This is a genomic window from Arthrobacter sp. 35W, from assembly GCF_000482545.1.
Classification (GTDB): domain Bacteria; phylum Actinomycetota; class Actinomycetes; order Actinomycetales; family Micrococcaceae; genus Specibacter.
The window spans coordinates 1,379,196-1,493,413 of the sequence record NZ_KI519454.1 but is presented as its reverse complement, the minus strand read 5'-3'; the positions used below and the strand labels follow the sequence as shown (position 1 = coordinate 1,493,413).

Annotated in this window: 102 protein-coding genes (2 of these 102 cut by a window edge); 60 read left to right on the top strand and 42 right to left on the bottom strand. The window is 67.4% G+C overall.

What is annotated here, in order from left to right:
- Nucleotides 1-2,042, bottom strand: the 5' portion of a protein-coding gene (locus tag K254_RS0106420; RefSeq protein WP_035749065.1) for a transketolase-like TK C-terminal-containing protein. Its footprint begins 295 nt before the window's first position; only the first 2,042 of its 2,337 coding nucleotides appear in the window; it begins with the start codon at nt 2,040-2,042; the stop codon falls past the left edge of the window.
- Between the two features lie 223 nt (nt 2,043-2,265).
- On the opposite strand from K254_RS0106420, the gene K254_RS0106415 reads away from it, so the two are divergent.
- The gene (locus K254_RS0106415) at nt 2,266-2,754 is read left to right on the top strand and encodes an Lrp/AsnC family transcriptional regulator (RefSeq protein WP_026554656.1); all 489 of its coding nucleotides are present in this window, start codon (nt 2,266-2,268) and stop codon (nt 2,752-2,754) included.
- Between the two features lie 369 nt (nt 2,755-3,123).
- On the opposite strand, the gene K254_RS24770 is transcribed toward K254_RS0106415, so the two are convergent.
- Both K254_RS24770 and K254_RS0106405 read right to left on the bottom strand, forming a co-directional pair.
- The gene (locus K254_RS24770; RefSeq protein WP_051388930.1) at nt 3,124-5,130 is read right to left on the bottom strand and encodes an HNH endonuclease signature motif containing protein; all 2,007 of its coding nucleotides are present in this window, start codon (nt 5,128-5,130) and stop codon (nt 3,124-3,126) included.
- Nucleotides 5,131-5,261: 131 nt separating this feature from the next.
- Nucleotides 5,262-5,960 carry a FadR/GntR family transcriptional regulator gene (locus K254_RS0106405; RefSeq protein ID WP_026554655.1) on the bottom strand — a complete coding sequence of 233 codons (699 nt, stop codon included), beginning with the start codon at nt 5,958-5,960 and terminating at the stop codon, nt 5,262-5,264.
- Between the two features lie 251 nt (nt 5,961-6,211).
- Here K254_RS0106405 and K254_RS0106400 point away from each other — a divergent pair, with 251 nt between their 5' ends.
- The 5 genes from K254_RS0106400 (at nt 6,212) to K254_RS0106380 (ending at nt 11,187) form a co-directional block, all read left to right on the top strand.
- A complete protein-coding gene (locus K254_RS0106400) occupies nt 6,212-7,426 on the top strand; it encodes an aminotransferase class V-fold PLP-dependent enzyme (RefSeq protein ID WP_026554654.1) in 1,215 nt (404 codons plus the stop codon).
- Between the two features lie 69 nt (nt 7,427-7,495).
- Complete coding sequence (locus K254_RS0106395) at nt 7,496-8,791, top strand: ABC transporter substrate-binding protein (RefSeq protein ID WP_026554653.1); 1,296 nt, start codon at nt 7,496-7,498, stop codon at nt 8,789-8,791.
- Between the two features lie 6 nt (nt 8,792-8,797).
- Complete coding sequence (locus K254_RS0106390) at nt 8,798-9,769, top strand: carbohydrate ABC transporter permease (RefSeq protein WP_026554652.1); 972 nt, start codon at nt 8,798-8,800, stop codon at nt 9,767-9,769.
- A complete protein-coding gene (locus K254_RS0106385) occupies nt 9,766-10,602 on the top strand; it encodes a carbohydrate ABC transporter permease (protein ID WP_026554651.1) in 837 nt (278 codons plus the stop codon). Before K254_RS0106390 ends, K254_RS0106385 begins: the two co-directional genes overlap by 4 nt.
- Nucleotides 10,603-10,716: 114 nt before the next feature.
- On the top strand, nt 10,717-11,187 hold the full coding sequence (locus K254_RS0106380; RefSeq protein ID WP_026554650.1) for a pyridoxamine 5'-phosphate oxidase family protein: 471 nt from the start codon (nt 10,717-10,719) through the stop codon (nt 11,185-11,187).
- 9 nt (nt 11,188-11,196) lie between these two features.
- On the opposite strand, the gene K254_RS0106375 is transcribed toward K254_RS0106380, so the two are convergent.
- Together K254_RS0106375 and K254_RS0106370 are read right to left on the bottom strand one after the other, a co-directional pair.
- Nucleotides 11,197-12,837 carry a serine hydrolase gene (locus tag K254_RS0106375; RefSeq protein ID WP_035749064.1) on the bottom strand — a complete coding sequence of 547 codons (1,641 nt, stop codon included), beginning with the start codon at nt 12,835-12,837 and terminating at the stop codon, nt 11,197-11,199.
- Between the two features lie 63 nt (nt 12,838-12,900).
- Nucleotides 12,901-13,752 carry a phytanoyl-CoA dioxygenase family protein gene (locus K254_RS0106370; RefSeq protein ID WP_026554648.1) on the bottom strand — a complete coding sequence of 284 codons (852 nt, stop codon included), beginning with the start codon at nt 13,750-13,752 and terminating at the stop codon, nt 12,901-12,903.
- Between the two features lie 86 nt (nt 13,753-13,838).
- On the opposite strand from K254_RS0106370, the gene K254_RS0106365 reads away from it, so the two are divergent.
- Complete coding sequence (locus K254_RS0106365; protein ID WP_051388928.1) at nt 13,839-14,648, top strand: helix-turn-helix domain-containing protein; 810 nt, start codon at nt 13,839-13,841, stop codon at nt 14,646-14,648.
- Between the two features lie 39 nt (nt 14,649-14,687).
- Here K254_RS0106365 and K254_RS22155 read toward each other — a convergent pair whose 3' ends face one another.
- Genes K254_RS22155 through K254_RS0106350 form a run of 3 tightly spaced genes read right to left on the bottom strand, consistent with a single transcriptional unit; the run spans nt 14,688 to nt 18,165 of the window.
- Nucleotides 14,688-15,386, bottom strand: coding sequence for a GntR family transcriptional regulator (locus K254_RS22155; protein WP_081709939.1), 699 nt, complete (start codon nt 15,384-15,386; stop codon nt 14,688-14,690).
- Nucleotides 15,383-16,699: a M20/M25/M40 family metallo-hydrolase gene (locus tag K254_RS22150; RefSeq protein ID WP_051388926.1), complete on the bottom strand. Its 1,317-nt coding sequence runs from the start codon at nt 16,697-16,699 to the stop codon at nt 15,383-15,385. The genes K254_RS22155 and K254_RS22150 overlap by 4 nt, the downstream gene beginning before the upstream one ends.
- Nucleotides 16,696-18,165, bottom strand: a complete 1,470-nt coding sequence (locus K254_RS0106350; RefSeq protein WP_026554646.1) for a gamma-glutamyltransferase — start codon at nt 18,163-18,165, stop codon at nt 16,696-16,698. The genes K254_RS22150 and K254_RS0106350 overlap by 4 nt, the downstream gene beginning before the upstream one ends.
- A gap of 98 nt (nt 18,166-18,263) precedes the next feature.
- Here K254_RS0106350 and K254_RS0106345 point away from each other — a divergent pair, with 98 nt between their 5' ends.
- The 12 genes from K254_RS0106345 (at nt 18,264) to K254_RS0106290 (ending at nt 29,346) form a co-directional block, all read left to right on the top strand.
- A complete protein-coding gene (locus K254_RS0106345) occupies nt 18,264-19,262 on the top strand; it encodes a thiamine pyrophosphate-dependent dehydrogenase E1 component subunit alpha (protein WP_231391769.1) in 999 nt (332 codons plus the stop codon).
- Nucleotides 19,259-20,242 (top strand): alpha-ketoacid dehydrogenase subunit beta, encoded by a 984-nt coding sequence (locus tag K254_RS0106340; RefSeq protein ID WP_051388924.1) that lies wholly within the window; start codon nt 19,259-19,261, stop codon nt 20,240-20,242. The genes K254_RS0106345 and K254_RS0106340 overlap by 4 nt, the downstream gene beginning before the upstream one ends.
- Nucleotides 20,243-20,267: 25 nt before the next feature.
- Nucleotides 20,268-20,495: a lipoyl domain-containing protein gene (locus tag K254_RS0106335; RefSeq protein ID WP_026554643.1), complete on the top strand. Its 228-nt coding sequence runs from the start codon at nt 20,268-20,270 to the stop codon at nt 20,493-20,495.
- Nucleotides 20,492-20,926 carry a GlcG/HbpS family heme-binding protein gene (locus tag K254_RS22145; RefSeq protein WP_051388923.1) on the top strand — a complete coding sequence of 145 codons (435 nt, stop codon included), beginning with the start codon at nt 20,492-20,494 and terminating at the stop codon, nt 20,924-20,926. Before K254_RS0106335 ends, K254_RS22145 begins: the two co-directional genes overlap by 4 nt.
- Nucleotides 20,923-21,669, top strand: coding sequence for an SDR family NAD(P)-dependent oxidoreductase (locus K254_RS0106325; RefSeq protein WP_026554642.1), 747 nt, complete (start codon nt 20,923-20,925; stop codon nt 21,667-21,669). Before K254_RS22145 ends, K254_RS0106325 begins: the two co-directional genes overlap by 4 nt.
- Before the next feature lie 11 nt (nt 21,670-21,680).
- Nucleotides 21,681-22,922: a diaminopropionate ammonia-lyase gene (locus K254_RS22140; protein WP_051388922.1), complete on the top strand. Its 1,242-nt coding sequence runs from the start codon at nt 21,681-21,683 to the stop codon at nt 22,920-22,922.
- Between the two features lie 122 nt (nt 22,923-23,044).
- The gene (locus K254_RS22135) at nt 23,045-24,454 is read left to right on the top strand and encodes a purine-cytosine permease family protein (RefSeq protein ID WP_035749063.1); all 1,410 of its coding nucleotides are present in this window, start codon (nt 23,045-23,047) and stop codon (nt 24,452-24,454) included.
- Nucleotides 24,451-25,302 carry an N-acyl homoserine lactonase family protein gene (locus K254_RS22130; protein ID WP_051388920.1) on the top strand — a complete coding sequence of 284 codons (852 nt, stop codon included), beginning with the start codon at nt 24,451-24,453 and terminating at the stop codon, nt 25,300-25,302. Before K254_RS22135 ends, K254_RS22130 begins: the two co-directional genes overlap by 4 nt.
- Entirely contained in the window at nt 25,299-26,132 is an 834-nt protein-coding gene (locus K254_RS0106305; protein WP_081709938.1) for an SDR family NAD(P)-dependent oxidoreductase, read from the top strand. Before K254_RS22130 ends, K254_RS0106305 begins: the two co-directional genes overlap by 4 nt.
- A gap of 34 nt (nt 26,133-26,166) precedes the next feature.
- Nucleotides 26,167-26,916, top strand: a complete 750-nt coding sequence (locus K254_RS22125; RefSeq protein ID WP_081709937.1) for a YoaK family protein — start codon at nt 26,167-26,169, stop codon at nt 26,914-26,916.
- A gap of 139 nt (nt 26,917-27,055) precedes the next feature.
- On the top strand, nt 27,056-28,471 hold the full coding sequence (locus K254_RS0106295; protein WP_051388919.1) for an NtaA/DmoA family FMN-dependent monooxygenase: 1,416 nt from the start codon (nt 27,056-27,058) through the stop codon (nt 28,469-28,471).
- Nucleotides 28,468-29,346, top strand: a complete 879-nt coding sequence (locus K254_RS0106290) for a sulfurtransferase (protein WP_155848466.1) — start codon at nt 28,468-28,470, stop codon at nt 29,344-29,346. The genes K254_RS0106295 and K254_RS0106290 overlap by 4 nt, the downstream gene beginning before the upstream one ends.
- Nucleotides 29,347-29,368: 22 nt before the next feature.
- Here the strand turns inward: K254_RS0106290 and K254_RS0106285 are convergent, their stop codons facing one another.
- A complete protein-coding gene (locus K254_RS0106285) occupies nt 29,369-30,280 on the bottom strand; it encodes a LysR family transcriptional regulator (RefSeq protein ID WP_026554638.1) in 912 nt (303 codons plus the stop codon).
- 84 nt (nt 30,281-30,364) lie between these two features.
- Here K254_RS0106285 and K254_RS0106280 point away from each other — a divergent pair, with 84 nt between their 5' ends.
- A complete protein-coding gene (locus K254_RS0106280) occupies nt 30,365-31,273 on the top strand; it encodes an EamA family transporter (RefSeq protein ID WP_051388918.1) in 909 nt (302 codons plus the stop codon).
- A 60-nt stretch (nt 31,274-31,333) separates the two neighbouring features.
- Here the strand turns inward: K254_RS0106280 and K254_RS0106275 are convergent, their stop codons facing one another.
- The 7 genes from K254_RS0106275 to K254_RS0106245 all read right to left on the bottom strand — a co-directional run bounded on the left by K254_RS0106275 (nt 31,334) and on the right by K254_RS0106245 (nt 39,005).
- Nucleotides 31,334-31,942, bottom strand: coding sequence for an alkylhydroperoxidase domain protein (locus K254_RS0106275; RefSeq protein WP_026554636.1), 609 nt, complete (start codon nt 31,940-31,942; stop codon nt 31,334-31,336).
- The gene (locus tag K254_RS22120) at nt 31,939-32,613 is read right to left on the bottom strand and encodes a CMD domain protein (protein WP_051388917.1); all 675 of its coding nucleotides are present in this window, start codon (nt 32,611-32,613) and stop codon (nt 31,939-31,941) included. Before K254_RS22120 ends, K254_RS0106275 begins: the two co-directional genes overlap by 4 nt.
- 32 nt (nt 32,614-32,645) lie before the next feature.
- Nucleotides 32,646-33,671, bottom strand: coding sequence for a putative FMN-dependent luciferase-like monooxygenase (locus K254_RS0106265; RefSeq protein ID WP_026554635.1), 1,026 nt, complete (start codon nt 33,669-33,671; stop codon nt 32,646-32,648).
- Nucleotides 33,668-35,455 carry a dipeptide ABC transporter ATP-binding protein gene (locus K254_RS22115; protein WP_231391768.1) on the bottom strand — a complete coding sequence of 596 codons (1,788 nt, stop codon included), beginning with the start codon at nt 35,453-35,455 and terminating at the stop codon, nt 33,668-33,670. Before K254_RS22115 ends, K254_RS0106265 begins: the two co-directional genes overlap by 4 nt.
- A complete protein-coding gene (locus K254_RS22110; protein WP_196810887.1) occupies nt 35,452-36,324 on the bottom strand; it encodes an ABC transporter permease in 873 nt (290 codons plus the stop codon). Before K254_RS22110 ends, K254_RS22115 begins: the two co-directional genes overlap by 4 nt.
- Nucleotides 36,321-37,265 carry an ABC transporter permease gene (locus K254_RS0106250; protein ID WP_026554634.1) on the bottom strand — a complete coding sequence of 315 codons (945 nt, stop codon included), beginning with the start codon at nt 37,263-37,265 and terminating at the stop codon, nt 36,321-36,323. The genes K254_RS22110 and K254_RS0106250 overlap by 4 nt, the downstream gene beginning before the upstream one ends.
- Nucleotides 37,266-37,334: 69 nt before the next feature.
- The gene (locus K254_RS0106245) at nt 37,335-39,005 is read right to left on the bottom strand and encodes a TIGR04028 family ABC transporter substrate-binding protein (RefSeq protein WP_081709936.1); all 1,671 of its coding nucleotides are present in this window, start codon (nt 39,003-39,005) and stop codon (nt 37,335-37,337) included.
- A 539-nt stretch (nt 39,006-39,544) separates the two neighbouring features.
- Here K254_RS0106245 and K254_RS0106240 point away from each other — a divergent pair.
- On the top strand, nt 39,545-39,754 hold the full coding sequence (locus K254_RS0106240) for a dodecin (protein ID WP_026554632.1): 210 nt from the start codon (nt 39,545-39,547) through the stop codon (nt 39,752-39,754).
- Nucleotides 39,755-39,845: 91 nt separating this feature from the next.
- Here the strand turns inward: K254_RS0106240 and K254_RS22105 are convergent, their stop codons facing one another.
- On the bottom strand, nt 39,846-40,169 hold the full coding sequence (locus K254_RS22105) for a hypothetical protein (protein WP_051388916.1): 324 nt from the start codon (nt 40,167-40,169) through the stop codon (nt 39,846-39,848).
- Between the two features lie 130 nt (nt 40,170-40,299).
- On the bottom strand, nt 40,300-40,596 hold the full coding sequence (locus tag K254_RS0106230) for a DUF503 domain-containing protein (protein WP_026554631.1): 297 nt from the start codon (nt 40,594-40,596) through the stop codon (nt 40,300-40,302).
- A 96-nt stretch (nt 40,597-40,692) separates the two neighbouring features.
- Between K254_RS0106230 and K254_RS0106225 the strand changes: the two genes are divergently transcribed.
- Complete coding sequence (locus K254_RS0106225; protein ID WP_026554630.1) at nt 40,693-40,893, top strand: hypothetical protein; 201 nt, start codon at nt 40,693-40,695, stop codon at nt 40,891-40,893.
- A 70-nt stretch (nt 40,894-40,963) separates the two neighbouring features.
- Here K254_RS0106225 and K254_RS0106220 read toward each other — a convergent pair whose 3' ends face one another.
- Nucleotides 40,964-41,884 carry an NADP-dependent oxidoreductase gene (locus K254_RS0106220; RefSeq protein ID WP_026554629.1) on the bottom strand — a complete coding sequence of 307 codons (921 nt, stop codon included), beginning with the start codon at nt 41,882-41,884 and terminating at the stop codon, nt 40,964-40,966.
- A 390-nt stretch (nt 41,885-42,274) separates the two neighbouring features.
- On the opposite strand from K254_RS0106220, the gene K254_RS22100 reads away from it, so the two are divergent.
- The 6 genes from K254_RS22100 (at nt 42,275) to K254_RS0106190 (ending at nt 49,345) form a co-directional block, all read left to right on the top strand.
- Nucleotides 42,275-43,009: an ankyrin repeat domain-containing protein gene (locus K254_RS22100; protein WP_035749062.1), complete on the top strand. Its 735-nt coding sequence runs from the start codon at nt 42,275-42,277 to the stop codon at nt 43,007-43,009.
- Nucleotides 43,010-43,270: 261 nt separating this feature from the next.
- Nucleotides 43,271-44,248 (top strand): LacI family DNA-binding transcriptional regulator, encoded by a 978-nt coding sequence (locus K254_RS0106210; RefSeq protein WP_026554628.1) that lies wholly within the window; start codon nt 43,271-43,273, stop codon nt 44,246-44,248.
- A 147-nt stretch (nt 44,249-44,395) separates the two neighbouring features.
- On the top strand, nt 44,396-45,715 hold the full coding sequence (locus K254_RS0106205; RefSeq protein WP_026554627.1) for an ABC transporter substrate-binding protein: 1,320 nt from the start codon (nt 44,396-44,398) through the stop codon (nt 45,713-45,715).
- A 74-nt stretch (nt 45,716-45,789) separates the two neighbouring features.
- Nucleotides 45,790-46,830, top strand: coding sequence for a carbohydrate ABC transporter permease (locus K254_RS0106200; protein ID WP_231391767.1), 1,041 nt, complete (start codon nt 45,790-45,792; stop codon nt 46,828-46,830).
- Nucleotides 46,827-47,717: a carbohydrate ABC transporter permease gene (locus tag K254_RS0106195; protein WP_026554625.1), complete on the top strand. Its 891-nt coding sequence runs from the start codon at nt 46,827-46,829 to the stop codon at nt 47,715-47,717. The genes K254_RS0106200 and K254_RS0106195 overlap by 4 nt, the downstream gene beginning before the upstream one ends.
- Nucleotides 47,714-49,345 (top strand): alpha-amylase family glycosyl hydrolase, encoded by a 1,632-nt coding sequence (locus tag K254_RS0106190; protein ID WP_051388915.1) that lies wholly within the window; start codon nt 47,714-47,716, stop codon nt 49,343-49,345. The genes K254_RS0106195 and K254_RS0106190 overlap by 4 nt, the downstream gene beginning before the upstream one ends.
- A gap of 54 nt (nt 49,346-49,399) precedes the next feature.
- On the opposite strand, the gene hrpB is transcribed toward K254_RS0106190, so the two are convergent.
- Complete coding sequence (gene hrpB, locus K254_RS0106185; RefSeq protein WP_026554623.1) at nt 49,400-52,045, bottom strand: ATP-dependent helicase HrpB; 2,646 nt, start codon at nt 52,043-52,045, stop codon at nt 49,400-49,402.
- 70 nt (nt 52,046-52,115) lie between these two features.
- Here hrpB and K254_RS26135 point away from each other — a divergent pair, with 70 nt between their 5' ends.
- The gene (locus K254_RS26135; RefSeq protein WP_026554622.1) at nt 52,116-52,409 is read left to right on the top strand and encodes a hypothetical protein; all 294 of its coding nucleotides are present in this window, start codon (nt 52,116-52,118) and stop codon (nt 52,407-52,409) included.
- On the opposite strand, the gene K254_RS22095 is transcribed toward K254_RS26135, so the two are convergent.
- Nucleotides 52,406-54,067: an MDR family MFS transporter gene (locus K254_RS22095; RefSeq protein ID WP_081709934.1), complete on the bottom strand. Its 1,662-nt coding sequence runs from the start codon at nt 54,065-54,067 to the stop codon at nt 52,406-52,408. The genes K254_RS26135 and K254_RS22095 overlap by 4 nt on opposite strands.
- 125 nt (nt 54,068-54,192) lie before the next feature.
- Here K254_RS22095 and K254_RS0106170 point away from each other — a divergent pair, with 125 nt between their 5' ends.
- Nucleotides 54,193-54,777, top strand: a complete 585-nt coding sequence (locus K254_RS0106170) for a TetR/AcrR family transcriptional regulator (RefSeq protein WP_026554621.1) — start codon at nt 54,193-54,195, stop codon at nt 54,775-54,777.
- A 64-nt stretch (nt 54,778-54,841) separates the two neighbouring features.
- Here K254_RS0106170 and K254_RS0106165 read toward each other — a convergent pair whose 3' ends face one another.
- Entirely contained in the window at nt 54,842-55,108 is a 267-nt protein-coding gene (locus K254_RS0106165) for a hypothetical protein (RefSeq protein WP_026554620.1), read from the bottom strand.
- A 73-nt stretch (nt 55,109-55,181) separates the two neighbouring features.
- A complete protein-coding gene (locus K254_RS0106160) occupies nt 55,182-57,473 on the bottom strand; it encodes a glycosyl hydrolase family 95 catalytic domain-containing protein (protein ID WP_026554619.1) in 2,292 nt (763 codons plus the stop codon).
- Nucleotides 57,474-57,664: 191 nt separating this feature from the next.
- Between K254_RS0106160 and K254_RS0106155 the strand changes: the two genes are divergently transcribed.
- Nucleotides 57,665-58,687 carry an acetylxylan esterase gene (locus tag K254_RS0106155; RefSeq protein ID WP_026554618.1) on the top strand — a complete coding sequence of 341 codons (1,023 nt, stop codon included), beginning with the start codon at nt 57,665-57,667 and terminating at the stop codon, nt 58,685-58,687.
- Here the strand turns inward: K254_RS0106155 and K254_RS22090 are convergent.
- Together K254_RS22090 and K254_RS0106145 are read right to left on the bottom strand one after the other, a co-directional pair.
- Nucleotides 58,684-58,929: a YegP family protein gene (locus tag K254_RS22090; RefSeq protein ID WP_035749059.1), complete on the bottom strand. Its 246-nt coding sequence runs from the start codon at nt 58,927-58,929 to the stop codon at nt 58,684-58,686. The genes K254_RS0106155 and K254_RS22090 overlap by 4 nt on opposite strands.
- A 112-nt stretch (nt 58,930-59,041) precedes the next feature.
- Nucleotides 59,042-60,514, bottom strand: coding sequence for an MFS transporter (locus K254_RS0106145; protein ID WP_026554617.1), 1,473 nt, complete (start codon nt 60,512-60,514; stop codon nt 59,042-59,044).
- An 84-nt stretch (nt 60,515-60,598) separates the two neighbouring features.
- On the opposite strand from K254_RS0106145, the gene K254_RS0106140 reads away from it, so the two are divergent.
- The 3 genes from K254_RS0106140 to K254_RS22080 all read left to right on the top strand — a co-directional run bounded on the left by K254_RS0106140 (nt 60,599) and on the right by K254_RS22080 (nt 63,212).
- The gene (locus tag K254_RS0106140; RefSeq protein WP_026554616.1) at nt 60,599-60,976 is read left to right on the top strand and encodes a MarR family winged helix-turn-helix transcriptional regulator; all 378 of its coding nucleotides are present in this window, start codon (nt 60,599-60,601) and stop codon (nt 60,974-60,976) included.
- A 278-nt stretch (nt 60,977-61,254) separates the two neighbouring features.
- Entirely contained in the window at nt 61,255-62,202 is a 948-nt protein-coding gene (locus K254_RS22085) for a ScbA/BarX family gamma-butyrolactone biosynthesis protein (protein WP_051388914.1), read from the top strand.
- Nucleotides 62,181-63,212 carry an NAD-dependent epimerase/dehydratase family protein gene (locus tag K254_RS22080; protein WP_051388913.1) on the top strand — a complete coding sequence of 344 codons (1,032 nt, stop codon included), beginning with the start codon at nt 62,181-62,183 and terminating at the stop codon, nt 63,210-63,212. Before K254_RS22085 ends, K254_RS22080 begins: the two co-directional genes overlap by 22 nt.
- A gap of 99 nt (nt 63,213-63,311) precedes the next feature.
- On the opposite strand, the gene K254_RS22075 is transcribed toward K254_RS22080, so the two are convergent.
- From K254_RS22075 to K254_RS0106110, 4 genes are all read right to left on the bottom strand, one after another.
- A complete protein-coding gene (locus tag K254_RS22075; RefSeq protein WP_051388912.1) occupies nt 63,312-65,381 on the bottom strand; it encodes an ABC transporter ATP-binding protein in 2,070 nt (689 codons plus the stop codon).
- Entirely contained in the window at nt 65,378-67,111 is a 1,734-nt protein-coding gene (locus K254_RS0106120; protein ID WP_026554615.1) for an ABC transporter ATP-binding protein, read from the bottom strand. Before K254_RS0106120 ends, K254_RS22075 begins: the two co-directional genes overlap by 4 nt.
- A 245-nt stretch (nt 67,112-67,356) precedes the next feature.
- Nucleotides 67,357-67,569, bottom strand: coding sequence for a hypothetical protein (locus K254_RS22070; protein ID WP_035749057.1), 213 nt, complete (start codon nt 67,567-67,569; stop codon nt 67,357-67,359).
- Between the two features lie 196 nt (nt 67,570-67,765).
- Nucleotides 67,766-70,156, bottom strand: a complete 2,391-nt coding sequence (locus K254_RS0106110; protein ID WP_026554614.1) for an ATP-binding cassette domain-containing protein — start codon at nt 70,154-70,156, stop codon at nt 67,766-67,768.
- A gap of 178 nt (nt 70,157-70,334) precedes the next feature.
- Between K254_RS0106110 and K254_RS22065 the strand changes: the two genes are divergently transcribed.
- Nucleotides 70,335-70,736, top strand: a complete 402-nt coding sequence (locus tag K254_RS22065; protein ID WP_051388911.1) for a DUF3817 domain-containing protein — start codon at nt 70,335-70,337, stop codon at nt 70,734-70,736.
- On the opposite strand, the gene K254_RS0106100 is transcribed toward K254_RS22065, so the two are convergent.
- The 6 genes from K254_RS0106100 to K254_RS0106075 form a co-directional block, all read right to left on the bottom strand.
- Nucleotides 70,737-71,768: a hydroxyacid dehydrogenase gene (locus K254_RS0106100; protein ID WP_231391763.1), complete on the bottom strand. Its 1,032-nt coding sequence runs from the start codon at nt 71,766-71,768 to the stop codon at nt 70,737-70,739. It abuts the gene before it with no gap.
- A complete protein-coding gene (locus K254_RS0106095) occupies nt 71,765-72,685 on the bottom strand; it encodes a carbohydrate ABC transporter permease (RefSeq protein ID WP_081709931.1) in 921 nt (306 codons plus the stop codon). Before K254_RS0106095 ends, K254_RS0106100 begins: the two co-directional genes overlap by 4 nt.
- Nucleotides 72,682-73,614, bottom strand: coding sequence for a carbohydrate ABC transporter permease (locus K254_RS0106090; RefSeq protein WP_026554611.1), 933 nt, complete (start codon nt 73,612-73,614; stop codon nt 72,682-72,684). The genes K254_RS0106095 and K254_RS0106090 overlap by 4 nt, the downstream gene beginning before the upstream one ends.
- Before the next feature lie 49 nt (nt 73,615-73,663).
- Entirely contained in the window at nt 73,664-74,977 is a 1,314-nt protein-coding gene (locus K254_RS0106085; protein ID WP_026554610.1) for an ABC transporter substrate-binding protein, read from the bottom strand.
- A 133-nt stretch (nt 74,978-75,110) separates the two neighbouring features.
- Nucleotides 75,111-76,289, bottom strand: coding sequence for a substrate-binding domain-containing protein (locus tag K254_RS0106080; protein ID WP_231391762.1), 1,179 nt, complete (start codon nt 76,287-76,289; stop codon nt 75,111-75,113).
- Nucleotides 76,290-76,410: 121 nt separating this feature from the next.
- Nucleotides 76,411-78,480 (bottom strand): alkaline phosphatase D family protein, encoded by a 2,070-nt coding sequence (locus tag K254_RS0106075; RefSeq protein ID WP_026554608.1) that lies wholly within the window; start codon nt 78,478-78,480, stop codon nt 76,411-76,413.
- A 184-nt stretch (nt 78,481-78,664) separates the two neighbouring features.
- Between K254_RS0106075 and K254_RS22060 the strand changes: the two genes are divergently transcribed.
- Both K254_RS22060 and K254_RS22055 read left to right on the top strand, forming a co-directional pair.
- Nucleotides 78,665-79,378, top strand: coding sequence for a GntR family transcriptional regulator (locus tag K254_RS22060; protein WP_081709930.1), 714 nt, complete (start codon nt 78,665-78,667; stop codon nt 79,376-79,378).
- Nucleotides 79,375-80,532, top strand: coding sequence for an alpha-D-ribose 1-methylphosphonate 5-triphosphate diphosphatase (locus K254_RS22055; protein ID WP_081709929.1), 1,158 nt, complete (start codon nt 79,375-79,377; stop codon nt 80,530-80,532). Before K254_RS22060 ends, K254_RS22055 begins: the two co-directional genes overlap by 4 nt.
- 24 nt (nt 80,533-80,556) lie before the next feature.
- Here the strand turns inward: K254_RS22055 and K254_RS0106060 are convergent, their stop codons facing one another.
- Nucleotides 80,557-82,236, bottom strand: coding sequence for a PucR family transcriptional regulator (locus tag K254_RS0106060; RefSeq protein ID WP_026554607.1), 1,680 nt, complete (start codon nt 82,234-82,236; stop codon nt 80,557-80,559).
- Nucleotides 82,237-82,364: 128 nt separating this feature from the next.
- On the opposite strand from K254_RS0106060, the gene K254_RS0106055 reads away from it, so the two are divergent.
- The 6 genes from K254_RS0106055 to K254_RS0106030 all read left to right on the top strand — a co-directional run bounded on the left by K254_RS0106055 (nt 82,365) and on the right by K254_RS0106030 (nt 87,304).
- On the top strand, nt 82,365-83,663 hold the full coding sequence (locus K254_RS0106055) for an alpha-hydroxy acid oxidase (protein ID WP_026554606.1): 1,299 nt from the start codon (nt 82,365-82,367) through the stop codon (nt 83,661-83,663).
- Nucleotides 83,663-84,610: an ABC transporter substrate-binding protein gene (locus K254_RS0106050; RefSeq protein ID WP_051388908.1), complete on the top strand. Its 948-nt coding sequence runs from the start codon at nt 83,663-83,665 to the stop codon at nt 84,608-84,610. Before K254_RS0106055 ends, K254_RS0106050 begins: the two co-directional genes overlap by 1 nt.
- Before the next feature lie 12 nt (nt 84,611-84,622).
- Nucleotides 84,623-85,558 carry an amino acid ABC transporter permease gene (locus K254_RS0106045; RefSeq protein ID WP_051388907.1) on the top strand — a complete coding sequence of 312 codons (936 nt, stop codon included), beginning with the start codon at nt 84,623-84,625 and terminating at the stop codon, nt 85,556-85,558.
- The gene (locus K254_RS0106040; RefSeq protein ID WP_026554603.1) at nt 85,555-86,319 is read left to right on the top strand and encodes an amino acid ABC transporter ATP-binding protein; all 765 of its coding nucleotides are present in this window, start codon (nt 85,555-85,557) and stop codon (nt 86,317-86,319) included. Before K254_RS0106045 ends, K254_RS0106040 begins: the two co-directional genes overlap by 4 nt.
- A gap of 59 nt (nt 86,320-86,378) precedes the next feature.
- Nucleotides 86,379-86,759, top strand: coding sequence for a RidA family protein (locus tag K254_RS0106035; RefSeq protein WP_026554602.1), 381 nt, complete (start codon nt 86,379-86,381; stop codon nt 86,757-86,759).
- A gap of 173 nt (nt 86,760-86,932) precedes the next feature.
- Nucleotides 86,933-87,304, top strand: a complete 372-nt coding sequence (locus tag K254_RS0106030) for a VOC family protein (RefSeq protein WP_026554601.1) — start codon at nt 86,933-86,935, stop codon at nt 87,302-87,304.
- 56 nt (nt 87,305-87,360) lie between these two features.
- Here the strand turns inward: K254_RS0106030 and K254_RS0106025 are convergent, their stop codons facing one another.
- On the bottom strand, nt 87,361-88,242 hold the full coding sequence (locus K254_RS0106025) for an NAD-dependent epimerase/dehydratase family protein (RefSeq protein ID WP_026554600.1): 882 nt from the start codon (nt 88,240-88,242) through the stop codon (nt 87,361-87,363).
- Nucleotides 88,243-88,472: 230 nt separating this feature from the next.
- Here K254_RS0106025 and K254_RS0106020 point away from each other — a divergent pair, with 230 nt between their 5' ends.
- On the top strand, nt 88,473-89,426 hold the full coding sequence (locus K254_RS0106020; RefSeq protein ID WP_231391761.1) for a sugar-binding transcriptional regulator: 954 nt from the start codon (nt 88,473-88,475) through the stop codon (nt 89,424-89,426).
- On the opposite strand, the gene K254_RS0106015 is transcribed toward K254_RS0106020, so the two are convergent.
- Nucleotides 89,416-90,156: an aspartate/glutamate racemase family protein gene (locus K254_RS0106015; RefSeq protein WP_231391760.1), complete on the bottom strand. Its 741-nt coding sequence runs from the start codon at nt 90,154-90,156 to the stop codon at nt 89,416-89,418. The two genes, K254_RS0106020 and K254_RS0106015, sit on opposite strands and share 11 nt — an antisense overlap.
- A gap of 105 nt (nt 90,157-90,261) precedes the next feature.
- Here K254_RS0106015 and K254_RS0106010 point away from each other — a divergent pair, with 105 nt between their 5' ends.
- Genes K254_RS0106010 through K254_RS0106000 form a run of 3 tightly spaced genes read left to right on the top strand, consistent with a single transcriptional unit; the run spans nt 90,262 to nt 94,869 of the window.
- Nucleotides 90,262-92,250: a glycoside hydrolase family 127 protein gene (locus K254_RS0106010; protein ID WP_026554597.1), complete on the top strand. Its 1,989-nt coding sequence runs from the start codon at nt 90,262-90,264 to the stop codon at nt 92,248-92,250.
- 5 nt (nt 92,251-92,255) lie between these two features.
- A complete protein-coding gene (locus tag K254_RS0106005) occupies nt 92,256-93,572 on the top strand; it encodes a RuBisCO large subunit C-terminal-like domain-containing protein (RefSeq protein ID WP_081709928.1) in 1,317 nt (438 codons plus the stop codon).
- Complete coding sequence (locus tag K254_RS0106000) at nt 93,565-94,869, top strand: four-carbon acid sugar kinase family protein (protein ID WP_051388906.1); 1,305 nt, start codon at nt 93,565-93,567, stop codon at nt 94,867-94,869. Before K254_RS0106005 ends, K254_RS0106000 begins: the two co-directional genes overlap by 8 nt.
- A 71-nt stretch (nt 94,870-94,940) precedes the next feature.
- On the opposite strand, the gene K254_RS0105995 is transcribed toward K254_RS0106000, so the two are convergent.
- The gene (locus tag K254_RS0105995; protein WP_026554594.1) at nt 94,941-97,865 is read right to left on the bottom strand and encodes a glycoside hydrolase family 2 TIM barrel-domain containing protein; all 2,925 of its coding nucleotides are present in this window, start codon (nt 97,863-97,865) and stop codon (nt 94,941-94,943) included.
- Nucleotides 97,866-98,027: 162 nt separating this feature from the next.
- Here K254_RS0105995 and K254_RS0105990 point away from each other — a divergent pair, with 162 nt between their 5' ends.
- Entirely contained in the window at nt 98,028-98,933 is a 906-nt protein-coding gene (locus tag K254_RS0105990) for an SMP-30/gluconolactonase/LRE family protein (protein ID WP_231391759.1), read from the top strand.
- Here the strand turns inward: K254_RS0105990 and K254_RS0105985 are convergent.
- Nucleotides 98,930-101,098 carry a beta-galactosidase gene (locus K254_RS0105985; protein WP_081709927.1) on the bottom strand — a complete coding sequence of 723 codons (2,169 nt, stop codon included), beginning with the start codon at nt 101,096-101,098 and terminating at the stop codon, nt 98,930-98,932. The two genes, K254_RS0105990 and K254_RS0105985, sit on opposite strands and share 4 nt — an antisense overlap.
- Nucleotides 101,099-101,272: 174 nt before the next feature.
- Between K254_RS0105985 and K254_RS0105980 the strand changes: the two genes are divergently transcribed.
- The 5 genes from K254_RS0105980 to K254_RS22045 all read left to right on the top strand — a co-directional run bounded on the left by K254_RS0105980 (nt 101,273) and on the right by K254_RS22045 (nt 107,486).
- Nucleotides 101,273-102,511: an extracellular solute-binding protein gene (locus K254_RS0105980; RefSeq protein WP_026554591.1), complete on the top strand. Its 1,239-nt coding sequence runs from the start codon at nt 101,273-101,275 to the stop codon at nt 102,509-102,511.
- A 62-nt stretch (nt 102,512-102,573) separates the two neighbouring features.
- Complete coding sequence (locus K254_RS0105975; RefSeq protein ID WP_026554590.1) at nt 102,574-103,527, top strand: carbohydrate ABC transporter permease; 954 nt, start codon at nt 102,574-102,576, stop codon at nt 103,525-103,527.
- Nucleotides 103,524-104,351 carry a carbohydrate ABC transporter permease gene (locus K254_RS0105970; protein WP_026554589.1) on the top strand — a complete coding sequence of 276 codons (828 nt, stop codon included), beginning with the start codon at nt 103,524-103,526 and terminating at the stop codon, nt 104,349-104,351. Before K254_RS0105975 ends, K254_RS0105970 begins: the two co-directional genes overlap by 4 nt.
- Nucleotides 104,352-104,353: 2 nt before the next feature.
- Complete coding sequence (locus K254_RS25920; RefSeq protein ID WP_035749054.1) at nt 104,354-106,438, top strand: hypothetical protein; 2,085 nt, start codon at nt 104,354-104,356, stop codon at nt 106,436-106,438.
- A gap of 37 nt (nt 106,439-106,475) precedes the next feature.
- Nucleotides 106,476-107,486 carry a family 43 glycosylhydrolase gene (locus K254_RS22045; RefSeq protein ID WP_051388904.1) on the top strand — a complete coding sequence of 337 codons (1,011 nt, stop codon included), beginning with the start codon at nt 106,476-106,478 and terminating at the stop codon, nt 107,484-107,486.
- Nucleotides 107,487-107,547: 61 nt separating this feature from the next.
- On the opposite strand, the gene K254_RS0105955 is transcribed toward K254_RS22045, so the two are convergent.
- Complete coding sequence (locus tag K254_RS0105955) at nt 107,548-109,056, bottom strand: apiosidase-like domain-containing protein (RefSeq protein WP_231391851.1); 1,509 nt, start codon at nt 109,054-109,056, stop codon at nt 107,548-107,550.
- Nucleotides 109,057-109,276: 220 nt separating this feature from the next.
- Here K254_RS0105955 and K254_RS0105950 point away from each other — a divergent pair, with 220 nt between their 5' ends.
- Both K254_RS0105950 and arfB read left to right on the top strand, forming a co-directional pair.
- On the top strand, nt 109,277-110,374 hold the full coding sequence (locus K254_RS0105950; RefSeq protein ID WP_026554587.1) for a pyridoxal-phosphate-dependent aminotransferase family protein: 1,098 nt from the start codon (nt 109,277-109,279) through the stop codon (nt 110,372-110,374).
- 50 nt (nt 110,375-110,424) lie between these two features.
- Nucleotides 110,425-110,847 (top strand): alternative ribosome rescue aminoacyl-tRNA hydrolase ArfB, encoded by a 423-nt coding sequence (arfB, locus tag K254_RS0105945; protein ID WP_026554586.1) that lies wholly within the window; start codon nt 110,425-110,427, stop codon nt 110,845-110,847.
- A 23-nt stretch (nt 110,848-110,870) separates the two neighbouring features.
- Here arfB and K254_RS0105940 read toward each other — a convergent pair whose 3' ends face one another.
- The gene (locus tag K254_RS0105940) at nt 110,871-111,413 is read right to left on the bottom strand and encodes a CGNR zinc finger domain-containing protein (RefSeq protein WP_026554585.1); all 543 of its coding nucleotides are present in this window, start codon (nt 111,411-111,413) and stop codon (nt 110,871-110,873) included.
- 26 nt (nt 111,414-111,439) lie between these two features.
- Between K254_RS0105940 and K254_RS22040 the strand changes: the two genes are divergently transcribed.
- The 5 genes from K254_RS22040 to K254_RS22030 all read left to right on the top strand — a co-directional run.
- On the top strand, nt 111,440-111,679 hold the full coding sequence (locus tag K254_RS22040; protein ID WP_035749051.1) for a hypothetical protein: 240 nt from the start codon (nt 111,440-111,442) through the stop codon (nt 111,677-111,679).
- A complete protein-coding gene (locus K254_RS22035; RefSeq protein ID WP_081709925.1) occupies nt 111,676-112,467 on the top strand; it encodes a formylglycine-generating enzyme family protein in 792 nt (263 codons plus the stop codon). Before K254_RS22040 ends, K254_RS22035 begins: the two co-directional genes overlap by 4 nt.
- A gap of 55 nt (nt 112,468-112,522) precedes the next feature.
- On the top strand, nt 112,523-113,116 hold the full coding sequence (locus tag K254_RS0105925) for a TetR/AcrR family transcriptional regulator (protein ID WP_026554583.1): 594 nt from the start codon (nt 112,523-112,525) through the stop codon (nt 113,114-113,116).
- The gene (locus K254_RS0105920; RefSeq protein WP_026554582.1) at nt 113,113-114,057 is read left to right on the top strand and encodes a DMT family transporter; all 945 of its coding nucleotides are present in this window, start codon (nt 113,113-113,115) and stop codon (nt 114,055-114,057) included. Before K254_RS0105925 ends, K254_RS0105920 begins: the two co-directional genes overlap by 4 nt.
- A 106-nt stretch (nt 114,058-114,163) precedes the next feature.
- Nucleotides 114,164-114,218, top strand: partial view of an SGNH/GDSL hydrolase family protein gene (locus K254_RS22030; protein WP_196810885.1) — the beginning only. The gene runs 809 nt beyond the window's last position; only the first 55 of its 864 coding nucleotides appear in the window; it begins with the start codon at nt 114,164-114,166; its stop codon lies off the right edge, out of view.

The following is a 114,218-nucleotide window of genomic DNA, read 5'->3' as shown; positions in this document are numbered from 1 at the left end:
ACGACGTCGACGGCGATTCCCGCGCCGGCCAGCCGCTCGCCCGCCGCGACGGCCTCCGTCACCATCGCCCCCATGCCCACAATGGTGGCCACGGGACTCTCGCGGCGCACCAGTGAGTAGGCCCCAGCGACCACCTGCCGGCGCCGTCGCTCCCGTGCAGCAGCGTCGGCGGGCACCCCGGCCAGGGACTGGTCCACACCCCGGGTCGAGAGGCGCAGATACGCAGAGGTTCCGTCGACCCGGCCCAGCCTGGCCATGCTCGCCAACAGCGTCCATTCCACGTCGATCGCGAAGGCGGGCTCGTAAGTGGTGCAGCCTGGCTGCTCGATGCCGATGGAGGGGGTGGTGATGGATTGGTGGGCACCGCCCTCCGCCGCCAGGGTGACGCCCGACGGCGTGCCCACCAGGATCGACTGGCCGCCGGCGTAGATCCCGAAGGACCACGGCTCCAGAGCCCGTTCCACGAAGGGGTCGTACATCACGCCAATGGGCAGCAGCGGCTCGCCCCAGCGGCTCCACGTGGCACCAAGCTCACCCAGCAGGCCCACCAGGTTGGTCTCCGCGATGCCCAGCTCCATGTGCTGGCCAGTGGGCCGTTCGCGCCAGTGCAGGATGGTTTGGGCGTCGTCGTCGAACCAGTCCCGCCGCTCGGTGGGTGAGAACACGCCCACCTTGTTGACCCAGCCGCCCAGATTGGTGCTGGAGCTGACATCCGGGCTGACAGTGACCACCCGCCGCGCCGCCTCGGGCGCCTCGCGGGTCAGATCCAAGAGGGTGCGTCCCAGCGCCGCCTGCGTGGTGGCCGTGCCCTTGGCGGTGCGGCCAAAGTCGGTCGGAATGGCCAAGGTGGGGGCATTCGGCACCGGGTCCCGCCGGAGACGCTCGGCCGTGGCGGCGCAGAGCCGGGCCGCAGGGCCGTCCGGGGTGAACCCTGCCCACGGGTTTTGCGGATCCCTGCCGAGGCCGGCGGCCAGCTGCTCGTACTCCTGCATGCTCAGCAACGACGAATGGTTCTGCGGGTGCCCTTGCGTGGGCAGCCCGAAGCCCTTGATCGTGTACGCGATGATGACGGTGGGCCGCGTGTCGTCGATCCGGCGGTACGCGTTTGCCAGAGCGGACAGGTCGTGGCCGCCCAAATTGCGCACCAGGCGCATCAGCGTGTCATCGTCGCAGCCAGCCAGCAGCTGGCCGAGGACGACGGCGTCCGGCCCGTCGCCGGGCAGCCTGCGGCGCAGTTGCGCGGGAGTGCAGCGCAGCAGGCGCTGGTATTCGGCATTGGACATGTCCACGATCCGCGCCCGGAGGCTCTCGCCCCCGGGCCTGGCGAAGAACTCCTCCAGCAGTGCACCAAACTTGACGGTGATGACCTGCCAGCCCGCGGCATCGAAGAGCCGTTCCAGCCGTGCGCCAGCCTGGTGCGGGATCACCCGGTCCAGGGACTGGCGGTTCAGATCCACGATCCAGACGATCTCCCCCATCTCGGCGACTGCCGGATCCAACACGGCCTCCCAGACGGCGCCCTCATCCAGCTCGGCGTCGCCAACCAGGGAATACTGGCGTCCGCTGCCCGTCCCAGCGCCCAGGGCATCCACGTAGCGCCGTGCCATTGCACCCCAAATGGGGGCCGTGGCGCCAATGCCTACGGACCCGGTGGAGTAGTCCACCTGGTCCGGATCCTTGGAACGGCTGGGGTAGGGCTGCAGTCCGCCGAACTCCCGCAGCGTGCCCAGGTAGGACTCATCGAGCCCACCGAGCAGATGGTTGATGCCATGCAGCACCGGCGACGCGTGGGGTTTGACCGACACCCGGTCCCCGGGGGCCAGCTGGCAGAACCATAGCGACGTCATGATCGACACCATTGAAGCGCAGGAAGCCTGGTGGCCGCCGACCTTCATGCCTGAGGGATTGGGGCGCACGCGGTTCGCGTGGTGGATCATCGAGGTGGCCAGCCACAGTACCTGGTCCTGGATCTGCTCGAGAACGGCCATCGGTTCTTCGCTAGAGGCATCGCTGGACGTGGTTTCTACGCTGATGGCAGTCATGGCTTCTCTCCCTGGTTCGGCTACGGAGTCCGGCCGCCGCGATGGGTATCGCCAGCGGCGGCGGCCGGAGTGGTGGGCACCGGGATGCGTGCCCTGATCGTGGCCCAAGTGTGCGGGACGTGCAGACAGTGCATCAGCAGGTTAAGATGTGCGCAATACTAGGCTCAGAAATTGTGCAATCTGCACAGCAGACGCCAGGGCCCAACCCGGAAAGGCAGCAGTTTTGACCACCAAACGACACGCCGACGAGATTGATGCCCGGCTCCTGCTGGCGCTCACCGACGAGCCACGGGCCACCACCATTGCCCTCGCCGACAAGGCCGGACTCTCCCGCAACACCGTGCAGGCACGGCTGAACAGGCTTGATGACAACGGCATGCTGAAATCGTTCGAGCGCAGGGTCTCCCCCGCGGCCCTGGGCTACCCACTGGCGGCGTACATGCTCGCCAACGTCAAGCAGCGGCGGCTGGACGACGTCGCCGAGGCCCTGGCCGGCATCCCGGAGGTTCTGGAGGTCCATGGCCTCAGCGGCGTGGCGGATCTGCTGATCCACGTCGTCGCCAAGGACGCCGACGACCTCTACCGGACGGCCGGGCGGATCTTGGACATCAAGGGCGTCAAGCGCTCCAATACGGCCCTGGTAATGCGCAAGTTGGTGGACTACCGGATCAAGCCACTGCTTGATGAGTTGGGGAACGGCTCCGGCGGTTGAGCGAAGCCGAAACCCCGCCTGCCCTCCCGTGCCGCTGGCCGGGCCCGTCGAGACCCCGCACCGATCCGGTGGTCGGGCCCGTCGAGGCCCCCGCGGCCTGCTCGCGCCGCTGGTCGGGCCCGTCGAGGCCCCGCTGCCCGATCGCGCCGCTGGTCGGGCCAGTCGAGACCTGAGCGCCGTCCCGTGCCGCTGGCCGGGCCTGCCAAGGCGGTCAAGTCGAGACCCTGCACCGATCCGCTGGCCGAGACCGTCGAGGCCACCTGTCGCGCATGTTCCGCTGCCGGCCGCCGGGCCTTCACCCGCCGCCTGCTGCCTGGGTCCGCCGGGCCGAGTGGATCCTGCCCGCCCGGCGGTCGCCGCGGATCGTGCTCACCCTGCGCCGGCGTGGTGGAAGGTGTTGCGCAGCGGCCGCCGGAGCGGATCGATCGACAACGGTGGCAGAAACCACGGTATGCCGGCCACGGCTTCGACCTCCCAGCCGGTGTGGTGCACCAGATGGTGGTGGTACGTGCACAACAGCACACAGTTCTCCACCGAGGTGTCCCCGCCCTCGGACCAGGGGATGATGTGGTGCGCGTCGGTCCACTGCACGGGCCTGTCGCAGCCCGGAAACGCGCACCCCCGGTCCCTGACCAGCAGGGCCCTGCGGATCGCGGGGGTGACCAGGCGCTGGGACCGGCCCACGTCCAACACCTCCCCGTCGGCGCCCAGGACGGCGGGGATGATGCCGGCGTCGCAGGCCGCCCGGCGGACCGCGGTGATGGGGATCGGCCCGGTGTGGGGCACGGCGGCGGACCCGGACCCGGCCGTGAGCTCTGCCAGGGTCATGGTGATGAACAGCTGCGGGCGCAGGCCCCCGTTGTCCGGGAGCGTGTCCGTGCGCGAGGCCAGGCGGACGCAGTCCAGCAGGGCGTGCAGGAGCAGCTGCGGGCGGGGGCGTTGGGCGGCCAGCAGCCGCCTCGCCACGTCCGGGTCCAGCCCGGAGTGGTCCATGGCGTCAATGAACCCGGGGCAGTCCCCGGCCGCGGTCCCTGCGCCCCGGCCCTCCGGTCCGGATTCGTCCGGTCCGCCGGCGCCCGCACCCGTGCCGGATGCATGCGACCCGCCGTGCCGCGCGTCAGGGGCGCCGCGCGTGCCCGCGGCTGACGGCGGCCCGCCACCAGCTGCGGCACGGGCCCGGTCCGGACGGCCCTTGGCCGGGGCGTCCAGTCCTGGCCCACCCATGCCGGGCGCACCGCCTCCAGCAACTCCAGCACCGCCACCCCCGGTGGCGTTCGGGGCGCCGGCATCCGCACCTCCGCCGTCTGGGGTTCCGACGGCCCAGGCCGGGGGTGCGCCCTGCCCCGGCACCGCCACCACGCCACCGGCACCGCCGGCCTCGGCCACGATGCCGGCCAGGGTGCGCGGGTTCGTGCCCGTGCCGATCGCGGCCATCAACTCCTCATACGAGAGCTGGGTCAAATGCCCCTCGAACCGGACCAGGCCCCGGCGGGGATGTCCGAAGTGGATGCCCTCCTTGGCCAGCAGCTCCGCCTCGGTGGGCTCGGACCCGTCCGGGTCCAGATGGGCCAGGATCCGCCGGGCACACCGGGCCAAAAAGTCCGGGGACTCCACCACTGCCACCGCGGCCAGGCGGGCCTCGACCTCCTCCAGCTCCGAAGCCGTGATCCGCCCGCCGGCGGCCAGGTGGGCGGCGTCGGTGACGGCCCGCGAGGCGGCCAGGGCGGCCTCGGCCGAACACGCCCCGGACAGGAACGCGGCGCCCAGCACGGGCTGGCGGGCCGGGGCCTGGGCCAGCGTGATCGGATCCGTGGCGGGCAGGAACGCCGTGGCGAGGACGAGGCGTTTGGCCGCCTCGGCCGCGGAGAGCTGCAGGACCTGGCGGAGCATCGCCACCGGGGTCGCGGCCCCGGCCTCCCGGTACCGGCCCGCCAGGGTGCGGGTGGAGATTTCGCCGGCGCACTGGACCTTGAAGGCGTCCAGGCGGCGGGAGAGGGTTTCCAGCTGGCCGGCGAGTTCGACCAGGCCGTGGTCGCCCAGGGCCTCCAGGCCGAGGACGTCCGGGCCGCAGGAAGAATCCCCCACGCCGCCGGCAAACGTGGCATCCGTGGCGCCGGACGTGGTGCTGGTGGAGTGGGGCTCTGCGAGTGGCGCGTGGGCACTGCCCGGCTCGGCCTCGAACCCCACCCAGCCGGCGCCGCCATCCGCGCCCGCCGAACCGCTGGGCGGGCCTTCCGCCACGCCGTCGTCAGCATCGTCGGGAGCTAAATTCAGGTCCCCCACTGTCGCGGCGAGGTAGGCCAGGGCGATGATCCGGCGGGCGTGCCCACCGGCCCTGCGCCCCGAAGCGTCGGGGGAATACGCCGTCGTACTCATACATATATTCTAGTTATTGGCAAGCATGCCGATAGTTGATCGAATACGGTATCGAACAAGGCGCCCGCCTGCGGGGCCTGTGGAGGGATCGGCGGCCCGTCCAGGCGCCCCTCAGCGCCGTTTGGAACAAGTCACCTAGTGTCCGCCAGCCGCGGTTCCGGCCGGAGTTTCTTCAGCCAGAACTCCGTCTGGGCGATGTGGGCGGCGGCGGCCGTGGCGGCCGAGGACGGATCCCGGTTGGTGATGGCCTCGACGATGGCGCGGTGGCCGGCGTTGCTGCCGGTGCGCACGGCCTCGGCTTCGGGGCCGTCCATGATGTGGAAATGGTCGCCGCGGGAGCGGAAGAGCTTCACCAGGGCCGCCAGTGTGGAGTTTCCGCTGGCATCGCAGATGGCACCGTGGAATCTGGAATCGAGTTCCGGGATGGAGGCCACGCCATCGGTGGCCTCCATCTGCTCGACCAGGTCCGCCAGCTCAGCCAGGGTTTCCGGAGTGGCATTGGCCGCCGCGGCAGCTGCGGCATGGGCCTCCAGCAGCCGGCGGACTTCGAAGAGCTCCAACAGGCCATCCAGCGGCAGCAGGTCCACCAGCAATGCGAAGCTTTGCAGAATCACGGCGGGCTCCAGCGAGGAAACATAGGTCCCCGAGCCGTGGCGGGATTCCATCACCCCCAGCGCGGACAGGGCGCGCACGGCTTCGCGCAGTGAACTTCGGGACACGCCCAGCTCGGCGGACAGCTCGCCCTCGGGAGGGCACTTCTGGCCAGCGGCCAGTTCCCCGGACGCGATCTTGTTCCGCAGGCCCTGCATCGCCGTTTCGACTGCACCCATGTGGCTGTTCTCCTATCGATTGCAGGGCCACGCTACCGCACCCTTGGCACCTACCAGTCTACGAGTTCGATTGTCCAACGTATATGGAAAGTCATCGTACCTATCTTGGTCTTATGTGGACGATTTCGACTGTTTCTACGAAGTTAAATAGAAGTCATCAGACAACTATTGGTGATTGTCCGTTGTCTTGCTCCGAAATGTGATGTAACTTACTGAGAAACCAGCCCGCACCTCCATCGAGAAGGCACCCAGTGACATCACCCTCCCTCACAGCACCGCATCCGATGCTGACGCCGGAAGGCAAGCCGTCCATAACCGATTGGACGCTGACTCCCACCAAGATCCACCTCAACCACGGCTCCTACGGTTCGGTCCCCCGGATCGCGCAGCAGCACCAGCTGGAGCTCAAGGCCCGCATGGATGAAAATCCCTGCATCTGGTTCATGGGACAGGCTGCCGCCGTGGGTGCCGCACGCGTGGGCATCGCGGAGTTCCTGAAGGTCGACGCCGATGACCTCGCCCTGGTGCACAACGCCAGCGCCGGAGTCAGCACGGTCTACAACTCCCTCTCGTTCGCCCCCGGTGCCGAGATCGTCACGAGCAGCCACGCCTACGGTGCCGTCCTGGAGGGCGCCCGCCGCGTCGCCCGCCGCTGCGGCGGCAGCGTCCGCATCGCCGACGTTCCGCTGAACGCCGATGCGGAGGCCGTCTGCGAGCTGGTCATGGCCGAGGCCAATGACCGCACGGCGTTGATCGTGCTGGACCAGATCACCTCTGCCACGGCACGCAGCTTCCCTGTCGAGGCCATCGCGGCGGCGGCCAAGGCCCGCGGCATCCCGCTGCTTGTGGACGGCGCCCACGCGCCGGGGGTCCTGGAGTTCCCGGTGCCGGAGTTCGACGGGTATTGGGTGGGCAATCTGCACAAGGCCGCCTGCGCTCCCCGCGGAACCGCAGCACTGGTGGCCCGCGGCGCCTTCAAGGAGGTGCTGGATCCGCTGATCGATTCATGGGGGTTCCCGCACTCCTTCCCCGAGAGCTTCGACCACGTGGGCACGCAGGACATCACCTCGTGGCTGGCTGCCGGGACCTCGTTTGAGGCCATCGAGCGCCGCTACGGCTGGGATGGCTTCCGCAGCTACTCGGCGGAGCTGGCCGACTATGGCCAGGCCCTGATCGGCGCCGCCTTCACCGCGGCCACCGGCGAGGACGCCACTGCCGACGTCGGCATGCCGGTGGGGCCGCTGCGCCTGATCCGACTGCCCCGCGGCCTGGCCACCACCCATGAAGACTCGCACGCCATCCGCGCCTGGATTTCGGACGAGTTGGACATTGAAACGGCCATCACCACCTTCGACGGCGAGGGCTTCCTGCGGATTTCCGCCCACCTGTACAACTCGCCGTCGGACTACGAGGAATTCGCCGAGAAGGCCGTCCCACAGCTGGCCCATCTGGCCCGCACCCGCTAAAACACCACCACCGCACCCGCCCCCGGGCGCGGTCGACACCAGCCCCGCACGTTCAACGGAGGATCCCCCATGAAATCCAGATTCATCACGTCCGCCGCAGTTGGCCTCGCGGCCGTCCTTGCCCTGGCCGGCTGCGGCAGCTCCGCTCCCGCCGCCGATGGGCAAGTCACCCTGAAGATGGTGGAAAGCCTCACCAACCCCACCCGGACAGACACCATTGAGAAGCTCATTGCGGGCTTCGAAAAGGAGAATCCGAAGATCAAGGTGGAGCTGATCTCCCCGCCCACCGACCAGGCGGACCAGAAGATCCAGCAGATGCTCCAGTCCGGCAAGGGGATCGACGTCGTCGAGGCCCGCGACATCACGGTGGGCTCCTTCGGCGCCAACAAGTGGCTCTACGACATGAGCGCTGATCTGAAGGGCTGGGACGGCTGGAACAACCTGACCGACAACGCCGTGAACTACTCCAAGCAGGACGGCAAGACCTACTACATCCCCTACGGCTTCTACGGCCTGTCGCTCTTCTACCGCACCGATGTGGTCAAGGCCGCCGGCTTCTCCGGCCCGCCCGCCAGCTGGTCCGACCTGTTGGAGCAGTCCACGGCCATGAACAAGCCCGCCGAGAACAAGTTCGGCTACGCCTTCCGCGGCGGTGCCAACGCCAACTCCAACGCCGTCGCCATCATCGAGGCCTATGTGGCAGATGAGATCGACAAGGAGAACGCCTTCAAGCTGACCAGCGGCAAGACGATCTTCTCCTCGCCCAAGGCACAGGAGGCCATGGACCTCTACATCGACCTCTTCAAGAAGGGCTCCCCGCCCTCCTCGGTGGCGTGGGGCTACCCGGAAATGGTCCAGGGCTTCACCAACGGCTCGACGTCGTTCCTGCTCCAGGACCCGGAGGTCATCGCCACAGTCAAGGAGTCCAAGTCGATCACCTCTGAGCAGTGGAACGTGGCTCCGCTGCTCACCGGCCCCTCGGGCAAGGCCATCCAGCCCGTCGCCTCCGCCGGCTGGGGCATTGCCGAGAGCAGCAAGGCCAAGCCCGAGGCCGTCAAGCTCATCAAGTACCTGGCCCAGGGCGATGCCGCCACCACCTTCACGAAGGACAACAGCCTGGTTCCGATCCTGAAGTCGGCCGCCCAGGACAGCTTCTACAGCACCGGCCCCTGGGCCGCCTACGTGACGATGACGGAGCACCCCGACACGTACATCTCCGCCGTCCAGCCGCGCGGCGTTTCCTGGTGGACCGAATGGATCAAGAAGTCCGACGGCGAACTGCAGCGCGTGCTGACCGGCCAGATGTCCACCACCGAGCTGTTGGCCGGCTGGGACAGCTACTGGTCCCAGAAAATGGCAGGCTAGTCCAGCGTGAGCGTCGAAACCAAGAACGCGCCGGTGCGTCCCTCTCCCCGGAGGGACGCACCGGGCGGGGAGCGCAGGAGCAGCGGCACCAAGCGTCGGTTCAATGCCAGAACCGCCCTCACGCTGCTGGCCTTTCTGGCTCCGGCAGCCATCTTCGTGGGGATCTTCACCTACTATCCGATGATCTCCGGCAGCCAGATGGCCTTCCGCAACTGGAACCTGAATGATCTCTCCGACACCTCGTGGGTCGGGTTCGGCAACTTCCAGAGCCTGTTCGAGGCCCCCGAGTTCTGGGGCATCGTCCGCAACACGGTGGTCTGGGTGGTCGGCTCGCTCGTCCCGCAGGTGGTGATCGGCTTCGCCGTCGCCCTCTACCTGAAGCGGCGGTTCCGGATGCGCGGCGCCTACCAGGCGTTCCTCTTCTTCCCCTGGGCCGTGTCAGGATTCCTGATCGGCATGCTGTTCCGCTGGATGTTCAATGCGGAGTTCGGCGTGGTGAATGATCTGCTGATGAAGGCCGGCGTGATCGACTCACCCATCCCGTGGCTGGCCGAACCAGGCTTTGCCATGACGGCCATCATCATCGCCAACATTTGGTACGGCGTGACGTTCTTCGCCATCATGATCCTCGCGGCGCTGCAGTCTGTATCGGATGAGATGTACGAGGCCGCGGCCCTGGACGGCGCCGGAAAGGTGCGGACCTTCTTCAACATCACCCTGCCCAGCATCGCCACCACCCTGGCGTTGACCATCCTGCTGCGCGTGATCTGGATCTTCAACTTCCCCGACATCATCTTCGCGATGACCGGCGGTGGACCCGCGGACCAGACGCACATCATCACCACGTACATGATCAAAATTACGCAGGAGGGCGACTACGGCAAGGCATCGGCCCTGGGCCTGATCGTCGTCGTCACCCTCATGCTCTTCGCCGCCTTCTACCTCATGGCGGTCCGACCCCGAAAGGCGCAGAGATGATCAACAAAGTGAGCATCGCCGGGCGCGTCAGCAAGGTCGTCTTCCTGGCGCTGTGCCTGCTGGCCACAGTGTTCCCGCTGTACTGGATCATCATCACCTCGCTGAAGGAACCGGGCGCCATCTACTCCCTCCCGCTGGACTACTGGCCGCGCCAGTTGTCCCTGGAGAATTACATCGGGCTCTTCACCAAGTCGGATTTCGGCCAGTACATGGTGAACTCGCTGATTGTCGCGACGGTGGCCTCCACTGTCGCGACGGTGATTTCGCTGCTGTCCGCATACGTGCTGGCCCGCTTCCAGTTCGCCGGCCGCGGCGCGGTGATGGGCGCCTTCCTCGTGACTCAGATGATCCCGGGGTTCATCGCTCTGGGGCCGCTGTACCTGATGATGAGCGATTTTGGCCTGGTGGATTCCAAGACCGGGCTGATCCTGATCTACATCGCCATCTGCATCCCGTTCTGCACCATCATGCTCCGCGGCTTCTTCGAAAACGTCCCCGACGCGCTGGAGGAGGCGGCCATGATCGATGGCTGCTCCCGCCTCGGTGCGCTGTTCCGGGTGCTGGTTCCCGTGATGCTGCCGGGCGTCGCGGCGAGCTTCATCTTCAACTTTGTGAACTGCTGGAACGAGCTCTTCCTGTCGGTGACGCTGATGAACAGCGATGCCAACAAGACGATTCCGACGGCGCTGGCCGGGTTCATCTCCAGCTTCAACATCGATTGGGGCTCCATGTCCGCGGCCGCCGTGCTGACCGTGGTACCCACGCTGGTGATCTTCGCCTTCGCGAGCAAGTTCATCGTCCAGGGCCTGACGGCAGGCTCCGTCAAGGGCTGAGACGCTCCACCACACCAACATCGTGGCATGAGGCCTCCGGTGCCGGACGTCCGCAAGGATGCGGGCGCCGGAGGCCTCTTCCGTTGTCCATCGCGCGGGCCTATCGTCGGCAGTATGAGCACAAAACCGACCGTCACGGCCACTGACGTCCTGTCCTCCTCCGACTGCTGGGCCCTGCTTCGGACCGTGTCCGTGGGGCGCTTGGCACTGTGGGTGGAGGACCACCCGGACATCTTCCCCCTCAACTACGCCGTTGACCATGGCACCCTTGTGTTCCGGACGGGCGAGGGGACCAAACTGGCCGCCGCCCTGGGCGAGGCACCTGTCGCCTTGGAGGCCGACGGCGTGGATGCCGACAGTGGCATCGCCTGGAGCGTCGTGGTGAAGGGAACCGCTTCCGCCATCACCGCCACCGATGACGTGCTCGAGAGCTTCTCGCTGATGCTGTTCCCCTGGCAGGACGGCTCCAAGGATGCCTTCATCCGGATAGTGCCCACCTCCGTCACGGGCCGCCGTTTCACTGTGAGCGCCCCGGCCCGCTGGTGGACCGCCGAATCGGCCGCCCCGCGGGCCGCCACCGAATAGCGTGCGGCCCTACCGGGTGAAGGTGCCGAGGCCGCCCTTGTCGAAGTACTCAAAGACCAGGGACGACGCGCGGCCGTCCGCCCCGGCGGTGAACTCCACCTTGGAGATGGAGCCGGGCTCGGCATTCTCACTGGCCAGCGGAGTGCTGAAGGTGTTGCCGTCCCAGTGGGTCAGCGGATAGACGACGCCGGCCGGCCCCAGCACCACGGCCAGGCCGCCGTCGCGCACCGTGACCTCGGCGGTGCCAAAGTAGCTGTTGGCGTAGCTGCCCACCAGCTCGGCATCGGGCAGGGCCGGTGCCGGAGCCGTGGGTGCCGTCTGGCCCACCAGCGAGCCGAAGGGGGCCGCCATCGCTGCGAAGCCCGGCTTGTAGAGGGCAAACCAATCGAAGCGCGGCTCGCCGTACTGGACCAGGTCCATGAAGCTGGCCGCCACGGTCTCGGCCGCGCCCAGCGGCGCGGCATTGGTGAGCACCACGATGCCCAGCTTTTCCGAGGGCAGCATCGCAAAGGTGGTCCCTGCGCCGAGGGCAAAGGCCCCCGAATGGCTGAGCATCGTGCGGCCGGTGGGCTGGTTGCTGACATTGAAGCCGTAGCCGGTGTAACTGGCCCGCGCGTCGGGTGACGTTGCCGGAGATGAGACAAACTGCGAGGTCAAGGCCGGCGACAGCGCCGCCGGATCCACCACCGGCTGGCCGTTGAAACTGCCGCCGTCCAGCACCATGGACATCCATTTGGCCATGTCGTTGGCCGAGGAGCTCACGCCGCCGGCAGGTGATTGGGCATCCGGCTGGCGCTGGTACCTGGCCTGGTAGGCGCCGTCGACCAGCACGTGCCCCGAGGCGCGGTTGGGCCTGGCCATGAAATCGGCAAAGCGCGAACTCGTGGATGCCATGCCGAGCGGCGCGTAGATGTCGCGCTCGGAGAGGGTGGCCCAATCCGTCTTCGCGGCTGCCGCCACCGATTCCGCCGCGGCGGTGAGGCCGAAGTTGGTGTAGTGGTCGATGGTGCGGAAGCCATCCAGCGGCGCATACTGCAGGCGGGAAAGGATCTGGCTCTGGTCGAAGCCAACCTCTTCCAGATCATCGCCCACGTGGTCGCCGAGTCCTGAGCGGTGGGTGTACATATCGGCAATGGTCACGTGGGATCCGATCCAGGGATCCGAGAGGGTGAAACCGGGCAGGTTGGCCTGCAGCGGAGTGTTCCAGGCGACGGCGCCCTTCGCGACCTCGCTGGCCACCACCGTAGACCCCACGGATTTGGAGAGCGAGGCCAGCTGGAACACCGTGTCGGCATCCACCGCGGCATCCTCCCCCACCTTGCGGACGCCGTAGCCGGCGGCGGCCACCGTCTTCCCCTCGTGGACGACGGCGACCGACAGCCCGGGGATGTTGGTGGAGGCCATGATGGACTTCACCAGGTCGGGAAGCTTCGCGACGGCCGCGTCGATCTGGCCATCCGGAATGGGCACACCTGCCACCAGCCCGGGGTTCCCCGTGATGAGGGGCGCCGTGGTTGCGCCGGTGGTACTGGCCGGACCCTGGCTGCCGGAATCTTCGGGGATGCACCCGCCCAGTGCCAGCGCGGCCGCCAGCCAGACGCCGAGAACCAACGGTGTATTCCGCCGCTTCGATAGTGGGAGATTCGACATGACGCACCCCAACCTTCAGCCAGTTCCAACCAAGCCGTATGGGGCCGAGACTACCACCCGGGCCTAGAGCCCGTCGTCGTACCGCCAATGTTCCTGCCAGCGCCAGTCGATGGGCTCGCTGGCCCGCTGGTAGCGGATGTCCGTGGACAGGCGCATCGCCCCGGCCTGATCCAGGTTGTCGGTGGAGGCATGGACGATGTGCGCCGAATGGACGACGACGTCGCCGGCCTCGTAGTCCGTGACCAGCCACCGCGCGTCGTGCTCCTCGGCCAGCCCCGGCAGATCGGCGGTGATGGAGGCGGCCGGCCGGGCCAATTCCCCGTTCCGTTCCTGCGCCATCACCCAGTGGTGGCTGCCCTCAAGGTAGGCCAGGCCTCCGCGCTCCACGGCGCAGTCCCCCAGCGGTATCCACATGGACAGCACTCTGTCGCTGCCGTCGCGCAGGTAGACCAGGTCGTAGTGGGCCTGGGTTGCCGTGCCGATGCCTGACTCCCCCGCCTTGGTGTGCCGGATGATCTTGCGGCGGTGCAGGTGGACATCGTCGCCCAGGAACCACTCGAACCAGCCCGCGATGTCCTCATGGGCGCACAGCGCCTGGTACTCCGTGCCGGGGACGATGGTCTCGAAGAGGATCCGGCGCAGAGCGGCCCGGTCCACATCCTCCTGAGCCCCCAGCCCGAGGGCCGGGTCCGTCCCTGCGGCTGTCACATTGGTCCCCTCCAGCGCCTGGAAGTAGTAGCGGCGGAACTCGTTGACCATCGACGCAGCCAGCTGGCCCTTGAGGTAGAGGTAGCCGTCCCGCCGGAGCCGGCCCCACAGGGCATCGCGGTCTCCCCGCGCGGCCGCCGGGACGGGCTCAAGGGCACCCATCCGGTGCTCGGATTCATCAAGGACGTAGCCATTGGAAGTGATCATTGTTCAAGACTGCCGTGCCCCGCGGCGCTGGCCAATGGACTTCGGTATCGTTGGCTTGGACTTTTCTTCGACATGATGGAGCGGCAATGGAACCGTGGGCGCTGTACCGCAATCCCGCCCGGACGCTGCACGAATTGGGCGTCGCGGCCCTGGGCGCCGGCGAGCAGGAGGGGCGGTTGCCCTCGTTTTCCCGCAGAACGCTGCCCAGCCATGCCCTGGTCATTGTCTCGGAAGGGAGCGGCTGGCTCCTCTATGGCGGGGTCCGCCACACTGTAACCGCTCCTGCGGTGATTTGGATTTTTCCCGGCGTCGAACACGGCTATGGTCCGGGCCCGGAAGGCTGGCGGGAACACTGGCTGCTCTTCACCGGTCCGGGCGCCCGGGCCTTTGAGGAGCTGGGCTGCTTCAGCCGCAGCCAACCCCTGGCAGCGCTCTCCGCCGGGTACCGCCCGCCGTCGGGCTTTGCCGAATTGCGGCGGACGCTGGCACTGGAAGGGCCCAGAGGCGATCTGGAATCCTCCGTCGCGGCCCAGCAGATCATGCTCGACGCCGGCCGACACAGCCACCAGCCGGCCATCGATGCCGCCGATGCCCTGCTGGGCCGGCTGCGGGAACTGGCCTATCTGTCGCTCAGTGCGGCGCAGCAGGCGGCGAGGCTGGGGCTCACACCCTCGGCCCTGCGCGAGGCGGTCCAGGCGGGCGCTGGAGTGGGGCCCAAGGAATTTGTCCTGCAGCTGCGGATGTCCCGCGCGCAGGCGCTGCTGGCCGGCACCGCCTACCCCATCGAGCGCATCGCCCGGCTGGTGGGCTACGACGACGGCGCCTACTTCAGCCGGCTGTTCGCCCGGCGGGTCGGCCTGCCGCCGTCGCACTTTCGGCAGCAGCACCACCGCTGAGAACGCCCGCGCTGCCGAACGACTCGACGGCAGGCAGCCTCAGCTGCTGAACGACTCCGGTCCGAGCAGCTTGAAGACGGCCTCGCCGGTTTCGATCATGTAGCGGTGTGCGGAACCGGCGGCCTCGGCGCCATCCCCGGAGGCCACTGCATCGGCGAGGTGGGCCTGCTTCTGCCCCCACTCGCTGCCCAGCATCCCCGAGACCGGGAAGAAGTAGAAACGCGCACGCTTCTCCAGGCCCAGCGACAGGGCGGCGAGCACGGAGTTGCGGGCCGCCGTACGCAGTGCCGCGTTGAACTCGACGCTGGCCCGCGACAATCCCTCCACATCGCCGTCGGCCGCCGCCTTCTTGGTGGCCTCGACAATCCGGCCCAGGGCTGCCGCATCCCCGGCGTCGTGGCGCAGGGCGGCCAGCCGGGCGATCTCGGCCTCAAGAGCGGCCCGCGCCTCAAAAAGCTCCTGCAGCTCGGTGTGGTTGCGTTCCTTCACGTACACGCCGTAGCGCGGCCGCATCTCCACCCAGCCTGCCTCGTGAAGGGAGCTGAGGGCCTCGCGGACGGGGATGCGGCTCACCCCATGGGCCGCCGCGATGTCGTCGGGGCGGATCCTGGATCCGGGCGGCAGATCGCCGTGGATGATGGCTTCCTCGAGGGCCTCGTGGATCTGCGCGGGCAGCGAACTTGAATCCACAGCCGCCCGAAGGGTCGATGGTCCACCCAGTGCACCGGACGTTGTCATGGGAGGTCTCCGATCAAGGGCGGTGCGGGAATGGATGGTCGCTGGGGCGGATTCCCCTGGAGGTAGGATAACGCGGCCAGGGCGTAGAGGGCCGCACAGTTGACCACCTCATCTTCGACGGCGTAGTCGTCGATGCCCGCCGAGAGGGTGGGCTGCGGGCCGTAGCAGAGGGCTGGAATGCCGCGTTGGCGCCAGCGGCTCGCGTCGCTGGCGGGGAGCCGGATGGCCAGATCCGCCGCCGGCAGTCCGGCCAGGACCTCTCCGCGGCGCCAGGCCTGCACCAGGCTGTCCCCGGGGTCCGTCACATTGGCGTCCCAGCCCTTGATGCGCCGCAGGGTCAGGCCGTCGCCGCCGATGGCCGCCCGCACCAGATCCTCGGCCGCGTCGGCGGTGATCCCCGGTGGGAGGCGCAGGTCCACCTCGAGCCGGCCGCTGGTGGCAATCTGGCCGATGAAGCTGCCGGCCGCCAGGACGCCGACGTTGGCGGTGAGTTCCAGGCCGGCGCCGGCGAGGCCCTGCAGTTCGGGAGGCAGGGTGCCGCGCAGGCCCGTGAGGCCGTCGATGGCCGTGGCGGCGCGGGCGATCCGTGCCGCGGCGGACCGGCCCTGGCGCACCGCGGAGGAATGCCCCGCCTCCCCCGTGGCCGCCACCTCCAGCCACAGCACACCCTTCTCGCCCACGGCGAGGCGGCGGTAGCCGGGACCCTCGCCGCAGAGCAGCGCGTTGCCGGTGAGTCCGGGATGCTGGCGCAGCAGGAAGGCCGCGCCATTGTCGCCAAACACCACCTCGTCGCTGACGGCGGTGAAGGTGATCCGTCCGCTCCAGTGGTGGCGCAGCTGGGCCAGCAGGTCCACCGCGTGCAGCATCGCCGCCACGGCGCCCTTCATATTGCCCATGCCCAGGCCGTACAGCCGCCCGTCCCGGCGGATCATGTCCCAGACGGGCACCGACCAGGTGGATTCATCCCCCGGCGGCATCGTGTCCAGGTGGACGTTGAGGACAAGATGGGGGCCGGGCTGGCCGGAATCCAGCTCCGCCAGCACCGACGGCATGTGCTCCAGCTGCCGCTCGAGCCGGGGGTTGAGCCCGCGGGAGGCGAGGAATCCGCGGACCACCTCGGCGGCGGCGCGGGTGTCCCCGTCGGGGTTGACGCTGCGCGCGGCGACCAGCTCGGCGCAGAGCCGGACGAGGTCTTCGCGCCGCGCCTGCGCCTGGGCGCGGATCCACGCAGAGACGTCTTCGCCGCCGTCCGGGGCCTCACCGGCCGCCGTCTTCGCCGTGCCGATGTGTTCTGTTTCATCGATGCTTCTCATGCTGCTCCCTCCGCCACATTGCGGCGCCAGTCCCCCACCGCATAGGGGCCGGCGGCATCCAGTCCGGCCGCCACGACGGCGCCGAACACATCATCCCCGGCGGTGCGGGGCACCACATCGTGCCCGCGGCCGGCCAGGTCGGCTGTGGCAGGATGGCCCTCCTCGATCAACAGCCGGCCACCCTCGCTGCGCCAGCGCAGGGCGGCCACCGCGTCATGGAGGCTGAGTCCGCCGCAGCGCATCCGTGCCAGCACCTGCAGGATTGTCTGCACCTGCCCATCGGCGCCCGGCGTCGCCAGGGCCAGGGGGTGCCCGCCGGCGTCCAGCAGCATCGCCGGAGCCAGGGTGTGCACGGGGCGCCGTCCCGGTCCGGCGGCATTGGCTCCGTCCGTGAATCCGGCCGCGCGGTTGTTCAGCACGATGCCCAGCTCGGGGACGAAGACCGCCGAGCCGAAATCATCGAAGACGCTGACCAACGACGAGACCACCATGCCGCCGCTGTCGGCGACGGCGACGCCTGCCGTGTGTAGATAGGCCCGGGGTCCGCCCCTCCCGCCGGCCCGGACCCTGTCCACGTCCAGCCCACGATCCAGCAGGGCGGCGGGGTCGCCTCCGGCGTCCGAGCGGTGGGCGAAGGCGGCCTCGGTCGCCTCGACCAGCAGGTGGTCCAGCCCCGCCGCTGGCAGTGGAGACGCGTCCTCGACCCAGCGTGCCGCCATCGCCAGCAGGATGCCCTGGGAGGCAGGCGGCTGGACCAGCAGCCTGCCACCGTTCCACGGCGTCTCGACGGGGCCGGGTTCCTCGCTGCGGTGCGAGGCCAGATCACTCAGCGCCAGGGTGCCGCCGGTGCGCCCGACGGCGTCGACCAGCGCCTGCGCCGCGGGCCCCGCGTAGAACGCCCCGGGGCCGTCCGCGGCCAGTGTGGCCAGCAGGCGGGCCAGCTCGTGCTGGCGCCACAGGCCGCCGTCGGACGTTGCCAGCAGCGGCCAGTCAGCCCCGCCGTACCGGGTGATGCGGTGCCGCTGGGCCCGGACCGCCGCGGCCAGGCCGGCGTCGACCACGTATCCGGTGTCCGCGCAGGCAATCGCATCCCCGAACACCTCCTCCAGGGGCAGGCGCCCCCAGCGGCGGTGCAGCACAAACCAGCCATCCACGATGCCCGGCACCGTCACCGACGATCCACCATCCGTGGCATAGAGGCCGGGGGCCGTGGCGGGGGTGCACCCGGTGCCATTGACCGCATGCACGCTGCCATCGCCCTGGCGCACCAGCGCCAGCAGGTCGCCGCCGAGGCCGGCCGCGTGCGGCATGACCACCGCAATCACGGCCTGGGCCGCAATCGCCGCGTCCACGGCGCTTCCGCCCGCGGCGAGGATCCGCAGTGCCGAGCGCGTGGCCAGTGGATGCCCCGTGGCTGCCGCACCGTGGTGCCCCCTGGCCGGAATTCCTTCCCCACCCGTTGACATGTTCATATTTTATACAATATACATAAGTCCAAGCAGCCACCACCCCCGCAGCCCGGGGACAACGTGAGGACGAGCCAATGACGACTCAGCCAGTGCAAGTGGAGAACCAAACCGGCCCCGACGCCGCAAAGACGGCGATGCTTCGGACGATGATCCGCATCCGCCGCTTCGAGGAAAAGCTGGCCTGGCTGTTCAAACGCGGGCAGCTGCCCGGCTTCGTCCATCTCTATCTCGGCGAGGAGGCCGTGGCCGTGGGCGTCTGCGCGGCCCTGCGCCCCGATGATCGGATCACCTCCACCCACCGCGGACATGGCCACCTGATTGCCAAGGGCGCCTCCATCGACAAGATGATGGCCGAGCTCTACGGCCGCGTCGATGGCTACTGCCGGGGCAAGGGCGGCTCGATGCACATCGTCAGCTTCGAGCTGGGCATCATGGGCACCAACGGCATCGTGGGCGGCGGCATCCCGATCGGGACCGGCTCGGCGTGGGGCGACAAGCAGCTGGGCCGGGATTCGGTGACGGTGGTCTTCTTCGGCGACGGCGCCTCCAACCAGGGCGTGTTCTTCGAGTCCATGAACCTGGCCGCCATCTGGAATCTGCCGGTGGTGTTTGTCTGCGAGAACAACGGCTACACGGAGTGGACGCCCACCCACGAGCTGACGGCGGGGCGGATTGTGGACCGCGGCACCCCCATGGGGATCCCCGGCGAGCAGGTGGACGGCAACGACGTCGAGGCCATGCGGGATGCGACGGCCCGCGCCGTCGCCCGGGCCCGGGCCGGTGGCGGACCCACGTTGATCGAGGCCCGCACCTACCGCTGGCACGGCCACAACGAGGGCGAGGAGGCCTTTGCCGGCGACTACCGCCCGCAAAGCGAACAGGACGAATGGCGTGGCCGGGACCCGATTGCCGCCTACGGCAGGACCCTCGTCGAGGAGGGTGTGCTCAGCCAGGCGGACTGGGACGCCATCGACGCCGAGGAGAGCGCCGGCGTCGAGGCCGCCGTCGAGTTCGCCGCGGCCAGCCCCTTCCCCGATCCAGAGGAAGCGCTCCAGGACCTCTTTGCCGCCACACCGAAGGGAAGCATGCGATGAATGCGACAATCGAACGCCCCACCTACTTCATCAACGCGATGAAGGAGGGCCTGCACGCGGCCATGGCCGAGGACGAGCGGGTGGTGGTGATCGGGGAGGACGTTGACCGCTCGGTCATCGGCGCCACCCGCGGGCTGTCGGCGGACTTTGGCCGCGACAGGGTCCGCAACACCCCCATCTCCGAGGCCACCTTCGTCGGTGCCTGCGTCGGGGCGGCCGCCGTCGGGCTCCGGCCCGTTGTCGACCTCATGGTGGGCTCCTTCTTCTATGTGGCCATGGACCAGCTGGCCGACCAGGCCGCGAAGCTGCGCTACATGTCCGGCGGCCAGGTGGATCTGCCGATCGTCTACTTCGCCGCCACCGGCCCCAGCGGCTCCGGCGCCGCCCAGCACTCGGAAAATCTGCACCCGATGCTGATGAACGTGGCCGGGTTGAAGATCGTCATGCCGTCCACCCCCTATGACGCCAAGGGCCTGATGCTCTCCGCCATCCGGGACCCGAACCCGGTGGTCTATCTGCAGGACTTTGTCCTCGGCGGCACCAAGGGGAACGTCCCCGAGGCGCCGTACGCCATCCCGCTGGGGGTGGGCGACATCAAGAAGCACGGCACTGATGTGACGGTGGTGGCCATCGGCGCCACTGTGCCCAAGGCGCTGAAGGTGGCCCGGGCGCTGGAGAAGGACGGCATCTCCGTCGAGGTTCTCGACCCGCGCACGCTGGTGCCGCTGGACAAGGGCCTGATCCTGGAATCCGTCGGCCGGACGGGCCGGCTGGTGGTGGTGGACAGCGCCCGGCTGACCTGCTCGGCCGCCAGCGAGATCACTGCGATGGTGGTCGAAAACGGCTTCGACACGCTCAAGGCCGCACCCCAGCGGGTGGCCTGGGAGGACGTTCCGGTCCCCTTCTCGCCGCCCCTGGAAAAGCGGGTGCTGGTGCAGGAACCAGACATCCTCAACGCCATCCTCAAGACACTCTCCTAGCAACGTCAGCAAGAAGGGAACAACCATGGACATCACAATGCCGAAGTGGGGCATGACCATGCAGGAGGGCGTGCTGCTTCAATGGCTCGTCGCCGTCGGAGACCACGTCACCGAGGGGCAGGCCGTGGCCACCGTGGAAACGGAAAAGGTCGACGCCGAGATCGAGGCTCCTGCCAGCGGCCTGGTGGCCGAGCTGCTGGTCGACGCCGGAGAATCCGTCGACGTCGGAACCGCCATTGCGCGGCTGTCGTGAGCCTGCTCCACGGGCCGGACATGTCCGCCCGGACGGCCCTGGACCTCATCGCCATGGTCCACGAGGACTGCCGGGCGCGGGGTCTGCAGCTGGCGGCCGCCGTCGTCGACCGCGGTGGGAATCTGGTGGCCGCCGGCCGGATGGACGGCGCGCAGCTGGGCGCCTTGTCCCTGGCCACGGACAAGGCCTTCACCGCCGTTTCCTTCGGCCACCCGACCAGCGCCTGGGCAGCCAGCTCCCGCCCCGACGGCAGCGACTGGGGGCTCGCAGGAATGCTGGGCGGGCGGGCCGTGGTCTTCCCGGGAGGTGTGCCGCTCTACGACGACGGCGCCCTGCTGGGCGCCCTGGGCGTCAACGGCACGGTCTCCACCGTGGACGAAGAGCTGGCCCTGGCCGCTGCCGCCGCACTCGGTCTGGCGGTGGCGCCGTGAGCACGGCCATCGTCCTGGGCGGCGCCAGTGGCATCGGTGCCGCGGTGGTGCGGGCCCTGCGCCAGCAGGGCGACGGCGTGCTGGTGGCCGACCACAATGTGCGCGGTGGCAAGGCGCTGGTGGATGAGCAGCTGCCCGGCCGTGCCGAGTTCTTTGACTGCGATCTGGCCACCGCCGACGGGCCGGCCCTGGCCGTGGAGGCTGCCATCCGGTTCGGCGGCGGCAAGCTGCACACGCTCTTCTACAACGCCGGCATTCTCACCGCCAAACCCCTGGCCGAGTGGACGCTGGCGGACTGGGACCGCAGCACGGCGGTCAACCTCCGCGGCGCCTTCCTCGCAGCCCAGGCGGCAGCGGAGCCGCTGCGGGCCTCGGGCCGGGGCCGGATCATCGTCACCGCCTCCACCGGAGCGCTGCGCGGCCACGCGGGCATGCCCGCCTACCACGCGACCAAGGCCGGCCTGCTGGGGCTGGTGCGGGCCCTGGCCGACGAGCTGGCCCCCGGCGGAACCACCGTCAATGCCATCTGCCCGGGGTGGATCGACACCCCCTTCAATGACACCTTCTGGGAGCACCAGACCAACCCGAAGGAGGCCCTGGCCTCCCTGGTGTCCAGGATTCCGCTGGGCCGCCAGGGCGCCCCGCTGGATGTCGCCGGTGCCGTGCTCTTCCTGGCCTCCCCCGCCGCGGCCTACATCACCGGACAGTCCCTGGTCATCGACGGCGGCTACACCGCCGTCTGAAAGGAAACACCATGACCTACACCTTGTTCACCCCCAACCCGGCCCGGGCCACGCTGCCCTCGCAGCTGCACGGCGGCGGCAACCCGCAGGCCTTCCATGCCCAGCTGCCCGGCTACGGCCCCACTCCCCTGTGGGACTGCCCCGCCGTGGCCGAGGCCCTGGGCGTGGCGAGGGTGCTGGTCAAGGATGAGTCCTCCCGGCTGGGACTGCCCTCCTTCAAGATGCTCGGCGCCTCCTGGGCCACTGCGCGGGCCATCCAGCGGCATTGGCTGGACGGCGGGCTGGACGGTGAAGCTGGTGCACCCCAGCTGAACCAGCTGCGCACGGACCTCGCCGCCTCCTCCGGGCGCCGGCTCGTCGCCGCCACCGACGGCAACCACGGCCGCGGCGTGGCCCGGATGGCCGCCATGCTCGGCCTAGGCTGTGCCATCTTCGTCCCGGCCGGGACGGCGGGGGCCAGGATCCGGAGCATCGAATCCGAAGGTGCCACAGTGGAGGTGGTCGAGGGCAGCTACGACGACGCCATCGCCCGCTCCGCCCAGGAGGCCGACGGGGATTCGCTCGTCATCTCCGACACCTCGTGGGAGGGGTACGTGCAGACGCCGTCGGACGTGGTCCACGGCTACTCCACCCTGTTCCTGGAAATCGACCAGGCGCTGGCGCGCAGTAGCCGCCCCAGCCCCGGCGTGCTGGCCCTGCAGGCCGGCGTCGGCTCCTTTGCCGCCGCCGGCCTGGCCCACTACGGCTCCCCCGGCAGTGCCCTGCGGACGAGTGCACGGCGGACAACTGCCCAGCGGCCGCGGACGGTGGTGGTCGAACCGGTGGCGGCGAACTGCCTGATGCGCTCGGCCCAGTCCGGCGGCATCACGGAGGCCCCCGGCCCGCACCGCTCCACCATGGCGGGCCTGAACTGCGGCCTGCCCTCGATGCTGGCCTGGCCCACCGTGGCCAATGCCGCCGACCACTACCTGGCCATCGATGACGAGCCCGCCTACGCGGCCATGCGCCTGCTGGCCGGCAGCGGGATCGCCGCCGGGGAGTCCGGGGCCGCCGCCTTGGGCGCCCTGCTCGCCGTCGTGGATCCGCAGGACCGCGAAGCGCTGGGGCTGCGGGCGGACGCCACGGTGCTGCTGGTCAACACCGAAGGTGCCACCGACCCGGTCAATTATCTGGCCCAGGTCGGCTCCAGCGCCGACGACGTCCTCGCCGGCGCCGCCGCCCGCCGGTCCGCCGCGGGGGTGGCCGCAATGTAGCCGCTCCGGGCAAATGCCTGCACTAGTGTTCCTGTTTCAGATGCTGGACGGCGCCGTTGGGGTGGCCCGCTTGTTCTACCCGTTCATTTCATCCCGATTGCTGCGACGAAAGGATCCAAGAAATGTCTAGAGATACTTCAGCGCCCGCCGTGGAAAGCCACCACGTGGACGTGATTGACCCCGCACACCGGCATGGCAAGGCCCGCGACCTCTTCCCCGTCTGGTTCAGCGCCAACCTCAACGTGGGCAACGCGTTCTTCGGCGCCCTGGCCGTGGTCTTGGGCAACAATCTGTTCTGGTCGATCGTGGCGGTGGTGCTGGCCAATGTTGCCGGCGGGGCGTTCATGGCCCTCCACTCGGTCCAAGGCTCCCGCCTCGGTGTGCCGCAGCTGATCCAGAGCCGGGGCCAGTTCGGCTTCTACGGTGCGCTCCTGCCCGTGGCCCTGGCCGCCTTCCTCTTCCTGGGCTTCTTCGCCACCACCGCCGTCATTGGCGGGCAGTATGTCAGCGCCGCCATCCCGGGCCTGGACCTGGGGCTGTCCATCGCCCTCATCGCGCTCCTGAGCCTCGTGCTGGCGCTGGTGGGCTACCGGGCCATCCACACGGCCGCCAAGTGGGGCGCTTGGCCGCTGGCCATCGCCGTCGTCATCGTCACCATCGCCTCCCTGGCGCACGGCGGCTTTGACCTGACCATGTCCGGCTTCGAGCCGGCGCCGTTCTTCGCCGCCTTCGGCCTGCTGGCCACCTTCCTGCTGACCTATGCACCCTATGTCTCCGACTACTCCCGCTACCTGCCCCAGGACACCCCGGCCCGCGATGCCTTCCGCTGGACCTTCACCGGCGCCTTTCTGGGGACCACCTGGACCGAGCTGGTCGGCGTGATGCTCGCCGTCCAGTTCGATGCCAACGACATCTCCGCCTCGATCAGCCAGCTCTTCGGCGGCGGTCCCGTGGTGGCCATCGTCCTGCTCGTCACGGCCGTCGCCATCGGCGGCAACAACGCCCTGAACCTCTACGGCGGCATGCTGAACCTCATCACCGCCATCACCACCTTCCGGCCGGTCCCGGCCTCCGTGGTGGTCCGCATCGTGATGCTGATCCCCACCTTCGCCATCGGCCTCTGGATCGCCCTGACGGCCTCGGCCGATTTCAGCACCAACGTCGGCATCTTCCTGTCCTTCCTGCTGATCGCCTTCGTGCCCTGGGGTGCCATCAACCTGATCGACTACTACTGGGTCCGGCACGGCGACTACGACGTCGCAGGGTTCTTCAACAAGCGCGGTGTCTACTACTCCGACGCCACGTCCTGGACCATTGCCGGCGTCAACTACAAGGCACTGACCGCCTACGCCGCAGGGGTGCTGGTCTGCCTGCCCTTCGTCAGCAACGCCGTGTTCCAGGGCCCCGGTGCCGCCTGGTTTGGCGGCGCGGACCTCTCCTGGATCCCCGGGCTGCTCGCCACCGGCGCTGTCTACCTGGTCCTCGCCAAGCGCAGCCAGCCCGCCGAACTCGTGGTGGAAGAGGCCCGGTGAGCACCGCGAAGCGGCTCTTCCTGCTCCAGTTCGGCGCCGAGCGCGTGCCCAAGGCACTGTCCCTGGCCGGCGGCCCGCCGGAGCTCTACTGGGAACCCCTCACGGGGGCCCTGGTGGAGACCAGCGCCGGCTGGGTCCTGCTGGACACGGGGATGTCCCGCGCCGCCCACGAGGACGCGGAAGCGACGGCCGCCTATGAACTCGCCGGCCGGGATGCACCGAATCTGGACCACGAATGGCGGCTGGCGCCGCGTCCCCCCGATGCGGCCGGCTGGAATTGGATCCTCGACGGCGATCCCGTGGCGACGGCGCTGGCGGAGCACGGCCTCGCACCGGAGGATCTGCACCTGGCCGCCGTCAGCCACCTGCACATCGACCATTCCGGCGGCATCCCCACCTTGGCCCGGGCGGGGGTGCCCGTCGCCATCCAGCGCCGGGAGCTGGCCTTCGCCCGCAGCGGCGCCGTGGGGGTGGCCGAGGGGTTCTTCGAACCCGATTGGACGGAGCCGGGGACCGTCTGGCGCGAGCTCGACGGCGATGCGGAGCTGGCGCCGGGCGTCCACGCGGTGGCCACGCCCGGCCACACTCCGGGCCACATGTCCTTCCGGGTTGATCTGGAGGATTCCGGCAGCTGGCTGTTCACTGCCGATGCGACGGACCTGGCGCAGAACTTCCTTGACCATGTGCCCTGCGGGTCCTGGGCCGGCGGCACCGATGAGGATGCCGCCGCTGCGTCATCCTCGCTGGACCGCCTGGTGTCGCTGGCGGCCGGGGGTGTACGGCTGGTCCCCGGCCACGACCAGGTCATCGCCAACACCGCCCGCCATCCCCGCGGGGGCCACCGATGACGCCGGCACCCGTGGGCCGCCCAAGCGTGCAGGCTGGCGCGCCGGCCGGCGTCCTCGCCGGGCGGACGGCGCTGGTCACCGGGGCCGTGGGTGCCATCGGTGCCGCCATCGCCCACCGCTTCGCCGCGGAGGGGGCCCGCGTGGTGGTTGCTGATCTGGACCTGGCGGCCTCCCAGAGGCTGGCGGGGGACATTGCCGCGGAGCACGGCGTCGGCACCCTGGGCATCGCCATGAACGTGGCCGATCCCGCGGATGTTGAACGGGCGGCGGATGAGGTGGGGGCCGCATTCGGTGTCTGCGATGCCATTGTGGCCAATGCCGGCATCCTCGTCCTCAAACCCGCCCTGGAACTGGCGGCTGCGGAATGGAATGCGGTCATCTCCGTGAACCTGTCCGGCGCGTTCAACACCGCCGCCACCTTTGGACGGCGGCTGGTGGACTCCGGCGCCCAGGGCACCATCGTCTTCTCCTCTTCGCTGTTCGGCGTTCGGGGCGGGCGGACCAATGCCGCCTATTCGGCCTCCAAGTTCGGCATCATCGGCCTGTCCCAGAGCCTGGCCGCGGAGCTGGCCGAACATGGCATCCGGGTCAACGCCGTCGCGCCGGGACAGATCCGCACCGCGATGATCGAGAGCCTGCTGGCGGACCGGGCCGCCGCCAGCGGGCGCAGCGTCGGCGAGGAGGAGGATGCCTTCACCGCCCGCATCCCCTCGGGAAGCCTGGGCACCGTGGACGACGTCGCCAAGGCGTTCGTCTACCTCTCCAGCGACCAGAGCTCCTATGTCACCGGCCAGCACATCATTCTCGACGGCGGCTGGCAGGTGGGTTGAGCCGGCCAAAGGCCGCAGAAGGGGGGGGCACGCCATGTCCACCAACACCGTGAAGGGCCCCGTTGGGCCGTCCGCTCAACCGTCCTCTGGGCGGGCCCGGCGCTTCAGTCCCGACGCCGCCAGCCTCCAGCTGTGGCTCATGATGGCCCTGACCTTTGTCACGGGAGTGGTGGACGCCGTCGGCTACCTGGGCCTGGACAAGGTCTTCACGGGGAACATGACGGGCAACATCGTCATCCTGGCCATGGGCCTGGTGGGTGGCACCGGGCTGCCCGTGGCAGGTCCGCTGCTGGCCCTGTTCGCCTTCGCCGGCGGCGCGCTGCTGGCCGGCCTGCTGCTGCGCGGCACCCCGGACGGCTGGTCCCGGCGGACGACGGCGCTGCTGGCCGCCGGCGCCGTCGTCCTGGCCGGCATCGCCGCCGCCGTGCCGCTGGCGGGAGGACATCCCAAGGGGCCGTTTGCTGTGGCCCTGGCCGCCCTCATCGCCGCCCAGATGGGCTCCCAGGCCTGCATCGCCCGCAAGGTGGGGGTCAAGGACATGACCACCGTGGTGGTCACGTCCACATTGACCTCGCTCGCTGGGGAATCCTTTCTGGGGGCAGGCGAGGGCCGGTTCTTCCACCGGCTGTGGAACCGCCGGGCGGGTGCCATAGCGGCCATCCTTGCCGGAGCAGCTGCCGGTGCGCTGCTGATGCAGGCGCATATGAGCATCGCCATCGCGCTGGGCGCCGCGCTGACAGCCGCCGTCGCCGTGCTGGGACACAGGACGCGGCACAGCCGCTGAACGGCGGCCCGTGTTGCGCCGGGTGAAGTCCAGTGAAGCCGGGTGAAGCCCGGTGACAGCACGCTACGGCCGGTTCGAACAAGGCGCCCGGGCTCCCCTAGATTCGCACCATGACCAGCACTTCCGCACGGCGGACACCATGACCATCCACGATGCTTCGACAACGCAGACCTCCGGCACCATGGTGCTCGGGGCGATGTTCCGGGCGGTGGGCGCCTACCCCTCGGGCTGGCGCTATCCCGGCGCCCACCACGACCCGCGCGATGACACGGAGGTCATCAAGGCCACGGCGCTTGAGGCCGAACGCGCCGGCCTGGACTACATCTTCTTCGGCGACTGGCTGGCCACGGGGCCCGATCTGGAGTTCCGGGATCCCTATCTGGCCGCGCGGATCGAACCGCTGAGCGCCGTGGCCTTTCTGGCCGGCGTCACCTCCCGCATCGGCCTCATTGCCACAGTGAACGCCACCTACTCCGATGCGTACACGTTGGCGCGGATCAGTGCCTCGGTGGACAGGCTGAGCGGTGGCCGGCTGGGCCTGAACATCGTCACGGGTGCGGAGCCGCGGGCCGCCGCCAACCACGGCCGTGAGGCGCATTGGGGCAATGAACAGCGCTATGACTCCGCCGAGGAGCTCATCGATGCCCTGCGGCTGCTCTGGGACAGCTGGGGTGAGGGCGCCCTCGTGGCGGACCAGGCCAGCGGGGTCTACCTCGACCCTGCCCGGCTCCACCAGGCGGACTTTGTAGGCCGCCACCATCCCGTGGCCGGCCCGCTGAACGTCCTGCGCCCGCTCCAGGGGCATGTTCCGGTGGTGCACGCCGGCACCTCCGAGCGGTCCCGTGCACTGGTCCAGTCCCGGGCCGATGTCGCGCTGGTGGGGCTGGGCCCGCTGGCCTCCGCCCGGCAGGCAACAGACGCCCTGCGGGTGGGGGCGGCGGCACAGGGCCGCGGACCCTTGCGGATCGTCACGCCCGTCCTGCCCATTCTCGGTGACACCCTCGAGGACGCCTGGAGTATCCATGACACCCTGCTGTCCCTGGTGTCTGTCTCCCCCGGCCCCTCCGACGGCCGCGAGGGCTTTGACTCAGCTAGGCGCTCCCTGGCGGCGCTGGAGGACGTCGTCGGCCTTCCGGTGGGCCGGTTCGGGCTGGACGACGACGTGGACCCGGAGGTTGCCGCCCGGTTCAACGACGCCGGGGCGCGGCTGGTGGACCTGGCGGCGCAGCGTTCGGGCCGGACGCCCGGCGGGAGCCGCCCCGTGCGGTGGCGGGATCTGCTGGTCAACCATCTGGTGCCCTACGCCGTCGTCGTGGGCACCGTTGAAACCGTGGCCAACCACCTCCAAAACTGGCACCAGCTCGGCGGTGTGGACGGCTTCAACATCCTCACCCCCTATCTGGGCGAGCAGTTTGAACGCTTCACCCGCGGCGTGGTCCCGCTGCTCAAGGCGCGCGGCCTGTTCCGCCCGTACTACACGGGAACCACGCTGCGGGATCACCTGCGGCTCCCCGTGCCGGAGAACCTGTTCGAGGCACGGGTGGCGGCGCTGTGACGGCCGCCCAGGCCCGGCCGGCAGACACCGCAGGCAACTCGCCTGCGGACGCTTCGCTGCGCCGGCAGCACATCATCGGCTCGGGTGAACTGGCCCGGCTGCTCACCGGCGATGCCCCGCCGCTGGTGCTCGACATCCGCTTCCACCCGCAGTTGGCGGATCCGCGGCAGGAGTTCGACGCCGGGCACCTCCCCGGCGCGCACTACGTCCATCTGCCCTCGGTGTTGGCAGACGCCGGTCCGGGCGCCAACCGTCCGGCCGCCGACGGCGCCCTGCCGCTGCCGGCTCCGGCCGCACTGCAGTCCTCGTTGCGCGCTCTGGGCGTGGACGATGATTCCACAGTCGTGGTCTACGACAACAGGAACGGCCTCTCCGCGGCCCGCGGCTGGTGGGTGCTCCGCTGGGCCGGCGTCGCCAGCGTCCGTGTGCTCGACGGCGGCTACGCCCACTGGGTGCGCCAGGGCCTGCCCACCACCGTGGAGCCGACGCCCACTTCCCCGCGGGGCAGCGTCGTAGTGGTGCCGGGGCAGCTGCCCACCATCACCACCGCACAGGCCGGCGCGCTGCCTGATGCCGGCATCCTGCTCGACGCCCGGGAGGAGCCGCACTTCGGTGCGGGGCCGGCGGCCCACATCCCCGGCGCACTGAACCTGCCCAGCAGCGCCGACGTCGGCGACCAGGGGCTGCTGCTGCCGGAACCTACGCTCCGGGCGCGGGCGGCGGCGGCCGGGATCGATGGTTCCGCAGCGGTGGGTGCGTACTGCGGCGCCGGGGTGCTGGCCGCCCACAAGGTGCTCACGTTGGCCACACTGGGCATCGAATCCGCGCTCTATGTGGGATCGTTCTCCGCCTGGTCCGCGGTGCGGGCAGACTGAACAGGCAGGTGGAGTGTAAGGCTCAGACCGGAGGGTAGGGAGAGCGTCCGCTCCCGGCAGCGAGCCGGTCCAGCACCAGCTGCAGCGGGGGCCAGGTGCCGCGGCCGCGGCGGGTGCAGGCATAGGCCCGCAGCCGTACATCGGGCTTCGTCAGGGGCACCAGGGTGATGCCGGGCTGGGTTGGCCTGTCCGCCGGGAGCAGGCCGATGCCCATTCCGGCGAGGATCAGGTCCTCGACGAGGTCGAGGCTGTCGGCCTGGTGTCGAACGTGCGGCTCATAGCCGGCCATGGACCCAATGACGCGCAGAACATCCTCGTCAGCGCGGTTGCGGGAATTGCCAATCCAGTCGTGGCCGCGAAAGCCGTTAAACACCGTCAGGGCGTCCCCGCGGGCAATGCCGTCCTGATGTGACGGCACCGCCACGCTCCACGGCGTCGACCACAGCGGCAGGGAGTCCAGACCCGCGTCAGATGCTGCGGGTGCCAGGTTGTAGTCGTAAGTCAGGGCGAGGTCGATCCTGCCATCGGCCAACTGGGCCAGGGCTTCGGCCGGCTCGTGCTCATTGACGACGACCTGCACCTCGGGATGGCTGGTGGCGAGCTCGGCCACGATGGGCATCAGATTGCGCCGGATCGCCGTGGCGAAGCCGGCCACGCGGACGGTGCCGGCGGGTTCGCCGTCGGGGTCCAGATCCGCACGGGCGGCCTCGACGGCCGCGAGGATGGTCCGCGCATGCTCCGCCAGACGGCGTCCGGCGGGTGTCAGCCGAACACCCCTGCCGGCCGGTTCCACCACCGGTGTGCCGATCTCCCGGGTGAGCATGGCAATCTGCTGGGACACAGTGGAGGTGGTGGTGCCCAGCACCTCGGCGGCACCGCGCATCGAGCCAACGCGGGACAGCTCGAGCAGCAGCTCCAGTCTTCGGGTTTCCATGGAGTCCATTGTGCAGGATTCCTAAACGAATTGTTGTGGATTGTCACGTGGACGTGAACAGCGCCGATCCTGTCTACTGGCACTATGACTTCAGCCCTCCACCCCGCCCGCGCCGGCACCTTCATGGCCCTTACGTCGATGCTGTGCGTCCAGGTGGGTCTGGCGGCGTCCGTGGGGCTGGCCGGGACCATCGGCCCCGCGGGGTCTGCCTGGCTCCGTCTGGCGTGGGCCGCCATCATCCTGGTGGCCATTGCCCGCCCCTGGCGGACCAAGTTCACCCGGTCCGCCCTGGTGACCTGCGTACTGCTGGGGATCGCCACCGGCGGCATGACGCTGCTCTTCATGGCCTCGTCCATGCGGATCCCCCTGGGAACCGCCAGCGCCCTGGAATTCCTCGGTCCGCTGACGGTGGCCGTGGTCCGCGGCCGGGGACGGACCCGGTTGTGGGCCTTCGCCGCCGCGGCGGGCGTGCTGCTGCTCACCGAGCCCTGGCATGGCGCGGCCGATCCCCTGGGGGTGCTCATGGCGCTGGGCGCCGGGGCCTGCTGGGCGGGCTACATCCTGCTGACCCAGCGCGCCGGCGACCAGCTGGCCGGCCTTCAGGCCCTGGCTGTCTCGATTCCCGTCGCCGCCGTCGTCGCCACGTTCGCGGCCGGGCCCGCCGTCATCGCCCACATCGACTGGCAGCTGCTCCTGGCCGGCATCGGCCTGGCGCTGCTGCTGCCGGTGGTTCCCTTCAGCCTCGAAATGCTGGCGCTGCGCCGGCTGACAGCGGCTGCCTTCGGAACCCTGATGAGCCTGGAACCGGCCATCGCCGTCGTCATTGGTCTTTTGGTTCTGGGCCAGGTCCCCCGCTTCAGTGCGGTGGCAGGAATCCTGCTCGTTGTCGCGGCCGGCATCGGCGCCGCCCGCAGCGGGGCCCGGCCCCAGAAATCCGGAGCCGCAAAGGCCCACGACGTCCCGCTGCGCAGGGCCGACGAGGGGCTCGCGTAGGAGGAACAGACGGATGCCCGCGGGGCCTGCCACACCGGCCGGCCCCGCGGGCATCCGTGCCTAGGCGGCGGACGGCAGTTCCGGCTCCCCCAGCGAGAGCATCAGCCGGTTGGCCCAATTGAAGAAGGCCGCGCCGTGGATGACGTCCGAGACGGCGTCGTCGTCGAGCCCCTCCGCCCGCAGCGCCCCAACATGGGCAGCGGAGAACTGGGACGGCGTAGCTGCGAGCGCTGCTGAGGCGTCGACGATGGCGTTCCAGCGTCCGCCGAGGTCCGCCTGTGCTCCTTTGGCGAGGAGGGTGTCGATGTCTTCGCCGCGGCCGGAGTAGTGGGTGGCGAAGCGGGCGTGGACGGAGGCGCAGAAGATGCAGCCGTTGATGCGGGAGGTGGCCGCGGCGGCGAGCTCGCGTTCGGCGCGGGGCAGGCCGTCCTTGGCGTTGTAGAAGATGTCCTTGTCGGTGCGTGTGCGTGCGGCGAGGATGTCTGGGTCGCGGGCGAGCAGGCGGAAGTAGGGGCTCTTTGCCCGTCCCTTGTCGACGAGGCCGGCGTGCTGCCGTTCGGTGAGGTCTTCCTCTGTGGGTGGGGCCAGCCAGGGGTGCCAGTCCAGTTCCGCCTGGGTGAAGACGGCGGGGTGGTCGTGGCCGGGGTAGGTCAGGATGGTTTCGCTCATGAGTGGTTCTCCCCTGTGGTTGTTGTGGCTTTGTCGTGAGTGCTTGTCTGCCCCTGTACGTCGGAGAGCACGCGCAGGCCGGCGGCCACCCGCAGTTGGAAGGCCAGGAAGGCGACCAGTTGGGACAGGGTCACGATGGCGTCCGTGCTCCAGCCGGCCCTGTGCAGGGTGGCCAGGGCTTCGGGTGAGGCCTCCCGTGGGCGGAAGACCAGCAGGTGGGCGTGTTCCAGCGCTGCGGTGAGGCGCGGGCCAAGCTCCGCCGCCAGTGGCGTGGGGACCACGTACCGCAGCCCGGGGGTGTTCTCCCCTTGCAGGGGTCCCTCCTCCCTGTAGTGGCCGTAGGGGCCGCTGGTGGCTCCCGCCGTGGCGGCCTGGTCGATGGCGTCGGCGAGCGCGGTGCCGGTGGCTGGGCCGCTGTCGGAGGCCAGCAGTCCCTCCCGGTGGAGGGAGGCCAGTGCGGTGTCACCGTGCAGCCGTGCGATGAAGGCGGCGAGTGCGTGGCGTTCGGTGCGGGTCACTTCGCTGTCATCCTCCGGGTTGAAGAGTGCCTCGTGGCTGGCCTGGGCGTTCTCCCGGGTGGTGGGGCGTCTGTTCCGGAGTTTGTCCAGGTATGAGCCGGGTTCGATGCCCAGTGCCGTGTCGACGGCGTCGTGGACGATGGTGGTTGTCATGGCGTTCCTTAGGGTTGATGGCAAGAGGTGTGTTAGGCGGCCGCGGGGATGTGGTTCCAGCCCAGCTGGGGCAGCACCGAGGCGGCCGTCAGTTCGATGGAGCGGAGGATGTCCGCGTGCGGTGGGTCGATGGAGTGCACCTGGAAGGACACGTCGGTGGCGCGCTCCAGCACGGTGTCCCGCCCCAGGGACTCCACTACGTCCGCTGGTGTGCCCACATGGGCGTCGAAGGCTGTCATCAGCTCCTCTACGGTGGTCCCGGTAAAGACGTGCCCCTGGCGCTCGAAGGCCTTCACCTGCCGGCGCAGCCCTTGGCCGGCCAGGCGCAGGGCCTGGCGCCTGTCCTGGGCAACGAACAGCGTGCGTGAGGCGAGGATCCTTGGGGTCCTCCCCGGGGGCAGTGCGTCAAGGTAGGCATCCACGATGGGGTCCTGCAGCTGGGCCAGTGTTGCGTCCGGCCGGGCCGGCGGCCGTGGCTGTGTGCGTGAGAGCATCAGCCCGTCCCCGGCCTCCCCTGCGCGCCGGCCGCCGTCGGCGGAGAAGGTCGCCTGCCACAGCCGGTCCAGCAGCTGGGGCGCCGCGGGATAGAGCTGGTTGGCAGCGGAGCCAAGGGTCTTGCCACTCCAGGCGTCCCTGAGCACCTGCAGGTGCCTGTTGTAGACGTCATGGCGCGCGGAGGCGTCGAGCCCGAAGGCGAGGAACGATGACGGCGTGCCTCCGCTGCCGACGCCAACCTCCAACCGTCCGCCGGAGAGCAGGTCCAGCACGGCGGCGTCCTCCGCCACACGGAGCGGATCCTCCAGGGGCAGGGTGATGATGCCTGTCCCCAGTCGGATGGTGGAGGTTGATGCCGCCACATGGGCGAGGAACACCAGCGGCGAGGGGAGCCCGCCCTCGCTGCCGTGGAAGTGGTGCTGCGCCACCCAGGCGGCGTCGAAGCCCACGTCCTCGGCGAGGCGGATCTGTTCCGCGGCCAGTGCATACCGTTCCCCGGGTGTCGTGTTGTCCAAGAGGCGGCTGAAGAAGCCGATCCCCTTGCCCGTCGTCGTGCCGCTCATCGGCGTCCTGCCTTTGCTGTCGTGGGAATCGCTGGAGAGATGCGTGCTGTGGCGTGCGTGGCTGGCGGCCGTTCGGCCTTCGGGACGCCGACGGCGCCGCGCTGTCCCGGAATGGCGGCGATCAATTCACGCGTGTACTCGTGCCGCGGGGACAGGAACACATCCTTGACGGTGCCGCTCTCCACCACCCTGCCGGCGCTCATCACCGATACGGTGTCGGCAATCTGCGCCACCACGGCGAGGTCGTGGGAAATGAAGACGTAGGTCAGGGCGAGTTCACGCTGGAGTTCCTCCAACAGGGCCAGGATCTGTGCCTGCACAGTGACGTCCAGGGCCGACACCGCCTCGTCAAGGACCAGCACCTTCGGATCCAGTGCGAGGGCACGGGCGATGGCCACACGTTGGCGCTGCCCACCGGAGAGTTCGCGCGGGCTTCGTGCCAACACCGCGTGCGGCAGCCGGACGCGCTCCAGCAGGCCCTCGATCCTGGCCGCCCGTCCGGCGCGGTCGCTGGTGCCGAAGTTCAGCAGCGGTTCCTCGATGATCTGCCGGATGCTCTGCCGCGGGTCCAGCGAGGTGAAGGGGTTTTGGTGGACCAGCTGGACAGTGCGGCGGAACTGGCGCAGCTCCTCCCCGGCGAGGGAACCCACGTCAGTGCCGGCGATGGAGATGCTGCCCGAGGTGGCCTTGTGGAAGCCTACGAGGGCCCGCACCGTGGTGGTCTTGCCGGATCCCGACTCCCCCACCAGCGCATGGGTGGTGCCGGCGGGCACGTCAAAGCTGACGCTGTCCAAGGCCTTGAAGACCGGCGCGTTGCGGGGGCCGGTGCGGAACTCCTGCACCAGGTCCCGCACCACAATTCCTGCCTCTGCCGGCGCGGCGCCCGCAGGGTGGACCGTCGCAGACTGCACCGGCGAGCGCCAGGGGCCGTTGGCGGCGAGCGCCAGCGAGGGTGCGTCGGCCAGCAGGGCCCGGGTGTAGCTGCTGCGCGGGTTGGCCAGCACCTCGGAGGTTCTGCCCGCCTCCTGGATCCTTCCTCCTTGGAGCACCACCAGCCGGTCGGAGCGGTCCGCGGCAACGCCCAGGTCGTGGGTGACAAACAGCACCGCCGTGCCCTCCTCGCGGCGCAGCTCATCGATCAGGTCCAGAATGCGCTTCTGCACCGTGACATCCAGGGCGCTCGTGGCCTCATCGGCAATGATCAGCTGGGGCCGCAGTGCAATGGCTGCGGCAATCAGGGCGCGCTGCCTCATGCCGCCGGAGAGTTCATGCGGATACTGCCGCGCCCGCAGTGCCGGCTGCGACAGTCCCACCCTGGCGAGCAATTCGAATATATGTTCGAGTCGCTCCTTCCGGCTGAACCTCCCGTGCAGCCGCAGGGCCTCTCCCACCTGTGCTCCGATGGTCTTGACCGGGTTCAACGAGCTGGTGGGGTCCTGGGGAATCAGGCCGATCCTGGACCCGCGGACGGATTCCAGCCGTTTCTGGCTCCACCCGGCAATGTCAGTGCCCTGCAGGCGGATGGCTCCGCCGTCGACGCGCCCGTTGCCGGCCAGCAGCCCGATCACCGCCTGGGCCGTGGTGGATTTGCCGGAGCCGGATTCGCCCACCAGCGCCAGCACCTCCCCGGCGCCGATGCTCAGGGACACGTCGTGGACGGCGCGGCTGTAGTGGTGCCTGTGGTCCCGGTAGGACACGGAGAGGTTCTCCAGTTCCAGCACCGGCGTGGCCGTGGCCGCGCCGATCCCCCCAAGGGTTGGAAGCGGAGGTGCAATGATGCTCACGATGAGCCCTTTCGAATCGAGCGGCTGATGCGGTTGGCGGCCAGGACCACCACGACGACGACGGCGCCGGGGAAGGTGGTCAGCCACCAGGAGGTGGCGATGTACTTGCGCCCCTCCGCAATGAGCAGCCCCCATTCCGGCGTGGGCGGCGGAGCCCCATAGCCCAGGAAGCCCAGGGTGGAGATGGCCATGATGGCGGTGCCGAACTGCAGCGCCGCCAAGGCGAGGACAGGCCCCGCCGAGTTGGGCAGCACATGCCGCCACAAGACCTTTGAGAAGGTGCCGCCGCTGCCGAAGGCGGCCTCCACATAGTCGCTGCGGCGCACCCGCATCACCTCGGAGCGGCTCAGCCGGGCAAAGCCGGCCACGGACCCCACTCCGACGGCGATGGCGGCGTTCACGGTGCCGAAGCCAAGAATGATGATGATGCTCAGCGACAGCAGCAGCCCCGGAATGGACAACAGCACGTCCACACCGCGCATGAGCACGGCGTCGACCCTTCCTCCAAGGGATCCGGCGAGCAGGCCCAGCAGTGTGCCGAGCAGCAGTCCAACGGCCACGGCCACGAAGGCACCCGTGACGGACTGGGCCGAGCCGTGGATGATCCGGGCCAGCAGGTCCCGGCCCAGCTCGTCGGTCCCCAGCAGATGCACCCCGCCCGGGGGCAGCAGCTTCTCCCGCGCCATCCCGGCCGTGCCGCTGTACTGGGTGAACCAGCCGGGCAGCACCGTCCACAGCAGCACCACTGCCACCACCAGCCAGGCAATGAGGAGTCCGGGCTGGAGCCGGCTCAACAGCGGGCGCACATCCCGCCCACCGGATTCAACGACCGGGGGTGGGCTGTCCAGGGTTGTGGTCGAGGCACTCATGCGTTCGCTCCCAAGGATTTCTTCAGGCGGGGGTCCACCAGGGGGTAGATCAGGTCAATGATGAGGTTGACCACCACAAACACGGCGGCTGCCAGCACCACGATGGCCTGAAGCACGGAGGCGTCCTGGTTGTCCACGGCCTGCTGGGTCAACTGGCCCAGTCCGCTGCGGCCAAAGACCGTCTCGGTGACCACCGCACCGCCAATCAGTTCACCGAACAGGATGCCGGCGATGGTCAAGGTGGGCAGCAGCGCGTTCCGTGCCACGTGGTGCCAGAGGATCCACGGCAACGATGCGCCGCGCGCCCTCGCCACGGAGATGAAGGGTTGGGTGAGCACATCGTCCATGCTGCGCAGCAGCACCTGGGCCAGCGGCGCCGAAATGGGGATGGCCAGGGTGAGCACCGGCAGAATCAGCCCCTGCCACTCCGGCGGGTTGATCACCGGGATGAGCTTGAGCCGGAACGAAAAAACCTGGATCAGCACGATGCCCAGCCAGAACACCGGCACCGAGATGAACAGGGAGGGCAGCGAGGCGATGGCCGTCCGCAGCCACGCGAAGCGGGCGAGGTTGGCCAGCACGGCGATGCCCACGGCCAGCAGAACGGCCGCGGCAAACCCCAGCCCGGCCAGACGCGCCGTGGCCGGCAGATTGGTGGCCAGCTGGTCCAGCACCGGCACGCTGGCCGAGACGGAGTAGCCCAGATTGCCCGTGAGGAAGTTGCCCAGGGTGTGCAGGTACTGGAGAACCAGCGACTGGTCCGCACCATAGGAGGCCCGGATCTCGGCAATCTGCTCCGGGCTCAGGCCCATGTCGGGGTTTTGGTACTTGATCAGCAGCGCATCCCCGGGCAGCGCCTGCAGCAGGATGAACGAGAGCGTGAACGCGGCCCAGAGGACCAGCAGGGCCTGGCCGATGCGGCCGGCGAGATATGAGGGCATCGTGCTTCCTTGGTGCAGATGGGGCGGGTGGCTGTGGGGCCCCGGCGAGCGCCGGGGCCCCACACGCGGCTACTTCTTTTCGAGCCAGACACCGTAGAGGCTGGGGCGCCCCACGGCCTCAAAGGCCAGGCCCTTCAGGTACGGCGCCGCCGCGAAGACCTGCGGCTCCTCGAAGATCGGGATGACCAGGGCCTGGTCGATCAGGTGGTTCTGGATGTCGGCCACATCCTTCAGCCGCTGGGCCAGGTCCGTCTGGCTGGTCTCGGCCTCCAGCAGGGCGTTCAGTGTGGTGTCCGAGAAGCTCTTGACCTTGGTGCTGCTGCCACCCTTTTGAAGCAGCGCGTCGCGGTTGGCCGGGTAGAACTGGCTCTTGAGCACATCGGGGTCCGCCCGGCCCACCTCCGCCACCGTCAGCGGCGTCTTTTCCGGGTCCAGGTTGTCCACCGTCCGGCTTCCGGCGTCACCGGCCAGAATGTTCAGCTTCACGCCCACCTTGGCCCACTGCTGGGCCACCAGCTGGAGCACCTGCTTGTTCTGCGGCTGCGGCAGGGACTCATAGATGGTCAGGGACAGCTTCACGCCGTCCTTTTCCCGCACGCCGTCGGCGCCCAGCGTCCAGCCGGCGGCGTCGAGCAGCTTTTTGGATTCGCTGGGATCCGCCTTCAGCTTCGCGGACAGGTCCACATAGCCGACGGCGGTCTGGGCCACCACCGACTTGGCCACCGGGTAGTTCTCGGAGAACAGCGTGCTGACGATCTCGGCCGAGTCGGTGGCCTTCAGCAGCGCCTGCCGCACCCGGACATCGGACACGAGCGGATTGTCCGGCCGGAAGGCGATGCTGTCGTTGACACCCTTGGTGGGCGCCGCATGCACCTGGTAGTTCTGCGCCGTGACCTGGTCCTCGTCATAGGCCTGGACCTGGCGGATCAGATCCCCCTGCCCGGCCAGCAGCGAACCGATCCGCACGCTGTCCTCGGCCGTGACGACAATCTTGATGCCATCAAGGTAGGCGCGGCCCTGGTTGGCGGCATTCTTCGGCGCCCACTTGTAGTCGGAACGGGCACTGAGGTCCACTTCCTTGCCCAGCACCTCGTTCTTCACCACAAATGGGCCGGAACCGATGATGTTGGTGGCGGAACCCAGCTCGTCGTAGCTCTTCGCCAGCGTGGCCAGGGACACCAGGCCCGATCCGATGGTGGAGGTCCCCTGCAGGAATCCGGGAGAGGACTTCTTGAAGACAAACTTCACCGTCAGCGGGTCGATGACTTCGCTGTGGTCGTAGTTGTTGATGACCTCGGACACGGGCTGCTTGAGCTCCTTGTTGCCCAGCCCGTAGGTGTCGTAGTTCTTCGCCACGGCCGCCGCATCCAGCGGCGTGCCATCGGAGAACGTGACCCCCGGGCGGATCTTGAAGGTGTACTCGGTCAATGCGGCATTGCTGGTCCAGGACTCGGCGATCCACGGCTCAATTGCGAGCGTCTGGGGGTTCTGGTAGGTCAGCTTGTCCGTGATCTGGTTCAGCACGCCGCCATTGGGGTAGAAGCCGCCCGACGGCGGATACAGGTTGGTGTGCGCCTGCTGTTCCAGATACACCAGCGTGCCACCGGCAACGGGGGTGTCCGAGGTGGCGGCTGCCGTTGGGCCTGTGCCCGCCGATCCGGCGCAGGCGGCCAGCGTCGTCGTCAAGGCGAGCGCCGCCACCGCGGCGGAGATGGATCTCAGGCGTCGGGAAATTCTCAAGGGGTGTTCCTTTCAAAGGGCATGGCCTGCCACGGGAGCATGGCAGGCAAAAATCCATGGATCGATCCAGAGGATCAGAAAGCGGAGGACCAGAGTGCAGAGGACCAGGTGTGGAAGGGGGGCCGGAGGCTCGGTGCTGCGGGCCGTGTCAGCCGGCGGCCGGACACCGGGGTGCGGTGCAGGCGCCCGCCTGGCCGGCCCACGGGGACAACCGCGGAAAGCTGGGCATGAGCCGGTGGGCTGCACTGGTGTGAAGCGTCATGGCGGGTCTCCTTCCGTGTCTGGAGACCCCAATCAATCACGCCCCACGGGCAGGCTCAAGGCACATGTACGCCGGGGGAAACACGGCTCAACGAATCGACGTGGAGAGTCACAGGAGGTCACCGGAGCGGCCATCGTTGCGTGGCAGGGGCCGCGATGGCGACACACGGCGTCACGGCGCCGCTCTTCTCCGGCAGGGGGTCGTGGGCTAGTCTGCAATCACGACCGCGCCAGGCGGCCGGCTGTTCAGGCATCAATGACGATCACCAGGAGCGGACATGGCAGACCACACCTACAGCATTTCGGAAATTGTTGGGACCTCAACCGAGGGAGTCGACGCGGCGGTGCGCAATGGCATTGCCGCCGCTTCAAAAACGCTGCGGAACCTGGACTGGTTTGAGGTGAAGGAGGTCCGCGGCCACATCAGCGACGGCGGAGTTGCCGACTGGCAGGTCACCATCAAGATTGGCTTCCGCTTGGAGCGCTGACACATAGCAAACACTGCATGTGGACGTGGCAGATGGGAAGGGAGGGGCGATTGCCCCTCCCTTCCCATCGTCAAACACGGCCCCCATCGAGCTACACCTGCGCGGCCAGCTCGTGCCTGGTCAGGCCCAGATAGACGGTGCCGTCCTCCACCCGGGCGATGGTGTCGGCGGCGGCGTAGGCACCGGATGAGAACAGCCGGTGGGCATCGATCTTGATGTACCCGGAATGGAAGAGGCGGCGTGCCATGATCTCGGGAACCTTGGGCTCGCGCCCGAAGAGGGAGTTCAGCCCAAGGTTGATCACATCCTGTGGGGAGGAGGTCACGGCCTCCTCAAACTCCTCGGCCTTGGCGTTGGGCGCAACGACGTGTTCAACCCGGCCGAGCTCTTCCCCCGAGACATCAACAACCCTCATGCCTTTCGACACTGATGCCAATACGTCCACGATCGTCCTCCTCCACTGAGCCCAACGGCGCCTGCACGCCCGGACAATCTCATTACGGCACCGTTGGGCGCCCGGGTCAAGAGCCAATATGGGGCGGTTCCTAGAGGTCGTCTCCGCTGGCCAGGCGCCGCCGTGCGCTGAGCAGCTCGACCTCCGGATGCGCCGCCACCATCCGCTCCGCGGCATCCAACACGTCCACCACGTGGGCGCGGTCTCCGGCGGCCACGGCGACACCGATCTGCGCCCGCCGCAGCAAATCCTGGGCGCCTGTCTCCGCGGCGGACAGCTCAAAGCGCCGCCGCAGCTCGTTGACCAGGGGGCGCACCACGGACCGTTTGTCCTTCAGGGAATGCGTGCTGCCGAGCAGAAGATCGAATTCAATCCAGCCAATCCACATGCATGGATCATCCTCCGCGCCCATGCCTGCGGCAATGTCGGGGTGCCTTGGAATGTCGCACCCCGCTCGTAGCATGGCAGGTGTAAGGAGAGAATCATGGACATCCGCCCAGCATCGAATCCGCCGGCCTCCGTGCAGCTGCACGCAGGTGCACCCTCGCCGGGGCCGCAGCCGCTGACCTGGGACGGCCTGCACGCCGCCATCGTTGAGGCTCTGCACCACCTGGACCGGGGCGCACCCCTGTACATCGCGGCCGATGTCCTCACCGAGGATCTCTACCCCCGGCTGCGCACCTGAACAAGGCGGACGCAGCCACCACCGGTGGCTGTGTCCGCGCGGCGCTTCCTGCCCGGCGTCGTCTACTCGACTACTCGATGCGGAGAGCGATCTTGCCGGCGGTGTGGCCTTCCATGTTCAGGGCAAAGGCCGCCGCAGCTTCCTGCAGGGGGAAGACCTTCGCGACGTTGACCGTCACCTTCCCAGCATCCGCCAGGTCCGCCAATTCCTGCAGGTCCGCGCCAACGGGCCGCGCCCACATCCAGGTCCCGCCATGCTCCTCCACGGAGGCGTCGGCGATCGAGGCGTGGCGTCCGCCATCCTTCAGCACTGCAACGGTGTCGGCCACGACGCCGCCGACAAAGTCCGCCACGACATCCACACCATCCGGCGCCAGCTCCAGCACCCGCGCCGGCAGGCCTTCGCCATAGGCCACGGGCTCGGCCCCGAGGGACCGCAGCAGCTCATGGTTCCGGGGGCTGGCGGTGGCAATCACGCGCGCCCCCTTGGCCTTCGCCACCTGGATGCCAAGGGTTCCCACGCCGCCGGCGCCGCCGTGGATCAGGACGGTTTCACCCGCGTGGAGTTCGAGCCTGTTCAGGACCTGGTAGGCCGTCAGCCCGGCCAGCGGCAGCCCGGCGGCCTGCTCCCAATCCAGGGACTGGGGCTTCCGGGCCACGATGGAGGCCGGCAGGGCCATGTACTCGGCAAAGCTGCCACCGCGCACCGTGTCGGTGCGGCCGTAGGCGATCACCTCGTCCCCCGGCGCGAACTCCGGCACGTCGATGCCCACCCGTTCGATGATCCCCGAGACATCCCAGCCGGGGACGGCCGGGAAGCTGATGTCCATCAGCGGGTCCAGGTATCCGCCCATGATCTTCCAGTCCACGGGGTTCACGGCGGCCGCCTTGACCCTGATCAGGACGGAACCGGGGCCAACCTTGGGCATCGGGAGGTCGCCATATTCGAGCACACTGGGATCGCCGTAGCTGGCGTAGGAGATAGCTTTCATGATGGGTGCAACCCGCTGCTGACGGCGGGTATTCCGGTGTTCCGTGCCGCATGGTCCAGCCACAGGACGTGCGCCGGGGCCAGGAGTATACTGCTCTTGATGCACATTTCGGCTTCGCTTTGAAGCATTGCCCTGGATCTTCTGGGGAGATCCACCGGCAGGATGTTTCCGCAGCGCTAATCCGGCGGAAAACATCCGGGATCGGCATCTCCGGCCATCCACGAGAGGCGCCGGCAGCAGGACCTGCTCACCAGGTGGGCAGGATGAAGGTCTTTTCGTCGCAGCTTTGCCCGTGCCGCAGCTCCGGTCATTCCAGATCCGGCGCCGTCGGGTCGGCGGAGCCGCAGGTCTCGCGTGAAAAAGGCATTTCAAACACAATGGGGTTCAGACATGATCGACATTGCCGACCCGCCCGTTGACGACATCGTCCAGGCAATCCACACCGGCCAAATTCCGGTGGTGCGAAATCTTCTGCATGACAATCCCGGCATGGCCACCGCCAGATTCTGCGCCAAGGACCGCCACGAGGTGGCAAGAACGTTGATGCATGTGGCCACGGACCCACCGGGCCACTACCCGCACGCGGCCGAGACGATAGCCGTCCTTGCCGCAGCGGGCGCGGAGCTGAATGTACCGTGCACGGGGCCGTTTCCCGAAACCGCCCTGCACTGGGCCGCGAGCAGCAATGACGTCGAGGCCCTCGATGCGCTGCTTGATGCCGGCGCGGACATCGAGGCTCCCGGGGCCTCGTTCGACGGCGGCACCCCCTTGGCGGATGCTGTGGGCTTTCGCCAGTGGGCGGCTGCCCGGCGCCTCATCGACCGGGGTGCGCGCACCACCCTGGGCCAGGCCGCTGCCATGGGGCTGCGCCAGCGCATTGTTGAATATTCCAGGGGAATCGCCGCCGTCGAGGAGCTCAACGACGCCTTCTGGTACGCCTGCCATGGCGGACAGCTGAGCGTCGCGGCCTACTTCCGCGGCCTCGGGGCAAATCCGGATTGGATTCCCTCCTGGAGCACCACGGGTGCACTGGAAGCGGCCCGGCAGAGCCAGTCCACCGCGCTGGTCCGCTGGCTCCAGAGCCTCACGGCCCGCCCCGGCGACGGCTGGGCCGCCGCCACCTAGCAACCATCCCAACGACGAGGGCCTGCAGGGTGCCGCCATTCTGTGGCGGCGCCCTGCAGGCCCTTCGCCATGCCCGTGGACTCTGCCGTTTACGAAACGCACCCGGTTCCATCAGGGGCGTGCCTATAGTGGGTAACGCGGCTCACGAAACCGTTTACGTAAACCGTTTGCGCAATGACAGTGGACCGCAGTGGCACAGGACAGAAGCGGCACTAAATAGAAGCGGCACCCGACGGCAGTGGCAGCAGACAAGGAGGAACCATGGCAACCATCAGGGACGTAGCCCAGCGTGCCGGCGTATCCCCCGCCACGGTTTCCCGGGTTGTCAACGGTCTCGTCGGGTATTCGGACGAGACCCGGGCCCGTGTTGAGGACGCCGTCAACGCCCTCAACTACGAAACCGACTACCTGGCCCGCGGGCTCAAGACCCGGCAAACGTCGGTGATCGGGCTGCTGGCGCCCATGGTGTCCGATGCCCTGGCCTCCCAGGTCATGCAGGGTGTTGAAGCGGCCGCCCAGGAACGCGGCTACGCAGTGATGTTGGGCCGCACCGGGCCCAAATCAACGTTCATCGCCGGCTACCTCAGGACGCTGCGCACCTACCGGGCGGCCGGAGTCATCCTCATCTCCGCCGTCATCACCCCCGGGACGCGCCAGCTGCTCGGACCGAACATCCCCGTCATCTCCGTCGCCATCAGCGACAAGTCCGGGTCGCCAAGCGTCGCCATCGATGACGAGAAGGCAGCCTATGACGCCACCCGCCATTTGCTGCAGCTGGGCCACCGCCGCATTGGACTGCTCACCGGCGATCCAGCATCGGTGTACGTCTCGCTGCCTCGCGAGCGCGGCTACGTGCGGGCAATGGCCGAGGCAAACTGTCCACCCGCCACGGCCACCGGCAGCTTCTTCTACGAAAGCGGCGCCGCCGGCCTGGACCAGCTGCTGGCCCAGGATCCGCAGCTCACGGCCATCTTTGCCATGAGCGACGAAATGGGTGCCGCGGTGGTCAATGAGCTGCAGAAACGCGGACGCCGGGTGCCCGAGGACGTCTCGGTGCTCGGCTTCGACAACACCTCGACAGCCGTCCATGTCCACCCCGCGCTGAGCACCATGGCCCAGCCGCTGGAGGAGATGGGGCGGATGGCCGTGGCCAAGCTGCTGCGCTCCCGGGATCTGGGACCCAAGATCGTCCCGCACCAGCTCATAGAACGGGGTTCCACGGCACCCCCGCCGTCGTAGTCCACCCCCCGACCGGCCTCCAGCGCCGGAACCAAAGCTCCACCCCTCCACCCACGGCGCCGGCCGGTACTCTTGCGTGCCCCGGCGCCCGCTCCGCCATGCCACAAACCTGCAATCCACCAGATTCCCCCAAAGGAGAAACCCCTCATGAGGCAACGCCGCCCATCCTGGCAGACAGTCATCACCACCTCCACAGCGCTGGTCCTTGCGGCCGCAACCCTGACGGCCTGCGGCGGTGCTGCACCGGCGTCCAAGCCCAGTGTCAACGCCGCCGCGTCGTTTGAGGGCAAGGGCCCCATCAACTACGTCTCCTCGCGGGATGCCTCCGGGGCGGCGCAGAAGAGCATTGACGAGTGGAACGCCACGCATCCCGATGAGCTGGTCACCTTCATTGAACTGCCGGATTCGGCGGACCAGCAGCGCCAGCAATTGATCCAAAACGCCCAGATCAAGTCGGACACCTTCGGCGTGCTCAACCTCGACGTCGTGTGGACCAGCGAGTTTGCCGCGAACAAGTGGATCCTGCCTCTTCCGGGCGACAAGCTGTCCGTGGACAAGATGATTCCGGCAACGGTGGGCGCCGCCACCTACCGCGACACCCTCTACGGGGCGCCGTACTACACCGATGGCGCCCTGTTCTACTACCGGACCGATCTGCTGGCTGCCGCGGGCGTTGCCGCGCCGCCCAAGACCTGGGACGAGATGAAGAGCGCCTGCAAGGCGGTCCTTGCCCTGCCCGAGGCGGCGGGCATGTCCTGCTATGCGGGCCAATTCGACAAGAACGAGGGCCTGACGGTCAACTTCACCGAGGCCGTGGCCTCGGCCGGGGGGACCGTCGTCGACGCCGAGGGCAAGCCCACCGTCGACACCGCCGAGGCGAAGGCCGGGCTGTCGACGTTGGTGGACGGATTCAAGGACGGGCTCTTCCCCAGCGACGCCATCACCTACCAGGAGGAGCAGGGCCGCCGCGCCTTCCAGGACGGCAAGGTGGTCTTCCTGCGCAACTGGCCCTTCCTCTACTCCTCCCTGAGCGCCACGGACGGCTCCAGCCAGGTGGCCGGAAAGTTCAACGTGGCCTCGATTCCCGGCACCTCCGGCCAGGGCGTCTCCACGCTGGGCGGCCGCAGCCTCGCCGTCTCTCCCTTCACCGCCAACAAGGCCACGGCGCTGGAGTTCATCACCTTCTTCACCTCCCAGGAGCAGGCGCTCAAGCGCCTCGCGCTCAGCTCCCGCGCCCCCGTCTACGCGGCCCTGTACGAGGACCCCGCCGTCGTCGCCAAGCGCCCGTTCTTCCCGGCGCTGCTGCAGTCCGTGAACAACGCCCAGCCCCGCCCGAAGGTGGTGCAGTACGGCGCCACCACCAAAGCGATCCAGGAGGAGGCCTACGCCGCACTGACGGGCAAGAAGGACACCGACACGGCCCTGGCCGACATGCAGGCCAAGCTCACCGAGCTCGCCGCCAAGTGATTCGATGCCGGGCCGGCGGGGCAGCCCCGCCGGCCCGGCACCACCCAAGACGCCACGACGTTAGGTAGAACCGCATGACCTCCACAGCTTCACCCCACCGCGCAGGGCCAGCCGCCCCGGCGCCGGCCCGCCCGCCAGCCGCGCGGAAGCAGGCCAGGCCTCGCAACCGGTCCCTGCGTGGCACCGGCGAGGGCCGCATGGCCGCCCTGCTGCTATCCCCCACCCTTCTGGTGCTGGCCCTGGTAATCGTGTACCCGCTGATCTCGGCCGTCCACCAGTCCCTCTACCGCACCGAATCCGGGCTCGACGCCAACGGCTTCGTGGCGGAGGGTGAGAGTTTTGTGGGCCTGGCCAACTACGTCGACCTCTTTGTCGGCGACTCCGGCGAGCGCTTCCTCAACGCGTTCTCCAACACCACCTTCTTCACCGTCACCACGGTTCTGCTGGAAACGGTGCTGGGCCTGGCCCTTGCCTTGGCCATGAACCGGGCCTTCCGGGGGCGGGCGTTCCTGCGGGCCAGCATTCTGGTGCCATGGGCAGTGCCCACGGCCGTCTCGGGTCTGCTGTGGCGCTGGATCTTCCAATCCGATGGCATCGCCAACACGCTGATCGGCTCCGAGATCCTCTGGACGGCCGAGGGCGTGGCGTCCAAGGTGGCGGTGATCGTGGCCGAGGTCTGGAAGACGGCGCCGTTCATCGGTCTGTTGGTGCTGGCCGGCATGCAGGTCATTCCCGAGGAGGTCTACGAGGCAGCAAGGATCGATGGGGCGGGCTGGTGGCGGCAGTTGGCCTACATCACCCTCCCCCTGGTGAAGCCGACCCTGTTGGTGGCAGTGCTGTTCCGGATGCTCGATGCCCTGCGGATGTTCGATCTGCCGTTCGTGCTCATCGGCCCCGGCAAGGAGTCGGTGGAGACGCTCTCCATGCTCGCGTGGGATGAGTCCAACCAGCTGCGCTATGGCTCGGCCTCCGCGTTCGCCGTCGTCCTTTTCCTCTATGTCGCCGCCGTCGCCATTGTCTTCGTCAAGGTGCTGGGCGCCGATGTCACAGGCGCCAAGCACCTCCGTCTGGCCCGCAAGGCCAACCGCATCCAGAAGGCCGAGGCCACCCGATGACAACCACAGCATTGAAACCCCGCACGGCCCCCGCCGCCGGCACCCCCGTCCCGGCGCGCCGCAAGCGCTCCTGGCGCTCCTACTCCGTCTATGCCGGACTGGCCCTGATCTTCATCTACTGCCTCTCGCCGTTCTACTGGATGATCGTCTCCAGCCTGCGCCGGACGGCCGACATCTTCGACAACAGCCCGCTGCCGGCGCCGTTCTCGGTGGAGAACTACGTCAAGGTGTTCGATGGCTCCACCATGTTTGGCCAGGCGCTGCTGAACAGCCTGATCGTGGCCGGGGTGACCACGGTTGCCGCACTCGTGATGGGCATCTTCGCCGCCTACGCCATCTCCCGGCTCAATTTCCGCTTCAAGTCGGTGATCCTGGGCGTCATCATTGCCACGTCCATGTTCCCGGGCATCTCGGTAGTGGTTCCGCTGCTGCGGTTCTTCTCCGACATTGGCTGGATCAACACCTACCAGGCGATGATCGTCCCCAATCTGTCCTTCGCGATCCCGCTGGCCGTCTGGAACCTCACCACCTTCATGAAGTCCCTGCCCTTCGACCTCGAGGAGGCGGCGATGATTGACGGCTGCACCAAGTGGCAGGCGTTCCGCAAGGTTCTGCTCCCGCTGGCGGCGCCGGGCGTCTTCACCACCGCCATCCTGACGTTCATCCACAGCTGGAACGAGTTCATCATCGCGCTGTCCATGGTCAACGACCCCCAGGTGCAGACCGCCACCGTGGCGATTTCGAAGTTCACCGGTGCCACCGAATTCCAGGCCCCCTTCGGCGAGCAGATGGCCGCCGGCGTGATCGTCACCGTTCCGCTGGTCATCATGGTGCTGTTCTTCCAGCGCCGCATCGTTGAGGGACTCACCGCGGGAGCGGGCAAATGAGCGCCGCCCTGGCGCAGCAGCGTCTCCAGCAGAGCCACCTCCAGCAGAATTGGTGGGACTCCGCCGTCATCTACCAGGTGTATCCGCGCTCTTTTGCGGATGGAAACGGCGACGGCGTCGGGGACCTGGCCGGGCTCGCCGCCCGGCTGGGCTACATCGCCTCCCTTGGCGTGGACGGGATCTGGTTGACTCCGTTCCAGCCCTCCCCGCAGGTCGACCAGGGCTACGACGTCAGCGACTACTGCGGCGTGGACCCGCTGTTCGGCACCATGGCGGATTTCGACCAGCTGCTGGCACAGGCCCATGGCCTGGGTCTGCGGGTCTTCCTCGACGTGGTGCCCAACCACTGCTCCAGCGAGCACCCGTCCTTCATCCAGGCGCTGGCCGCCGGGCCTGGGACCGTCGAACGCGGGATGTTCCACTTCGTCGAATCCCCGCACGGTGCCGGCACTCCGCCGAACAATTGGCAGAGCGTCTTTGGCGGACCGGCGTGGAGCCGCGCCGCGCCGGACTCGGACACGGACCTCGATTGGTACCTGCACCTCTTCTCCCCCGGCCAGCCGGATTGGAACTGGCGCAACCCTGCGGTGGGTGGCTACTTCGAAGATGTGCTGTGCTTTTGGTTCAACAAGGGGGTGGACGGGCTGCGGATCGACGTCGCCCACGCCCTGTTCAAGGCGGAGGGCCTTCCCAATGCGCCGAACAGCGCCCCCGTTGTGGACGGGCTCCGCTCCAACCCGCTCGTCTCCGACCAGGAGGAGGTCCACGAGGTCTACCGCCGCTGGCGCACCATCGCCGACGGCTACCAGCCCCAGCGGGTCCTGGTGGGCGAGGTCAACCTCGACCCGGACCGGGCGGGGCGCTACACGCGTGCCGACGAGATGCACCAGGCCTTCGCGTTCTCCTTTGTGAACCTCGGCTGGGACCCGCAGGGCTGGGCGGCCGTGGGCAACGAGCTGGAGTCCGTGCGGCAGCTCCACGGCGCGGCGCCGACGTGGGCGTTGGAAAACCACGACCTCGTCCGATCCGCCACACGCTTTGGCGGCGGGGAGCTCGGCGCGGCCCGGGCCCGGGCCGCCCTGCTGGCGCTGCTGGGACTGCCCGGGGCAGCCTATCTCCACCAGGGCCAGGAACTGGCCCTCCCCGAGGTGGACGTCCCGCTCGACGCCCGGGTAGATCCCATGTGGGCGCGCGGCGGAGTCTGCCGCGACGGCGCCCGCGTGCCGCTGCCCTGGACCGCGGACCCGGCGTTCAACCACGGCTTTTCCCTGGCCGATACCGCAGCGCAGCCATGGCTCCCCCAGCCCACCGGCTGGGGTTCGCACGCGATTGAACAGCAGCTCAAGGATCCGGGCTCAACGCAGCAATTGGTGGTGCGGGCTCTGGCGCTGCGCCGCCGGCTGCTGGCGGAAGGGGTGCTGGCCGACGACGACGGCGGGCGCTGGCGGACCGAGACTGGTGGACTGCTCCTCTGCGACCGCGGCCGGGGCTTCCTGGTGGCCATCGCCATGGGAACGGACGCTGTCCGGCTGCCGGAGGGAACCGTGATTCTCACGGCGGCCCCGCAGCCCACCGCCGGCTGGCTCGAGCCCAACAACGCGGCCTGGATCCAGCGCACCGCCGATTGACCGCACCGGTGCCGCAGCCGGTGCCCGGGATGGGCACACCGTCCCCGGCACCGGCTACATCCGGTTCTTGGTCCGGGCGGTGGCAGGAGCGGTCCACGGATCCTCCGGCCACGGGTGCTTCGGGTAGCGCCCGCGCATTTCGGCCCGGACCTGGGCATAGGGGCCCGACCAGAAGGAGGCAAGATCGTCGGTCACCGCGAGAGGCCGCCGGGCCGGGGAGAGCAGGTGGAACAGCACGGCGACCCGTCCACCGGCCACCCGCGGCGTCTGCGCCCAGCCAAAGCACTCCTGCAGCTTCACCGCCACCACCGGGCGGCCTCCGTCGTCGTCCACCTCCGGGTAGTCGATAGCCACCGCCGAGCCGCTGGGCACCGCCAACCGCTCCGGGGCCAGCTCCCCCAGTCTGGCCGCCTCGGGCCACGGCAGCAGCCGCCGCAGCGGTTCCACCAGATCGATGCCGGCCGCCGAGGCACCGCCGGCCAGGGCCTCAAGCTCGGGTGCCAGCCACTCATCCAGCCGGGCCAGCAGGGCGGGTTCGGATACATCCGGCCACGGCGCACCCAGTTCCCGGTGCAGCAGGGCCAGCCGCCGGCGCAGGCCATCGGCTGCGGCGGAAAAGCCGATCAGAGCCAGCCCGCCCTTCCCGAGCGCCTCGGCCACCGCCGCGCGGCCCTCGCCAGGAGCCGGACGGACCGGCGTCGAGGAGAGCACTATCGATCCCAGCCGGCGTTCGCGCCGGGCGGTGATGCGTCCCTGGTTGAACTGGGCGGCCACGGTTTCCGTCAGCAATTGTGCGGCGGCGGCCTCTGCGGTCGCCTGGGACAGCGGCGCTGCAGCCCGGATGAGGGCGCCGGTCCCCGCCGCGTCCCGGCCCTGGGCGCGCGACACCTCGGCCACTGCCAGCCATTCCTGTCCAGCGAGGGGGCTGCCGGCCGGCAGCCCCGCCCTCGTCCCGGAGGACAGCAGGTAGCTCTGGGTGCCGGGGACGCGGCGGGCCACCCGGTCCGGGAAGGCCAGGGCAACCACGTAGCCAATGGCCTCGGCCGCAGGAACGCCTGCTGCGGAGGCACCACCGAGGGTGCCAGCTGCGCCGCCGGGCCCCTCCCGGCGGGCTATCTCCTCCATCCGCCTCACGTCCTCGGCCCAGCGCCTGGCCGAGGGCTCGCTGCCATTTCGCAATCCACCCAGCAGCCGGGTGAGGTCGGCGCCGGGGGCGCGTGCATCGCCGGAGACCATGGCCACCGCCTCCGCAGCCGCACGGCGTCCCACCACGCCCATGCCATCCAGGAGGGCGCGGGCCAGGCGCGGATCGGCGGGAACTCGTGCGAGCGTCCTGCCCAGGCTGGTGGCCAGGCCGTCGCGCCCCACCGCACCAAGATCCCACAGCACCTCCCCGGCGTCGGCCATGGCAGCCTGCGGCGGCGCATCCACCAGGGCCAGACCCTGCCCGCCGGGTGCGCCCCAGCAGGCCAGCACCAGGGCCGCGGCGGTCAGATCCGCCGCCGCGATTTCCGGCGTCTGGTGGGCTGGGGCCGCCCCGTACGTCTTTTGGTCGTAGCAGCGCACCACTCGTCCCGGCCCCTGCCGGGCGGCACGTCCGGCGCGCTGCTCGGCCGAGGCCCGGGAGCAGGACACCGTGACGAGCCCCGTCATGCCACGGCCGGCGTCGCGCCGCGGTTCGCGGGAGAGGCCGGAATCAATCACCAGCCGGACACCGGGAACCGTCAGCGAGGATTCCGCCAGCGTGGTGGAGACGATGATCCGGGGTGCACCCCCGGGCTCCCGTCCGGAGACGGCACGGTCCTGCTGTGCCGGGGACACCTGGCCGTGCAGCTCAAGCACCTCGACGCCAGCCCCCACGCGGCCGCGGAGCCGGCCGGCGGCGTACCCCACTTCCCAGGCACCAGGCAGGAACACGAGGGCGTCGATGTCGTGGCCCTGGGCCAGCGCCGCAGCGTGTTCGGCGGCGGCCGTGTCGGCCACATGGTCAAGGAAGCTCCGGGACACGCCGCGGCCGTCGATCCGGGGTGCCGGCGCCGGAACCCAGTCCACTGCCAGCGCGTGCAGCGCCGAGGGGCAGTCCACCACGGGGGCCGGCCCGCCGCCGTCGGGGTCTCCAATCAGTGCCGCAAAGCGCGGTGCATCGAGTGTCGCCGACATGGCGATCAGTGTGAGGTCTCCGCGCAATTGACGGACCTCGGCGAGCATGCCGAGCAGCAGATCGGTCTCCAGACTGCGTTCGTGGACCTCATCGAGGATGACGGCGGAGGTGGTTTCCAGCCCGGGGTCCGCGAGCAGGCGCCGCAGCAGGATCCCCGGCGTCACGAATTCGATCAGGGTGTCCGGCCCGGCGCGGCGCTCCCCGCGGACGGTGAAGCCAACGCGGCCGCCCAGTGCGCTCCCGTCCAGGTGGGCCAGCCGACGCGCGGCCGAGCGGGCGGCAACGCGGCGCGGCTGGGTCACGATGATGCGCCCCGGTGTGCCGCTCCCCTGCGCCGCGGCCAGGTTCGCCACCAGTGGCGGCACCAGTGTCGTCTTGCCCGTACCGGGCGGGGCCTGGACGACGGCGGTGCCCGAACCGCCGGAAGAAGCCAGGGCCGCGGCAAGGTCCCCCAGCGCCGCCGCGAAGACGAGCCCGGCGCCGATGGCCGCCAGGTCGAAGGGTCCGGCTGTGGAGGAGTGGTCCAGAGGGAAAGTCACGTCTCCATTCTGCCCGGCGCCCGCCCCGGCGCGGCGCGGGCGCCGGGCCGCAGCGCGGTAGTCTGGCACGGTGACCTCTCCCCCCGCCGCCCCGCTCACCTTCGACCTCACGCTGCGAAAACCGCTGCTTGGCTGGTTCCCCAAGCCAACCGTCGTCGTCAACGGCCTGGGGCAGCCGGCACAGTGGGGGTACCGGAACTGGAAGCTGCCGGACGGCGGCCCTGCGCACGTCACCATCTTCCTGTTCAACAGGCTGTGGAAGTTCGGCGTCGTCGAGTTCACCGTTGATGCCGTACACCCGGGGCCGCTGCTCTACCGCGCGCCGTGGCTGCCCTTCCTGCCGGGCCGCCTCACGAGACCCTAGAGGGTCCGCCGGGCGGCCGGGGCGCCGCCGTCGTCAGCGATGGGCGCACCGTCCGGGCCCACGGCTTCGCGGCCGCCGGTGATGAGCAGCTCACCCTCGGCGATGGACTCGGGCAGGATGTCCCGCTCGATGCGCGTGGCCAGTGGCTTCTCCACCAGGAAGCACAGGAGCACGACGGCGATGAGCACCAGCGGCACCATGTACAGGAACACCGGCACCAGGGCGTCGTTGTAGGAGGAGATGATGGGCATCCGCACGGCGTCGGGCATGTCCTTCACCAGGGACGGCGTGAGCGAGTTCAACCCGCCCGACGACGGCGCACCCGGTGCCTGCGGCAGCCGCTCGGCCAGCAGCGTGGTCAGCCGCGAGACGAACAGCGAGCCCACAATGGCCGAGCCCAGCGACGCGCCCACCTGGCGGAAGAAGTTGTTGCCCGCCGTGGCAGTGCCCACCTGGGCGATGGGGAACGAGTTCTGCACGATCAGGATGAAGATCTGCATGGTCATGCCCAGCCCCAGGCCCATCAGCGCCAGGTAGGAGCAGAGGATCCAGACCGGGGTGTCGGGGGTCATCGTGGACAGCAGCGCCAGAGCGCCGGCCACGATGGTGGTGCCGGTGATGGGCAGCCACTTGTACCGCCCGGTCCTGCTCACCAGGATGCCCGAGACGATGGAGGTGACAAGCAGGGCCGCCATCATCGGGATCATCATGAACCCGGCCAGGGTGGCGTTGACGCCCGTAACCATCTGCAGATAGGTGGGCAGGTAGCCGATGGCGCCGAACATGGCCACACCGGTGATCAGGCCGGCCAGCGTGGCCAGGTTGAAGTTGCGGTCTTTGAACAGGTGCAGCGGCATGATCGGCTCGGCGGCCCGGCGTTCCACCAGGACGAAGAGCACGCCCGCCACAACGGTGCCGGCAATCAGCGCGATGATCTGCATCGAATCCCAGGCATACTGCGTTCCGCCCCAGGTGGTGAACAGCACCAGACAGGTTGTGGCGATGGCCAGCAGCCCCATCCCGGCCACGTCGATGCGGGGCTTGGAGTTGGTGCCCTTGGGCAGGTGCAGGAACAACACGGCAGCCAGGATGGCCAGCGCACCCAGCGGAAGGTTCATCCAGAAGGCCCAGCGCCAGCCGATGCTTTCGGTGAACCAGCCGCCCAGCAGCGGGCCGGCCACCGAGGACAGTGCAAAGACGCCACCCATGACGCCCATGTACTTCCCACGCTGCCGGGCCGGAATGACGTCGGCAATGATGGCCTGCGAGAGCAGCATCAGCCCGCCGCCGCCCAGCCCCTGGACCGCGCGGCCGATGATCAGCTCGGTCATGTTCTGGGACAGGCCGCCGATGACGGAGCCCACCAGGAAGATGCTGATGGCAAAGATGAACAGGCCCTTGCGGCCGATCAGGTCGCCGAGCTTGCCGTAAATGGGCAGCATGATGGTGGCGGCCAGGATGTACGACGTCGTCACCCACAGCATGTGCTCGACGCCGTTGAGCTCGCCCACGATGGTGGGCAGTGCGGTGCTGAAGATGGTCTGGTCCAGCGAGGCCAGCAGCATGGCCACCAACAGTCCGGCAAACACCAGCAGGATGCTGCGCTTGTCCACGTCGGGGGCCGCCTGCGCCGGCGGCTGTGGTGCATTGCTTGTCATGGGAGTCTTTCTGGAATTATTGCTCAGAGCACTTACCGATCGGTTAGCAGTCTACTTACCTACCGGTAAGTAAGCAATCGGGTATGCTGGAATCCCCTACTGGAATCCGGAAAGAACGGGCCACCATGAGCGTCACGCAGGGCCGCGCCGAAGGCCTGAGCACCAAAGAGCGGATCCCGCTGGTGGCGTTGGAGCTGTTTGCCGCGCGCGGCTACGAGGCCACGTCCATGCGCGAAATTGCCGAACAGCTGAACATCACCAAGGCCGCGCTCTACTACCACTTCAGCAGCAAGGAAGACATTGTCCGGGCCGTGGTGGAATCCACCATGGACCAAATCACCGCACTGGCCCAATGGGCCGCGGACCAGGAGGTCACACCGGCACTGCGCCGGGACATCCTGGAGCGCTGGGGCATCATCCTCCAGGCACATGGGGTGGCGATGTTCCGCTTCATGATGGCCAACAAGGCACTGATCCGCAGCATCCGGCCGGACAAGGCGGGCATGTCCGCCCAGGTGGACATCCTGACCCGGATCATCACCCCGCCGCATGCCAGCATCGAAGACAAGCTCCGCGTCAAGATGGCCCTGATGTCCGTCACGATGGTCGGCATGGTCTCCGAAGGCGTGGACGCCACGGACGAAGAAATCCTTGACGCGGCACGGCGGATAGCCCTCTCGATGCTGCCCGCCGGGATCCTGGAGAACTGATCCAGCACCCCAGGCCCGGCTCTGGCAGGGCGCCGCGGTGGACGGGCCCTGCCAGAACGGTTGGCTACTTGGCCATCCCCGCCTGGACAGGCACAAAGCCGACGCCGTTGCGCTGGTGGCCGGTCTTTACGGGATGGCGGATGAAGCCCTTCGCATCCAGATGGTTCTTTTCGCGGTACACGGCCAGGGCGGCGTCGTAGAGCTCGTTCACCTGCTGGCCTGTGAACACTTCCTGCGATCCATCGGTGAAGGTGATGGACACGTCCACCGAGGCCGGAAAGTGCCGGCTCATGCGAATGTTGCCGTCGGCATCTTGCTGGAGATTGATCATGGGGTTCCGCCTTTGCGATTGATTACCTCCAGTCTCCCCCACCCGGGCCCACCCCGTTGGCAGATCGCTCGCCCTAGCCCACGGGCACCGCAAAGGTGGCCGCCACGGCCTGCCCTGCCGACAGGCGCACCTCGAAGTTGGCACCCACCTTCACCACCTCCGGCAGGGACCATTCCGGTTCCCGCCCGTCGAAGTTGTCGCGGATCCGCACCACACCATCACGGCCGGCCACCACCGTCAGCTCCGTGGTGGCGTTGCCCTCCCACCGGGCCGACACCCGGTGCCCGCCTTCGACGCGCAGGTCCGAAAATCCTGCGTTGTGCCAGTGCTCCGGCATGGCCGCGAACACTCTGATGACCTCGCTGCCGTGGCGCCCCGGCGTCGGGCTCCAGCTCTGCAGCAGCATTTCCTGGACGGCCTGCATCGCCGCAAAGTTTCCTTCGAGCGTGAACGGGCGGTAGGTGAAGTCGGAGAACCCGCGCCCGGACTGGTCGCCGTTGACGTGGAAGCCATTGCGGGAGACGAAGGCACGCGTGAAGACATTCAGATGGCGGAAGGCCTGCTCGCCGTCCCCGACGCGGGCCCGCAGGCACGCCATCCACGACCACGAATAACCGGTCCACTGCCCCGTGCCCAGCTCCTCCCACGCGGCCAGCGAGGCAACGATGCGCTTCCTGTCCTCGTCCCCACCGTCCACGGTGATGAGGTTGAAGGGGTGGATGCCCATCAAATGGGACAGGTGGCGGTGGCTTTTCCGCAGTGGAGTGTCGGCATCCAGCAGCAGTTCGCCGTCGACGGCGGTGTGGAAGTCCCCCAGTCTGGCCGCCAACGACGCCCAGCGGTCGGCCTCCGCGGCCAGATCCTGCGCATCGGCCATTTCGGCCAGGGCCAGAAAGAGCATCTTCAGGCACATCAGGTCGTAGTTGCTGTTGGGCTTCAGCCAGGCCTCTGGGCGGTTGTCGAAGATCTCCGGCGAGGATGACTTCGCCAGCACCAGGACGCCGTCGCCGTTCTCGGTGAGCAGCTCCGCCATGCACCGGCCCACCTCGCTGCACCACGGGTAGGCACGATCGGCCAGGAACTGGTCATCGCCCGTGTAGCGCCAGTGCAGATAGAACAGGTGGGCATTCCAGGCGCTCATGGTCGGCGACATCGAGTACTGGCTCCAGCCGCCCAGAGGCTGGCCGGCCAGTGACATGACGCCCGGGGAGGCCAGGCCGTGCGTGCCGTAGAAATCCCGTGCGAAGTCACGGAACTGAGGCGCCAGCTTCCATAGGAGGTCCAGGTAGCTCGCACCGGAGTCGAAATCGCCGGATGCCTGGTAGGCGCTGTAGGTCAGCTGGGTGTTCAGGTCGTTGTGGTAGTCGCCCTTCCACGGCGGCAGCCCACCATTGTCGGCCGTCCACACGCCCTGCAGGGGCATGGGCGGGGCCCCGGTGCGGGAGCCTGCGCCGTAGAGGTACCGGGTGAATTGGTAGCTGCGCTGGATGTGGGCCTCGGGGACCTCAACGGCGGACTGCGCCCAAAAGCCATGCCACCACGCAACATGGTTGGCCAGCATGTTCTCGTAGCCCATGGCCAGGGCGGCGCTGCACCGCGATTGGGCCAGATCCAGCAGATCCTCGCCCGGTGCGCAGTCCGCACTGGTGGTGATGGCCACCGCAAGAAGGGTCTCCAGCTCCGAGTGCTGCGCCGCGACGCAGACGCAGTAGGAGAAGCCGTCGGCGGCGTCCTGGACGTACCACTGCATGCCCGCCTCTGCGCCACAGACTGCCGGCGGACAGCCCAGCGCCGCCACGGCGCCGCCGGCGTGGGTGTCGACGTCGGATCCCGCCATGTCGGTTCCGGCCGGCACCAGCCTGGCGGCGGGAGCCACCGCGCCGGGAAGGCGCAGCATGGCCACCGGCGCTGCGGCACTGAAGAAGGCCGTGCAGGCCGAGCCGCCGCCAAGCGCGGCGGTTCCCTCCGCGGTGGCGAGGTCCAGCTCGAAGGATTCGATGCTCTGTCCCGGATCCAGTGCCAGTTCCAGCCGTCCAGCGGGTAGCTTGGTCGGCGTCAGCCCCCCGTAGTACTTGCCCCAGGGGTCCGCCTCGTCCTGGAGGTCCTGCCACGGATTCTTCTTCCACCATTCGGCCTCTCCCGTGGTCCGCTCATCCCAGAGGTCGCCCCGGTCCAGGGACAGGCGCAAGGTGTTGCCGCCACCCCACAGCAGGCCGCCCATCAGACCGTTGCCCAGCGGAATCGCGTCGTCCCACGAGGTGATGGGAGCCGCCAGGCGCAGATTGTCCGCGGATTTCGGTGGCAGGTTGGCAGGCATCGTCAGTGACTGCTGCAGGGTCCGGGTGTCATGGCTTTGGTGTGTCATCACCACCATCCTGCCAGCCATTGGCGAAGGATTGTGACTTTTAGCCGCTATTGCTTGGCACATTCAATCATCGATGGCGGTGCGGGGCGCCCGCACCGCGTGTGGCTGGGAACCCACCTTCCAGTACCGCCCGTACAAGATCGGACGTAGGATCACCTACAGAACCCTTGCCCCAGATCCAGGAGACCTCCATGCCCCTCTTTGACATGCCACTGGACCAGCTGCGCAGCTACGCCACCACCGCCGTCGAACCCGGCGACCTCGACGCCTTTTGGAGCCAGACCCTGGCCGAGGCCCAGGAGCTGCCCCTCAAGGCGGTCTACACGCCGGTGGACAACCATCTGGCCGTCATCGACAGCTTTGATGTCTCATTCTCGGGTTTCGGCGGCGACCCCATCAAGGGCTGGCTGCATCTGCCCGCGACCCGGACGCCCGGAAGCACCCTGCCCGTGGTGGTGCAGTACATCGGCTATTCGGGCGGACGGGGGCTGGTCCAGCAGGACACCAAATGGGCCCAGGCCGGATACGCGCATTTCATCATGGACACCCGGGGCCAGGGCTACGGCGGCATCGTCGGAGAGACCGCCGACCCCCACCCCTCGGCCGGCGGAGTGGCCTACGCCGGGCTGATGACACGGGGCATTGCCTCCCGCGAGGACTACTACTACCGGCGCGTGTATGTCGATGCGTTCCGGGCCATCGAAGCCGCGCAGAGCCACCCCGCGGTGGATGCGGCCAAGGTGGTCCTGGTTGGCCTGAGCCAGGGCGGTGGCCTGGCCATTGCCGCGGCGGCCCTGGCGGCCGGGCGGCTCGACGGCGTGCTCGCCACCCTGGCCGACGTGCCGTTCCTGCAGGATTTCCCGCGCGCCATCGACATTGCGCCGCGGGGGCCCTACCCGGAGATTGCCAACTTCCTCAACCGCCACCGGCATAGCTACGAGGCAGTTCTGGAGGTGCTGAACTACTTCGATGGCGTGCACCTGGGCCGCCGCGCCACGGCGCCTGCACTGTTCTCGGTGGCGCAGATGGATGATGTCTGCCCGCCGTCGACGGTCTTCGCTGCCTACAACGCGTACGGAACCGGCGCCCCGTCGTCGCCCCGGACAGCGCCGGCGAAGGACATGGCGGTCTACCGCTTCAACAACCACGAGGGCGGACAGGAGCACCACTGGGTCCGCCAATTGGAGTATGTCGCAGAACTGCTGGCCGGCTAGGTCCTGCCACCGGCGGCGGCCAGTACCTGGCGCCTGCTGTGGGGTGGGGCAACAGCCCGGGAACGTGTGAGGTCGGTGATGAAGGCCGTGCCGGCGATTTCCCGGGCCCTCTCGATGCCTTGCACCGCCTCGGTCTTGGTGTCGAATTCGACGGACACCGCCATCAACGCCCCATCGGCATCAATGAGCAGCACCCGGTAGGAGCCATCTGATGCCTCAACCAATTCAAATCTGCCAGCCATAGTTCTCCCGTTTCCCGAGCGCGAACCTACCTGTGATATCCAACACCCTATCGGTGTTGTGCGTGGCAGGATAGATGCTCTTTCCTGCGCCGGGCGGGCGCAGGAAAGAGCATCAGGCGGCGGGCTCGATGGCGGCCGGCTTCGACCGCCGGGAGGGCGAGACGGCAATCACCAGGGCCGCGATGGCCACGGCAGCGCTCAGGATCAATCCCGGACGATATTGCTCCAGCATGGCCGCCGCGTCCACGGTGGCACCGCTCTGCGTTCCGCCGTCGTGGCCGCTGACCATGGCCGTCGTGACAGCCAGGACCAAGGCTGCGCCCACCTGCGTGCTGGTCTGGATCAGGCCTGCGGCCAGACCCTGCTCGGAGTCGCGGATGCCCGTGGTGGCCTGCACATTGATGGAGGGGAAGGCCAGGGCAAACCCCACGCCCAGCAGCAGCACCGATGGCAGAATGTCCATCAGATAGTTGGGCGACGTTCCCACGCGCAGGAACAGGACGTAGCCGAGCGCCAGGGACGCCAGGCCTGTCACGATCAGCCGCTGGGCACCGAACTTGTCAATCAACCTGTCGGCGAAGGGCGCGCTGGAGGCCACGAGCAGACCCGTTGGCAGCAACGCCATCGCCATGCCCAGCGGCGACCAGCCCAGTACTGACTGCAGGTACATCGTCAGGATGAACTGGAAGCTCAGATAGGAGCCAAAGAGCCCGACGGCGCTGAGGTTTGCCCGGGCCACCCAGCCTTCCTTCAAGATGCTGAACCTGATAAGGGGGTGGCGGACGCGGTTTTCGATCACGGCAAACGCCGCCAGCAGTGCTCCGGATCCGGCAAATCCGCCGATGGTCGCTATGGATGCCCACCCATGTCCCGGTGCCGCGACGAGCGTATAGACCAGCCCCAGCATGCCTGCGGCAAGCGTGGCGGCGCCCCAGATGTCATGTCCGCCTGCTTCGCTCCGGTCGGCCACGCTGTCCCGCGGAACGAATTTCAAGCCGAGAAGGACGACGGCGACGGCCACCGGTACGGAGACCAGGAAGGTCCAGCGCCAGCTCATGGCGGTCATCAACCCTCCGACAACAAGGCCAAGCGAGAAGCCGCTGGCACCAAAGGTGGTGAAGATGGAGAGGGCCCGGTTGCGCTCACGGCCTTCGGCAAAGTTGGTGGTGATGATGGAGAAGGCGGCGGGTGCGGTGAACGCCGCGGCCAGTCCTTTGACAAACCGGGTGGCGATCAAGATGGCCGGATCGTCCACCAGGCCGCCCAACAGTGACGCCGCGGCGAAGACACTGAGGGCAATCAGGAAGATGCGCCGGCGGCCGAGCAGATCAGCCATGCGGCCACCCAGCAGGAGCAGACTGCCATAGCCCAGGACATAGGCCGAAACAATCCATTGGAGCGATTCGGTTCCAAGGTGGAGTTCAGCGCCGATGGAGGGCAGTGCCACACCCACCATGGAGACGTCCAACGCATCAAGCGCCAGGACAGTGCATAAGACGAGCAGCAGCATCCACTGCGCCCGGCTCCAGCGGAGGGGGCCAAGCTGCTCCACTGCGGTTCTTTCAAGTGTCGAAGGTGAGGTCATGGCATCAATTTATATGACGCGTCATTGAATGACAAGGAATCTTATTCCATGGACTATTAATTCGTCATGAACTAGAATCGACGCATGGCAACACTGCAGGATCGGGCGCTGGTTGAGCAATGGCGCGGCATCCAAACCACGTACTTCCGCACCGCGGCGGCAATCGACCGCGCCCTGGAATCCAAGTTCAGCATCGGCCTCACGGAGTTTGAGATTCTCGATCTCATTGCAGAGAGCGCTGATGCCGCCTGCCGAATGAAGCAGCTGGGTGAGCGTACGCCCATGACCCAAAGCGCCATGTCAAAGGTGGTGGACAGGCTTGAGAAGGCCGGTCTCATTTCGCGGCACTCCTGCGAAGATGACCGGCGGTCCTTGTTTCTGGAACTCACCGACGCCGGATGTGCACTGCACCGCGATGCGGCCGTCGAACACCGGGCGCTGCTCAAGGAGAATTTGGCCTGATCTGGCCGTTGCCCGGTTCCGGGCATGACAATGGCCCCACCAGTTTATTGGGGGACAACTGGTGGGGCCATCTCCAATGAGAATATGACTCAATGCCGCCGGCGTCAAATGGCAACACGCCGAAGACATGCCCACCGGCCGGATCAAGCCGGCGCAGGCACTGCAGATTTTGGCCCAGCCAATGTCCCTCCCCTGTAGCTAGAATTTAGGCATTCTGCAGCAGGAGGGTCGTGGGCATGGACGGGTTGGACGCGCGTGGCAGCAATTCTGGAAGTGAAATGAGAATTTTATCGTTCGAGGCCTCCCTGCCCCGTGAGCTGGTCCACCGGCGGGCTGTCTCGGAAGTGTTCATCACCGACTTCGTCCACTGCGGCAACGGGCGCTCCCTGGCTGGCGCGCAATGGCCCCGCTGGCATGTCTTCTATGGCTCAAACCTTCCGGGCGTGGATTCGGCCCTGGTGGCTGAAACGCTGCGGCAGGCCGTCATCGTGGTGGCCCACCAGCGTGGCGTGCCTTTGACCCACAAGTTCCTCCTGCCCCACATGGAGCTGTCGGTCGGCACAGCAGACTTCGATGGACGTGAACCCGTGGAGGTCGTTGTTGAGCTGGACGTTGTGGACAGCGCCGGCCCGGCGGATGCGCCGTCAAGCCTCACCGTCGCCGCGCGCTTCCTCCACGACGGCACGGAGATTGGCACCGGAACCGCTTCGGCGCGGATGCTCAGCGCCGCAGCGTATGAGCGCTACCGCCAACCCCGTGCGCCATCCTCCATCCCGGGCGCTGGACGATTGCTGGAACCCGGGATCGTGGGCCACCACAGCATCCGGAACGTGGTGCTGGGCGCCGCTGTGCGGCCCTTGGCGTGGCCGCTGCACATCGACCAATCACATCCGATCTTCTTTGACCATCCACTGGACCATGCCCCCGGGATGTTGTTGCTGGAAGCCGCCCGGCAGGCCCTGCGCGCAGCCTCCGGTGCACCCGATGCCGACTTCTCCGGCTTCCGTGCGGACTTCTTCCGCATGGTCGAGTTCAACCAGCCCGTCGAAGTCACGGTTTCCCTGCCCGGCCCGGGGCAGGCAATGGATGCGGTGGCCGTGGACATTGTCTCCGGCGGTTCCGTGCTGATGTCCCTCAAGGGCGGCATGGCGACCGGGCGGCCCCGCACGCCGACGCCCATCACCTCCATGGAAGGTGCGTCTGCATGGCAGCCCCCGATCCGTTGACACAGCGCCACTTCGCGGGCACCCAGCCAACGGCGGCGGCGCGTGGCGGAGTGGACGGCAGACCCAGGGTGCTGGTGCTGGGCGGCTCGGGATTCATCGGCAGCAGGATTGCCGCAGCGCTGGCGGACTCAGGGGCTGCCCGCGTGGTAGCGCTGTCCCGGCGGCCTCAGGGCCCCGGAACGGGCAGCACCAGCGTCGTTGCGGGTGATATTGAGATCCCCGACAGCCTCGATCCAGTCATGGAAGCAGTGGATGTGGTGGTCCACTCCGCGTCCTATGTTGGGCGCGATCCGCAGCTGGCACAGTCAACGAATGTGGACGGAACGTGCAACGTCCTTGCGGCCTGTGCCCGCGCCGGCGTGCCCCGGATCATCTACGTCAGCACTGCAGCCGTCTACGGCATGGGCCCACACCGCGGCGTCAGGGAGGAAGTGCTTGGCTACAATCCTGCATCCGCCACCAGCGACAGCCGGGCGGCCGCCGAGCAGCTGGTGCTCGAGCACGGTGGGGACGTGGTGCGCCCCAACCTCGTTCTTGGCAGCGGCGACCGCTGGGTGGTGCCGGGGCTGGTGAAAATGATGGCCAGTGGCGGCGCGTGGCCCGGGAACGGCTCCGCCCTGCTGTCGATCGTTGATGTGGCGGATCTGGGCAGGCTCGTCGGCAGCTTCGCCCTCGCCGGACGGCAGGAGAGGTCGGTGTTCCATGCGGCGAACCCGGAGCCCGTTGCCACAGCCGATCTGCTGCGGGCCATCGCCATGGCATCCAATGCCCCCATGCCGGCGTTCGCCGGCCAGGGGCAGCCCGCGGGCCCGGAACTTGGACGGGCCGGCTTCAGCCCCCACCAGGTCGACATGGTGGCCGTGGACCACTGGTACCGTTCGGGCCGGCTCTGGCACGTGGCCGGTCTAACGCCGCCCTCCCCCGGCGAGGCCGTCGGGCGGATTGCAGGATCCTATCCGGGGCTGCGCCCGGCTGAGATCCACCGCCGGCCGGCCCAAGGCCGAGGCTGAGGGCGGGCAGCGGCTAAAGCTGGCCACCGCCACAAAGGGAGGGGTGCAGTCCAGTGGACTGCACCCCTCCCCCGGCGGGAAACCAGGCCGGCCTGGAACCTACGCCGGGGCGGCGTCGGACTCCAGCACCTCCTCGGGGGCATCCTCCGATGCCGTCTGGGAGCCCTGGTCCGCCGGCAGCTCGGCGTCCAGGTCCGTGGCGGCCTGTTCGAACTGGGAGTTGTAGAGCCGCCAGTAGGCGCCGCGCGCACTGAGCAGGGACTGGTGCGTGCCCTGCTCCACAATGTCACCGTGTTCCATCACCAGGATCAGATCCGCGTCCCGGATGGTGGAGAGCCGGTGGGCAATGACGAACGACGTCCGCCCGGAACGCAGCGCCGCCATGGCGTGCTGCAAGAGCAGCTCAGTGCGCGTGTCCACCGAGGACGTTGCCTCATCGAGGATCAGCACCGACGGTTGGGACACGAACGCCCGGGCGATGGTGATGAGCTGCTTCTCACCGGCCGAGACATTCGAGGCATCCTCATCCAGAACTGTGTCATAGCCCTCGGGCAGCGAATGAACGAAGCGGTCGACGTAGGTGGCCTTGGCCGCCTCCAGAACCTCTGCGTCGGTGGCGTCCTGCCGGCCGTAGCGGATGTTCTCCTTGATGCTCCCGGCGAAGAGCCACGGATCCTGCAGGACCATGCCGGTGCGGGCACGGACGTCGTGGCGGCGCAGATCCGCGATGTTCTGGCCATCGATCAGGATCCGCCCACCATTGAGCTCGTAGAAGCGCATGATGAGGTTCACCAGCGTGGTCTTGCCCGCACCCGTCGGCCCCACGATGGCGACAGTCTGCCCGGGCTTGACCTTGAAGGACAGATCCCGGATGAGGGGGCGCTCGGGCGTGTAGGCAAAGGCCACGTTCTCGAAGACGATGGTCCCATCGCCATCCACCGGGGCGGGGGCATCGACGTCGTCGGGCTCCTGCTCCTCGGCGTCAAGGAGTTCGAACACGCGCTCGGCCGATGCCGTGCCGGACTGCACGACGGCGGCCATGCCGCCCAGCTCGGACAGCGGCTGGGTGAACTGCTGCGAGTACTGGATGAAGGCCTGCACGTCGCCGAGGCGGAGCTGGCCGCCGGCGACCATGAGACCGCCCAGCACGGCAATGCCCACGTACGTCAGGTTTCCCACGAACATCATGGCCGGCATCATGATGCCGGAGAGGAACTGCGCCTTGAAGGAGGCCTCGTAGAGCTCCTGGTTCTCTTCCTTGAACTTGGCCAGGGCATCCTGCTCCTTGCCGAACACCTTCACCAGAGCGTGGCCCGAGAACGATTCCTCGACACGGGCGTTCAGACGCCCCACCTTGCGCCACTGCAGGCCGAAGGCCTTCTGCGACTTCGGGCCGATCACGCCGAAGATCACGCCCATCAAGGGCATGCTCACCAACGCCACCAGGGCCAGCTGCCAGGAGATGGAGAACATCATGATGAGCACGCCGACCACCGTCAGCACGCTGGTGACCACCGTCGACAGCGACTGCTGCATGGTCTGGGTGATGTTGTCGATGTCGTTCGTGACGCGGGAGATCAGCTCGCCGCGCTGCACCTTGTCGAAGTAGCGCAGCGGCATCCGGTTGATCTTCGCCTCCACCTCTTCGCGCAGGCGGAACATGGTGGTCATCATGATCTTGTTGATCACGTAGCCCTGCAGCCAGCCCAGCACCGAGGCGACAAAGTACAGTGCCAGCACCAGAATGAGGACCTGGCTCAGCCGCAGGAAGTCGACGCCCAGGCCGGGGGTCAGATGCATGGCCGAGACCATGTTGGCCAGATCCGTCTGTCCCGCGGCACGCAGCTGCTCCACGGCCTGTTCCTGGGTGACACCGCTGGGGAGGTTCTTGGAGATCACACCCTCAAAGATGATGTTGGTGGCTTCACCGAGGACCTTGGGGGCAATGACGGCCAGCACGACGCCGATGGCACCCAGGAGGGAGACGAAGCCGAATGCCCAGGCGTGCGGCTTCAGCAGCCCCAGCAAGCGTTTAAAGCTCGTGCCGAAGTTCTCCGCTTTGCCGGGTTTGACGCTGGACCAGTCGTCGGAGGCGACGCGCGCCTGCTCGGCCAGTTCGAGTTCTAGCTGCTCCTCTTCGGAGAGCGGGGTGGGAGTAGTGGTCGTCATGCTGGTGTCTCCACGCTGAGCTGGGATTGGACGATTTCCTGGTAGGTGGTGCAGCTTTCGAGGAGTTCCCCGTGGGTTCCGATGCCGACCATCGCGCCGTCGTCCAGGACGACGATGCGGTCTGCATCGGCGATGGTGGACACGCGCTGGGCGACGACGATCTTGGTCACCGTGGGAAGCTCCCGCCAGAGTGCCTGCCGCAGCCGTGCGTCAGTCGTGAGATCAAGCGCGGAGAACGAGTCGTCGAAGATGAGAATGTCCGGGTTGTGCACGATGGCGCGGGCAATGGCGAGCCGCTGCCGCTGGCCGCCGGAGAGATTGGTGCCGCCTTGGGCGATGCGTGCGTCCAGGCCGCCTTCCATCTCTGCCACAAAGTCCCGGCCCTGGGCGATCTCCAGGGCGTGCCAGAGCTCCTCGTCGGTTGCCTCCTCCCGGCCAAAGCGCAGGTTGGAAGCCACGGTGCCGGAGAAGAGGAAGGGGCGCTGCGGCACCAGGCCAATGCTGCGCCACAGCAGATCGAGTTCAACCTCGCGGACGTCGACGCCGCCCACCCGGACGCTGCCCCCGCTCGCATCAAACAGGCGCGGGATCAGGGACACCAGCGTCGTCTTGCCGGCACCGGTGGAGCCGACAATGGCCACAGTTTCGCCCGGGGCTGCGGCGAAGGTGACGCCGTCAAGCACCGGCCGTTCGGCGCCCGGGTAGCTGAAGGTGGCATTGCGCAGTTCGACGGCGCCCGGGTTCGGCAGGCGGAGGACGGCATCCTTCGGCCTGGCCAGGGTCGATTCGCTGGCCAGGACCTCGCTGATGCGTTCGGCACTGACCGCTGCGCGCGGAATCATGATGGTCATGAAGCTGGCCATGAGCACGCCCATGAGGATTTGCATGATGTAGGCCATGAAGGCGAACAGCGTGCCGATCTCCATGTCGCCGTCGTTGACGCGGATGCCGCCGAACCAGATCACGCCGACAACTGTGACGTTCAGAACCAGCATGGCCAGCGGGAAGAGCAGGACAAACAGCTCGCCGACCTTGCGGCCGACCGCCATGATGTCGTAGTTCGCCTCGCGGAAGCGGGCGGCCTCGATGTCCTCGCGGACGAACGCCCGCACCACGCGGATGCCCGTCAGCTGCTCACGCATGACGCGGTTCACGGCGTCGAGCTTGTGCTGGTACCGGCGGAACAGCGGCACCATGCCGCCGATGATGAAGCCCACCATCACCAGCAGCACCGGAACCGCGACGGCGATCAGCCAGCTCAGACCGACATCCTGGCGCAGTGCCATGATGATGCCGCCGATCGCCAGCAGGGGCGCGGACACCAGCATGGTGGCGGCCATCATGGCGAGCATCTGGACCTGCTGCACGTCGTTGGTGTTGCGGGTGATCAGCGATCCTGCACCGAAGTGCGACACCTCCCGCTCGGAGAAGGCGCTGACGCGTTCAAAGACGCCATCGCGGATGTCGCGGCCCATTTGCATGGCCGCCTTCGCCGCAAAGTAGGTGGCCACGATGGAGCAGGCGATCTGTCCGATGGAGATGGCCAGCATCACGGTTCCGGAGGACCAGATGTAGCCGGTGTCGCCCAGGGCCACGCCCTTGTTGATGATGTCGGCGTTGAGGCTGGGCAGGTACAGCGACGCCATGACCGACGCGAACTGGAAGACCAGCACCCCCGCGAGCAGCCAGCGATAGGGCCTGAGATAGCGAATGAGGAGCTTTCCGAGCATTGTTTCTCCAGGGTTGTGGAACGAGCACAAAGACTTTTCACGAGGTGGTGGCGGCCAACGGATCTGCGCAGAATTCCGCCACCGTGGTGCGCGCAGCAAGTGACTACCAGTATCGCCAGGGGCACCGACATTCCGGTCGGACATCCACCAAATCCCCATTCAACCAGAGGGCGGCCGCACGGGGAAGGAACCCCGGGACGGCGGCGGCTGGGAACCACCGCCGTCCGCGTGGGGCGGGGCTGCGCCTACCCGGCGCTGGCGCTGAAGCGGCCCTTGGCAGCGTCGACGTCGTCAACGCGGACGGTGAGCCGCTGGCCCTCGGCGGCGCCGCGGAGGCCGGTGGCGAGCCCCGGCATGCCGTCGGGACCCTCGATGAGGACGCCGAAGGGCAGCACCTTGGCAACGGTTGCGGTGACGACGTCACCCGCAGCAAGTGCGGTGTTGTGTTGTCCAGTCATGTATTTCACCTCCTCTCGCAGACTGGATCGATGTCCAGCAAAAGAGGCGGCGGGCCGCGGGCAGAGTGCGTCAAGCAGCTATCGGATAGCCAATCCGTGCGTGGCGTGGGGCCGGTCCGATGTTCACGGGCCCAGTCTAGGACCGGCACGGCCCCGGGGCCAGTGCCGGTCCGCCGCAGCTTCGGCAGTGCTGTTCCTAGGCGCCGACGTACGCTGCCAGGTGCCGGCCGGTCAGCGTGGCCTGCTGTGCCACAAGGTCCGCCGGGGTGCCTTCGAAGACAATCCGCCCGCCCTCGTGGCCGGCCCCGGGGCCGAGGTCGACGATCCAGTCCGCATGCGCCATGACCGCCTGGTGGTGCTCGATCACGATCACCGACTTGCCGGAATCGACAAGCCGGTCCAGCAGGCCCAGGAGGTTCTCGACATCGGCCAGGTGCAGACCGGTGGTGGGCTCGTCCAGGACGTAGACATCGCCCTTGTCCGCCATCTGGGTGGCCAGCTTCACGCGCTGCCGTTCGCCGCCGGAGAGCGTGGTGAGCGGCTGTCCGAGGGTGAGGTAGCCGAGTCCGACGTCGACGAGCCGGTCCAGGATCTTGTGTGCCGCGGGGGTTTTGGCCTCGCCGCTGCCGAAGAATTCCTCTGCCTCAATCATCGACATCGCCAGCACCTCGGCGATGTTGCGCCCGCCCAGGGTGTATTCCAGCACGGACGCCTGGAAGCGCCGGCCCTCGCACTCCTCGCAGGTGGATTCAACGGTGGCCATGACGCCCAGCTCGGTGAAGATCACGCCGGCACCGTTGCAGCTGGGGCAGGCGCCTTCTGAATTGGAGCTGAACAGTGCCGGCTTGACACCGTTGGCCTTCGCGAAGGCCTTGCGGATCGGCTCGAGCAGCCCGGTGTACGTAGCCGGGTTGCTGCGCCGGGAGCCCTTGATGGCACCCTGGTCGATGACCACCACGCCCTCGCGCCCGGCCACCGAACCGTGGATCAGCGAACTCTTGCCCGAACCGGCGACACCCGTGACGACGCAGAGCACGCCCAGGGGGATGTCGACGTCGACGTCCTTCAGGTTGTGCGAGGACGCCGAACGGACCTCCATCGTGCCCTTGGTTGACCGCACACTGTCCTTCACCGCGGCCCTGTCGTCCAGATGGCGGCCGGTGATGGTGCCGCTGGCGCGCAGTGCCTCAACGCTGCCCTCAAAGCACACTGTGCCGCCGTCGGTGCCGGCGCCGGGACCGAGGTCGACGACGTGGTCCGCGATGGCGATGGTCTCGGGTTTGTGCTCGACCACGAGCACCGTGTTGCCCTTGTCGCGCAGCTGCAGCAGCAGCTGGTTCATCCGCTCGATGTCGTGGGGGTGCAGACCGATGGTCGGCTCGTCAAACACATAGGTGATGTCGGTGAGGGACGAGCCGAGGTGGCGGATCATCTTGGTGCGCTGGGCCTCTCCCCCGGAGAGCGTGCCGGCCGGCCGGTCCAGGGAGAGGTAGCCCAGGCCGATCTCCGCGAACGAGTCCAGCAGGTGGCGCAGGCCCTTCAGGAGCGGCTCGACAGTGGGCTCATCGAGGGCGCGGACCCACTCGGCCAAGTCACTGATCTGCATCGTGCACAGATCGGCGATGTTCCTGCCCTGGATCCTCGAGGACCGTGCCTCCGGGCTTAAGCGGGTCCCCTCGCATTCGGGGCACGGCTGGAAGGTGATGGCACGCTCCACGAAGGCCCGGATGTGCGGCTGCATGGCGTCCACATCCTTGGACAGGATGGACTTCTGGATCTTCGGAATCAATCCCTCATAGGTGAGGTTGATGCCTTCGACCTTGATCTTGGTCGGCTCCTTGTAGAGGAGGTCGTCCAACTCCTTCTTGGAGTACTCAGCGATCGGCTTGTCCATGTCGAAGCCAGCGCCGGCGAAAATGCGGCCGTACCAGCCGTCCATGCTGTAGCCGGGGACCGTCAACGCGCCGCCGCCGAGGGACTTGCTGTCGTCGTACAGGGCCGTGAGGTCGAAATCGGAGACCGAGCCCATGCCCTCGCAGCGCGGGCACATGCCGCCCAGATAGACGGCACCCTTCACCACACTCTTCTCCACCCGGCCGGCCTTCTCGGTGCTCATCACACCGCTGGCCTTGCGGGTGGGGACGTTGAAGGAGAACGCCGTCGGCGGGCCCACATAGGGGGAACCAAGCCGGCTGAAGAGGATTCTGAGCATGGCGTTCGCGTCGGTGGCCGTGCCCACCGTCGAGCGGGGGTTGGCACCCATCCGCTCCTGGTCCACGATGATCGCCGTCGTCAGCCCCTCCAGATGGTCCACCTCGGGCCGGGCCAGGGAGGGCATGAAGCCCTGGACGAAGGCGCTGTAGGTCTCGTTGATCATCCGCTGCGATTCCGCGGCGATGGTGGCGAAGACGAGCGAGCTCTTGCCTGAGCCGGAGACGCCGGTGAACACCGTCAGCCGGCGCTTGGGCAGCTCAACGCTGATGTCCTTGAGGTTGTTCTCGCGGGCGCCCTGCACGCGGATCAGATCATGGCTGTCGGCAACTGACCCATCAGAGGATTTCTTCTGGCCACTCGTGGCAATGCTCATCGTCTCTCCATCTGTTGGGCTGGGCCACCCGCACGGCGCGGCGCCGGCAACGGTTGCTGACTACACTATCGCCAGCCACCACGTCCCAAGGTTCCTCCCAGACGGCTCCACTAGCATGGGACGGATTGCCGGGGACAGCAGAACGCCTGGCCCGCCCCGTGTAGAAGGACAACCCACCGTGACCAATCCCGGCATCAGCGCCGTCGGCCGCATCTTCAAAGCCATTGCCATTATCGAGGCCTTCACCTGGGCGGGGCTGCTGGTGGGCATGTTCCTGAAGTACGGCACGGAAACGACTGAAGTTGGCGTCAGGATCTTCGGCGCCCTGCACGGTGCCGCGTTCCTCATCTACGTCGCAGTGACGATCCTCGCGGCCATCCGGCTGCGCTGGACGTGGTGGGTTGCCCTCGCTGCGCTGGCCGCCGCCGTCCCGCCGCTGGCGACCATTCCCGTGGAGATGTGGCTTCGGCGCCGCGGCAGCCTCTCCGCTCCCCCGGTGAAGGATCCGGCCGGCGGCGCCCGGCCCCAGGACCAGGACGTGTCCGACGACGGCGAACTGGCGAAGGCCGCCGGCCGCTAGCTAGGCGGTGAACTCCAGATCCCGCGCCCGCAGGGGGAAGCGCAGCGGCTCTCCGCGCGCAATCCTGTGCGCCTCTGCCACCGTGCTGTCCGCCATCCGTGCCAGTTCGGTGCCGAAGGACCCCGCCATGTGCGGCGTCAGCAGGACATTGGCGTTCGTATAGAAGCCCGAGTCCTGGGGAAGCACCCACGGTGTGGTCACGTCCAGCACCGCATAGATGTCGCCCGTCTCCAACCGGCGCAGCAGAGCATCCTGGTCCACCAGCTCGCCCCGGGCGGTGTTGATGAACGTGGCTCCGGGACGGAGATTGGCAATCTGGCGGGCGTCGACGAGGTTGAGCGTGGAGGGCAGGGACGGCGCGTGCAGCGAGACGACGTCGCTGCTGGCCACGAGCTCGTCCAGGCCAACAGACTTCACGCCCAGGGACTCGGCCTCTGCCTCACTGAGGAATGGATCCGAGACCACCACCTCGACGTCGTACGGCTGCAGCAGGCGGAGAACATGCCGGCCGATCTTTGAGGCTCCGATGATCCCGACGCGCTTGCGGTAGTTGCCCAGATCCGGGAATTCATCCTCCGGTTCCACGGGAGTGCGCAGTGCATGCATGGTCCTGGCTATCTGCAGCACCCGCTTGTTGGCCAGCAGGATCATCGCCACCGTGTACTCGGCAACGGGGATGGCGTTGGCATCCGCGGCAGTGCTGATCTGGATGCCGCGCTCCCAGCAGGCCTCGCCCACATGGTTGCGTACAGTGCCGGCCGAATGCAGGATGTAGCGCAGCCGTGGTGCTGCGTCGAGCACCACGCCGTCGATCATCGCACACCCCCAGCCGGTGATGAGGACGTCCGCCTGGGCGAGCACGGCCAGCGCATCCGCCGAGGAGAACTCCTCCAGCGGCCGGCGGCTGAGCAGGTTGGCCTCCGTCTCCAGCGTGTCCAGCAGGCTGGGCGGGAACAACCGCTCCGCCGTCGCCGCTGGCATGGCCAATGCCACGTTCAGCCCCTTGTCCACCGCCGGTGCAGGGGCGCTCACTTGACGCTCCCCGAGGTCAGCCCGGACTTCCAGAAGCGCTGCAGCAGAATGAACGCCACGAGCAGCGGAATGATGGAGAGCAGGGACCCGGTGATCACCATCGGCGTGAACTCCGGCAGCGGCACCGAGTAGCCCTGCCAGATCGAGATGCCGACGCTGACGGGCAGCAGCTGCTGGTTCTGCAGCATGACCAGCGGGAGCATGAAGTTGTTCCACACGCCCACGAATTGGAAGAGCCCGATGGTGACATAGCCCGGCATCATCATCGGCAGGCCCAGGGAGAAGAAGGACCGGATGGGCCCGGCACCGTCCATGCGGGCCGCCTCCAGCGTTTCCGCCGGAACATAGGATGCGCTGTAGACCCTGGCCAGGTAGACGCCGAAGGGATTGCACAGCACCGGAATCAGGACAGCCCACATGGTGTTCGTGATGCCGAGCTGGGAGGCCAGCAGGTACATCGGCAGCACCGTGGCCGTGTTGGGGATCAGCACGCCCACCAGCACGATGCCGTAGAAGGAGTCCTTGCCCTTGAACTGGAACTTGTCGAAGGCGTAGCCGGCCATCACGGAGATCAGCCCGCCGAACACCGCACCGAATCCGGCGTACATCACCGAGTTGGCCATCCAGCGGAAGAAGATTCCGCCGTCTTGGGAGGCCACGTGCTTGATGTTGTCGAAGAGGGCGAAGGTGCCCAGGGAGTAGGCGCCGGTGCCGTAGAGGTCCGCCGCATTCTTTGTGGACGCAAACAGCAGCCAGAGCACTGGCACAATCATGTACGCCGAGCCAAGGATCAGGAGGCCGTTGACAGTCAGTTTGCTGCCCAGGCCGCCGCCGACGGCCGACTTCCTCGGCCTTGTGGGAAGAGGCTCGACGGCGCGGGTCGCTGCCGGCGGGCGGGAAAGGATCTTGGTGCTCATGCTTTGTTCATCCTGGAATTGAATCGGGTGACGGCCAGGGACAGGATCGCTGCCAAGGCGGCGATGATGATCGATGCCGCCGCGGCCTGGTTGAGGTTGTGCCGAATGAAGGCTGCGTCATAGGCCCACATGTTCGGGACCCAGGTGCTGGTGACAGCTGACGTGGCCTTGCCGATGATGGTCGGCTCGGTGAACAGCTGCAGGGTTCCGATGATGGTGAAGAGCATGATGACACTCAGCGCCGGCAGGATCAGCGGGAACTTGATGCTCAGCGACAGGCGGATCTCACTGGCACCATCCACACGGGCCGCTTCCAGCACCTCCCGCGGCACGGCCTGCAGGGCCGTGAACAAGATGATGACGTTGTAGCCGGTCCATTCCCAGACCCCGATGTTCACGATGGAAGGCAGCACCCAGTGGGCGTCCAGGAAGTTGATCTGGATGCCTCCGCTGGCCAGGGCCTGCACCAGCGGGCTGATGCCGGGCGTGTAGAGATAGGACCAGATGAGGGCAGCGATGACGCCGGGAACGGCGTGGGGCAGGAACACCAGCAGCTGGAACAGCTTGCGGGCCCGGGCCACGCCCGCGTCCAGGAGCAGGGCGAAGACGACGGCGGCGCCCACCATGGCCGGGATGTAGATGATGCAGTAGACCAGCAGCCTGACGATGCCGCCAACAAACGACTCCGAGGCAAGGACCTGCAGGTAGTTCTCGATGCCGACAAACGTCGTCTTGGCTTCGCCAAAGCCCAGTCCCGACTTCTGCTGGGAGTAGAAGCTGAGCACTATCGAATACACCACCGGAGCGACCATGGCGACGGCGAAGACAGCGAAGAAGGGGGTCAGGAAAAGCGCCGCGGACTTGCCGCCGGTGCCCGAGGACGTACGCCGCCGCGTACGAACAGTAGTGGTGATTGCCGAAGTGGCCATGGGGTTCTCCTAGCTGGGGTCCGCACCCTTCGATGCGGACCCCGGGTGGCTACTGGCTGACGGACAGGCCGGTTTGCTTGAGGCCGGACACTGTTGCCTGCTGGGCCGAATCAACGGCCGCACGCACGGTGCCGCCGGTGCTCAGCTTTCCGTAGGCGTCCTTGAAGGCCGTGTTGGTGATGTCCCAGTTGGGGCCCCACTGCCAGCCGGGCGTCACGGACGCATAGGCCTTGTTGAACACGGAGTAGATGTCATTGCCGAAGTAGCTGGCATCGTAGGCCTTCTGTGCCACGGGCGTCAGGCTCGGGAAGGCCAGGAACGCCGAGCCGGTGTTGCCCCGTGCCGTGATGGCGGCCGGATCGGTGGTGAGGAATTCGATGAACTTGGCGGCCGCCGCGGGGTTCTTGCTGCTCTTGGTGATGTTGAAGCTGGATCCGCCGTAGAAGGAACCGGCGGGCCTGCCCCAGTTGGGCACCACGGCAGCGATCCACTGGCCCTGCTGGCCGCTGGCCTGGGTGCGCTTTTGGATGCCCGTGGCGCTCCAGTTGGCGCCCAGCACGCCCACGACGGTGCCGTTGGCCATGTCCAGGCTCCACTCGTCACTGAACGCCTGCTCCACCTTGACGATTTTGTCGTCGATCAGTTTCTGCCAGTAGTCGGCGACCTTCTGGGTGGCGGCGTCGTTCACGCCCACCTTCCAGCTGTCCCCCGCGGTGCCAAACCACTTGCCGCCGGCCTGCCACGCCAGTGCGGCCGTCACGGCAACCTCGTTGGGGTTGAAGCTGGCCAGGTAGGAATCCGGTGCGACGGCCTTGAGCTTGCGCCCGGCCGCCTCGAACTCCTCCCACGTGGTCGGCACGGACACGCCGGCCTTGTCCAGCATGTCCTTGCGGTACCACATGATCAGCGGAGCGGCATCGTAGGGCAGTGCGTAGGTCTTCCCGCCAAACTGGACCAACGCGCGGATCTCCTGGGAGAGCTGGTCCACGGTGGCTGCGTTGTCAATCAAACCGTCCAGCGCCTGGACCTGGCCGTTGCTGACAAACTGCGGCAGCTGCGGATATTCGATGGTGGCTACGTCCGGACCGTTGCCGGCGGTGATGGCCGTGGACAACTTGGCGTAGCCGCCGTTGGATCCGTCCGGAATGGTCTCGAAGGTGACCTTGATGTTGCTCTGGCTTGCGTTGAATGCCGCAGCCACCTTGTCCATGCCGGCCAGCGCGGACCAGAAGGTGAGCGTGCCGGTGGGCACCGTGGTGGGTTTGGGGCTGCTGGCCGGCGTGGGCTCGGCTCCGCAGGCGGCCATCAGCATGCCGCTGCCAAACAGGCCGGCCGCCCCGATCAGTAGAGTGCGACGCTTCATTGTGTTCTCCTTCGAATTCCACGATGTTTGGGTGTGTGGCCGGGGCCACATCGGTTACATCCATCAAACACTTCGGAATGAACAACAACAATCAAATGAACACAAATGAACAATCGGGGTGAACGCGGCCGTTCTAGCGCACTGTTGAACTCCGGACGACCAGCGTCGGCGACAGGCTGACCTGCTGCAGCGCCGCCGATGTACCGCGCCAGGAGCCCACGCGGTTCAGGCACATCTGCAGGGCCTGGTAGCCGACGTCGTACTTGGGCGGAGCGACAGCCGTGAGGGGCACGGCACCCAGCGAGGCGATTTCGTCGTCGTAGGCCACCAGGGCGAAATCCTCAGGGATCCGGATGCCGCGGGCCAGACAGCAGTCGGCGAACATCAGCGCGTCCTCATCGTTGTGGACAATCGCCGCCGTCAATCCGGCGTCCATGATCCCATCCAGGATCTTCTCAATCTGCCCACGCAGCACCTCCGGCGCGCTCCGGGCATCCGTGATGGCGTAGTCCATGGTGGGATCTGGCATCAGGCCGACCCTGCCCAATGCGATGCGGTAGCCTTCCCGCACCCGCGAGGCCGTCGGGCTGCTTTCTCGCAGGCACAAGGCGATCCGCTGGTGGCCGAGGTCCAACAGGTGGTTCATGGCGATTTCAGCCCCGCGCACATGGTCGCTGCGGACGGACTCCAGCCGGGCGCGGTCCACGACATCGTCAATGGAACGTTCGGCAATGACGATGGGCACTTCGGCCGCCGCCAGCAGCTCAAGGGCGGGGTTGTCCGCCAGGGATTCGGCACTGGTCGTCACCAACAATCCGTCCACGCCGCTGGCGAGCAGCCGTTCGATCTGCCGGTGTTCCTCGGTGGCGGAATAGTTGGACACGCCCAGCACCAGCCGGACACCGAGATCCCGGGCGGCGGCCTCGGCTCCGCGGATGACGGTGGGAAAGTAGTAGGCCGCGGACGGCATCACCATGCCAATGGTGGCCAAGGGAACCTGGGTGGTGGATGCCGGCCTCACCCTGCCGGCGGGCAGGGGCGCCCTGTGTCCGCCGGCCGCGCCGGCCGGGGATCTGTGGTCGATCCCGGCCGGACCTGGCTCCGGATTCGCCACGGCGCCGCCGTGGACCCGCTGCAACCGGCCCTGCTCTTCCAGCAGTGCAAGGTCCCGCCGGACTGTCATCCCCGAAATCCCCATCCGCTGTGCGAACTCGGCAACATTCAACGACCCACGCAGCCGCAGCTCGCGCAGGATCAGTCCACGACGGTCCTCGGTCAACATGTATCCAGCCCCCATTGTTTGGATCAGCATTGTTTAGATCTGTTCAGTTGTTCACTTGTTCACTATGAACTAGACCGGAGATGCCGGACGGAGTCAAGGGCCGGCCGCGGTGTGGGCTGTTCTGCCCACACCGCGGGCCGCAATCGGCGGCCTAGTGGCGGTGGCCCAGTTCCGTGGACGTGGTGTTGACCTCGAAGATGCGCCGGCCGGAACGGTTGATCCAGGTCGCCTTCAGCGTCGCCGGCTTCACGGTGGTGTCCGCCTCGATCCGGGCGAACACATTCGGCTCCACGGCGCTGTGCACCAGGGCCGGGTGGGGTACATTCAGGCTGGCGATGGTGCGGTCGTGCAGCGGGCTGACGATCCACTGCCACAGGTCGTAGCCCACGCGCGGGCCGTAGTTCAGGGCCCGGGAGACGTGGATGTCTCCGCTGAGCAGCACCACACCCGGGATCTCCTCGTCCTTGATGAAGTCGAACATGGCCTCGCGCTCGTGGGGGAAGGTCCCCCAGTCGTCGGACTCGGCATTCTGCTTGTCGTCCCAGATCATGCCGCTGACGACCAGTTTGAACGTCGCATCGCTGTTGCGCAGGCCGTCCTGGAACCATGCCCACTGCCGGGCACCGAGGCAGGTCGGCTGGCCGATGTCGGCCCAGCTGGCCTCGGTGCGGCTGAACCAGCGCGGATCCAGCAGGAAGACCTCCACCGGCCCCCGGCGGAAGGAGGTGTACACGCCCTCGCCGGCGTCGCGGTCCGTCTGCAGCTCGCCGGCGCTGGTGTGGCCGTAGGAGGCATTGGCGCGGTAGTCGACAAAGGCGCTGCGGGTGTTTTCCTTGCCCTTGACATCGCCCAGGCTGGCGTTGAAGGCGAAGTCGTGGTCGTCCCAGGTGCCCCAGGTCGGAACCGAACGGACGAGCCTGGCGACCTCGGGGACCTGCAGGAACTCACGGTGGCGCTGGCGGGCAAACTGCAGGTCGACCGAGTCGATGTAGGGGGTGTCGCCCATGAAGACGAAGCTGTCGCAGCCCTCGGCAAGGATGCGGTCCCAGACGGAATCGGAGGCGGACGGGGCGCACGAGCCCACGCCCATCACCACCCTGGACTTCGAATTGTCCTTCGGCGCCGTGGTGAACGCGCCAATGAGGGGCGTGAACGCCGGGTCGCCCGCCGTGGGGACGATCGAGAAGGTGTAGCGCGATTCGGCCTTCAGCTTGTCCACCTCGAAGATGAGGGAGTGGTCGTTGGCGTCGGTCAGTGTCGCCTCGACCTTTTCCACCTTGCCCCTTTCGCTGGTGAGGGTGCATTCCCAACGGGGAATCGCGTGGTGGTCGCGGCCCGGGCGCAGCCAGATGCGTGTGCTCTCCGAGGTGGTGTGGCCCACCATCGGACCGGCGGCCGGATCCTTGGGTTTGGGCGTCGGCACGACGGCGGGCGCGGTGCCCGCCTTGACGGCGGCGACGTAGCCTGCAATGGCCGCGAAGAATGCCTCGCTGTCGGAGACGGCCACGGCCGGCTGGATGGGGGCACCGGTGCCGTCAAAGCACTTGTCCACCGTCAGGCTTGTCACCAGGAACCGGCCCTTGCCGTGGGCGCCCTCGAGCAGCGCCGGCGGCGTGGGCTTGCCGGCCGGGGCGCAGGAGAGCAGCACCCGCATGGACTCCCAATCAACCAGCGTCTCCCAGCTGACCCGAATGGCGGCGGCGCGGTCGGTGAAGACACGGCCGTCCACTCCCGTGCGAAGCGCGGCAACCAGCGGGTGCTCGGGCGCCATCGGGTAGATCGTGTCGTGGTCGGGATCGGCCCGGGTGGCACTGAGCGGGGCGGGCAGGTAGCTGGCCTTGGGCGAGTACTGGTCCGACTGGGCCATGTCCAGGACCACACCGCCGGCGGCGGCGAAGTCACGCAGCGATGCTGCCTGGTTCTTGACGTAGTCGATGTAGGCGGGGGCATTGTTCGTGAAGGTGCCAAAGGCGATCAGGTCAACGCCCTGGGCGGTGGCGGGAAGGGTGGGGTCGAAGGCCACCACCGTGGCTCCGGCGCGGCGCAGCAGCTCCGCCAGGCCGGTGGCCTTGGTCCACGGGTCTTTGAACTCAAGGACGGCCGCACGGATCGGGGCGCCTTGGGCCGCCTGGGCAGGCATCGCCGCAGCGATGGACAGGCCCGCCGTGGCGATGCCGCCGCCGAGGAATCCTCGTCGGCCGAGGGATTTGGGGGTGCTCATGTCATGCTCCTTGGTGTTGATCGTGGGGGGGGGCGAAGTCGAAGGTGAGAGTGTGAACGGCATCCAGCATGCCCGTAAAAAGGAATCTGTATAGACAGATTTAGGGCAGTTTGCCCACTGTTCACCAACCCTTTTCCCCAGCTTTTCCGGGACTCTTCTGCCACAAACCCGCTATAGTTGGTGCATGCAGACTGAGCCGATATACCTGAAGTTGTCCCATCAGATTTTGGAACAATTCTCCGATGTACCGGTCAACCGCCCGCTGCCGTCCGAGCATGATCTGGGCGAGATCTTCGGTGTCAACCGCCAGACGATCCGGGCAGCCTTGGAGGAACTGGAGCGGCGCTGGCTGGTGCGCAGGGTAAAGGGCAGCGGCACCTTCCGCACCCAGCGCTACGAATACCGCATCAGCCGGGACCTTGCCCCCTCGTTCACCCAGACCGTGCGCGAGGCCGGCGCCGATCCCCGGACCCGCAATGGAAAACCGGTGGTCCGCCCCGCCACCGAGGGTGAACGGGACATCCTCGGGCTTGAACTTGGTGCGAAGGTCACGGTGCTGGAGCGCGTCCGCTTTCTGGATGAGCTGCCTGTCAGTACGGCAGTGTCGATCCTCCCATCGGCCCTGGTCCCCCGCCTGGCCAGCGTGCTCACCGAGGATGGATCGCTGGATGGCATTCTGCGCAGGCACTACGGCTATGCCCCGCACCGGCAGTGGAGCCAAAGCCGGCTCTCGTCCCCGCCCAGTGACATTGCCGCCACACTGGGATTGCGGGGGCAGCCGCCGCAGATTCTGCTCCGTGGGCTGATCTCCTGCACCCTGACGGGGCACAAGCTTGAATACGTCGAGAGCTACCTTCGCCCGGACGTTTTCGACGTCGTCACCGAACTGCGCGCATGATGGGCCGCTACACGATCGGCCACGTCCGCGCCGTGGTGCCGGGTGGCATTCTGGAGGACCAGCTCATCAGCGTGGCCGGCGGCGTCATCGAGGACATCCATCCGCACCCCAAGGGCGTTGCGGCCAGCATCGATGGCCGGGGGCACCTCTGCCTCCCCGGGCTGGTGGACCTCCACAGCGATGCCCTGGCGAAGGAGCACCGGCCACGGCCGGGCGCTGCCATGCCGGTGCAGCTTGCCGTCCAATCGGCCGAGAACAATCTGCTGGCCGCAGGCGTCACGACGGCGTTCCATGCGGTCTCGTTCCAGCTGAAGTCGGCGGTGGGCGTTCCGATCGGATCGCCCCGGGCCCCGGAGATCCACCACGCCCTGCGCTCCCACCCCTCACCCCGTCTCGACCACCGGGTCCTGCACCGGTTGGACGTGCGCTGCCCCGGCGGCATCGACTCGTTCCGCGTGCACCTGCAGGGGCAGAGCGGGATGCCGCTGGTCTCCTACGAGGACCACACGCCTGGCCAGGGCCAGTACCAGGACCGGCAGGTCATGGAACGGTGGCTGCGGGAAGCTGAACGCATGACGGCGGACCAGGCCGTTGACCATGTTGACCTGTTGATTGCCGAACGGGACGAACAGCTGGACCTCAAGGAGCAGACGCTCGCCTGGCTGGGCGGACTGGCCGCGGCGAAATCCATCACGCTCATGGGCCACGACCCCACCTCCCCGGCGGAGATTGACGAGCTTCTGGCCCGCCACGCCACCATCGCCGAATTCCCCACGACACTGGAGGCCGCACGCCACGCGACGGAGCGTGGCGTCGCCACCGTTGCGGGAGCTCCCAACATCCTGCTCGGCGGCTCCCACTCCGGAAACGTTTCGGCCATGGAAATGGCCCGGCACGGGGCCCTGAACGTGCTCGCCTCGGACTACCTGCCCTCGAGCCTGCTGGCAGCGGCCTTTGACCTGGCCCGTCTGGGCCACGCCACTCTCCCGGAAGCCATCGCGATGATCAGCGCGAACCCGGCCGCCGCCGTCGGGCTCCACGACCGCGGCCGGCTGGCACCGGGTCTGCGGGCGGATCTGCTGCTCTGTTCCGATGCCCACGCACACCCGCGCGTCGTACGGACATTGACGGCCAACAACCCGGACCGTCTGTAGCCGGGGCCGCCCGGCGCAGCGCGCCTACCGCGCCGCCGCCGGCTCCGCCCCGGCTGCAAGGTCCATGGTGGCCAGACGCAGCCAGAGCCAGAGCCGTTTCTGCGGATCGTCCAGATCGAGGTCAAAGTCCTTGGCCAGACGGGCCACCCGGTAGCGGACGGTGTTGTTGTGCACGTGGAGCCGTGCCGCCATCGTGGAGATGCTGCCGTTCGAGGCCAGGTACTCTCGCAGGGTGTCAAGATACTCGGTCTGCTGCTGGGCATCATTGGCCCGGATCCTGGCAAAGTCATCATGGTCGCCCAAGCCCTTCTCCGCGATGAAGGCCCCGATCTTCAGCAGATTCAGCGGCACCCGGTGGTCTTCAACGAGTCCGACGGCGGAGGCCCGGCCTCCCCCGGCGGCCGGTGGGCCCGCCTGCCGTTGCAGCAGGTACGCCAGGGTTTCCAGCGCCTCCGTTCTGGATCCCGGCAGATCCTCCACCCGGGAGGCGATTCCGCCAACCGCTGCGGCGACCGGGAAGGCACTGATGGTGTGCGAGTAGGCGCCGATGTCCGCCAGCACCCGCCGGTGCACGGACCGCGGGGCCGCCCCCTCGCAGGGCAGGAGGGCATAAACCACGGAGCCGATCAGGGCGCTGTGGCTCGTGGCGAATTGGAGGTTGCACACGGTGGTGACAAGGTGCAGGAGCCTGTGGATGTCGCGTACGGATTCCAGGCTCCCGGCTTCCGGGCGGATGATGGAGAAGGCTGCGACGGCGAGCCCGCGGGTTGGGTCAAGGCCCAGCTGGGCGGCCGCGAAGGAGGCATGCGCCGGGTCGTCCACAAGGGTGCGGATCAAGTCCCCGTTGCGGCGCTCCCCAAAGTCCGACGCCGAGCGGGCATGGAGCATGTGCAGCCCGGCCAGCGGCGCCATCCTCGTGAGCGCATCCAGGGCAGCTTCACGCCGGTCCTCCCCCGGATCGATGATCCAGATCGAGCCCAGCAGCTCTCCGCCGGCCCGCACAGCCAGGCCAAGGCGGGCCAGTTCATCGTCCTCGCCGGGGATCAGCACGGCCCGCGGCGAGGCGTAGACGGTCTTGAAGTCCGCGTCGAACGCCGGCGGATCGACCTCCTGCAGGGACAAGGTGGTGGCACGGCGCAGCTCGTCGATGGGCTGGCCGGGCAGGGTGGAGTACCCCAGCACCCTGCCCAAAGGGTCAACGATGCTGGCCGCACCATTGGTGATCGAGGCGGCAGCGTTGGCGAAGGCGTAAAGGTCCCCGAGCCGGATCCCCGAGACGGCGTCCACCGCGGCACCCATGACGGAGGTCCTGGCCAGCGCCACCAGGCGGGTCCAGTCCGCGCCGCCCGGGGCGACAAGCACCGCAAGATCATGCCGGACCGCAGCGGCCCGCAGCTGTTCCAGCGTTGCACCATGGGCCTTGACGATGACGGCCGCGGCGTTGCTGTTCGCGGCCCGGTGCAGCAGCTGGTCGAAATCCGGTGAACCACAAACCATCCCCACGGCCAGAATGATCCGGCCGTCAATGCTTGTCCATTCATCCCTGGGGTCGTACATCAGGACGTCCGAGACGGGGCGCCCCAGGTTTTCCGGCGTGGGATTGGCGTGGACCAGATCAGCCTGCATCAGCTGGATGCAATCCGCCAACCGCACCACTGCGGCATTCTTCTCGCGCTCCGAATGATCCTGCTCCATGGCATCCATGCGTGGACGATATCACAAATGTTCTGCATATCTTCTGTAGGAATTTCCATATAGATGCCCTGTGGCGTGGGTCACTATTGACGAAAGGCGCCGATCAGGGTTCCACGCAGGAAACAAGAGGATGCGAAATGAAATTCACAGACATCAAGGCACTGGCATCAGTGCAGGGGCCGGCCCGGTCCGTGTCGGAGCGGCTGTCGCGGCGTTGCTACAGCATCGAAGACATGCGGAAATTGGCCGCGAAGCGCCTTCCCGGCAGTGTGTTCGACTACATTGAGGGCGGCGGCGAGGACGAGGCGTCCCTGCGCCGCAACCTCTCCTCCTTCGATGACTGGTCGTTCCTGCCGAAGTGGGGGTCCGTCGAGCACCAGACCCTCGGCTCGACCCTGCTGGGCGGTCCGGTCGCGATGCCGCTGACGCTCTCCCCCACCGGTGGCACCAGGTTGTTCCACCCCGACGGCGAGTCCGCCGTCGCCCGTGCGGCCCTTGCGGCCGGCATCCCCTACGGGCTGGCCCACCTGAGCACGACGACGATGGAAGCGGTCAGCGCCGCCGCCCCCGGACTGCGCCGCTGGTTCAACCTGGAGCCCACCGCCGACAAGGGCCTGCTGCAGGCCGTGCTCGACAGGGTGTCCAACGCCGGCTACGAGGCCCTGATGGTCAATGTCGACTGCCGGGCCATCGGCCACCGCGAGCGCGACTACCGCAACGGCTTCACCGCTCCGCCGTCGATCAAGCCCAAGACGGTCATCGAGGGCGCCCTGCACCCGCGCTGGGCCCTGGGTTTCCTGGCGAACGATGCGATCGCCTTCCCGAACCTGGACGCCGAGATCCCCGAGGGACCGCTGTCCAGCACCCCGGACATGTGGCGGACTCTGCTGGCCGGCTCGTACGAGCCGACGGACTGGGACGACATCCGCGATCTGCGGGCACGCTGGAATGGTCCGATCATCCTCAAGGGCCTCGTCAACCCGCGGGACGCCGTTCTTGCGGCCGAGATGGGCATCGATGCCATCCAGGTCAGCAACCACGGTGGACGGCAGCTGGACCACATGGCCTCGCCTCTGGATGTGCTGCCCGAGATCGTCGACAAGACGGCCGGGCGCATGGAAATCATCGTCGACGGCGGCGTCCGCCGCGGTTCGGACGTCATCAAGGCCCTGGCCCTCGGCGCCGACGCCTGTTCCATCGGCCGGCCGTACCTGTACGGACTTGCTGCCGCCAGCCAGGCCGGCGTCACCCACGTCCTGGATCTCCTGTCCGCCGAGATGACCCGAACCATGATGCTGCTCGGCGTCTCCACCATCGCCGAGCTGCGCGAAGAGGGCCGCGACCTGGTCCGGCACCGCAGCGAGGCCTTCACCCCGACCCACCCCACCGAAACCCCCCTGGCCGAGTTGGCCTTTGCAGAGATGAGGACCCCCTGATGAACACCCTCACCGCACCGCCCGTGAAAATCTTCAAGCGCACCGTCCCGGCCGCACTTGCTGCAGCGGCACTGCTGTTCGCAGTCACCGCCTGTGGACCGAGCGCATCGTCCGCCGGCCCGGCCACCACCGGCGGATCGGCTGGAGGGGACACCGGCGTCCCCGCCCTGGCCGCGAACGATGCGGCAGTGCAGCTGCTCCCGGAGTCGATCAAGTCCTCCAAGGTCCTGCGCGTTGCCATCCCCACCAATGAGCCGCCCACGCAGTTCTACCGTGAGGGCACCCAGGAGATGACAGGGGCCAACCCGGACATTGCCCGGCTGATCGGCCAGGCGCTGGGTGTGAGCGTTGAAATCCAGGTCGCCAACTTCGATTCGATCATTCCCGGGATCGCGGCCGGCCGGTACGACATGACCGTCTCCTCCATGACGCCCACCGAGAAGCGCATGCAGGTGCTGGACTTCGTTGACTACATGCAGATGGGCACCGCCATCGCCGTGCAAAGCGGCAACCCCCACGGCATTGACAGTGAAGCGGCCCTGTGTGGAAAGAACGTCGGTCTGTTGACCGGCTCCTACCAGCTCACCGTCAACGTTCCCGCCACCAACGCCGCCTGCACGGCAGCCGGCAAGGACGTCATCCACACCAACGAGTTCCAGGACACCCGCCAGGCCATCTCGGCCCTAACCAGCGGACGCCTGGACGCGGTGCTGGCAGACCAGCCCATCCTGAACTTTGCGTCCTCGCAGAATCCCCAGGTTGTGGTCGCAGCGGCCTATGACTTCGCAGCAGTTGGGGTCGGCATGCCCAAGGACTCCGGGCTGGTGAAGTCCGTCGGTGCAGCACTTGCCACCGTCGTCACCAGCGATTCCTACCGCAAGGTGCTCGGCAAGTACGGCCTTGATTCAAGCGCCATCACCGACGCCCGCGTCAACTTCGCCCAATAGGAGATGGCTACCATGCAGCAGCAACATTCCCTCCCTGGCACCAGCCAGGACGCGCCGGAGGCACCTGCCCCCGCCAGTGGTTCCATCCCGGTGGTGCCGCTGAGGCACCCGGTCCGCATGGCCCTTGCCATCGTCCTCATCGTTCTGGCACTCGGCGGAGCGTGGGACATCGCGGTGAACCAGCGCTACCACTGGGACGTCGTCATCTCCTACCTCTTCGCCCCACAGATCCTCACCGGCGCCGTGCTGACCATTGTGCTGACGGTGGTGTCCATGAGCGTGGGCATCGCACTCGGCACGGTCCTGGCGATCATGCGGCTCTCGGCCAACCCGATTGTCAGCACCATCGCGCGCGGCTACATCTGGTTCTTCCGCGGCACCCCCCTGCTGGTGCAGCTGATCTTTTGGTACAACATCGCCGCCCTCTACCCGGTGATCGCCTTCGGCCTTCCCTTCGGCGGCCCCGCGCTGGCCCTGGGTTCGGCCAATGTGCTCATCACCCCGCTGGGCGCCGCACTGCTGGGCCTGTCCCTGAACGAGGCCGCCTACATGGCGGAGATCATCCGCGGCGGCATCCGCTCCGTGGACAAGGGCCAGTACGACGCCGCCAGGGCTCTGGGCATGAACGGCGGCCTGCTCATGCGCCGGGTCATCCTGCCCCAGGCCATGCGGGTCGTCCTCCCGCCGACCGGCAACCAGGTGATCTCGATGCTCAAGGGCACGTCCCTGGTCAGTGTGCTCGCCATCTCGGACCTGCTGTACTCGGCGCAGATCATCTACTCCAACAACTACCAAACCATCCCGCTGCTCATCGTGGCCAGCCTCTGGTACCTGCTGATGACCACCATCCTGAGCTTCTTCCAAACCAAACTTGAACGGCGCTACGGCCGCGGCTTCGAGACCGCTCCGAAGGCCGCCCGCCGCGCAAAGACAAGGACAGCATCATGAACACCGCCATGGTGGAAGCCCAGGGCGTCCGCAAGAGCTTCGGCTCCACGGAGATCCTCAAGGGCATCACTCTGAAGATCGACCGCGGCTCGGTTACCTGCCTGATCGGCCCGTCCGGTTCCGGAAAGACGACCTTCCTGCGCTGCATCAACCACCTGGAAAAGGTCGACGCCGGACGCCTGTACGTGGACCAGCAGCTGGTGGGCTACGCCGAACGCAACGGCAAGCTCTACGAAATGAAGGAACGCCAAACGGCGCGCTCACGGCGGGCCGCCGGGATGGTCTTCCAACGCTTCAACCTCTTCCCGCACATGACGGTGCTGGAGAACATTGTCGAAGCGCCCATCCGGGTCCTGGGCCGCCCGCGCAGCGAGGTCACCGTCGAGGCGCAGACGCTGCTGGACCGGGTCGGGCTCGGCAACCGCGGCGGCGCCTACCCCCAGGAGCTCTCCGGCGGGCAGCAGCAGCGGGTGGCCATCGCCCGGGCGCTGGCCATGAAGCCCAAGCTCATGCTCTTCGATGAGCCGACGTCGGCCCTGGACCCCGAGCTCGTCGGCGAGGTGCTCGACGTCATGAAGTCCCTCGCCGAGGCCGGGATGACGATGGTCGTGGTCACCCACGAGCTCGCCTTCGCCCGCCAGGTCGCCGACCAGGTGGTCTTCATGGACCAGGGCGTCGTCGTCGAAAGCGGCCCGCCCGCCGAGGTCCTGGGCAACCCGAAGCACGAACGCACCCAGGCCTTCCTCTCCAAGGTCCTCTGACCACCACCGTCCCACCCGTTGGCCGGCCCGCCGGCCGGCATCCAGAAAGGAACCACCCCATGCTCCGAGAGCAGATCACCACCACGCTTGCCCCCGTCCCCGCGGGCCCGTACTCCCAGGCCATCGCCGCCAACGGCTTCCTCTACACGGCGGGGCAGACGCCGCATGACCCGGTGACCGGGGACACGGTGGGCACCACCATCGAAGAGCAGAGCGTGCAGGCCATGAAGAACCTCTCCGCCGTCCTGGCCGCGCACGGGCTGGACTTCTCCCACGTCGTCAAGGCCACCGTGCACCTGCACCACCCGGGCCGCGACTTCAACGGCTTCAACAGCATCTACGCCAAGTACATCGAGGCACCCTTCCCGGCGCGCACCACCGTGGGCTCGTTCCTGGGCGACTTCCTGGTCGAGATCGACGTCGTCGCCGCCATCCCCTGATCCACCCAACTGAGTGACAGTTATCGCACGTTCCAGAGCGTGGAGTGTGCGATAGCTGTCACTCAGTTTTGTGCGTGACAGGGGCCGCGTGCACTGCCACGGTGCTAGGCTCCGCCCAGATGGTCTCCGACCATCATCGTAGGGAATCCACCACTCAGAGCGGAGCAGGGAACATGGAACTGGGCGCCTTTTCGATCAGCCTCACCGTGAAGGACATCGAGGCCTCGGCGGCCTTCTACGGGAAGCTCGGCTTTACCAAGCACGGTGGCGACATCGCCCAAAACTGGCTGATTCTGAAGAATGGCGAGACCGTCATTGGGCTCTTCCAGGGAATGTTCGAGCAGAACGCCCTGACGTTCAACCCCGGTTGGAACCAGAATGCGCAGGAGCTCGGCTCCTTCACCGATGTCCGCGACCTCCAGCGGGACTTGAAGGCCCAGGGCGTGCAGTTCCTCTCGGAGGCGGATGAGGAATCGACGGGACCGGCCAGCTTCATGCTGCAAGATCCGGACGGCAATCCGATCATTGTGGACCAGCACCGCTGACCAGCCACCGGCCGGTGCCTCCGCACTGCGGAGGCACCGGCCGGTGCGTGGACGCCTCAGGTGGGAGAGGGGCCGGCTGGGAGCGATGCCAGGTGCGCCGCGTATTCGCCGCGCCACAGGTGCTCCGGTTCAAATCCCCAGCGGCTCCGCGCCTTGTCGATGGACATGAGCGTTTCAAACTCGCCCAGACCCTTCCGCAGCGGGACGCCGGGAAAGTGGAGTGTGGCGAGCTCCGCCGTGGGAATGGCACTTCCGGTGTCCGACGCTGCGACGTCGTACACGTCAAAGCCGGGCGACGCGTGCTCCAGCGCGAGTGACACCGCTAGGGCACCATCGCGTGAGTCAACGTAGCTGAACATCAGGTCGCGCCTGTAGTCGGGATTGGAGGCCCGGGCAAAGCTTCCATACTCGCCGGGAGCAACGACGTTGGTGAACCGCAGCGAGCTGATGCTCAAGCCCTCCTCCCACCGGACAAGCTCGCGCCACATGGCCTCTTCCGCCACTTTGCCCAAAGCGTAGGTGTTGTTGGCGGCGGTGGTGGATTCGTCGATGGGCAGGGCCGCCGGCGGTTCGTCGAAGGGGAATCCCATGGCCGTGATGCTGGATGCCGTGACAATCCTGCGGACGCCGGCCCGCATGGCAGCGTGGACAACATTGAAGCTGACGGTGATGTTGTTCTGGAACGTCGCGGCATCGGGCACCAGCCCGTTGACGGGTATGGCTGCGAGGTGGACCACCGCATCCAGCCCTTCATGCCGTGCCGTGACGCCGAGCAGGCTGTCGATCGTCTGGCCGTAGTCGGCAAGGTCCACCCGGGTGAATCCAACGCCGGGGGCTCCCGCGAGGTCCAGCCCAACGACGTCATGCCCGTCCTGGCGCAGCCGGTCAACCGTGGCCCGACCCAGCTTCCCTGAGCTGCCGGTTACTGCAATGCGCATGCGTTGCTCTTCTCTGTGTGCATGGTGGTTGTCTGGACCTTCCACCAATTGAATAATCTGTCAATAACGAATACTGATACAATTGTGGCAAGCATGCATGGACGGTTCCACGGCTGGACATCCACGGGATGCATCCTGCAGTTTCGCCACCCCGATCGGAGACCCCCATGCCCAGCGGCCGCCACACTGTAGTTGACGGGCAAGTACGGCTCCTGACAAAAGTTGCCCGCATGTACCATGAGCGTGGCATCCGCCAGGCAGACATCGCCACGGCCCTGAACATCTCCCAGGCGAAGGTCTCCCGCCTCCTCAAGCGGGCCGCCGCCCAGGGAATCGTCCGCACCACTGTCATGGTCTCTCCGGGCCTGTATTCGGACCTGGAAGAGCAGCTCGAAGCGAAATTCGGCCTGCTGGAAGCCGTCGTCGTCGATATCGAGAACGACGACGACGAACTCGCCGTCCACTCTGCGCTCGGCGCGGCGGCCGGGAGCTACCTTGAGGCCACACTGGGCGGCGGCGACCGCATCGGCATCTCCTCGTGGAGCCAGACGCTGCTGGCCCTGGTCGACAGGATGCGCCCCTTCACCGTTGGCGGCGCCGCCGAAGTGGTGCAGCTTCTGGGTGGCATCGGAACACCCGAGGTCCAGAACCAGGCGCAGCGGCTCGCGGGCGAGTTCGCCCGGATGCTCGGCGCCAAACCGGTCTACGTGCCGGCCCCCGGCGTGGTCGCGGACCGGGCCACCCGCGACAGCCTGCTGCAGGATGTCGCCCTGACCGAGGTGACGCGGCGATGGAGCGAACTCACCATGGCCGTGGTGGGCATCGGCAGCATTGAACCCTCTGACTTGCTTGCCGAAAGCGGGAATGCCTTCTCCCCGCAGGATCTTGAGCGGCTGCTGGCGGCGGGAGCCGTCGGCGACATTTGTCACCATGTCTTCACCGCGGATGGAACCTCCGTCACGGGCGACCTCGCCTCACGCACCATTTCCATACCCGTTGAGAACTTCCTGTCGATCCCCCGCCGCATGGGCGTCGCCGGCGGCCGGCGCAAACGTGAACCCATCCGCGGGGCCTTGGCCGGGGGCTGGGTCAACGTGCTCGTTACCGACATCCACACCGCTGAAGCACTGGTGGCTCCGGACAGTTCCGCCGCGGATCCGCTGCCCGTTGGGCTCACCCCTTAGCGGGGAGCGCCGCGAGCAGCTGGTGGAGACGCTTCACGCCTGATTCCATGCTCGTCAACACCGGCACCGCCACGTCGCAGATCTGGGCGGCGCTTGCCATCGAGGCCTGCGCCAGCACCACCACATCGGAGGACTCCGAGGCCTTTTGGATCGCGGCGGCCACCAGGACATCGTGCCTGGCACGATCGCCGGACGATACTGCGGCGAAGGCGCCTTCAACAACCACACTGTTGATGGATGGCGTGCGCCCGGCCGCCTTGGCCCGCTCGGCAATGAGCCGGGTCGTCGGCGCGCAGGTTGTCGCCAGGGTTGCCAGCACCGTGATCCGGTCCCCAGCCGCAACAGCCTCATCGGCCATGGCCTCATCGATCCTGAGGATCGGAATCCCCACCTCGGCCGAAATGGGCGCCGCCAATTCTGAAATGGACGAGCACGTCAACATGACGGCAACTGCACCGGCGTCCGCTGCTGCCCTTGCCAGTGCGCCAACACGGCGGGGCACCGAATCGAACAGCTCGGGGTCGCTGAGGTCGGCGACAATGCGATCGTCCAGGTAGTTGATGGCCGTAACGCCCGGCAGCTCCCGTTTCACGATGTCCATGACGGGACCGATCACGACCGCGCCCGTGTGCAGCAACGCGATCCTGGGGGTTTCATTCATTTCGTTGTCCGTTCGTGCGTGTTCAGTCATCTTCGAGAGAATATTCACCCCCTCGTTCGCGTTGAGCATATCACTGCGCTCGGCTATTGTGAATATTCATTCGAGTTTGCGAGAATAGTCACCAACGCATGCAGGCGCCCGCCTGATGAGGGAATCGACAACGAGGACGACACCATGAACAGCAGTACAGCGAAGCGCCAGCATGCTCCGCTCTCCGCACTTGCCGCAGCCAATATCACGTGGGACGGCGGCTTCTGGGGAGATCAACTTGAACGCACCCGCACAGTCACTGTGCCAAGCATGTGGAACTCGCTCAGTGATCCGGCGGTGAGTCCCGGGTGGCGGAATTTCCTCATCGCGGCCGGCGATGCCCAGGGCAGGCACCAGGGCCCTCCGTTCCTGGACGGTGATTTCTACAAGTGGCTCGAGGCGGCCATCAGCCTGCTGGAGACCACACCCGATCCAGAGCTGGCAGAGGAGATCAACCAGATCGCCGCCAAGATCGCCTCGGTCCAGCGTGAGGACGGCTACCTCCACACGCCCACCCGCATTGCCGAGCGCAACAGCGAAACGGCCCAGGCCCTTGCCGACAGGTTCAACTTCGAAACGTACAACCTGGGCCACCTGATCACTGCCGGCGTGCGCCACCACCGCGTCACCGGCAGCACGGTTCTGTTGGACGCCGCGGAAAGGGCTGCCGGGTTCCTGGAGGATCTGGCCACAAACCACACGGACCAGCTGGCACGCAGTGCAATCTGCCCGTCCCACTACATGGCCGTCATTGAGCTGTACAGGGAGACCGGCAACGAACGCTACCTCCGTTTGGCCGAATCCTTTGTCACCGTGCGTGACGACTTCGAGGGGGGCGATGACAACCAGGACCGTGTGCGGGTCCGGGACCAGAAGGTCGCCGCGGGCCACGCGGTCCGGGCCAACTATCTGTACGCGGGGCTTGCGGACATCGTCGCCGAGACCGGCGACGATGAGCTCGCCACCGTGCTCGACCGCCTCTGGAAGGACGTGGTTGACACCAAGCTCTACATCACCGGAGGGTGCGGTGCCTTGTACGACGGCGCCTCTCCGGACGGCAACCCCATGCAAAGCGACATCAGCCGCGTGCACCAGGCGTACGGGCGGGCGTTCCAGCTGCCCAACACCACGGCACACAACGAATCCTGCGCCAACATCGGCATGATCTTTTGGAGCGAGCGGATGCTGGCACTCACCGGTGACGCGGCGTATGCCGACGTCATTGAACGGATTGCCTACAACAGCCTGCTGGCCAGCATCAGCCTCGATGGAACGCGCTACTTCTATACGAACCCCCTGCGCCAGGTGCGTGGGCTCCCGTTCGACCTCCGCATGCCCGGCGATACGGCCCAGCGCCCGATTCCCACCCCGCCGCCGTCGGACGCCCGCCTGCGTGCGGAATACATGAGCTGCTTCTGCTGCCCACCCAACATCGCACGCACGCTGGCCCAGTTCCACGAGCGGGCCATGTCCACCTCGGACGACGGCCTTTGGGTCCACCTCTATGGAAGCGCACAGGTCCAGGTCGAAGTCGACGGCCGTGGCATCGGGCTGCAGGAAACCTCCGCCCAGCCCTGGGGTGAGAATGTCGACTTCACCGTAACCTCGGTGGCGGACGGCGGGCTGCCGCTGAAACTGCGCATTCCCGGCTGGAGTGAAGGCAGCACCATCGCCGTCAACGGCGAACAGGTTGCCGTCGGCGCGCCAGGGACGTACGCCACCCTTGACCGGCCGTGGCAGGTGGGCGACACCATCTCCCTGGTGCTGCCCATGCCGGTGAGAATGGTCCGCGGGCACCGTCTGGCCGAGGAAATCTCCAACCAGGTTGCCGTGACCCGTGGTCCTGTCGTCTACTGCGTCGAAAGCCAGGATCTGCCCGATGGCGTGAGGATGGAGCAGGTTGCGCTGCGCCGCGGCACCACCTTCACACCCGTGGAGCGCGACGTCGAAGGACGGCCGATGGTGGTGCTCGAATGCGAGGCAGTCATTCTCCCGCAGGTCCAGGAACAGGGGCTCTATGCCGAGGTTGACGACGCCGAGCTGCGCACCGCTCCCGTGAGGCTGATCCCCTACTTTGCCTGGGGCAACCGCGGGCCCTCCGAAATGTCCGTCTGGCTCCCGTTGGCATGGTGACACCAATGACTGAAACGACACTTCCTCATCAGGCGCCGGCCACGTCCGCCGGCGCTGTGGCCGAAGCAGACCCACAATACGTGGTGGCGACGTACCATATCGAAACCTCCCTGGACCTCCAGCGGGCCGCCGCTGTGCTTGCCGGCGAACAGTCGACCGGGACGTTTGTCCGGGTCGCCCGGGAGTCCGATGAGCTGCGTTCCCGCTTCGCAGCCCAGGTGGTGGACCTCGAGGAGATTCCCCTGACGGGCTCCTCGCCGCTTCCCGGCGCCGTCGGCGATCCGGCCAAACGCCGCCGGGCGAAGCTGCGGATCCGTTTCCCGCTGGCCAACTTCGGGCCCTCGCTGCCAAACCTTCAGGCCGCCGTGGCCGGCAATCTGTTCGAGATCAAAGAGCTCGCCGCCATCAAGCTCATGGATCTGGACCTTCCCCCGGCCTTCGCGGAGCGCTATCCGGGGCCGGCCTTCGGCATTGAAGGAACCAGAAGGCTCATGTCCCGACCCTCCGGTGCGCTGCTGGGGACCATCGTCAAGCCGAGCATCGGGCTGTCGCCGGCGGACCTCGCCGAGGTGGTCGCGGAACTGGCAGGCGCCGGAGTGGACTTCATCAAGGACGACGAGCTGCAGGGCAATGGCCCATCGGCCCCCCTGGCTGAGCGGGTCCGCGCCGTGATGCCCGTGCTTCGCCGGCATGCCGACCGCACAGGCGTGATGCCGATGTATGCCTTCAACATCACCGACGACATCGGCCGGCTCGAAGCCAACCATGATCTCGTCGTCGAGGCCGGCGGCACCTGCGTCATGGCCTGCATCAACATGGTCGGGCTGGCGGGGGTTGAATTCCTGCGCCGCCATGCAACGGTCCCCATCCATGGACACCGGGCCATGTTCGGCTCCATCAGCCGATCGGACCAGTTGGGCTTCTCCTTCCGGGCCTGGCAGAAGATGGCCAGGCTCTCCGGCGTCGACCACCTCCACACGAACGGCATCAGCAACAAGTTCTACGAGAGCGACGCCGAGGTGCTGGACTCGATTGCCGCGGTGCGCGAACCCCTGCTGGGGCAGACGGCGACCTTGCCTGTACTATCGTCCGGACAGTGGGCAGGCCTTGCCCACGCAACCTACGCGGCCACGGGCACCGATGATCTGTTGGTCCTCGCCGGCGGTGGGATCCATGGCCATCCCGATGGGCCGGCCGCCGGGGTGCGGAGCATGCGCGCGGCCTGGGATTCTGCCGCGCGCGGCGAAACCACCGCAACGGCCCTCGCCGCATCGGTCGACCTGCGGCGGGCCACCGAAATGTTTGGAGCACCACGTGGATAGCCTGCGGTTCGCCTTTTACGGAGATGATTTCACCGGCAGCGTCGATGTCCTTCTCCAATTGCGGCGCGCAGGGTGGACGAGCAGGCTCTTCCTCGGCCTTCCGGATCCCGAGGAGTTGAAGGCCGCGGCCGGGGAGGTGGATGCCGTCGGAATTGCCGGCGTCGCCCGCTCGCTGCCCACCGGCACGTTGGCGGCGGAGGTCCAACCCGCGCTCGAGGCGCTGGCTGCCCTGGGGCCGCGGATCCTGCAGTACAAGGCCTGCTCAACCGCCGACTCCTCCCCCAGCATTGGCAGCCTTGGCCGCGTGCTGGAGATCGCGCAGGGGGTGTTCGGACCGGCCACGGTGCCCATGCTCTTCGCGCAGCCCGACTTCGGCCGATATACAGCGTTTGGCCATCATTTCGCGGCCGAGCAGGGAACTGTCCACCGCCTCGACCGCCAACCGACCATGTCCGCGCACCCCACGACGCCGATGGACGAGTCGGACCTTGCCAGGCATCTGTCGCGGCAGACCCACTTGGCCATCGGCAGCCTCCACCTCACCGAGTACACCGATGCCCAGTCCATTGCCGCCAATCTGGCACAGCGCAGCGAGGCGGCCACAGTGCTCGATGCCATCACGGACGGGCACGTCGACATGGTCGGGGAAGCCGTGGTTGCGGCAGCACAGCCGCACACCCCGCAGTTTGTCCTTGGTTCTGGCGGATTTACGCGGGGCCTGGCGGCGGCCCTCTCCCAGGGCGCTGAAACCCTGGGGGCCGGCAGTGGCCAGCTGAACCCGGATGGACCTGTGCTTGCCGTCTCGGGCTCCCAATCGCACCAGACGGCGCGCCAGGTCCAGGACGCCCGGCGCCAGGGCTGGACCGTCCTCGAGCTCTCGGGGCGGGATGACGCGCCACTTCTGGAGCGCGTCCTTGCCGAGCTTTCAGCGGGGCGAAGCGTGGTGGTCACCACCGGCGCCGACGCGGCGGAAGCCTGTGCGGGCCTGAGCCTTGTCGAGACGCTCGCCGCCAGGCTCTCGGCGGTTGTTGAGGCAGCACTCCACCGCGGCGCAACCCGGCGGGTGATTGTGTGCGGCGGGGACACCTCCAGCCACGTCCTCGTCCGGCTGGGCGCCCGCTCGCTGTCGATCGCGTCAAACCCGGTGGGCAACGTCGTCCTGTGCACGGTTGGTTCGGCCAAGGGCTGGGTGGACGGCGTCGAGATGCTGCTCAAGGGCGGCCAGGTGGGGCCGGTGGACCTCTTCGAGACCATCCGCACACTGGGCTCCCGGCAGAGCGCTGCATCCATCAACTGAGCCTTTACGCTGGCCCCGCTGCTGGCGGGGAGTGCGGAACTCCGCACTCCCCGCCAGCAGCTTTTAAGTCCTCAGGCCCGGAAGCGGACGCTCCAGGTGGTGCGTTCGCGGGGAATCCGGTACTGATCGGGCAACGCTGGTCCGCAGGCCGCCGACCCCAGCCCCATCTGGGCGTGGTCCACGTTCAAGAACACCGTGCCCGAATCGACCAGGTCGTGGGGATGCCTGGCCGTCTCGAGGGCCTCGCTAGACCAGCGCCGCGCGGTGAAGTCGAATGCCGGTCCACCGTCAACGCGCAGGGTGGGCAGTCCACGGCCCGCCAATTCCAGCCACCGGGTGTCGACATGGTTGCCATTCTCCTGGGGGACCGGATACGCAGTCTGCAGGGCATCAATGCTTGAGGCGTGGATTCCGATGCCCGCGGCCTCCCTGGAATCCACGTAGGACTCCCCCGGCCCCCGGCCAAACCATCTGGCGTCGGTGTAGGCGCCGGGAAGGCCGAGCCGAAGGCCCAGCCGGGGCAGGACGATGTCGCGGTGCTGGTACGGCGTGTCTGCCCACGGTCCCGTGAATTCCACGGAGGACTCCAACCGCAGCCCTGCATCGTCGGCGCTCCAGTCGAAGGTGTACTCGATGGCATGGGGGTGCGTGGCCGCGGCACAGCGCCCTGCCACCCTGATGCTGTCGCCGTCTGTTTCGACGCTGTCGACGCGGTGCTGCATCCTGTCGATTCCGACGGCGAGCCACACGGCGGCGAGATTGTTGCTGCCGCCCTGCCCGCGGTCGTTCTCAGTGGGTGCACGGTGCACGTCCAGGCGCGGACCGTCGAGTTCCAGGCGTCCGAGCCGGGTGAGCCTTCCGGAGGTGGCGTCAAAGAGCGCATCACCGAGCTGGAGCACGTCGTTGGACGACGACACCCGCCGCAGCGGCCCGGGAGTTTGACGCGCGGGGCGGGCGGCGAGCAGCCCCTGGGACCAGGCAACAAGGTGACCCGCCGGCGCCCACGCGGCATCGTCGGCGAGGACGGCCTCCACCGTCAGCCACCACTCCCCCGGATCAAGTCCGGGTTCCGCCGGGATGGCCAGCGTGGCACCCTCCCCTGCGGCCGTCGGCGGGACGTCCAGGACGCCACTGGATTCAAGCACGCCATCGACCTCCAAACGCCACCGGAAGACCAGGTGGTCCAGCGCCAGTGCGTCGTAGCCGTTGCGGATGAGGATCCTTTCACCCACGGAAATCTCCACGGGCTGGATGACCTTTTTGAGTTCGGCAAGTCCCGGCGAGGGCGTGCGGTCCGAGAAGACCAGGCCGTCAAGGCAGTACCGGCCACCATTTGGACGGTAGGCGACATCGGAGCCATGCATGATGAACTCCTGGCCCGAAGCATTCCGGTTCCGGAAGCCATGGTCGATCCATTCCCACACAAAACCACCGCAGAACCGCTCGTGCGATCTCATGATGCGGTGGTAGTCGGCCAACGATCCGGGACCGTTGCCCATGGCGTGGGCGTACTCGCAGAGCAGGAACGGCAGTGAACGACGGCGGTCGTCCTCGCCGTCGCTGATTCCCTCGGGGCGGGGATCCTCGCGGCGGCCGATCTGCTCTAAAAGCTCCAACGATGGGTACATCAGCGAGGCGAAGTCCGAGTTGTGGTAGCTCGGATCACGCTCGTAGTGGATCGGTCGCGAAGGGTCGCGGTCGCGGATCCAGGACTCGAGGGCATCGAAGTTTCCGCCCACCCAGCTCTCGTTCGCCATGGACCACACCACCACGCTGGGACTGTTCTTGTCGCGCTCCACCATGCGCCGGGTGCGGTCCATCATGGCCGGCAGCCACTGCGGATCGGCCGGCGGATTGCCCTCCCATCCGGCGTAGATGAAGCCATGGGTCTCAAGGTCCGCTTCCTCCACCACCCAGAGCCCGTACTCGTCGCACAGCCGGATGAACTCCGGGTGCGGTGGATAGTGGCTGGTGCGCACGGCGTTGATGTTGTTTTGCTTCATCGCCACGATGTCCTGGACCATCGTCTCGCGGTCCAGGGTTCGCCCCGTGTCCGGATGGTGTTCGTGGCGGTTCACCCCGCGGAAGAACACCGGCCGGCCATTGGCAAGGAGCACGCCGTCGTGGATCCCAATGGTGCGGAATCCAATGCGGAGCTCAATCGTTTCGCCGGCGGAGGTGAGTGTGCCCCGGTACAACCTGGGGGATTCGGCGCTCCAGGGTTCCACGGGCACGGTGGAGGTCGCCCCTGCCGCCATGCTGATGCCCAGGTCCGGGATCTCCACGAGGGCCGGCGTTGAGGCGTCGATGCTCAGCGTGCCCTGGCCTGTTCGATGGTCGTAGCCGGCATGGACGAAGAAGTCGTCGATGGCCCCGACAGGCCGTTCGATCAGCTCGACATCGCGGAAGATCCCCGGCAGCCACCACATGTCCTGGTCTTCGAGGTAGGTGCCCGAAGACCAGCGGTGGACCCGCACGGCCAGCACGTTCTCGCCTGGGGCCACCGTGGCGTCAAACTCGAACGGCGACCGGCTGCCCGTGGAGTAGCCCAGCTCCTTGCCGTTGAGCCACACCTTCGCGCAGGAGTCCACGCCCTGGAACCGCAGCACCGCCGCTTCCCAGCCCTCGCCGGCGTCGAAGACCAGACGGTAGTCCCCGGTGGGGTTTTCCGTGGGTACGCGAGGGGGGTCCAGGGGAATCGGGAGTGCCGTGTTGGTGTACAGCGGGCCCTCGGCGGTGCCGCGCAAAGAGCGTGCGGGGCCGCCTGCCAGTGGCGTGACGGGTTCCAAAACCCAGTGGGAAGGCACCCGGATGGCATCCCATCCACTATCGTCAAAGCCAGCGTGGACAAAGCCGGCCCCCGTGCCCGCCGCCGTGGGCGAGAGCCGGAACCGCCAGTCGCCGTTGAGGCTGAGTCTGCGGGCATTGCTGAGCGCGTCCGCGCGGGGCTCGCGGCGGCCCGATCCGGGGGTGTGGTCTTCCCAATAGTGGGGCATCGGTGGTCCTGTTCAATGGGGGGGGTGCGGCAGGGGGGCGGGACGTTCGGGGCTGCATCATCGGACACGCAGTGCATCTACCCCGCACGGATGGGAGGACTCTCGGTGGAGTCCAGGCCTCGCAAAGGCGGGCGCGGGACGATAGTATCATTGAAACGATTCATGACGAAAGGTCTGACCATGGATGCACTCATTCCCCCCGGCACCTCGGCTGAACTCCTCTACACGGGCGCCGCATGGACAGAGGGGCCGGCCTGGCTGCCGCGCACCGGACGGCTGCGCTTCAGCGACATCCCCAACAACCGGATTCTTGACTGGGACCAGGCGAGCGGAGAAACAACAGTGGCCCACGCGGAGGCCGAGTTCGCCAACGGCCGAACCCTCGACCAGCAGGGCAGGATCGTGCAGTGCAGCCACGGCCGCCGCGCCATCGAACGCGAAGGGGCCGACGGCGGGACCGAGATCCTCGTGGATCGGTGGGAGGGTGGCCGCTTCAACTCCCCCAATGACGTCGCGGTGGCCGCCGACGGGTCCATCTGGTTCACCGATCCCCCCTACGGCCTCCACCCCAGTGGGCGCGAGGGGCGGCCGGGGCCCCAGGACTACGAGGGCTGCTATGTCTTTCGCTTCGACCCCGGCACGGGCGTTGCCTCCCCCGTTGTCACCTCGATGACCCATCCAAACGGGATCGCCTTTTCGCCCGACGGAGGCACCCTTTACGTCTCCGACACCGGATTCTACGGCCCCCATCCGGAGGCCAAGCACATCCTCGCGTTCGACGTCGACGGCGGCCACGCCGCTGCCGGCCGCGTCTTCGCAACGGTCCCCCACGGCGCCTCCGATGGATTCGCCATTGACCGCGAAGGCCGGCTCTGGAGTTCCGCGGGTGACGGAGTCTATGTCTACGCGCCCGACGGCGGACTCCTCGGCCATGTGCCCATCCCGGAGACAGTGTCGAACGTCTGTTTTGGCGGCGACGATGGCAGCGATCTGTTCATCACCGCCTCGTCGTCGCTCTACCGCCTAAGGACGCTGACGACCGCCCCGCATCCGCCGACGGGCCTCTAGCCGGGCCTTCCAATGAAGACGCGCACTCCCCATGGGGCGAGCTGAACGGATCCCGTGTGGACCAGCCGGGCAGGGTCCAGAAGGTCCATCAAGGGCGCGGCAAGGGGGACGTCAACCGGAGCAGCACTCCAGTTGTGGAGGAACCAGATGGTCTCCATGGCTGCGTTCACCGCCCCATGAACCGTCACATGCCCGGGCTTCTGCGGAACCACCGTGGAGGCCAGAATGCCGTCGGCTCCAGTGCCTTCGGCGATGGAGCGCAAGAGATTGGCGAGAGTGGCCCGGTCCGGCAATGTGCCCACCGACACCACCCGCCCGGCACCGAAGGAATTCTCGGCTACTGCTGCCCACCGGCCAAGGTGGGGATCGTCATATCCGAGCAGCGCCTGCGCACCTTCAAGTTCAAGGGCGTCCGCCCATGCCTCGGCCGTGCCCTGCCTTGCGGCGCCGTCTGCATCATCGCTGGGAGCCTCGGACCCCGGCCGGAGCAAGGGCACGAGTCCGCGAAGGTTGGACGACTCGCGGGCACTTACCCCCGCGGCGGAACGGAAGGGGCCCGGGAGCGCCGAGACGCGCGCCCGCCCCAACTGGTCCCCGGCGCCACTGCGGATCCCCAGAACAAGCGTGCCACCCATCTCCGCATAGGCGCAGAGCACGTCCGCGGCGTCGTCCGACAACACAGAAGCGCCTGCCACGACAAGGATGGGGAAACGGTCGAGCAATTCACACGCGGAAGGCAGCTGCTCCACGGCGAGAACCCCAGTCTGCAAACCGGCGTCAAACGCCGCTTCTACAAACCTTCCAACGATGCGGTCATAGCTCCACCGGTCCGGTGCACGTGAGCCGTCCACTGCGAGCGGCGGCTGGAACTGCATCGCCCATCGGCTCTCGCGGCTGAACAGGAATCCGACATCCTCCTGCGGTTGGAGCCCACGCAGGGATTCGCCTGCGGCGGCCAGGCCCGCGCCGATGGCGGCAATCTCCCGATATGTGCGGCCAGGCTCGAGGTCGTGGCCAAGAATGCCGCCCCAGGCCTGCTCGGCTCCGTGGTGCAGCGTATGCCAGTGCCAGTACTCCACCAACGTGGCACCACGGGCGATGAGAGCCCATGCGACCTGCGCCAGCTGGCCGTCATAGGGAGGGAAGTTCAGATGGCTTCCCGCAATCGAGGTAGCCCCGGTCTCCGTCACCAGGAAGGAGGCGCCCTGGGAGGACCTCATCCTGTCGGCCTGTTGGATCAGACCCGCCGGCGACGTCGTAAACCAGTAGTCCGCACCGTACGACGCCGATGCGTCAGCGCCGAGCGCGTCCTGCATCTCGAGATAGGCATTGCCTGAAACGACATCCAGGACCCGCCCCAGCCCGACGTCATCCACGGCGGCCCGGTTGTAGGCGATGCACGTGGTGATGAAGCGGTCCTCCGGCACCAGCTGGCGGGCAATGTCCGCCTGCCACGCAATGAATTCAGTGGTCAGGTCCGCCTGGAATCTGCGCCACGCCAGATCGTACGCTGGAGTCGTGTTGCCCCCGGGATGCCAGAGTTCATCCCAGGTGGATATCCGGTGCGACCAGTACGCAAGCCCCCAGGCTTCGTTCAGGTGCTCCACGGAATCGTAATCCCCGCGCAACCGCTCCACGAACCGGGCGACCACCGCACTGTTGGCGATGAGGTGCAGCCCTGGTTCATTGTCCACCTGGATCCCGACCACTGCCTCATGGCGGCCATAGCGCGCCAGCACGTTTCTGATCAGACGCTCGGCGTACGTGCGAAACACCGGCGAGGTAAAGTCAACCTCCTGCCGCGCACCCCAGCGCACCGATGCTCCATCGACGCGCTCAATGGCCAGCTCCGGGTGCTTGTTCGCCAACCACGGCGGAACCGCGTAGGTGGGCGTGCCCAGGATGACGTCGATGGAATTTCCCGCCGCGGCGTCCAACACAGGTTGCAGCCACTCGAGATCAAAGCGGCCATCCGTCGGCTCCCAAGTTGACCACACGGATTCACCAACGCGGATGAGGGTGATCCCCGCCTCCCGCATGAGTTCCATGTCGCGGGCCAACCGGCCCGGGTCCGGAAGATACTCGTTGTAGTAGGCCGCACCCAGCTGCGGATCCCGGGCCAGGAGCCGCGGTCTGCCGGATGAATTCTGTCCTGTGGCACGCATTGGAGCTCACTTCCTTGTCGATCGAGGGCCGTCTCTTGCGCCGATTGAAACGTTCTAATACTATGTGCATAGTCTTCTCATGACGAATTTATATGCATTGTTAGCGCTAACGCTTCGTAGGCAGCAAGCAAGGCACCACACGACAACGACGTTAATAACAGTGGAGAACGCACTATGAAACGATTCCAATCCCTCGTCCTGGGCGCGGCACTGCTGGCCACCAGTGCTCTTGCCGGATGCGGCAGCAACAACACAGCGGCCACGAGCCAAGACACAACCCTGACAGTCTGGGCACGCGGCAATTCCGTACCCAACGACGTCGAAACCATATTGGCGAAGAAGTTCCCTGAGTGGACCATCAAGTTCCAGAACATCCCTGATGTGGAGGACAAACTCCGCGCCGCCCTGCGATCCAAGAGCGGACTTCCCGACGTTGTCATCATGGGCGGCAGCCTCCCCTCCTTTTTCCAGGTTTCAGACCAGTTCCTTGATCTAAGCGCGGAGGCGAAAGCAAGCGACGCAACCGCCGCATCACTCAAAGCGGGCGTGACCCTCGACGGCAAGCAGATGGCACTGCCAACGGACATCGGACCGTGGGGCCTGTTCTACCGGGCCGATGCATTCGAGGCATTGGGTTATCCCTCGGATCCCGAACAAGTTGCGGCCAAACTTGACTCATGGGAGGCCTACAGCAAGCTCGCCGAAGCCGCGGCCGCGAGCGGGAAGCATGCCTGCGATACTGCAGCCCAGGTGTACCAGGCACGGCTCGCCCAGAAAGGCTACGCATATGTACAGCTGAAGGACGGGAAGGAAGTCAACATTGCGGACTCCCCCATTTCCCGAGATGCCTTCCTCTATGCAGGCAAGCTCGCCAAGGACAAGACCTGCGCCAACGTTAAGCCGTACACACCCGAGTGGAACGCCGCAACGACCCAGGAAAACCTCATTGCGTTCGTCGGACCTGCCTGGGAAGACGGAATCCTGAAGAAGGCGGCGGAGAAGCAATCGGGAGCCTGGCGCGTTGCCACTGTTCCGGGCGGCCCCGTGGCCACGGCCGGCTCGTTCGTGACCGGATTGGCTGCCTCCAAGTTTCCTGACGCTGCGCGCCAGCTTGCGGCCTACATGGGCGGCAGTGAGTTCCAGAAGGCCGGCTACCTGGACAAGGGCCTGTTCCCTTCTTCCAAAGGGGTCTTCGCCGATCCTGAAGCAGCAAAGCCGGTGCCGTTCTACAACGGTCAGGACACTCTTGGCATGCTGGCGAAGTCGGCCACGGACGCACCTTCCGTCTACCAGGGCAGCAACAGCACCGTAGTCAGCACCCAGTTCTTTGTCGCCATGACCGACATCGCAAATACCGGCGCAGACCCGGCGACCGTGTACCAGGACCTCCTCAAGACCACCGCCTCAAAGTAAGGATGGCGGTGGCGGCACGGTCCGTCCTACGGACCGTGCCGCCACGCGCCGCAGGACCCACCATGACCCTTATGACTCGACCACGTACCCGCCCGAGCGCCCGGCAGACATTGAAGCAACGATCCGTGTGGACGTACTGGCGTGAGTACCTTGCCATTTCGCCCTTTTTCATTCTATTTGCCGTTTTCGGCCTGTTTCCCCTGGTCTACGCCTTGTATCTGTCCACGGTCTCGTGGGACGGACTGGGGAAGATGACGCCTGTTGGATTCGACCAATTCATCCGGCTGTTTACCTCCGGCGAGTTCCAGAGTGCACTCAGCAACACGGTGGTCATTTTTCTCACGGCACAGGTGCCTGTGGTGGTCGCTGCCCTCGGCGCGGCGGCGCTGCTCAGCTCCCGTCGGCTTGCGGCCAAGGGTCTGTACCAGACGCTGTTCTTCCTGCCCCAGGTGACATCCATCGTTGCCGTGGCCATCGTGTTCCAGTCACTCTTCTCCAACGAGTACGGCATCATCAACAGCGGCCTCCAGGCTGTTGGCCTGGACAAGGTGCCCTGGTTGAGCACGGAGTGGGGAACACGGCTGGTGGTTTCGATCATGATCTTCTGGCGCAGCTTCGGCTATTTCGTGGTCATCTTCCTGTCCGGCATGTCCTCAATTCCGCCATCCCTCTACGAGGCGGCACGGTTGGACGGCGCAGGATCATTGAGAATCTTCCGATCAATCACCATTCCCATGATCTGGCCCACGATTCTGTTCGTGGCAGTAACGGGGACCATTAGCGGATTCCAGATCTTCACCGAGCCGCAGGTCCTCACCAACGGTCTCGGTGGTCCGAACGATTCGGTAGTGACCATGATGTTCCTCCAGGTCCGCTACATGGGCGGGACTACTCAAACGGTCCCCACCGATCTCGGCTTTGCGACGGCCATCGGGTGGGGAATTTTCGCGGTACTGATACTTCTGGCCGCCATCAATGCACGCGTCATGGGCAAACGACGAAAGGAAGCATCATGAAACAGGGTCGTCTGGCATGGCTGAAACATCTTGTCCTCTTGCCTCTTGCGGGCCTATTTGCCTTTCCCTTCTATTGGCTTCTGGTCATGTCGACTGGGCGCACATCGGACATCTTCGGTAGCCCACCACGGCTCATCCCCGGTACTGAATTCTTCGCAAACCTCGGCCGCCTGCTTGAGAGCGTCAATTTCCTTCAGGCCTTTGCAAACTCCGCCGTCGTCTCCATCTCGGCGACGCTGCTGACGGTTGCAGTCGCCGCCCTGTCCGGTTTCGTCTTTGCCACGTTCCGTTTCCCGGGCCGCAATTGGTTGTTCGGGATACTGCTCGCCACCATGACTCTGCCGACCGGTGTGATGCTGGTGCCCACCCTGCAGATCTACGTGGATCTGGGCTGGATCAACACCTATCTGCCGCTCCTGGTTCCGGGAGCCGCCAGCGCTTTCGGCATCTTTTGGATGCGGCAGGCGGCGCGGGAATCCGTGCAGTATGAGGTGATCGAAGCCGCTCGCGTCGATGGTGCCAGCTTCCTTCGGGTCTTCTGGCACGTCGGCCTGCCCGCCCTTCGGCCGGCCATCGCGGGCTTCACAGTATTCCAGTTCATGTGGAATTGGAACGAATACCTTTGGCCCTTGCTTGTCCTCAATGATTCCAACCTGTATACGCTGCCCGTCGCCCTCCAGCAGCTCAACGGCTCGTATGGAACCAGCGACTACCCCGTGGTCATGGTCGCGACACTGCTGGCCACCATCCCCCTGATCGTTTTGTTCCTCCTCTTCCGCCGCCAGGTCATGAGCAGTGTGAACTCAGGGGCGGTGAAGGGCTGACCATGGACGGAATCGACCGCAAATCAGTCGTCAACCGCCACCGGATCAGCCGATCCACCGTCGACGTCGAATCGCCATTGAGTGTTGGCAACGGAGAGTTTTGTTTCACCGCCGATGCGACGGGCCTGCAGACTTTCGCGGACTGGCACAGCCGCTCGGCCTCACGGGCTGGAAACCGCAGCGGCATGCCGCTGGGAACCCAGGCACAGTGGGCGTACCATTGGGCACCCAACCCCCATGGCCTCGACCTTGAGGACACCATGGAGGAATTCCCGACACCCGACGGCATGTCCCGCAGGTACCCCACCGCGTACGATTGGCGGCTCAGCGATGATGACGCACGGCGTGACCAGCCGGCCGGACACTACTTTTGGGTCAACCCACAGCGACTGCATTTGGGTCGGATCGCCTACGTTTTGCGCCATCCAGACAGTGGCGCCGACGTCGTTGACCCCACAGAGCTAGAGGACATCGACCAGTGCCTCGACCTCTGGGGTGGACAGATTTCCAGCGCGTTTTCCCTGGGCGGGCGCCGCACCTGGACAAGAACCGTCGTGCATCCCCGCCGCGACATCCTGGCCGTGTCGGCTTCGTCCGAGCTGTTTGCGACCGGGAACGCGCGGATCCGTCTCTCCTTTGCAACAGTGCATGATTCGTGGGAGGCCGACGAAGACTGGGGCCGGCCGGACTCGCATGCCACCAAGGTTGTCATTGCTGACGACGGGGCCGCCCACATCACCAGGACTGTCGACGCATCCACCTACTCAGTCCGTGTGCGGGCGGAAGGCGCCGCCATAGAGGCTGCGGGGCAGCACGGAATAGACATCGTTCCGAACGGCGACGCCGTGGACCTCATCGTGGAATTCACTCCTGATCCTTGTGCCCGGCCGCTCCCCTCTGCTGCCGAGGCCTTTGCCAGTGCTGCCGAGCACTGGGGGGCCTTCTGGCAGAGCGGCGCCGCGGTGGACTTTGCCCGGTCTTCCGATGTACGGGCTGCCGAGCTGGAACGCAGGATCGTCCTGTCCCAATACCTGACAGCCATCCAGTGCGCGGGATCGCTTCCTCCGCAGGAGAGCGGGCTGGTCTGCAATTCCTGGGGCGGAACGTTCCACCTCGAAATGCATTGGTGGCACGCGGCGCACTTCGCCATGTGGGGGCGCCCTGGACTGCTGGAGCGCAGCCTCGAATGGTACCGCCGCATCCTGCCGACAGCACGCCAGAACGCGGCGCGGAACGGCTACGCCGGAGCGCGTTGGCCCAAACACACCGGTCCCGAGGGCATCGACAGCCCTAACGACATTGGACCGCTCCTGCTGTGGCAGCAGCCCCACCCCATCCACTTTGCCGAACTCATCTATAAGGCCCGGCTGGAAGACCCTGCCGTTCTTGAGCGCTACGCGGATCTCGTGGAAGAATCCGCCGAATTCCTGGTCAGCGTTTTGTGGTGGCAGGACGGAACCGCCCACCTGGCGCCGCCCCTCATGCCTGCCCAAGAGCGGTACGACTCATCGACCACGTGGGATCCAACATTTGAGCTTGCCTACATCGGCTGGGCGCTGGACGTCGCCTGCCAGTGGCGCCGGCGCCGTGGGCACCACGTACCGGATTCGTGGCAGCTTGCGGCGCAGCGGCTGGTTGATCCCCCGGTGTCCGAGGGCCGGTACGAGGCTGTGCGCGGCGCGAGCCAGTTGATAGACCACCCGTCGCTCCTGGGCGCCGTCGGCTTCGTGCCGCAGACGGGCAGAATCGACCTCGAAACGATGGGTCGGACCCTCGACTGGGTGCTGGAATCGTGGGAGTGGAGGTCCACCTGGGGGTGGGACTTCCCGCTTGTCGCCATGTGCGCCACGGAACTCGACCGCCCGGACGCTGCTTTGGAAATGCTGCTGTCCCCCCTGCCGAGAAACCGGGTGCTCTCCAATGGCCACAACTTCCAGGTTGCGAACCGGCTGCCGCTCTATCTGCCGGGGAACGGGGGGCTCCTCGCCGCCGTCGCCAAGCTGCTCACCGAAGGCGACGGCACCACTGCCCGTCCGCTCCCCCAGGGCTGGGATGTGCGCTTCGAAGGCTTCGCACCGCGGCCTTGACCCGTTGACACATCCCCAAATCTCGAAAGGAACCCCGATGAATGCATCCATTTCCCTGGCCGATCACGTCCGGCCGGACCAGCGCGGCACGCAACTCCTCCTCGCACCGAGCCACCGGCCAGGTGATTGGAACAGCCACGGGGTTGACTGCCCGTTCGTCTTCCGGGTGGGCGGCAGGCGCGGGATGACGGTGGTCGGGTGGGACGGCATCGGCTACCAGACGGGGCTTAGCTGGTGGGACGGAACTGCATGGTCACAACCGCAACTCGTGTTCGGTCGCGATGCCAGCGTTCCGCACCGGAGGCACAATGCCGCGTTGACGTCCATCCTTCGCGACAGTTCGCTCTACGGGTCAGGTGAACTCCTGACAGTGGACGGCTGGTACTACGGGACCTTCCATGCCTACCCCGAGGCGGGCTACGAAGAGGGCTCTGCCGTCATCGGCATTGTCCGCAGCCGTGATCTGCTGGCCTGGGAGGAGTGGGGGTCCCTTCTCCGCCCAGAGGACGGCGGGACCTGGGAACGCGGGGGACTGTACAAGTCTTGGCTTATGCAGCACGACGGCAGGTACTGGCTGTTCTACAACGCGAAGGACCGGTCCACCGGGCGTTGGATTGAACAGACGGGGGCAGCAGTTTCGGAGGATTTGTTGACCTGGCGCCGGATCTCCGATCAACCACTTCTACCCGCCGGTGCACCCGGATCGTTCGATGAGCGGTTTGCCTCGGATCCGTGCGTCCTCCAGGCTGACGACGGTACGTGGCTGATGTTCTACTTTGGGCTGGGCGCCGACGGCCACGCCCGGGAGCTTCTGGCGCTGTCCCCCGATCTGTTGGCCTGGACCAAGGTGCCGGGCACGATTCTCGATGTCGGCCCGGCCGGTTCGATTGATGATGTGCATGCCCACAAGCCGTCGGTGATCGCGGACGGCGAACGCCTCGACCACTACTATTGTGCCGTGCACCGGCTGGTCCGGCCAGTGGTGATCGGCGAGACGGTGCAGCCGGAACTTCGTGGCATCGCCGTTGCCTGGCGCGATCGGCGCTGACGCGGTAATGGTTTGTGTCGGACCACCAGTCGGTCGGACACAAACCAGGGCCCGCGCCCCGTCAGCTGACGCGGCGGATGCGAAGTGCGAGTGCCTCGCCCGCCGGCAACATGACCGGATTGGTCCCAGCGGCGAAGGCCTCGTTCTTGTCCACATCCGTCAGTTCGAAGATCGTCTCGACCGTCTCAACGGTCATATTCCAGGTGTCAATGACGTCGACCTGGAAGCGGTCGCCAGCCCTCAGCTCGATGCCCATTCCGTCCTGCGGAAGCCGGAAAGTCCACGTTTCGGGAGCTGAGCGGCCAAGATACTGGAAGTAGATCCCGCGTGGGATGCCCGCGACAAATCCTGCGTCCCACCAATTGTCGATGGGGTCCAGGCCAACTCCATTGACGTTGTCCAGCAGGCCCCGTAGGAAGCCAAGCCTGGCTGGACTCTGGCCCGTCAGCCGGCCGCCCTCAACGATGTGGAGGCTGCCGCCGCCGAGCGCAAAGGACTCGCCATGGGAGGCGTAGCATCCCGAGACTGTTGCAATCCAGAACTGGTGCACCAGCTCCTGGCCCGTGAGGCGGCCCCACCGCTCGGGTATGTCACCTTCATATTTGATCTCATCAAACACGATCGGCTTGAGATAGGCGTCGCGAAACAGCGACGCCCGCCCGAAATCCTCGGTGGCCTGGCCGAGCTGGATGGAGGCATGGGTTACCCACGGCTGGTTGTGGTTGTAGAAGCGAACCCAGTTGTGGATGGACCTCAAGTGCTGATGGGGATCAATGGCCGCGAGCAGCTCACCGGCGGCGTCCCACCGCTCCGTTGGGCGGTCCAGGATGTCGAACTCGTTGCACAGCGACCACCACACATTCGGGAACGCGGACAGCCGTGCGGCGAGGTAGCGCAGATAGGCGGCGTCCTCAGCTTCGGTCAAGCCTTCAAGGCCGAATCGTCCATTGTCGTACGCGTTGAAGATCAGTACATCGGCCTGGATTCCCCGGGATTGCAGGAGAACGACGGCGTCATCGAGCCGCCGGAAGAACTCTATGACAGGCCGTGAGATGTCGTAGCGCCCATCACTGCCGCGCGCAAAAGGCAACAGCTCGGGGAAGTGTTCCACATAGCCGCCAGCCTGCGGGAAGACCAAGAACCGCAGCTTGTTGAATCCGGCATCGACCAGCGAGGCGACGGTCTCCACGAAGCGTCCGTGCGGTTGGTGCAGCCAGTTGTACACGGTTGCACCAACGGGCCGAAACGGTGTGCCGTCGTCATGGGCGAAGTGGAAGGTGCCGGCCACCCTGACAGGGCCGTGCTCCCCCATGACTGGTCCACCCACGTCGATGATGCCCGCCACACCTGACAGCTCGTCAACATCGGAAATTGTTGCCCACGTCCACCGCCCTTCATGCTCCGGGGTGAACCGGGCGAGGTAGCGGTCGCCGCCGTCCCAGAATCCAGGCACCAGCCTCGTGCGGCCCGACTCATGCTCAAAGGCGACGGTAAGTGGCACCCGGTCCGTGGGTATGGGCTCGACTGGGCCGGTGAATAAGAGCTCAAGCACCGCGTAGCGGGGGTGCATCATGTGCATGGTCCTTTCAGGGGGCCGGACAAGCCTGCGGTCTCTGCTCCATATCGTACTTGAAACGTATCAAAATTGTGTGAAGTGGCTCGGTCCGCCCAAATTCCTAGCGCGGGCCCGCCGGGAATGGCATCATCAGGAACCAGTGGTGACGTTCATCGACCGTTGTTAGAACGGCGGATTGGGAAGCCGGAAGGTCGGCTGCAACGAAGGAGTTCCAATGCCAGAGATTCTGCCGTCGCGGTTCCTGTTCGGTCCCGGGCCGAGCAACTGCTATCCCGAGGTGACAGCCGCGCTGGCGCATCCGGTGATTGGGCATTTGGATCCGGTCTTCATCGAGCGCCTGGACAACACCTGCGAGGGGCTCCGCACCGTATGGGGAACGAAGAATGCCCGGACGCTGCCCTTGAGCGCCACGGGGTCCGGCGGCATGGAGGCGGCCTTTGTGAATACGGTGGCCGACGGCGACGTGGCGGTGATCGCTGTAAACGGCCTCTTCGGTGAGCGCATGTGCGAGGTGGCCCGGCGCTGCGGCGCAACGGTGGTCCGGGTGGACCACGACTGGGGCTCCCCCATCGACGTCGAGCGCGTGCTGGCCGCCCATCCGCATCCAAAGGTGATTGGCGCCGTCCACGCCGAAACCTCCACCGGGGTGCTCTCCGACATCGCACCGCTGGGGCAGAACAAGGGCGATGCGCTGCTGATCGTGGATGCCGTCACATCCCTCGGCGGACTGGAAGTGCTGGCGGACGAGTGGGGCATCGACATCGGATATTCCTGCACCCAGAAATGCCTTGGCGTGCCTCCCGGGCTGTCACCCTTCACCGTCTCCGACAAGGCCTTCGAGCGGCGGATCGAGAACCCCCGCTCCTGGTACCTGGACATCGGCCTGCTGGGCGGCTATGCCGGAGCCGCCGGCGGCAGCACCCGCACCTACCACCACACGGCACCCGTGAGCATGATCACTGGTCTCCAAGCGGGCTTGAACAGGATCCTGGCCGAGGGACTTGCTGCGGTCCAGGCCCGGCACCGCGCCGCGGGCGCCGCGTTGCAGGCCGGGCTGGTGGAGATGGGCCTTGAGCTGTTCGCGGCCGAGGGCCACCGCCTTCCCAGCCTCACCTCCGTCAAGGTGCCCGACGGCGTCGACTCCGCGGCCGTGCGCCGCTACCTGCTGGAGAACTTCAGCATCGAGATCGGCTCCGGGTCCGGCAGCTTTGCCTCCAGCGTCTGGCGGATCGGCATGATGGGCCCCAATGCCAACCCCGCGTCGGTGACGCTCGTGCTGGGTGCCCTCAAGGAAGCCGTCGCCGCCGCCTGACCACGGCGGGGGCGCGCTCCCCCGCCACCGCTTCGTGCAATGCTTGGTGCATGGATCTGGAGGTGTTCCCCGCGCTCACCATTCCCGCATCGGAACTCCGCTGGCGCTTCTCCCGCTCCTCGGGTCCCGGCGGGCAGCATGTCAACACCTCCGACAGCCGCGTCGAACTGTCCTGGAGCGTCGCGGACTCATCGGCTCTCTCCGATGAGCAGCGGGCGCTGCTGACCACACGCCTTGGCCGCCGGCTCGTTGCCGGAGTCCTCACCGTGGCTGCCTCCGAGCAGCGTTCGCAGCTGCGGAACCGCGAGATTGCCCTGGCCAAACTGGCCGGCCTCATCACCACCGGGCTGGCCCCCGATGCCGCCCAGCGCCGCCCGACCAAACCCACCCGGGCCTCGGGCCGGCGGCACCAGGCCGCAAAGGTGCAGCGCTCGGCGACCAAACGGCAGCGGCAGCGGCCCTCGGCCGAGTAGCGGCTCACGGCCCGCGCCTGCCGCTAGGAGCTGCGTGCCGTCCGGGCGCGGTGGCGCCGGACGGCGGCGCGGTTGGCGCAGCGCACGGAACAATACTGTTGGCGGCCGTTGCGGGTGGTGTCGACGACGACGTTCCGACAGGGATCCCCCGGCGCCTGCCCGGCGGCGCACCGCCCCAGGCGATGCATGCCGCGGGTGGTCAGGTGCAGGGCCGTGCCCACGCTGATGACGGCGCGCAGGACATGGGGAAGGGTGTCGCTCTGGTCCCGGTAGTGCAGATGCCAGCCCTCGCCATTGTGGTCCGTCAGCCGTGGGTATGCCGCCGCCGCGGCCATCTGCGCATTGAGCAGGGCGGCCCGCTCCTGTGGGCCGGGCGCGTCCACAACGACCAGCCAGTCGTTCACGACGCGGCGCACCTGTGCGTGGTCGTCGGACGCCTGGGCGAACTCCATCGTCATGCCCAGCTCACGCGTGCGGGCAATGATGCCGGGGGCGTCCGGTGGAAAATCGTTGGCCAGCGATGCAGCCAGGAGGACCGCGTATTCTCCGTAAGGGTTGAGATGCATAAGACCATTACACCAGAGTGGATGGCATGACGCTTTCCATCGCTTCCGAGAATCCCAGCACGGCCGGCACGGACGAGCAGCACCAACACGACTGGCGGATCGAGTCCGCCCACCGGACGTCTGCGGGCCGGGTGCTGTACATGATGTGTCCTTCGCCGTGCGGTGCCAGGCGCGTGGACCTGCACCGCCCGTTCGACGTCGAGGCCGTCCCACTAAGCGCGGCGGTGGCGGTGCCGCAGCCGGGCGAACTACAGTGCAGAACATGAATTCTGACGACGGTGTGGGCACCACCCGGGACGTGGTGCCCACCGTTCCCATCCCCGCCGGATCCCTGGCCATGCGCGACGCCCGCTCCGAGTCGTCCAGACACGTTGTCCTGCAGCCGTTCCACCTTGGACGCACCCAGACCACCTTTGCCCAGTGGTCCGCCGTGCGGACTGGCGACACGTCCGGCGCAGCAGCGGATTCTCCGGTGCATCCCGTGACGTGGTTCGATGCCATCCACTGGTGCAACGAGGCATCTGCGATCGCCGGCCTTCAGCCTGCCTATGAGGTCCACGGACGGGACGTCTCCTGGGATGCCGGCGCCGACGGCTACCGCCTCCCGACGGAGGCCGAATGGGAATGGGCCGCCCGGGCCGGCACCTCCGGGGCACGCTACGGACCGCTGGAGGACATCGCCTGGTCGGCGGCCGACGGCGTCTACGGGCCCCAGCCGGTGGCCGGGAAGCCGGCGAATGATTTTGGGGCCTTCGACATGATCGGCAATGTCTGGGAGTGGTGCTGGGACTACGCCGACACGGCACGCTACGGCGACTACCGCAGCCTGCGCGGCGGCGGGTGGGCCGATGAGCAGTGGAGCTGCCGGGCGTCGGTGCGCCGCGGCAGCGCCCCGGATGCCGTGCTGGAGGATGTCGGATTCCGGGTTGCCCGCGGCGCCGTCGGCGCATTGGGCGTCCAGGCCGCACAGGGTTGGTCGGCGGCGGCCGATCGGCGCCGGGCCGACATCCGCGGCCCCCGCCCCGTGGGCTGGACGCCTTTGCGAAATCTGTGATGGCGGCGGACCGGGTTAAGTAGGTAGACTGGGCTACCTACTTAAGGAGTCTGCAATGGTTGGTGGGTCCACGAGGGAACGCCCGGCCCGTGAGAGGCTGCTGAAGGCGGCGGCGGAGATGTTCTACGCCAACGGGATGTCCGCCACAGGCATTGATGCCATCACCGAGCGGGCCGGCGTGGCACGCAAAAGCCTCTACAACAACTTCGCCTCCAAGGATGCTTTGGTGCTCGCGTACATCCAGGCCCGCCACCAGGAATGGCTGGAGCTCTACGAGAGGCGCGCCGCCCAGGCGTCGGGGCCACGGGAGGCGGTGTTGGCTGTGTTCGATGCCTACATCGACCACGCCGGCGCCGCCTACGTCCACGGGTTCCGCGGGTGCGGGCTGCTCAATGCAGCGGCCGAGCTGCCCGCCGGTGCGCCCGGGCGTACAGCGGTCCGCGAACACAAGGAAGAGGTCGAGTCCATCCTCACCACGGCCCTGGCAGAGATCCTCGACGCCGGCCGGGCCGCGGAGCTTGCGGAACAGCTGTCTTTCGTGCTCGAGGGTGCGGTGGCCCGCGCCGGCCTGGAGGGCACCCCCGAGCGGCTGGTCCATGCCCGGAAGATCGCCTCGTCACTGCTGGACAGGGCCGTGGAGGGGGCATGAAGCGCCAGCGGATGATGGCCATGGGCGCCATCACCATCACCTCGATCCTGTGGGGCACCACCGGGACCGCCGCAACGTTCGCCCCCGGGGCCGGCCCGCTGGCAATCGGCGCGGCCGCCCTGGGCATCGGCGGCATCCTCCAGGCCCTCATCGCTGTCCGAGCGCTGCGCGCAGGTTCAGCACAGCTGCGTGCGAACTGGCCCACAGCCGCCGTCGGCGCACTTGCCGTGGCCGCCTACCCGCTGGCGTTCTACAGCTCGATGCATCTGGCCGGCGTCGCCCTCGGCACCGTCGTGTCACTGGCCTCCGCGCCGCTGGCCTCGGGGATGCTGGAACTGCTTCTCCACCGCACTGCGCTGGGCCGGTGGTGGATGCTCGCTGCGGGGCTCGGCGTCATCGGCAGCGCCGTGCTCTGCCTTGCAAAGATGGCCAGCGACGCCGGCGGCGCCGGTTCCAGCCTCGCCGGCATCGCACTAGGCCTTGTTGCCGGTGCCACCTACGCCACCTACTCATGGTCCGCCAGGCGCCTCATGAGCCAGGGCATCGGCCGTGCGGCATCGATGGGGGCCGTGTTTGGCGCCGGCGGCATTCTGCTTCTGCCCGTACTTCTGGCAACTGGCGCCCCGCTTCTGGCCAGTGGACAGGCCTGTGCCGTAGCGGCCTACATGGCGCTGGTGCCGATGTTCCTGGGGTACCTGCTCTTCGGCTATGGCCTGGCCCGCCTCACCGCCAGCACGGCCACCACCATCACCCTGAGTGAGCCGGCGGTCGCGGCGGTTCTGGCCGTCGCCGTTGTCGGCGAGCACCTCAGCACCACCGGCTGGATTGGGCTGGGCATCATTGGCCTCTCCCTGGTGGTACTGGCAGTTGCGCCGGCCGCGCCGGCGGAGGCCGTCAGAGCTCCGGACGTTCCCATGGCGGCGGCTGGCAGCCGGATCTAGACTGAAGGCAGTTCCCGGAACCGGTCCGCAGACCCCTTCCAGGGCTGGCACTGAAGGTCCAATCGCCGCATCTCATCGATGGATCCGAGACGGAAGGGATGGGCCGGTGCTGCTCCCGGAGCATGAGAACAAAGTTCTGGCAGAGGGTGGTTTGCTGCGCA

Coding starts and splice junctions, on each gene's coding strand:
- K254_RS24770 (WP_051388930.1), bottom strand. CDS start 5,130: ATGAGTACGACGGCGTATTCCCCCGACGCTTCGGGGCGCAGGGCCGGT.
- K254_RS0106405 (WP_026554655.1), bottom strand. CDS start 5,960: ATGGGTGCAGTCGAAACGGCGATGCAGGGCCTGCGGAACAAGATCGCG.
- K254_RS0106395 (WP_026554653.1), top strand. CDS start 7,496: ATGAAATCCAGATTCATCACGTCCGCCGCAGTTGGCCTCGCGGCCGTC.
- K254_RS0106385 (WP_026554651.1), top strand. CDS start 9,766: ATGATCAACAAAGTGAGCATCGCCGGGCGCGTCAGCAAGGTCGTCTTC.
- K254_RS0106380 (WP_026554650.1), top strand. CDS start 10,717: ATGAGCACAAAACCGACCGTCACGGCCACTGACGTCCTGTCCTCCTCC.
- K254_RS0106375 (WP_035749064.1), bottom strand. CDS start 12,837: ATGTCGAATCTCCCACTATCGAAGCGGCGGAATACACCGTTGGTTCTC.
- K254_RS0106370 (WP_026554648.1), bottom strand. CDS start 13,752: ATGATCACTTCCAATGGCTACGTCCTTGATGAATCCGAGCACCGGATG.
- K254_RS0106365 (WP_051388928.1), top strand. CDS start 13,839: ATGGAACCGTGGGCGCTGTACCGCAATCCCGCCCGGACGCTGCACGAA.
- K254_RS22155 (WP_081709939.1), bottom strand. CDS start 15,386: ATGACAACGTCCGGTGCACTGGGTGGACCATCGACCCTTCGGGCGGCT.
- K254_RS22150 (WP_051388926.1), bottom strand. CDS start 16,699: ATGAGAAGCATCGATGAAACAGAACACATCGGCACGGCGAAGACGGCG.
- K254_RS0106350 (WP_026554646.1), bottom strand. CDS start 18,165: ATGTCAACGGGTGGGGAAGGAATTCCGGCCAGGGGGCACCACGGTGCG.
- K254_RS0106340 (WP_051388924.1), top strand. CDS start 19,259: ATGAATGCGACAATCGAACGCCCCACCTACTTCATCAACGCGATGAAG.
- K254_RS0106335 (WP_026554643.1), top strand. CDS start 20,268: ATGGACATCACAATGCCGAAGTGGGGCATGACCATGCAGGAGGGCGTG.
- K254_RS22140 (WP_051388922.1), top strand. CDS start 21,681: ATGACCTACACCTTGTTCACCCCCAACCCGGCCCGGGCCACGCTGCCC.
- K254_RS22135 (WP_035749063.1), top strand. CDS start 23,045: ATGTCTAGAGATACTTCAGCGCCCGCCGTGGAAAGCCACCACGTGGAC.
- K254_RS0106305 (WP_081709938.1), top strand. CDS start 25,299: ATGACGCCGGCACCCGTGGGCCGCCCAAGCGTGCAGGCTGGCGCGCCG.
- K254_RS22125 (WP_081709937.1), top strand. CDS start 26,167: ATGTCCACCAACACCGTGAAGGGCCCCGTTGGGCCGTCCGCTCAACCG.
- K254_RS0106295 (WP_051388919.1), top strand. CDS start 27,056: ATGACCATCCACGATGCTTCGACAACGCAGACCTCCGGCACCATGGTG.
- K254_RS0106285 (WP_026554638.1), bottom strand. CDS start 30,280: ATGGAAACCCGAAGACTGGAGCTGCTGCTCGAGCTGTCCCGCGTTGGC.
- K254_RS0106280 (WP_051388918.1), top strand. CDS start 30,365: ATGACTTCAGCCCTCCACCCCGCCCGCGCCGGCACCTTCATGGCCCTT.
- K254_RS0106275 (WP_026554636.1), bottom strand. CDS start 31,942: ATGAGCGAAACCATCCTGACCTACCCCGGCCACGACCACCCCGCCGTC.
- K254_RS22120 (WP_051388917.1), bottom strand. CDS start 32,613: ATGACAACCACCATCGTCCACGACGCCGTCGACACGGCACTGGGCATC.
- K254_RS0106265 (WP_026554635.1), bottom strand. CDS start 33,671: ATGAGCGGCACGACGACGGGCAAGGGGATCGGCTTCTTCAGCCGCCTC.
- K254_RS22110 (WP_196810887.1), bottom strand. CDS start 36,324: ATGAGTGCCTCGACCACAACCCTGGACAGCCCACCCCCGGTCGTTGAA.
- K254_RS0106250 (WP_026554634.1), bottom strand. CDS start 37,265: ATGCCCTCATATCTCGCCGGCCGCATCGGCCAGGCCCTGCTGGTCCTC.
- K254_RS0106240 (WP_026554632.1), top strand. CDS start 39,545: ATGGCAGACCACACCTACAGCATTTCGGAAATTGTTGGGACCTCAACC.
- K254_RS22105 (WP_051388916.1), bottom strand. CDS start 40,169: ATGAGGGTTGTTGATGTCTCGGGGGAAGAGCTCGGCCGGGTTGAACAC.
- K254_RS0106230 (WP_026554631.1), bottom strand. CDS start 40,596: ATGTGGATTGGCTGGATTGAATTCGATCTTCTGCTCGGCAGCACGCAT.
- K254_RS0106225 (WP_026554630.1), top strand. CDS start 40,693: ATGGACATCCGCCCAGCATCGAATCCGCCGGCCTCCGTGCAGCTGCAC.
- K254_RS0106220 (WP_026554629.1), bottom strand. CDS start 41,884: ATGAAAGCTATCTCCTACGCCAGCTACGGCGATCCCAGTGTGCTCGAA.
- K254_RS22100 (WP_035749062.1), top strand. CDS start 42,275: ATGATCGACATTGCCGACCCGCCCGTTGACGACATCGTCCAGGCAATC.
- K254_RS0106210 (WP_026554628.1), top strand. CDS start 43,271: ATGGCAACCATCAGGGACGTAGCCCAGCGTGCCGGCGTATCCCCCGCC.
- K254_RS0106205 (WP_026554627.1), top strand. CDS start 44,396: ATGAGGCAACGCCGCCCATCCTGGCAGACAGTCATCACCACCTCCACA.
- K254_RS0106200 (WP_231391767.1), top strand. CDS start 45,790: ATGACCTCCACAGCTTCACCCCACCGCGCAGGGCCAGCCGCCCCGGCG.
- K254_RS0106195 (WP_026554625.1), top strand. CDS start 46,827: ATGACAACCACAGCATTGAAACCCCGCACGGCCCCCGCCGCCGGCACC.
- K254_RS0106190 (WP_051388915.1), top strand. CDS start 47,714: ATGAGCGCCGCCCTGGCGCAGCAGCGTCTCCAGCAGAGCCACCTCCAG.
- K254_RS22095 (WP_081709934.1), bottom strand. CDS start 54,067: ATGACAAGCAATGCACCACAGCCGCCGGCGCAGGCGGCCCCCGACGTG.
- K254_RS0106170 (WP_026554621.1), top strand. CDS start 54,193: ATGAGCGTCACGCAGGGCCGCGCCGAAGGCCTGAGCACCAAAGAGCGG.
- K254_RS0106165 (WP_026554620.1), bottom strand. CDS start 55,108: ATGATCAATCTCCAGCAAGATGCCGACGGCAACATTCGCATGAGCCGG.
- K254_RS0106160 (WP_026554619.1), bottom strand. CDS start 57,473: ATGACACACCAAAGCCATGACACCCGGACCCTGCAGCAGTCACTGACG.
- K254_RS0106155 (WP_026554618.1), top strand. CDS start 57,665: ATGCCCCTCTTTGACATGCCACTGGACCAGCTGCGCAGCTACGCCACC.
- K254_RS22090 (WP_035749059.1), bottom strand. CDS start 58,929: ATGGCTGGCAGATTTGAATTGGTTGAGGCATCAGATGGCTCCTACCGG.
- K254_RS0106145 (WP_026554617.1), bottom strand. CDS start 60,514: ATGACCTCACCTTCGACACTTGAAAGAACCGCAGTGGAGCAGCTTGGC.
- K254_RS0106140 (WP_026554616.1), top strand. CDS start 60,599: ATGGCAACACTGCAGGATCGGGCGCTGGTTGAGCAATGGCGCGGCATC.
- K254_RS22085 (WP_051388914.1), top strand. CDS start 61,255: ATGAGAATTTTATCGTTCGAGGCCTCCCTGCCCCGTGAGCTGGTCCAC.
- K254_RS22080 (WP_051388913.1), top strand. CDS start 62,181: ATGGCAGCCCCCGATCCGTTGACACAGCGCCACTTCGCGGGCACCCAG.
- K254_RS22075 (WP_051388912.1), bottom strand. CDS start 65,381: ATGACGACCACTACTCCCACCCCGCTCTCCGAAGAGGAGCAGCTAGAA.
- K254_RS0106120 (WP_026554615.1), bottom strand. CDS start 67,111: ATGCTCGGAAAGCTCCTCATTCGCTATCTCAGGCCCTATCGCTGGCTG.
- K254_RS22070 (WP_035749057.1), bottom strand. CDS start 67,569: ATGACTGGACAACACAACACCGCACTTGCTGCGGGTGACGTCGTCACC.
- K254_RS0106110 (WP_026554614.1), bottom strand. CDS start 70,156: ATGAGCATTGCCACGAGTGGCCAGAAGAAATCCTCTGATGGGTCAGTT.
- K254_RS0106095 (WP_081709931.1), bottom strand. CDS start 72,685: ATGAGCACCAAGATCCTTTCCCGCCCGCCGGCAGCGACCCGCGCCGTC.
- K254_RS0106090 (WP_026554611.1), bottom strand. CDS start 73,614: ATGGCCACTTCGGCAATCACCACTACTGTTCGTACGCGGCGGCGTACG.
- K254_RS0106085 (WP_026554610.1), bottom strand. CDS start 74,977: ATGAAGCGTCGCACTCTACTGATCGGGGCGGCCGGCCTGTTTGGCAGC.
- K254_RS0106080 (WP_231391762.1), bottom strand. CDS start 76,289: ATGCTGATCCAAACAATGGGGGCTGGATACATGTTGACCGAGGACCGT.
- K254_RS0106075 (WP_026554608.1), bottom strand. CDS start 78,480: ATGAGCACCCCCAAATCCCTCGGCCGACGAGGATTCCTCGGCGGCGGC.
- K254_RS22060 (WP_081709930.1), top strand. CDS start 78,665: ATGCAGACTGAGCCGATATACCTGAAGTTGTCCCATCAGATTTTGGAA.
- K254_RS22055 (WP_081709929.1), top strand. CDS start 79,375: ATGATGGGCCGCTACACGATCGGCCACGTCCGCGCCGTGGTGCCGGGT.
- K254_RS0106060 (WP_026554607.1), bottom strand. CDS start 82,236: ATGGATGCCATGGAGCAGGATCATTCGGAGCGCGAGAAGAATGCCGCA.
- K254_RS0106055 (WP_026554606.1), top strand. CDS start 82,365: ATGAAATTCACAGACATCAAGGCACTGGCATCAGTGCAGGGGCCGGCC.
- K254_RS0106050 (WP_051388908.1), top strand. CDS start 83,663: ATGAACACCCTCACCGCACCGCCCGTGAAAATCTTCAAGCGCACCGTC.
- K254_RS0106045 (WP_051388907.1), top strand. CDS start 84,623: ATGCAGCAGCAACATTCCCTCCCTGGCACCAGCCAGGACGCGCCGGAG.
- K254_RS0106040 (WP_026554603.1), top strand. CDS start 85,555: ATGAACACCGCCATGGTGGAAGCCCAGGGCGTCCGCAAGAGCTTCGGC.
- K254_RS0106035 (WP_026554602.1), top strand. CDS start 86,379: ATGCTCCGAGAGCAGATCACCACCACGCTTGCCCCCGTCCCCGCGGGC.
- K254_RS0106030 (WP_026554601.1), top strand. CDS start 86,933: ATGGAACTGGGCGCCTTTTCGATCAGCCTCACCGTGAAGGACATCGAG.
- K254_RS0106025 (WP_026554600.1), bottom strand. CDS start 88,242: ATGCGCATTGCAGTAACCGGCAGCTCAGGGAAGCTGGGTCGGGCCACG.
- K254_RS0106020 (WP_231391761.1), top strand. CDS start 88,473: ATGTACCATGAGCGTGGCATCCGCCAGGCAGACATCGCCACGGCCCTG.
- K254_RS0106015 (WP_231391760.1), bottom strand. CDS start 90,156: ATGCTCAACGCGAACGAGGGGGTGAATATTCTCTCGAAGATGACTGAA.
- K254_RS0106010 (WP_026554597.1), top strand. CDS start 90,262: ATGAACAGCAGTACAGCGAAGCGCCAGCATGCTCCGCTCTCCGCACTT.
- K254_RS0106005 (WP_081709928.1), top strand. CDS start 92,256: ATGACTGAAACGACACTTCCTCATCAGGCGCCGGCCACGTCCGCCGGC.
- K254_RS0105995 (WP_026554594.1), bottom strand. CDS start 97,865: ATGCCCCACTATTGGGAAGACCACACCCCCGGATCGGGCCGCCGCGAG.
- K254_RS0105990 (WP_231391759.1), top strand. CDS start 98,028: ATGACGAAAGGTCTGACCATGGATGCACTCATTCCCCCCGGCACCTCG.
- K254_RS0105985 (WP_081709927.1), bottom strand. CDS start 101,098: ATGCGTGCCACAGGACAGAATTCATCCGGCAGACCGCGGCTCCTGGCC.
- K254_RS0105980 (WP_026554591.1), top strand. CDS start 101,273: ATGAAACGATTCCAATCCCTCGTCCTGGGCGCGGCACTGCTGGCCACC.
- K254_RS0105975 (WP_026554590.1), top strand. CDS start 102,574: ATGACCCTTATGACTCGACCACGTACCCGCCCGAGCGCCCGGCAGACA.
- K254_RS0105970 (WP_026554589.1), top strand. CDS start 103,524: ATGAAACAGGGTCGTCTGGCATGGCTGAAACATCTTGTCCTCTTGCCT.
- K254_RS25920 (WP_035749054.1), top strand. CDS start 104,354: ATGGACGGAATCGACCGCAAATCAGTCGTCAACCGCCACCGGATCAGC.
- K254_RS22045 (WP_051388904.1), top strand. CDS start 106,476: ATGAATGCATCCATTTCCCTGGCCGATCACGTCCGGCCGGACCAGCGC.
- K254_RS0105955 (WP_231391851.1), bottom strand. CDS start 109,056: ATGCACCCCCGCTACGCGGTGCTTGAGCTCTTATTCACCGGCCCAGTC.
- K254_RS0105950 (WP_026554587.1), top strand. CDS start 109,277: ATGCCAGAGATTCTGCCGTCGCGGTTCCTGTTCGGTCCCGGGCCGAGC.
- arfB (WP_026554586.1), top strand. CDS start 110,425: ATGGATCTGGAGGTGTTCCCCGCGCTCACCATTCCCGCATCGGAACTC.
- K254_RS0105940 (WP_026554585.1), bottom strand. CDS start 111,413: ATGCATCTCAACCCTTACGGAGAATACGCGGTCCTCCTGGCTGCATCG.
- K254_RS22040 (WP_035749051.1), top strand. CDS start 111,440: ATGACGCTTTCCATCGCTTCCGAGAATCCCAGCACGGCCGGCACGGAC.
- K254_RS22035 (WP_081709925.1), top strand. CDS start 111,676: ATGAATTCTGACGACGGTGTGGGCACCACCCGGGACGTGGTGCCCACC.
- K254_RS0105925 (WP_026554583.1), top strand. CDS start 112,523: ATGGTTGGTGGGTCCACGAGGGAACGCCCGGCCCGTGAGAGGCTGCTG.
- K254_RS0105920 (WP_026554582.1), top strand. CDS start 113,113: ATGAAGCGCCAGCGGATGATGGCCATGGGCGCCATCACCATCACCTCG.